The following is a 108,511-nucleotide window of genomic DNA, read 5'->3' on the forward strand; positions in this document are numbered from 1 at the left end:
GGGCGGCCATGGCGCCGGCGGCCAGGCAGAAGCGGTCCATCTCGGCCGAACCGAAGACCATGCCCTTGGCGCGCGGGTCGTTGACCATGGCGATGACGATATTGCTGACCTCCATCAGCATGGTTGGCCAATCGCCCTCGGCCTGCAGGCCTTCGAGGCGTTTCACCAGCTCCAGGAACGTGGGCGTCGTCATCGCGGCAGTCTAGTGGGCCCTACGCCCCTCATAAGCCAGGAATTGCCTGGCATCTCCGGTGCTCAAGCGCCCGGCCCTGGCTTCACAATGTTCGGATGACCGCCCCCACCCTGCTTCTGACGGCCGCCGGCACGGGCACGGCCTGGGCCTATGCGCTCACGCTGTCCCAGCAGTTCCCGCAAAGCCGCCTGATCACGGCCGACACCAACGCCACGGCCTGGTGCAGTTCGGCCCAGTTCGCGGCCCGCCATGTGGTGTGGCCGCTGTTCGAGGCCGGCGACGCCTATCTGGCCCAGCTGAATGCGCTGATCGCTGCCGAGGGCATCACCCACTACCTGCCCATCATCGATCCCGAGATCGATTTCGCCGCCCGCCACCGCGCCGACATCCGCGCCACGGTAGTCGCGCCCAGCCAGCGCTACACGGCCCTGGCCCTGGCCAAGGACCGCTATGCCGCGGCCCTGGCCGAGCTGGACGTGGACAGCCCGCGCACCCTGGACCGCGCCGCCGCCCAGGCCCGGCTGGCCGACGGTGCCGGCGTGTTCGCCAAGCGCCCCGGCAGCTTTGGCGGCCGTGGCACCTGGGCAGTCAAGAACCTGGTCGACGTGCCGGCTGACGCCTTTCTGCAGGAAGGCATGGCCGGCCCCGAGTTCACGGCCGACTGCTTTCCACTGGACGGCGGCGAGGTGTTTGTTTCGGTGCGCGAGCGCGTCGAGACCAAGAGCGGCGTCTGCACCAAGGCCCGCATCGCGCCGCATGCCGGCATGGAGGCCATCGCCCGCCGCCTCGTCGGTGGGCTGGGCATCGACTCCCCCTTCTGCTTCCAGGCGATGGCCGATGGCGAACGCCTGGCCGTGACCGACCTCAATCCCCGCCTGGGCGCCGGCACGCTGATGAGCGCGGCCAATGGCAGCGACTTCTTCGGTGCCCACCTGGCCCGCGTCTTCGGCCAGGCCGACTGGCGCGAACGCCTGCAGCGCCACCACGAGCGCTGCGCGGTGACGCGCCAGTACGTCGAGCTGCTGAGCGTCGAATGAAGCCGGTGCTCGCGGTCGACCTGGACGGCACGCTGGTGTCCTGCGCGCCGCGCCATTCGGCGCTGATGCGCCATGTCTGCCGTGGAGACAGCCTGGCCGAAGATTTCATCGATCGCTACTGGGCCGCCAAGCGCGAAGGTGCCTCGAACCTGGTCGCCCTGCGAGAGCTGGGCCACCCTGCACCCGCCGCCCGCGCCGCCGCCTGGGGGCGTGATATCGAACATTGGCCCTGGCTGGGCTTTGACCGCCTGCTGCCGGGCGTGGCCGAGGCCCTGGCCGCGCGACGCCACCGTGTCGTCGTGCTGACAGCCCGCCGCGAGCCGGTATTCGCCCGTCAGCAGTTGGACCGCCTGGGCCTGTCGCGCTGGGTGGACGACGTCATCGTCGTGCCGCCCACCGCTGCCGCCGAAGCCAAGGCCCGCCATCTGCAGGCCTTGCGCCCCATCGCCTTCATCGGCGACGCCGAGACCGATGCCGCGGCCGCTCAGGCTGCCGGCGTTGCATTTACCGCCCTTGAATGCGGCATGCGCTCGCCGGCCTTCTGGCAACGCCAGGGCCGCGCCTCCCTCCCCGACCTCAAAGCCGCCCTCGCGGCCCTGCCCTCATGACCCAAGCCGCCACCCTCGACGCCATCGCCCGCGACTCGATCTACGCCCTGGGCTGCAACGGCGCCATGATCCGCCACAGCTGGTCCATTGCCCGCCGCCATCTGCCGGCCGGCCGCCTGCTGGAGATGGGCCCGGCCGAGGGCGTGATGACCGAACTGATCGCTGCCGAACGGCCCGATCTGCATGTGCTGGAAGGCTCGGACGTCTACTGCCAAGGCCTGCGCGCCCGCTTTCCCCAGGCCCAGGTGCACCACGCGATGTTCGAGGACTTCCGCCCCGCCCAGCCCTATGACGCCATCGTGCTGGGCCATGTGCTGGAGCATGTGAGCGATCCGGTGGCCGTCATGCAGCTGGTGCATGGCTGGCTGGCGCCCGGCGGCAAGGTCTTCGCCGCCGTGCCCAATGCCCGCTCCCTGCACCGCCAGGCGGCCGTCATCATGGGCCTGCTGCCGCAGGAAGATGCCATGAGCGAGCTGGACCACCGCCACGGCCACCAGCGCGTCTTCAACCCCGAGTCCTTCCGTGCATGCTTCACGAAGGCCGGCTTGGGACTAGAGGTGTTCGGCGGCTACTGGATGAAGCCGGTCTCCAACGCCCAGATCGACCGCGACTGGACGCCGGCCATGCTGGACGCCTTCATGCACCTGGGCGAGCGCTACCCGGACATCGCGGCCGAGATCTACGTCATCGCCTCGGCGGGCTAGGCCAAACCACGCCTGGGCGAGAACAATCGCCGACGGCACCCGGTTTTCATTGCATCAAAAAGGCCTTGCAGGCGTCTAATTCATGGGCCTTTCCTGCAGGACCGCCCCCCATGCACATCGCCATCGCCCCTCTCGTGCGCATGCCCCAGCGCCCGCCGCTCGCGCCGCTGGAGTCGGCCACCGACCCGGCACTGCTGCGTGCGAAACCGCACGGATTGATGGTGGAGTACACCTCGCGCTGCAATCTGCGCTGCAAGTACTGCAGCAAGAGCAACCCGGGCGACGACCAGATCCCCGGCCGCGACATGGACATGGAGCCGGCCACCATCGAGCAGACCCTGGCCATGATCGCCCGCGAGCGCTTCTCCGAACTGCTGCTGGCCGGCACCGGCGAATCCACCTTCCACAAGGAATGGGTGCAGGACCTGCCGCGCCTGATTGCTGCCGGCAAGGCCGCCAACCCGGCCGCCTTCATCCACATCAACAGCAACTTCGCGCTGAAGTATGGCGATGCGGAGCTGGCCGTGCTGGCCCAGCTGGACGGCATCATGATCTCCATCGACACGGCCGACCGCGAGCTGACGCGCACCGTGCGCAGCAAGTCCGACCTGTCGCTGATCGTCTACAACATCCTGCGCCTGAAGACCTGGTGCACGACCCACAACGTGCGCATGCCGCGCCTGACGGTCAACGCCACCGTCTATGCCGAAGCCGCCCTGGGCGTCTACGACCTGGCCGTGATGCTGTCGGAGATGCCGATCTCGCATCTGTCGCTGTCCGACCTCTACGAGTTCGAAGCAGTCACGCTGAACAACATCAAGCCCATCGGTGCCGAAGACCGCGCGCTGTTCGCGCAGTCGGTGCAGGAGCTGCAGAAGGCCATCAACTTCGCGCAGACGAACAAGTCCTACACGCTGTCGGTGCAGCCGCATCTGATCGAGCGCATCAATGCGCTGGTGGCCAAGCTCAACGGCACGGCCGCCGATGGCTCGCCTGCCGCTGAGGCCGCCGAGGCCACGGGCCGCCGCACCAAGATGTGCACCCAGCCCTGGACGCGCTTCACCGTGGCGGCCAATGGTTCGCTCTATCCCTGCTGCGTGACCGACATGCCGCCGGTGGGCAACATCCACCACGAGGGCGAAGGCCTGGACGGCCCGGACATCATGGCCTTCCGCCAGAACCTGCTCGAAGGCCGCGTGCCGCCGGCCTGCCAGGCCTGCTCCAACGCTGCCGACTGCTCGACCAGCGAGCTGGAGCAGACGGTGCGCGCCATCCTGATTCCGGCGAGCTGACGCTCGCTACTTCAGCGAATCGACATAGGCCACGAGCTGCCCGATATCGGCGCAGCCTGCCACCTTCTCCAGGTCGATCTGCACGCCAAAGGCGGATTCGATCTCCAGCATCAAGAGGGTGTGGGACAGCGAATCCCAGCCTGGCACGTCGATGGCCGTCATCTGCGGCTCGATCTGGATGCTCGGGTCCATGAAGACATCGCGCATCAGCGCCTGCAGGCGTTCGGTGGTGGTGCTCATGGCTTGTTCTCGTTCAGGTATTTCTCGCGATTGCCCCAGCGCGACATCTTGCCGCTGGTGGTCTTGATCAGCCACTTGGGCGGCACGACCACGGCCTTGGCGATCAACAGACCCATGGCCTGCTGGATGCCGACCTTGATGTCGCGCGCTATTTGCGAGTAGTCCTCTTCGGGCCGCTCGGACTCGGCGATCACATGCACGCTCTCGCTGCCCATGGCCGCATTGGGCACGGCCAGGGCCACGACGCGGCCGGCCTTGACGCCCGCCACATCGCTGGCGACCTCTTCCACGTCATGGGCGTAGTAGTTCTTGCCGTTGACGATGATGAGGTCCTTCTTGCGACCGGTGATGTAGAGCAGGCCCTGGTGCATCGCACCCAGGTCGCCGCTGAGATAGTCCTCGCCCTTCAGCGCCGCGGCGGTCAATTCAGGCTCGCGGTAATAGCCCGAGAACATATAGGGCGTGCAGATGGCGATCTCGCCCACATGCCCATCCGGCAGAGCCTGGCCGTCGTCGCCCAGGATGCGCACGCGCGCGCCGTCCAGCGGCGGGCCGACGGGCATGACGCGCTCATCGAGAGGGTCGTCGCTCGGCGTCAGCAGCCCCTGCTGCAGGCCGGCGCGCGAGACGCGCAGCGGCTTCAGAACTTCGCCCGGCGAGGTTTGCGTGACGGCAAACACCGTCTCGGCCATCGCGTAGCAGATCTGCAATTGCCCGGCGTTCACACCATGGGCCGCGAAGCGCTTCTCGAAGGCCTCGAAGGCCTCGGGCTTGCAGGGCTCGGAGCAGTTGATGAACGCCTTGACCGAGGACAGGTCGATGGCCATGCCCGCCGGCTGCGGCGCCCGCGACAGGAAGTGAAAGGCGAAGTTGGGCAGCCAGCACAACGTGCCGCGATGCTCGGTGATGGCGGCCAGCAGCGACCACGGCGCAGCGACCCACTCGAACGGGTCGAGCAGCACCAGCGGCGTGCCGGTGACCAGGGGCGTCAGGAAGCTGGAAATCAGCCCCATGTCGTGATACAGCGGCAGCCAACTCACCACCACGTCGTTCGCGTCCAGGCGCAGCGACAGCGCGTAGCGGGCTATCTGGTCCAGGATGGCGCGGTGCGACAGGGCCACGCCCTTGTGGCCGCCAGTGGTGCCGGAGCTGTGCTGCAGCAGCGCGATGGCCTCGGTATCGGGCAGCGGCGGCGTGACCGCCGCGAAGTGCTGCTGCAGCAGCTCGGTCGACAGCACCTTGGCCCGCGACTCGTCGACCAGGGCAGCGACCTGGGCCGCGTTCCCGGGCGAGGTGACGAGCACGCCGCCCTCGATGCGTTGACATTGATGCACCAACGCATTCCAGTAGACCGCCGGATCCTGCTTGTCGCCCAGCGGTGCCACATAGGACGGGATATAGCCGCCCAGCATCGCGCCGATGAAGGAATGGATGAGGTCTTCGCCCAGGTTCAGCAGGATGAAGACATTGGCACCCGGCCGCACGCCCAGGGCCTGGTAGGCGCCACAGTAGTTGCGCGCCTGGGCCAGCAGCTCGGAGTAGGTGATGGCACGCTCTTCGCTGCCGCGCTTGCGGATGCGGGCGAAGACCTTGTCGGCATCCTGCTCTGCCCAGGCCTGCACGGCCTGCGGAATGGAATGGAAGGCTTGCATGCTCATTGAATCTCGAGGTCGGCAGGCAACGCAGCCAGCAACTGGGCGGCGGCCTCGGCGCGCTGGCCGTGCAAGGCCTGAACCAGGGCGATCGCGGCCAGGGCCCAGGGCTGCTGCGGCGCGCGCAGGCGGATGAGATTGCAGAGATTCAGCGCCGTTGCATCGTCCTGCCGCGCTATTGCAGCGACCGCTTCGCGCAGCCCCTCGGCCATGCTCGGCGCCTGCAGGGCCGAGGCATAACGGGCATAGCAGGCGGCGGCGTCCAGCGACAGATAGCCGCCATGCAGCGGATAGCGGTGCTCGGGCGTCAGCCAGCTGATGCCGAAATGGCGCAGCACAGAAGGGTGAACGGGCACTTCGGTACCGGCCAGCGAATGGTTGTAGCCCTGCCAGGCCGGCCAGCCAAAAGGCGGCTGGTTCAGCTTGGCCAGGACCTGGTTGCACAGCTCGATCATGACCACGTCCGTCGGATGATCGGGCGTGAAGAAGAGGCGCTGTGTCAGCGCATGCTGCTGCAGGAACCCGCCCATCCTGACGTCGGTGTTGGCGTCATAGCGCAACCACTTCTGCGCTTCCATGTCGCGCAGGCGGTTCAGGTCCAGCTTGGTCGAGAGGTCCAGGGCGGCATAGTCGGCCGCAGCCTGGGCAGGCGCCACGCCCTGGCGCAGCTGGCCGATCAGGTAGCGGTCGCCATAGGGGAAGCGCCAGCCCACCGGCTCGTTGGGCTTGTCGAAGCCATAGGGCCAGAGGAAGGAGCAGGTCAGCAGCGGGATGCAGACGCGTTGGGCGTCGATGGCCGGCTGGTCCAGGAAGGCGGGCGTGCCGAAGGCCTCCTGGTAGATCAGGGCCTCGCAGCGCGCCAGCTGGTCGTCGCTCGGCTGCTCCTGCAGCCAGGCCTTCAGGACGACGAATTCATGGCCCTTGAGGGCGGGATGCTGGCGCAGCAGCCGTCCCAGGGCTTCACCCTGGCAATTGGCGTAGATGCAGACGACGGGCTTCATGCACGCCGGATGACGGCCGCCACGCGCTCCACGTCTTCGGCCGTCAGATAGGGGGCCATCGGCAGGCTCAGCACCTCGTCCTGCATCTGCTCGGCGATGGGCAGGGGCGGCCAGCACTGGCCGGCATAGGCGGGCTGCAGATGGCAGGCCAGCGGGTAGTGCACCAGATGGCCGATGCTTTCGGCCGTCAGCGCCGCCTGCACGGCCGCGCGGCGCGGCGTGCGGATGACAAAGAGATGCCAGACCGGCTCGGCGCCGTCAGCCACTTCGGGCAGCACGACGTCGGCGCCCTTCAGCGCCTGCAGATAGGCGGCGGCCACGCGACGGCGGGCGGCGTTGTCCTCGTCCAGGGACGTCAGCTTGGCGCGCAGGACGGCGGCCTGCATCTCGTCCAGGCGCGAGTTCACGCCCTGCACCTCGTGGCGGTACTTCTGCGTCGAGCCGTAGTTGCGCAGCAGGCGCAGGCGCTCGGCCAGCGCATCGTCGTCGGTGGTGATGGCGCCGCCGTCGCCCAGGGCGCCGAGGTTCTTGCCGGGATAGAAGCTGAAACCCGCGGCATCGCCGAGCGAGCCGGCGCGCCGCCCCTGCCAGCGCGCGCCATGGGCCTGGGCGGCGTCCTCGATGACCTTGAGGCCGTTGCGGGCCGCGATGGCATCGATCTCGCCCATCTCGCAGGCCTGGCCGTAGAGATGGACGGGCATGACGGCCTTGGTCCGCGCCGTGATGGCGGCCTCGATGCGGCCCGGGTCCATGTTGTGCGTACCCGGGCGCGGCTCCACCGGCACCGGCGTCGCGCCGACGGCCGACACGGCCAGCCAGGTCGCGATGAAGGTGTTGGAGGGCACGATGACCTCGTCGCCTGCGCCGATGCCATAGCCGCGCAGGATCAGCACCAGCGCATCCAGGCCGTCGGCCACGGCGACGCAGTGTTTCGCCTCGCAATAGGCCGCGAACTCCTGCTCGAAGGCCTGGACCTCGGCGCCGAGGATGTACCAGCCCGAGTCCAGCACGCGGGTGATGCCGGCGCGGATGGCCTCGTCGTGGGCGCCGTTCAGGCGTTTCAGGTCGAGGAAAGGGATGCTCACCTGGCGCCCCAGCGATCGCGCATGAACTCCGCGTAGTCGCGGTGGTAGTCGCTCTCGTCGTACTTGGTCGACGCCAGCACCATGCAGACCGAGGCCGACGAGAAGTTGTCGAGCTCGCGCCAGATCATGGGACAGATGTAGAGGCCCTGGTAGCTGCGGTTCAGGTGGACGCGCTTCTTGTCCTTGCCGTCGTCCAGCACCACGTCGAAGCTGCCCGACATGGCGATGATGAACTGGTGCAGGTTCTTGTGGGCATGGCCGCCGCGCTCGCTGCCGCCGGGCACGTCGTAGAGGTAGTAGACGCGCTGGATGTCGAAGGGCACGTGCACCCCGCCTTCGATGAAGGTCAGGTTGCCGCGCGGGTCATGGATCTTGGGCAGGTCGAAGATCTGGCAGCGGTCGATGGACATGTCTGGAGGGTCAGTGTTCTGCTGGGGTTAGCGCAGCGGTGCGGCGACACCGCGGCCCATGGACCAGATCAGCGCAACGATCTGCTGCGCGTCGAACATCGCGTTCACATGGGCGACTCGCATCGAATAGTAGTCGCCCTCGGCGGCCATCACGTCGAACAAGGAGCGGCGGCCGAGCTGCTGCCATTGCTGCAGCGTCGAGGCCCGCACGCGGTCGCTGTTGCGCAGGATCTCGACGATGCGCCGGGCGCGGTCCAGCGTGGAGCTGCCGACCTCGTTCATCTCCAGCAGGCGGTAGCGCTTGGCCTCGATGGCCTCGTCGCGCTGCAGGACGGTGGCGCGGTAGCGGTGCACGGCGGCACTGGCCTGGGCCTGGGCGCCGGGCTGCAGGATGGGGATGGTGACGGACACGCCGGCGCCGACGTCGTTGGAGCGCGATTCGCCGGGGCCGCCGCGGAACATGGCGCTGGCGCTGCCGGTCAGGTTGACGCTGGGCTTCTGGCCGGCGATGACGGATTCGGCAAAGCTGCGCTGCGAACGCGCCTGGGCTTCGGCCTGGGCGACATCGGCGCCGAGCAGGATGTCGCTCTGCATCTGCTCCAGGTCGGGCAGGACGGACAGCTGGGCCGTCATGCCGATGCTGGGCGGCAGGGGTTCGCCCACCATGCGCTTCATGCGCACCTCGGTCTGGCGCAGGGCCGACATGGTCTGCTCCAGCGACAAGTCGGCCTGCTGCAGGCTCTTCTGGGCCTGCACCAGCTCGCTGGCGCGGCCGCGGTCGGCCTTGGTGATGATCTCCAGCGCATCGACCAGGCAGGCCATCTTGCGCACGTATTGGGTGTAGACCTGGCCCTGCAGCACATAGCGGCTGCGGTCCAGGGCCAGCGTGACGACGCTCAGCGACAGCTGCTCCTCGGCGCTGCGCTGGCCTTGGGATGCGACCTCTGCCAGTTCCTTGCGCCACTCGGTCAGCTTGGCGATGCGGCCGAAGTCCCACAGCGGCATGCCGGCGGACAGCGTCGCACCCGCCTGGCCGCCGCGGCCGACGGTCGTGCCGCCGACGGTCTGATGCACGGCGTTGGTGCTGATGGTCAGGTTGGCCGTCGGCATGGCCAGGGCGCGCGTCTCTTCCAGATCGAAACGGGCCGCCTCGGTCAGGAGGCGCACGGCGCCCAGGGCCTTGCTGCGCGACAGGGTCTTGTCGATCAGCGACTGCAGCGCGGCGCGCGGGTCGCCGTTCTGGGTTTCCAGGGCGCTCATGTCCCGGCCCAGACGGGACAGGCCGGCATCGTCCTCGTTGCAGCGGCCACTGCCTTGAGCGGGCGCCTCGACAACGGGTGCGGGCGCCGGCGCGGCCTTCTTGGGCGGGCGCGTCTGCGCCAGCGCGAGGGAGCCCGGGATGGCCAGAGCCGCGGCAAAGCAGAGGGCGATGAGGGGACGGAAGGGGTACAGCATGGCCCCTCCACTAGACCATTGCGACCCCCATCCCAAAGCCCGGAAAAGCGGGCCGGTGGAGGTGCTGTTACCGCTCGCGGAGGGCTTCCTGTGACTTCATCATCGGCCGCAGCAGATAGCTCAGCACCGAGCGCTCGCCGGTCTTGATCTCGACGGTGGAGGTCATGCCCGGGATGACCGGCAGCTTCTCACCCTTGTACTTGAGGTTGTTGCGCTCTGAGGTCACGATGACGCGGTAGTGGCCCTCGCCCTTGCCATCGCCCTCGGTGACGGCGTCCGGGCTGATGTAGGTGACCTTGCCTTCCAGGCCGCCATAGGTGTTGAAGTCATAGCCGGCCAGCTTGACCTCGGCCGTCTGGCCCAGCCGGATGAAGCCGATGTCCTTGGGCTTGATCTTGGCCGCCACCAGCACCTGGGGCCCGATGGGTGCGATCTCGAGGATGGGCGCGCCGCTGGCGACGACGCCGCCGATGGTGCCGGCCTTGATGCTCTTGACGACGCCATGCACGGGCGACTTCAGCACCGTGCGCGTCAACGCGTCCTGGCGCACCACCATCTGCTCGTCCATCTGGGCCATCTCGCTCTGCACGCGCACCAGCTCCTGGCTGGCCTCCTGGCGGTAGCGCGAGATGCGCTCGGTGCGCTGCTGCTGGATCTCGTTGACCTGGCGGTTCAGGCGCATCACTTCCACATCGCTCATCAGGCCGCTCCTGGACATGTCCTGGGCCAGCTTGAGCTCCTTGGAGATCAGCCCGAGGCTGCGGTTGATGGCGGCGACGGACTCGTCCAGCAGATGCTTGCGGGCCTCGAAGGATTCCTGCTCGGCCAGGGCATAGCGGGCCTTGGGGTCGACGCCGGCGGGCCAGCGGATGGCGGCGCGGCCATTGGCCTCGGCATCCATGCGCGCCGCGCCGGCCTTCAGGGCCAGCAGCTTGGCCTGGCCTTCGTTCTGCTGGGCCTCGACGCGGGTCGGGTCCAGGAAGGCCAGCTCCTCGCCGGCCTGCACTTCCTGGCCTTCGCGCACCTTGAGCTCGCGCAGGATGCCGGCGTCCAGGCTCGCGATGACCTGCTCGCGGCCGTCCGGCACGATGCGGCCGTCGCTGCGGGTGATCTCGTCCACCTTGGCCAGGGCCGACCAGGCGATGGCCACCGTGACGACGGCGCACAGCAGGTACAGCGCCCAGGTTGCGCGCGGCAGCGGCTCGTCGATGTGCGCGGCGTGCAGGGCGCTGACGAAGGCGCCCTCTTCCTTGGTCAGAGCACTCATACGGAGGCGCTGCGCTGCACGGGCTGGGCCGACGGATGCATGTGCACGCCCTCACCCGCCTGGGCGCCGGGCGCGGCCGGGCGCACGCCGGACAGGGCTGCCAGCACCTGGTCGCGCGGGCCGTCCATGACGATGCGGCCGCCGTCGACGACGACGATGCGCTGCACCAATTCCAGCACGGCCGGGCGGTGGGTCACGACGACCAGGGTGGCCGAGCCGGCCGCGTCGCGCAGCTGGCGCAGGAAGGCCATCTCGCTCTGGGCGTCCATGGAGCTGGTGGGTTCGTCCATCAGCAGGATCTGGGGCTTGGTGACCAGGGCGCGGGCCAGGGCCACGAGCTGGCGCTGGCCGCCGGACAGCAGCTGGCCCATTTCGCCCACCGGCAGGTCCCAGCCCATGGGATGGCCGGCGACGACACGGTCCAGGCCGGTCAGCTTGGCCACCTCGACGAGGCGGCTGGCGTCCAGGTGGGCGCGGCCCATCATGACGTTGTCGCGCAGCGTGCCGACGAAGAGGCGCGGCTCCTGGCTGACGAAGCCGACGCGGGCACGGTACTCGGCCGGGTCGACCTGGCGCAGGTCGATGCCGTCGACCTCGACCATGCCCTCGGTGGGCTGGTAGAGGCCGCCCAGCATGCGCAGGATGGTGGACTTGCCGCTGCCGATGCGGCCCAGGATGGCGACGCGCTCGCCGGCCTCCAGGCGCATGGTGACGTTGCGCAGCACCTTGGGCTGCGCCGCCTCGCTGGCCGGCTGGTGGCCGGGCTGGGGCTGGGGTGGGTAGCTGAAGCCGACGTCGTGCAGGCCGACCTTGCCCGTGACCTGGGACAGCGGCACATAGTTGCGGCTGCTGTCGCGCTCGACCGGCGAATTCATCATCTGGTTCAGCGCCTGCATGGCGGCGCGGGCGCCCTGGTAGCGCGTGGCCAGGCTGACCAGGCTGCCCAGCGGCGCGATGGCGCGGCTGGCGAACATGACCGAGCCGATCAGCGCGCCGGCGGTGATCTGGCCGTCATGGATCAGGTAGACGCCCCAGACCAGCAGGATGAGATTGACGGCCTGCTGCAGCGTGCTGGACAAATTCATGCTCCAGCTCGACAGCGCACGCGACGTCAGGGCCGTGTCGGCGACGACGGCGGTCGTGCGCTCGTAGCGGCGCAGGAAGCGGCCCTCGGCGCCCGAGGTCTTCAGGTCTTCCAGGCCCTCGAGGGACTCGACGAGGGTGCCGTGCAGGTCGGCGGTCTCCTGCATATTGGTGCTCATGGCCCGGCGCAGCGCGCCCTGGATGGCCCAGGACAGGCCGATGATGACCGGCACGGCGAGCACCAGCACCCAGCCCAGCGGCCCGCCGATGACGAAGGTCATGCCGATGAAGATGACCAGGAAGGGCAGGTCCGACAGGGCCGACAGCGTGGCGCCGGTGAAGAACTCGCGCACCATCTCCACCTGGGCCAGGTGGGCCGCATAGGCACCTGCCGAGGCCGGCTTGTGCTCCATGCGCACGCCCAGGGTCTGGCGGTAGAGCTTGGCGCCGATGACGAGGTCGGCCTTGCGGCCGGCCAGGTCGATGAGGTGGGAGCGCAGCTGGCGGGCGAACAGGTCGAAGACCAGGGCCACGGCGGCGCCGATGGCCAGGGTCCACAGCGTGACCATGGCCTGGTGGGGGATGACCTTGTCGTAGATGACGGACGTCACCAGGCCCGACACCAGCATCAGCACATTGGACAGCAGGGCCGCCAGCATGGAGGCGCGGTAATAGGGCGTGAAGCGCTTCAGCGTGCCCCACAGCCAGTGCGATTCCAGGCCCTTGTCGGCAAGCTTGAGCAGCGGCGACTCGGCACGCTGGCCCTGGGCGGCTTCCTGGCGCGACACGGCCAGCATGAAGCCGCTGTACTCGGGTTCCAGCTCGGCCGTCGTGGCCGGCACGGCGGCCGCCTCGGGGCCGGGGAAGACCACTTCATAGCGGCAGCTGCCGGCAGCCACGGCGGCCGGATCGTCCAGGCGGCGCACCAGCACGCAGGCGTCGCCGCCGTTGAGCAGCAGCACGGCCGGCAGCAGCAGCTCGTGGATGTCGTCGATCTTCTTGCGCAGCAGGCCGGCGTTGTAGCCCGCCTCGCGCATGACGCGGATGGCGCTGTCGGGGGCCAACGGGCCCTCGACGGGCGCGCCGGCGCGCAGGGATTCGGGCGAGCGCGGCCGGCCGTGGTGGCGGGTCAGCCAGGACAGGGCCTGCAGCAGCGGGTCGCCGGCGGGCTGGCTGGCCAGGCCCTCCAGCGGATCCGGCGGCGGTGGCGGCTCGCCATTGGCGGCCAGGCGCAGGCCCGGCGCCTGGGGCTGGCCGTCGAAGAAGGGGTCGTGCTGGCGGGCCATTTAGGCTTTCTGCCTCGCGTCGAGCGCCAACCGCTCGAATTCACGCTCTATATCGCGCACGATGGCCGGGATGTCAAACAGCGGCGAGCTGTGGCCATGTTCGGCCAGGTAACGCTTGTAAGACGCCGCACGGGCCGGCTGGTTGCCGATCTGCACCGCGCGCTGCTCGTAGTCCTCGATCGTCGTCGTGATCAGGTCGGGCAGGCCGACGGCCGTCAGCAGGCTGCCGGCCATGCGCGAGATATAGGTCTTGCCGGAGCGCGTCAGGATGGGCGTGCCCATCCACAGGCAGTCGCTGGCCGTCGTGCCGGCGTTGTAGGGGAACGTGTCCAGGAAGAGGTCGGCCAGCGTGAAGCGGGCCAGGTAGTCGGCCGGCTGGGCGCGGCCGGCAAAGACCAGGCGCTCGGGGGCGATGCCCTCCTCGGCCGCGACGCGCCGCAGATTGGCCTGGGCGAAGGGGTTGTCCGCCAGCAGCCACAGCACGCTGCCTTGCACCTGGCGCAGCACGCGCATCCAGCAGCGCCAGACCGGCTCGCTCATCTTGTGGTTGTTGTTGAAGGCGCAGAAGACGAAACCGTCCTCGGGCAGCCCCATCTCGGCGCGGCTGGGCGCCGGGTTGGCGCCGCGGGTGCGGTCGCTGACCTGGTAGCAATGCGGCAGGTAGATGGGCTTTTCGGTGTGATACGGCAGGGATTCCGGCGGCATCACGAAGCGGTCGGCCAGGATCCAGTCCACGCCGGGAATGGCCGAGGTGGCGGGCAGGCCCAGATAGCTGACCTGGATGGGGGCCCCCCGGTAAGGCAGGATGCCGGCGCGGGCGCCGCTGGTCAGGCCCTGCAGGTCGACGAGGACGTCGATGCCGGCCTCGGCAATCATCTCGGCGGCACGGCGGTCGGACACGCCATGCAGGGGATGGTAGTGATCCATGGCGCCCTTGATGCGGGCGCGCAGCGGCGTGCCATCCTCGCGGCTCCAGCTGAAGGCGTGGATCTCGAACTTGCTCTTGTCGTGCAGTTCGTAGAGCTCGGCCGTCAGCAGGCCGACGGCATGCATGTGCAGGTCGCCGCTCAGATAGCCGATCCTGATCTTGCCTTCGCGCCGGCGGCCCTTGTGCAGCGGCGGCTCGCTGACCTTGGGGATCTTTTCCAGCACGAAGCGCTGGGCCGTCAGCAGCTGCAGGGCCGGGTCGTCGCTTTCATCCAGCATGCCGAGCAGCGAGGTGCTCATCAGCAGGTGGTTGTGCGTGACCTCGCCGACGGTCTGGTAGACCGGCCAGGCGCACTGCTTCTGGCGGATGTGCACGTAATGCTGGGCGACGTCGCTCTGGCGCGGGTCCAGCACCAGCGAGCGGCGCATCAGCGCCTCGGACTCGTCATAGCGCTTTTCCTGCTCCAGCAGGCGGGCGGCGTTGTTGAAGGCGTGCAGGCGCAGGCTCAACGGGTCGGTACCCAGGGCCTCGGGGGCCTCGTCGTCGTAGACGGTGCGCCACTCGGCCAGCGCGTCTTCCACGCGGCCCTGGTGCTCGAGCTGGTGGCCGAGATTGAGCCGCGCCTGGGCGAAGCTCGGTGCCTGGGCCAGGGCCATGCGGTAGACGGCCTCGGCGTCGGCGTGGCGGCGCAGCTCGCCCAGGATGGCGCCCCAGTTGAAGCAGGCCACATGGCGCAGCGGCGACGGCGTGGCGCCGACCCATGTCTGGTAGAGCAGCGCCGCGGCGTCATTGGCGCCGGCGGCCTGCAGGCGCGACGCGGACTCCATGACCTGGGGCAAAGGCCACTGGCCGCCGCGGGCAAGCTCCAGCCATTGCTCGACGAGGGCAATTCCTTGGGGCTGGGCAGCAGTGGGCGGCGACATGTCCATGCGGAGGGCGGCGTGATCGGATGTTCCGCCGATTTTCAAGCCGCGCCGCCTTGGCTGGGCGGGGGAATAGGCCGCGGATTGCGCAGCATTTCCCACCTGGGCGGGGTCAAACTGGGGATTTGGTGTGCTGCTGCCAAGTTTGCGGGCCGAGCGCCGGGCCGCTCCCTAGCCGGCCCGCCTTGGGCGATGTGCTTGCGGCTCGATGCTGCAAGCATCGCCGTCCCCTAGGGGGACCGGCCAAGGTACTCCTTGGACGAGGGGCTTCAGGCTCAGCCGCCCAAATAGTCGCTCTTGCCCAGCGTCACGCCGGCATGGCGCAGCAGCGCGTAAGTCGTTGTCGCGTGGAAATAAAAGTTCGGCAGCGCGAAATGGTGCAGATAGGTCAGGCCGTCGAACTTCAGCGGGTCGCCGCTGCGGCGCGGGATGGTGATTTCGCGGCCTTCGCTGCCTTCGAAGGCCTCGGCCGGCACCGACAGCACGAAGTCACGGGTCTTGCGGATGCGCTCGGCCAGTTCGTCCAGCGTCGCTTCGTTGTCTTCGTACTTGGGCATCTCCTGGCCGGCCAGCCGGGCCACGCAGCCCTTGGCGGCATCGCTGGCGATCTGGATCTGGCGGGCGAAGGGCAGCATGTCGGGGGCCAGGCGCAGCGTCAGGTAGACGTCGGTCGAAAACTTCCTGGCCTCGGCATGGGCCTTGGCGGCTTCCAGCCAGTTCAGCATGTTGGAAAGCATCTTGGCGAAGGCGGGCGCGCTGGCGCCATGCATGGAAATCGTCTTCATGGGTTTGTCTCCATTGAGGGAAAGCGATCGTAGCCAGCATGCCCGGAGGCTGCAGCGGCCAAGGGCACAATGCCCCAAAACACGCTGCCCCGCGCCCGCAGCCCGTCCGCTGCGCCGGCCCCGACCATGAATGTGATCATCCTCGACGACTACCAGGATGCCGTGCGCAAGCTGCGTTGCGCGGCCAAGCTGGAGCCGCTGAATGCCAAGGTCTTCACCAACACCGTCAAGGGCATAGGCCAGCTGTCCGTGCGGCTGCGCGACGCCGAGGTGCTGGTGCTGGTCCGCGAGCGCACCACCTTCCCGCGCCAGCTGCTGGAAAAGCTGCCCAAGCTCAAGCTGATCTCCCAGACCGGGCGCGTCGGCAGCCACATCGACATCGAAGCCTGCACGCGCTTGGGGATAGCCGTGGCCGAGGGCGTCGGCAACCCGGTGGCGCCGGCCGAGCTGACCTGGGCCCTGATCATGGCCTCCATGCGCCGCCTGCCGCAGTACATCGGCAACCTGAAGCACGGCGCCTGGCAACAGGCCGGGCTGAAGGCGGCGTCCATGCCGGCCAATTTCGGCGTCGGCATGGTGCTGCGCGGCAAATGCCTGGGCATCTGGGGCTACGGCAAGATCGGCCAGCTCGTGGCCGGCTATGGGCGCGCCTTCGGCATGAAGGTCATGGTCTGGGGCAGCGAGGCCTCGCGCCTGCGGGCCGAGGCCGACGGCTACCAGGCTGCGCCCAGCCGCGAGGCCTTCTTCGCCGAGGCCGACGTGCTGTCCGTGCATCTGCGCCTGTGCGACGCCACCCGCGGCATCGTCACGTCCGAGGACCTGGCCCAGATGAAGCCGACGGCCCTGTTCGTCAACACCTCGCGGGCCGAGCTGGTCGTCGAGGGTGGCCTGGTGTCGGCCCTGAACCGCGGCCGGCCTGGCATGGCGGCCATCGACGTGTTCGAGAGCGAGCCCATCCTGCAGGGCCATCCGCTGCTGCGGCTGGAGAACGCCGTCTGCACGCCGCATATCGGCTATGTCGAGCAGGACAGCTACGAGCTCTATTTCGACGCCGCCTTCGACAATGTGCTGAACTTCATCAACGCCCAGCCGTCGAACATCGTCAACCCTGAAGCCCTCAAGGTTCACCGTTGAAGCCCCTCGTCCAAGGCACACCTTGGCCGGTCCCCCGAGGGGACGGCGATGCTTGCCGGATCGACCGGCAAGCACATCGCCACACGCGGGCCGGCTAGGGAGCGGCCCGGCGCTCGGCCCGCAAGCTCCCACGCCATCGACACTCAGATGAACCGCCCGCAGTCCCCCGGCCACCTCTTCCTGGCGTTCACGCGCCTGGCCCTGCAGGGATTCGGCGGTGTGCTGGCGGTGACGCAGCGCGAGCTGGTCGAGCGCCTGGGCTGGATGAGCAAGGAAGAGTTCGTCGAGACCCTGGCCATCGCCCAGGTGCTGCCCGGGCCCAATGTGGTCAACCTGTCCATGATGGTCGGCGACCGTTTCTTCGGCCTGCGCGGCGCCGTCGCGGCCTTGGGCGGCATGCTGCTGGTGCCGGCCATCCTGGTGCTGGCCCTGGCCATGCTCTACGGCGAGCTGGCCGCCCATCCCATGGCCCAGAGCGCGCTGCGCGGCATGGGCGCCGTGTCGGCCGGGCTCATCCTGGCCACCGGCATCAAGCTGCTGCCGGCCCTCAAGACCAGCCCGCTGGGCCGGCCGCTGGCCACGGGTCTGGCGCTCGCGGCTTTCGTGCTGATCGGGCTGCTGCGCTGGCCCCTGGTCACGGTGCTGGCACTGCTCGGCGGCGCCGGCATGCTCATCGCCTGGAAACGCATGCGATGAGCGTCGACCTCTTCAGCCTCTTCCTGCATTTCCTGACGCTGTCGCTGCTGTCCATCGGCGGCGCCATCTCGACGGTGCCCGAGATGCACCGCTTCCTCGTCGAGAAGACGGGCTGGCTGTCCGAGACCGACTTCACGTCGTCCATCGCCCTGGCCCAGGCCGCGCCGGGCCCCAATGTGCTCTTCGTCGCCGTGCTGGGCTGGAATGTCGCCGGCCTGCCCGGCGCGGCGGCGGCCATGGCCGGCATCATGCTGCCGTCCAGCGTGCTGACGCTGACGGCCACGCGCTGGGCGCGGGCCAATCGCGCCAGCATCAGCGTGCGCGCCTTCTCGGCCGGCATGATGCCGCTGACCCTGGGGCTGATCATCGCGACGGGCTGGCTGCTCGCCCTGCCCTTCCTGCGCGCCGAGGCCCACCGCTGGGGCGCCGTCGCGCTGGTGGCCGCCACCGTGGTGCTGACGCTGAAGACGAGGCTGGGCCTCGTCTGGATGGTGCTGGCGGGCGGCGTGGTGGGCGCCCTCGGCTTCGTCTAGACGCCGAAGCCGGCCTGCACGGTCGACGTGCGCTTGCTGACGGGCGCCGTGTTCAGCGTCACCTGCGCATAGACCTCGTCGGCGCGCGGCATGATGATGGGCGTGTTGATGTCGGCCCAGCCGACGATCTCGGTGCCGGCGTCCTCGTCGAGCTTGGCGGTGTCGATGGCGCGCTTCTCGGAGTAGTTGACCGTGCCGGCAGCCAGCACAGAGACGGCCTTGTAGGGGCGCAGCAGCAGGATGCCGCCGCCCAGCCACATGAAGGTGCTGATCGGATCGTCGGCACCGCCGTCGCCCGAGGGCAGGTGGTCGCCGGCGAGGTCCTCGCCGAAGAGCTCGATCTCCAGGCGGTAGGTGCGGCCGACGTCGTTGGCGTCGAAGGTCATGCTGCCGGCGACGGTCACGTCGCGCTTGCCGTTGCTGGTGGCGCCGAGGGTGATGGTGGGGGTGGAAAGCGTGGCCATGAGGGGCTCCTTGGGATCAGGTCGGCGGCTCGCCGGATGGCTTGCCTGCAGTTACTGACGCAGGGGCGCGCCGCCAGGGATCAGCGCGGTGAAATTTCACGCCGCCTTGCTGTCACCCTTCCTGAAGACCGCCGGCGGACGGCCGAGCAGGCGCAGAAACGACCGGCGCATGCGCTCGGTATTGCCGAAGCCGCAGTCCAGCGACACGCGCAGCACCGAGCTCGCTCCACCCTCCAGTGCCGCCCTGGCCGCCTCCACGCGCAGCTTCTCCACAGCTTGAGCCGGCGTGGCGCCCGTCTCGGCGCGGAAGCAGCGCGCGAAATGCCGCGGGCTCATGCAGGCCCGGGCCGCCAGTGCTTCCACGCAGTGGTCGCGCTTCAGGTCGCGGCGCACTTCGTCCAGCAGCGCGCTGAAGCGGCCTTCCGGGCGCTGCAGGTCCAGCAGGGGCGAAAACTGCGACTGCCCGCCCGGCCGGCGCCTCTCCACCACCAGCTGGCGCGCGGCCTCGCGGGCGATCTCCTCGCCATGGTCGTGGGCCAGCAGGGCCAGGCAGAGGTCGATGCCGGCCGTCATGCCGGCGCTGGTCCAGACCTCGGGCAGCTGTACGGCACGCCGGGCCGGCTCACGCACATAGATGCGATCCGGCTGCAGCCGCACTTCGGGATAGTCGGTGGCGAACTGCCGGCCGCGCGACCAATGCGTCGTCGCCGTGCGCTGGTCCAGCAGGCCCGCCGCGGCCAGCACCAGGCTGCCGCTGCAGATGCTGGCGATGCGCGCGCCCGAGCGGCCGGCCCGCTTCAGCCAGGCCATCAGCCGGGCATCGCCGCAGGCGGCGTCCACGCCGTCGCCGCCGATGACCATGACGAGATCCAGGTCACCCAGGCGGCGCGGCAGGCCCTGCACCGGCCAGGCCACGCCGGCCGAGCTGCGCACGGCGGGCGGCGCACTGGCCACCAGACGCCAGTCATAGCTGCCAGGCCGCGCCAGACGGGCCAGCTCGAACACGGCCATGGGGCCGGCCAGGTCGAACTGCTGGAAGCCCGGGAAGAGCACGAAGGCGATGCGGCAGCTCATGCCGTCGATGATGGCAGAAAAGGTGGGAACTGCGTCATGGCGGCCATTTCATCGCAGCCACAAACTGGCGCCCATCGACAACCAGGACGCGCCATGACCGACCCCGGACACGCCCTCATCACCATCACCCAGCGGCCGGACACGGTCTTCAGCCACGGCCAGGGCGCCTGGCTCACCGACGAAGGCGGCAAGCGCCACCTCGACCTGATCCAGGGCTGGGCCGTCAACAGCCTGGGCCACAGCCCGGCGCTGATCACGCAGGCCCTGCTGGCCCAGTCGCAGCGCCTGCTCAACCCCAGCCCGGCTTACTACAACCGCCCGCTGCTGGATCTGGCGCAGCGCCTGGTGGCGCTCAGCTGCTTCGACCGCGTCTTCCTGGCCAGCTCAGGCGCCGAGGCCAACGAGGCCGCCGTCAAGCTGGCGCGGCGCTGGGGCAGCCGCCAGCGCGGCGGCGCGCACGAGATCATCGGCTTCGAGCAGGCCTTCCACGGCCGCACCCTGGCGATGATGAGCGCCTCGGGCAAGCCGGGCTGGGGTGAGATCTATGCGCCGATGCCGACGGGTTTCACCAAGGCGCGCCTGAACGACATCGCGTCCGTCGAGCGCGCCATGACGCCGCGCACCGCGGCCGTGATGATGGAGCTGGTGCAGGGCGAGGCCGGCGTCGTCATCGCCGACCCGGGCTTTGTCCGCGAGCTGCGGGCGCTGACGGCGGAACGCGGCGTGCTGCTGATCGCCGACGAGGTGCAGACCGGCATCGGCCGCTGCGGCCAGGCCTTTGCCTACGAGCATTTCGGCATCGAGCCCGACGTGATGACGCTGGCCAAGGGCCTGGGCGGCGGCGTGCCGCTGGCAGCCCTGCTGTGCAAGGAGGAATTCAACTGCTTCGAGCCCGGCGACCAGGGCGGCACCTTCTGCGGCAACCCGCTGATGGCCGCCGTCGGCCTGGCCGTCGTCAACGAGGTCTGCCGGCCCGAGTTCCTGGCCGGCGTGCGAGACCGGGCAGAGCAGTTGTCGCAAGGCCTGCTGGCCATCGCTCGGGACTACGGACTGGTGGGCGAGCGCGGTGTCGGCCTGCTGCGCGCGCTGGTGCTGCCGTCAGATGACGCGGCAGCGGTCGTCACTGCGGCCCAAGCTCTGGAACCCATCGGCCTGCTGCTCAACGCGCCCCGCCCTCACCTCATTCGGCTGATGCCTGCGCTCAATATCAGCGCGGCTGAAATGAACGAGGGCCTGGCGCTGCTGCGCCGTGCCCTGTGCACCGTTCTCGGGTGAGCTTGTTTGCGGGCCGAGCGCCGGGCCGCTCCCTAGCCGGCCCGCCTTGGCCGATGTGAAGCGGCTCGATGCCGCTTGCATCGCCGTCCCCTCGGGGGACCGACTGGGCTTGCCGGCGTGCAGCCGCGCAAGACCAGGCGAGGGGCTTCAGGTCGTGCCGAAAATCTTGTCGCCGGCGTCGCCGAGGCCGGGAATGATGTAGCCCACGTCATTCAGGTGGCTGTCGATGGCGGCCGTCCAGCAGCGCACGTCGGGGTGGGCCGTCTGCAGCGCCTTCACGCCCTCGGGCGCGGCCACCAGCACCAGGGCGCGGATGTCCTTGCAGCCGCGCGCCTTCAGCAGGTCGACGGTGGCGATCATGCTGCCGGCCGTGGCCAGCATGGGGTCGATGATGAGGGCCGTGCGGGCATCGAGACTGCCGACGAACTTGTCGAAGTAGTTGACCGGCTTCAGCGTTTCATGGTCGCGGGCCAGGCCGACGACCGAGACCTTGGCATTGGGCAGGATGTCCAGCACGCCGTCCAGCATGCCCAGGCCGGCGCGCAGGATGGGCACGACGGTGACTTTCTTGCCGGCGATCTGGTCGACCTCGGCGGGGCCGCTCCAGCATTCGATGCTGACCTTTTCGGTCGGGAAGTCGGCCGTCGCCTCATAGGCCAGCAGGCGGGCAACCTCGCCGGTCAGCTCGCGGAACTTCTTGGTCGAGATCTCGGCCTCCCGCATCAGGCCGATCTTGTGCTTGACGAGGGGGTGCTTGACTTCGATGACGGCCATGACGGACTTCCTAATTTTTCTGAATAGTCAGAATTATCGACGCTGACGAAGTGCCTCGTAGAGGCAGACCCCGGAAGCGACGGAAACGTTCAGGCTCTCGACAGCCCCGGCCATGGGGATGCGCACCAGCTCGTCGCAGGTCTTGGCCGTCAGCTGGCGCATGCCCTCGCCTTCGGCGCCGAGCACGAAGGCGATGGGGCGTTTCAGATCCAGGTCGTAGATGGAGCGCTCGGCCTGGTCGGAGGTGCCGACCACCCAGATGTCGCGCTCCTTCAGCTCGTTCAGCGTGCGGGCCAGGTTGGTGACCATCAGATAGGGCACGGTCTCGGCGGCGCCGCTGGCCACCTTGGCCACCGTCGCGTTGAGGCCCACCGCGCGATCCTTGGGGGCAACGACGGCATGCGCCCCGGCGCCATCGGCCACGCGCAGGCAGGCACCGAGGTTGTGCGGGTCGGTCACGCCATCCAGCACCAGCACGAGGGGCGGGCCCTCGACGGCGTCCAGCACATCGTCCAGGGAGTGCGGCTGCGCGATGGCCGCCACGCGGGCGACGACGCCCTGGTGGCGCGGGCTGCCGGCCAGTTGCGTGAGCCGCTCGTCGCCGCTCTCCACCAGCTTGGCGCCGGCCTCCTTGGCCCTCTCGATGAAGGCACGCATGCGCTGGTCGCGCCGGGCGGGGTCGAAATGGACCTCGGCGACGGAGGCGGGATGGGTCTTGAGGCGGACGGTGACGGCGTGGAAGCCGAACAGGACGGACTTTGCGGAGCTCATTGCCCGCATTGTCGGCTCAACGACCCGCTTGCTTCCTCGCGTTCTCCATGATGTTGACCATGGAGTCGGTCCAGAAGCGCGACTTGTTCTTGGCCAGATGGTCCAGCAGCTGGTCGTGGGCCTCGCGACTCACACTCAGGTGCTCGGCGCCGACGCCATGGAAAAGCAGGGACACCAGGGCTCCCTGAGCTGCTGCCTTCTCCACCAGTTCGATCAGCTGCGCGCCGGTCCAGCCTTCGACGAAATAGGCCGGCATGGCATAGGGGTCGAGCTGGGCGGTGTCCGTCGTCAGCGCTGGCGCCGCCGCCCGGAAGGCGACGAAATGCGGGCGCAGCGCCGCGGCGAAATCCTGGCCGCCGGCCTGCATGTCGAAGCATGGCGGCGTGAAGGTCCGGCGGGCCTTGCCATCCAGGGACTGCAGCCAGGTGTTGGCGGCGATGACCTGCTCCTGCACCTGGACCGGCATCTGCTTCTCGAGGTCGCGCTGGGGCTGCACCCAGTCCCGCCCCGGCCCCTTGGCCGAGCAGCTGTGGAAGAGGCTGTGGTTGCCCAGCTCATGGCCTGCCGCGGCGGCGGCCTTCCACTCGTTCTGGCGCGCCGGCAGCGTCGGGCCATTGATGGGGATGTAGAAGCTGGCCTTGAGGCCGCGCTTGTTCAGCGCCGGGATGACATGGTCGAGCTGGCTGTCCAGCGCATCGTCATAGCCGAGGCTGACGGCCGCCTTGGTACCGCCGGGCCAGGCGAAAGGGGCGGCCGACGCCGCCATGCAGACGAACAGGCCCAACACCACGACAAGACTTCGCATCACATCTCCTAACGCAGGATCTGAATGGCCATCAGCAGGCCAATGAGCACCGGCTGGTGAACCATGTAGAAACTCAGCGACCAGCGCCCCAGCACGGCCAACGGTCGCGGCGCGCTGCCGGCCCAGAGCCCCGGCCACGCCCGCGTGACGACAAAGCCGACCAGCATGACGCCCAGCCAGGGCAGCACCGGCACATAGTCCTCGGTGAAGGGCTTGTGGGTGACCAGGCCGATCCAGTTGCTCCAGCGCGTGTCGAAGAGGGGCGACTGCACGAGACGCGGCGCCGCGATGGCCAGGGCGGCCAGCACCAGCAGCGCCGCGTTCGGCAGCCGGGCGAGGCCCATGCGCAGCAACAGCAGCATCACGGCAATGCCATGCAGCACGCCGAAGCTGATCCAGCTGTTGGGGAACATGAACCAGGAGCCGACCGACACCAGCAGCGCGCAGCCGGCCACCTGGGCCCAGCGCTTCCAGAAGCGCCCCGGCCCCTGTCCGGCCATGACGGCCAAGGCCTGGCCACCGCCGGCGCAGAACAGGAAAAGGCTGACGATGCAGACGCGCTGCCAGGTCCAGACCGGGTCGCGGTAGAAGTCCTGGCGTATCCAGCCGAGATGGTTGAGGTCGAAGCCGAAATGGAAGGCCGCCATCCAGACGATGGCCAGGCCGCGCAGCGCGTCGAGGCGGTCGGAGCGTGAAGACGTCGTCGGGGCGGCGGCCAGTGGCATTCAGGGCTGGGAAATCGGCGTGGACGGCGGATTCTGCCGCCTCGGCACATAGCCGCGCTGCACGAAGTCGGTGTTCATCAAGCCCTGCATGGCGAATTGCGGCGCGCGGGCGCCGCGCGGGGCGCGCCGCCTGTTCTCAGGAGGTGCGGCCTGCTGGAGCGCCGGAGATGCGGCCGAGGCGGCTGAAGCGGGCGAATCCGCCGCCTGCACGGCGCCGGACGCCGCCGATGCGGGCGCCGGCGCCGGCAGGGGCCGGCCATCCTTCTCGCAGGGCTGGTCGGTGTAGCGCACCTGCCCGTCCTGCTCGCATCGCCACACCTGCTGGGCCCCCGCCGAACCCAGCGCCAACGCCATTGCCAAACCCAGAGCCACGCGCTTCATGGCAATCCCCTCTCGCGGCCCTGCAAGACGCGGCCACGCAGCGGGAATGGGCAAACGCCGTGCCGCCCCGGCCGGCGCCGTCAGGAGCTCGGGTAGGACGCCGGCTGCTGCATTTTTTGCATCTGCTGCTGGTTGCGGCGCTGCAACTTCTCCTCGGCGATGCGGCGGCGGCTGATGCGGTCGCCTTCATCGGGATCGGCCGCGCTGTGCATGGCCTCGGCGCGCAGGCGGGCGTCGTAGCGCGCCCGCTCGCTGAGCTGGGTCTGGGCTGCCTGGGCTTCGCGGCTGATGACCCAGTCGGCCTCCCGGTAGCGCCCCTGGCCGGCACGGCACTGGCGCACGCGCCTCACTTCGTCCTGCAGGAAGTTGCGCTCGGCGTCGCCCAGCGTCGTCGAATTGGCCCGCGTCTCCATGCCGCGGATCTCGCCATCGCTCGGGCAGGCATTGCCCGCGGGCAGCGGTGGCGCCGAAGCCGCCGGCGCGCGGCCCATGGCGGCGTTGACGACCTCCGGCTTGATCGCATCCACCACATTGGGCTGCAGATTGCGGTCCGCCAGCGGCTGCCCGGCCTGCGGGCAGGGCTTGTCGCTGAAGTTCACCTTGCCCGCGACCTCGCATTTCCAGACCTGCTGCGCCGCCGCGCCGGAAGCCGCCGCGGCCAGCATCCATCCCAGTACCCACTGTCTCATCGTCTATCTCCCGACTCCAACCAAAATGCGGCTTCCCGCAACTGTGCCTACCGCCATGTTCCAGCGTTTGCTCATCCTGACAGCCGTCGCATTGTTCAGCAGCGGCGCCCTCCAGGCACAGCCCAAGGGTCAGGCCCAGCCCCGCGCCGTCAGCCACCGCGGCGCGCTGGACGCCGAGGAGATGAACAACATCGGTGTCTTCAAACGCGTCAGCCCGTCCGTGGTGCACATCACGACGCTGTCCGTGCAAAGAGATTTCTTCTCGCTGCGCACCAGCGAGCAGCCCAGCGGCACGGGCACCGGCTTCGTCTGGGACGAGGCCGGCCATGTCGTCACCAACTTCCATGTCATCCAGGGCGGCGACCGCGCCACCGTCACGCTGAACGACCAGAGCAGCTACCCAGCCAAACTCGTCGGCGCCTTCCCCGACCGCGACATCGCCGTGCTGCGCATCGAGGCGCCGCGGGAAAAACTGCCGGCGATTCAACTCGGCGCCAGCCGCGACCTGCAGGTTGGTCAGAAGGTCTATGCCATCGGCAACCCCTTCGGCCTGGACCAGACCCTGACCACCGGCATCGTGTCGGCCCTGAACCGCGAGATCGAGTCGGTCACGCGGCGCACCATCAAGGGCGCCATCCAGACCGACGCGGCCATCAACCCGGGCAATTCCGGCGGCCCGCTGCTGGATTCGGCCGGGCGGCTGATCGGCGTCAACACGGCCATCTACAGCCCGAGCGGCGCCAGCGCCGGCATCGGTTTCGCGATTCCCGTCGACGAGGTCAACCGCATCGTGCCGCGGCTGATCCGCGACGGCCGCTTCATCCGCCCGGCCCTGGGCGTCACCTCGGGCCCGGAGAACCTGGCCAAGGCCCTCGGCGCGCCCAAGGGCGTGCTGCTCGTCAACGTGGCGGACGGCAGCCCGGCGGCCGCTGCCGGCCTGAAGCCTTTCGGCCGCGACCGCGTCGGCCGCATCGTGCAGGGCGACGTCATCACCGCCGTCGATGGCCAGGCGGTGGCCGACCTGGACGACATGCTGTCGCTGCTGGAGACGCGGCAAATTGGGGAGAAGGTGACGCTGACGGTGTGGCGCGGCGGGCAGACGCGCAAGGTGGTCGCTACGCTGGGGAGTTCGGACTGAGTCCGTTGGCTGGATCGGACCCCGTAAAGTAGCGCCCCCACCCAGGCGGCTTCCGCGCCGGGCTCACTCGCCAGATCAGACAGGACACCCCATGGGCGCGCAATGGAAAGCCAAACACAAAGACATCGCCGCCAATGCCAAGGGCAAGCTCTTTGGCAAGCTGGCCAAGGACATCATGATCGCGGCGCGCGGCGGCGCTGATCCCAAGGACAACTCCAAGCTGCGCATGGCCGTCGAGGCGGCGCGCAAGGTGTCCATGCCCAAGGACACGCTGGATAGGGCCATCAAGAAAGGCGCCGGCCTGACCGGCGAGACCGTGCACTTCGAGCAGGTCATCTACGAGGGCTTCGCGCCCCACCGCGTGCCGGTCATGGTGGAGGTGCTGACCGACAACACCAACCGCGCCGCGTCGGACATGCGCGTGCTGTTCCGCAAGGGCCAGCAGGGCACGCCGGGCTCGGTGAGCTGGGACTTCGACCACGTCGGCCTGATCGAGGCCGAGCCTGCCGCCCCCGGCGCCGACGCCGACATGGCCGCCATCGAGGCCGGCGCACAGGACCTGCTGCCGGCGGACGAGGACGGCGTCACCGTTTTCCTGACCGACCCCACCGACCTCGACCTCGTCAGCCGCGCCCTGCCCGCCCAGGGCTTCACCGTGCTCAGCGCCAAGCTGGGCTACCGGCCCAAGAACCCCGTGGACGCCTCGAGTCTCAGCGCCGAGCAGTTGGAAGAGGTGGAGAGCTTCCTCGCAGCCATGGACGACAACGACGACGTGCAGCACGTCTACGCCGGACTGTCCGGTTGAGGTCTCGGGCCCCGCGCCTGCTGTGGCTGGACGCCGGCGCGGCCACCCTGGCCGGCCTGCTGGCCCTGCTGGCCAGCCCCTGGCTGAGCGAGCTCTACCGGCTGCCGCTGGGGCTGGTGGTCTTCATTGCCGTCGTCAACCTGCTCTACGGCGGCTACTCCTTCTCGCTTGCGCGGCGACCCGGCAGGTCCCTCCCCTGGGTGTACGCCCTGGTCGCCGCCAACCTGGCCTGGGCCGCCGCCTGCCTCGCCCTGGCCTGGCGCCATGCCGGCGAGGCCTCAGTCTTCGCGATGCTCCACCTGATCGGCGAGGCCTTCTTCGTGGGCGGGCTGGCGGTTTGCGAATGGCGCCAGCGGCACCAGCTGGCAGGCTCACAAAGCAGTGAAGCGCCCGAAGGCGCTTCACTGGAAACACGCTGAGGCCCTGGCGGGCCGTGGATCAGCGGGCGGTCTTGCGGCGGGCAGCGCCCAGGGCCAGCAGGGCGCCGGCGGTCAGCAGCAGGGCCGACGGCTCGGGCAGGGCACGGGCGGAGACGCGCACGTTGTCGACGCCGGCGCTGCCGACATAGCCGCCGTAGGAAGCCGTGCGGATCTGCACCTGGTTGATGCTGTCGCCGCCGGTGGCGATCACGCCGAAGAAGCCGCTGCTGATGTAGCCGATGGCGCCACGGTCGACGCCGTTGATGGCGATGGCGTAGCGGTCGGTCGAATCGGTGTTGAAGAAGTCGAAGCCGAAGGCCGAGGCGCCGGCGACCGTGAAGGTCGACGTCGGGGCCAGGTTGCCGCCGTAGCTGCCCCAGCCGTAGAAGTTCTGGCCCAGGAAGGAAGCCGGAGCGCCGCCGTCGCCGTTGAAGGTGGAGCTGACGATGCCGTTGTAGTTGTTGTTGGCGACGGCGCTCAGCGTGAAGTCGTTGAAGACGCGCGAGTAGTTGGCCGTCGTCACGCCGCTCAGGGGGGCGGTGGCGAAGGTCTCGGTGCTCAGCGCACCGGCGGCGGCGGCGAAGGCAGCCTGGTTGGAGTAGACGACGAAGCCGGCGTTGGCGGCGGTGCTGGCGGCGAGGGCGGCTGCGGCGGCGGCGATGAGGCTCAGGGTTTTCATTAGTGGAATTCTCAAAAACTGTAAAAGTGACGGTGAACCCTTAAGCGATAACCATGCCATATCCCTAACTTGTTGATTTACAAACGACGGAAAATTTGCTTGGAAATTTGTGTAAAGCCGAACGACACCCGCGACACGGGGCTTGTCTCGATCAAGCGTGAACAAGTTCTCGGTCCACGGACTGCGCCGCTAGCACCCGGGCGCCGGCAATACTTCACGAACCGCAGCGCCGTCGCAGGCGCGGGCCCCATCTGAACGGCGCCGGCGAGGCCGCGTGATCAGGCCGGCGCGCCGGCGCACTGGGCCAGCAGCCACTGCTCAAAGGCCTTCACGGCCGGCCGGGTGCGGGCGGCGGGGTCGATGATGAGGCGGTAGGCCCGGGCCGAGGCGATGCCGGCGTCAAAGGGCGTGACGAGCTGGCCGCTGGCCAGCAGCGCATCGACCAGCGGCCGCCGGCCCAGGGCCACGCCCTGCCCCGCCATGGCGGCAGCGATGGCCTCGGAATAGGTCGAGAAGCTCAGGCGCGCCGCCGGCCGCAGGTCGGCCAGGCCCCAGGCCGTCAGCCAGGGCTCCCACTCGGCCGGCATGCCGGTGCTGTCGCCGTCCATGGCCAGGTGCAGCAGGGTGTGGCGAGCCAGATCGGCCGGCTCGCGCAGCGGCAGGCCCAGCTCGCCTACCAGCCGCGGGCTGCACACGGGCAGCATGGACTCGGCGAACAGCTGCCGGCCCTGGGCCCCGGCGATGGGGCTGTAGCGGATGGCGAGATCGAAGCCTTCGCTGGCCAGGTTGCGGTTGCCCAGGCCGGCGTCCAGGCGCACATCGATGCCGGGGTGGGCGCGCGTGAAGCCGGTCAGGCGCGGAATCAGCCACAGCGAGGCAAAACCGGGCGTCGTCGTCAGCGCCAGCACCTGGCGCTGGCGAGGCTCGCGCACCGTGCGCACCGCCACGCGCAAGGTGTTCAGGGCCGTGGCGCAGGCGGCGAGCAGGCGCTGGCCGTCGTCGGTCAGGGCGAGCGAGCGGTGGCGGCGCTCGAACAGGGCCACGCCGAGCTCGTCTTCCAGCGCGCGCATCTGGCGGCTCATGGCCGACTGGGTGATGAAGCGCTCCTCGGCGGCCTGGGTGAAGCTCAGGTGCCGCGCGGCCGCCTCGAAGGCGGCCAGCAGCTGCAGCGGCGGGAGATGGTCGAGCGGCTTGTTTGACATGCGCTGGAGGAATGCGAAGCCTTCCAAATCATCGTTTGTCGGCAGAGCACCGAGTCGTCACTATCCACCCCAGACGGCGCTCGCGCAAGCATGCCAACCCGGCATGCAACCCGGCCGCCCGAGGAGCTCACCATGCTGATCGACGTCCCCCGCACCCGCCTGCTGCTGCAACGCGGCCAGATCTCCCGACTGCCCGAGGCCCGCGCCACCCATCTGTGCAGCGCCTCCGGCACGCTGTGGATCACCATCGACCACGACTCGCGCGACATCGTGCTGGAGCCGGGCCAGTGCTTCATGGTGCAGAGCGACGAGGCCGTCACCGTCAGCGCGCTGAGCGGCCCGGCGGTGCTGGACCTGAGGCCGGCCGAAAGCCGGGCCGCCGCGTGAACACCCTGCTGGCGCCGGTCGAGCAGCGTGCCGAGCGCTGGCTGCTGGCCGGCGGGCGCGAGGCCAGCCTGCGCCCCATCGTCGCGGCCGACGCCGCCGCCGAGCAGGCCTTCTTCAGCGCCCTGTCGCTGGATTCGCGCCACAAGCGCTTCCATGTCGGCCTGCGCGAACTCAGCCCGACGCTGCTGAAGCTGCTGACCGAGGTCGACCAGAGCCAGCATGTCGCCTGGGTCGTCGAGGCGCTGGAGCCCGGCCATCCGGTCATCGCCGACGCCCGCTATGTGCACGAGATCGAGCGCCCCGAACGCGCCGAGTTCGCGCTGGCCGTCGCCGACGACTGGCAGGGCCGCGGCCTGGGCCGGCGCCTGATCGCCCATCTGGCCGCTCATGCACGCCAGCATGGTGTGCAGCAGCTGTACGGCGACATCCTGGCCGACAACCGCCGCATGCTCGCGCTGATGCGCGACCGGGGCGCCCGCATGACTTCGCATCCCGATGGCGCGCAGCTGGTGCGCGCCGTGCTGGACCTGGGCTGAGCGGCTACTTCAGGCGGATCGCCACCAGGCGGCCGTCGCTCTCGCGGGCCCCGGTGGCGATGTAGAGGGTGCGGTCGGCGGAGATGGCCAGCATGCCAGGCGCGGGATGGCTCCAGACGGACTGGCGCGTCTTCAGGTCGATGGCGTGCACGCTGCGGTCGGTGCTGACGAAGAGATGCGTCCTGGTCAGCACCAGGTTGCGGTGGAAGCTGGTGTCGCCGGTGCCGGGGGCGGTCCAGGTCCATACGACCTTGCCGGTGGCCTCGTCGATGGCGTCCAGCGCCATGGGGTCGTTGCGCGCGGCGTAGACCATGCCGCCGCCCACGGCCGGCGTCGTCAGGTAAGCCTGGGCCGTGGACCACTCGAGCCTGGCCTCGGCAATGGAGAAGCTGGACAGCTTGCGCGCGTAGAAAGCCTCGATATTGCTGCTGGCGCGCGCATTGGTGGTGGTGCCGGCAAAGGCGATCACATTGCCGCGGCTGCCGAGCATGGGGCTGGCGTGATACGAAGGCCCGGCTTCCACGCCAGCGGGGTCGGCGATGTGCGCCGTTTGCCTGCCGGTGGCCTTGTCCAGGATGAACAAGATGCCGCCGTTGTGGTGATAGATCGATTGAGCGTCGACGGCCGGGGAATACATGTCCCAGACGCCGCCCGTGCCGACCGTCCACTTGAGGGCGCCATCGGCCGTGGCGAAGGCCGAGAGTTCGCCACCGAAGTAGCCGCCTCCCTGATAGACCTGATCCCCGACCACGGTCGGCGCCAGGTAGTGGGGCCACTGGCCCGCGAAGCCGGACTTGTGCTGGAACTGGCCTGTTTCAGCATCGAAGGCCCACAGGAAGGTCTGCTCATGGCCGGTCACCGCCGCAAACACCTTGCCGCCACCCACCGCGGGCGGATTGAAGGCCGGCACCATGCCCATGGCGCGCTGCCAGGCTTCGCTGCCGCTGGCCTCATTCAGCGCATAGAGCCGCGCCTCGCCGAAATAGACATCCATGGTCACATAGACCTTGCCAGCACGCGTCACGACGGGGTTGATGCCGCCGATCGGCTCGCTGCCAGCGGGGCGCCGCCATTCCCAGGCCTTGCTGAACCTGGCGGGGTTCAGGCGGATGGGCACCTCGCCGGCATGTCTCGCGCTGCCCTGGTGGGTCTCCCAGTCGGGAACGCTGCCAACGTCAAGCTCATAGCCCAGCGTCGCCGGCGCTCCTGCATGGAGCTGGGCACATGCACTGTCCTTGCAGGCCCGCAGTTCCAGGGTGCCGCTGCGCTTGCCCGGCGCCAGCGTGGGCAGCGAAGTGACGTTCAGCGAGACGACCTCGTCCGCGGGGGCCACCTGGATGGCGGGCAGGCTGAAACTGGCGCCGGTATCGCGCAGCTGCAGGTAGACGGCCCCGGCACCGGTGAAGGTCCAGCGCCCGTCGACCTTCAGGCTCAGCTCGTCGCCCGCGGCCAGCTCTTCCTTGATGGCCGAGGTCGTCAGCGCCAGCTGGGGCCGGGGCTCGGGCGGCGGCGAACCGCCACCACCGCCGCCACATGCACTGAGGCCTGCCGCCAACGCGCAGGCCCAGATCAGGCTTGTTGCCCGCATCTCTTTCATCCCTGATTCTTTGTGGAGTTCGAACCGCCCATCCGCGCAGGCCCGGTATTCGTGGCGCGCAGTGTACGGAGGCCCCCCGCCATCGCCTCGCCATCCGGGCATTAGTGCCCAAGACCGCCCCAGGCAAGGCTTGACGCCATCTGGGTGGGCCGGCAGCCTACCGCTGCATGGCCTGTTTGCCGACAAAGCCGCCGCCCTTGACCGGGCAGGCTCCTGCGCATGAACCGAATCCTCCTGATCACCCTCGTGCTGGCCCTGGGCGGCGTTGTCTTCAGCCTGGCTGCCGGCGAATGGCTGACCCGTCCGGCCCGCGCCGTCCTGGGCGCACCGCCGCCCGGCCTGCCCGGCGAAGCCCTGCGCATCCCTTATGGCGACGGCCAGCACGTCAGTGGCTGGTTCTTGCCCGGCCGCACCGGCGAAGGCGCCATGCTGCTGCTGCACGGCGTGCGCGGCAGCCGGCTGCAGGTGCTGGAGCGCGCCCGCTGGCTGCAGCGCGAAGGCATAGGCTGCCTGCTCATCGACCTGCCTTCGCATGGCGAAAGCAGCGGCGACCGCATCAGCTTCGGCCGCCGCGAGGCCCTGGGCGTGCAGGCGGCCATTGGCTGGCTGCGCGACAAGCTGCCGGGCGAGAAGCTGGGCGGCCTCGGCATCTCGCTGGGCGGTGCCTCCCTGCTGTTCGCCGACCGGGGCCCCGAACTGGATGCCCTGGTGCTGGAGTCGGTCTATCCGACCATCACCGACGCCGTGCAGGATCGCCTCGTCAACCGCCTCGGCCCGGCCGGCGCCTGGGCCGCGCCCCTGCTGCTGTGGCAGATCCCGCTGCGCCTGAATCTGAGCGTGGATGAGTTGCGGCCCATCGAGGCCATCCGCGGCATTCGCGCGCCCGTGCTGGTGGCTTCGGGCACCGAGGACAAGTCCACGCGCTGGGTCGAGACCGAGCAGCTCTTTGCCGCCGCGCCCGAACCCAGGCAGCTGTGGGCCGTGCCGGGCGCGGGCCACGAGGATCTGCGCGACTTCGACAGGCCGGCCTATGAGGCGCGCCTGCTGTCCTGGCTGCAATCACATCTGCGCAAGGCCCCGGTCGCATGGGGCCAAACCGATCTCGGCAAGATGGCGGCATGACCGCCCTGCCCCCGCTTTCCATTCTCGATCTGGCCCCTGTCGTCGAAGGCGCCACCACCCGCGAAGCGCTGCTGAACAGCCTGGACCTCGTCAGGCTGGCCGACGAGCTGGGCTACCAGCGCTACTGGGTGGCCGAGCACCACAACATGGAAGGTGTGGCCAGTTCGGCCACCGCCGTGCTGATCGGCCAGCTGGCCGCGGCCTCCCGCCGCATCCGCGTCGGCGCCGGCGGCATCATGCTGCCCAACCATGCGCCGCTGACGATTGCCGAACAGTTCGGCACCCTGGCCGAGCTCTTCCCCGGCCGCATCGACCTGGGCCTGGGCCGCGCGCCCGGCACCGACAGGCCCACCATGCGCGCCCTGCGCCGCAGCCTGGAAACCACCGGCGAAGACGGCTTCCCCAACGATGTGCTGGAGCTGCAGAGCTATCTCGCGGCCGCGCCCGACGACGCTGTCGTGCGCGCCGTGCCGGGCCAGGGCACCGAGGTGCCGATCTGGCTGCTGGGCTCCAGCCTGTATTCAGCCCAGCTCGCGGCCTATCTCGGCCTGCCCTTCGCCTTCGCCTCTCACTTCGCGCCCGAGATGCTGATGCAGGCTCTGCAGATCTACCGCGCCACCTACAAGCCCAGCGCGCGGCATCCCAGGCCGCATGCGATGGTGGGCTTGAATGTCATCGTTGCGCCGACCGACGAGGAGGCGCAGTTCCTCTTCACCTCGGCCCAGCAGCGCTTTCTCGGCATGGTGCGCGGGCGGCGCGGCAAGCTGCCGGCGCCGGTGGCGAGCATGGATGCGCTGTGGTCGGCGGCCGAGCGCATGCAGGTGGAGCGCATGCTGAGCGAAGCCGTCGTCGGCTCGCCCGAGACGGTGCGGGTTGGCCTGGCTGAGACGCGGGAGCGCACGCAGGCGGACGAGTTCATCGTCGCCTGCGCGGTGCATGACCATGGGCTGAGGCGCCGCTCCTACGAACTGCTGGCCTCGCTCTGAGCCCTGGCTTCAGGGCGCCTCGCGCAACCAGGCCGCCGCCAGGCCACCCACCTGCTGGCCCATGCGCGCACCGACCTCGGTGGCCGTGCGGTAGTGGATGCCACCCCAGACGCGCGCATCGGCCACTTCCTGCACGAAGGCTGCCAGATTGCCGTACTGCCGGGTCGCGCCCTTGGCGGTGGGGCTGCTGGTGCTGAGGACGGGCAGCGACGCGTTGCCGACCTCTGCGGCCAGCACGACGGCCAGCGAGGACGCCAGCACGCTGTGGGCACTCGGGTACTCAGGGTGCAAGGGCGTGTCGATCAAGGGCGCCCAGGCCGGATCACGCTCGGTGACGTCGTTGCCGTCGATGTCGGCATTGCGGATCGCCGTGACCGGGCGCCAGAAGTTGTAGTGGTATTTGGCGTCGAAGATCGCGATCACCGCATCGTCCATGGCCTGGGCCGCCGCCGCGAACAGGCGCGCATTGCGCTCCAGGCTGCGCCCGGGCTGCAGCGCCAGCGAGCGCACCAGCGCGTGATAGACCGGCGGCGCCGAAAAGTCCCAGAAGCGCGCCACCTCGGTCTGCTCGGCGCTGCGCCGCGTGCTGGCACGGCCGCCCAGCGCCTTGACCTCGTTGAAATCACGCGCCCAGGCCTCGCTCGCCAGCGCCGGCGGCGGCGCCGGGCGGAATTGCGCGCCGCTCTGCATCAGCCAGGGCCGGCGCTGCGGCCAGGCCGTGACCGCGGGTGAGGCCGTGGGGACATAGGCGCCCGCCGTCGTGTGCGGCCGGTAGCTGTCGGGGGTGCCAGCCCCATCGTTCAGGCGCGCCGCCAGCACGGCTTGCGCGGCGGCCTCGCCCTGGGCCAGGCCCTCGGCCCGGGCCGGGTTGTCGGCGATGGGGTTGAGGGCCGCCTGGTAGGCCGAGTCGATCAGCGCTTGCTGCGCCGGCAGCAGCTTGAGCAGGCTGGTGCGATGCGCGGCGGCCAGCGCCGCCTCGACCGAGGCGCCGCGCTGGCTGGCGGCCCGCACCGCCTGGTGGGCGGCGGTCTGCACGATGGCCATCAGGCGCACCGCGGGCGGCGTGCCCATCTTGGCTTCAAGCAGGATTTCTCCTGTCTTGGTGTTCCAGTCGGTGACCGCGTCGGCGCGGGCCGCCAAGGCGAACAGGGCGCCAGCGGCCAGGCCGGCAAGTTGGATCAAGGCTTTCATGGAACTCTCCTTTGCTCATGGAACGGGGTGTGGGTGAAGGGCGGGCGCGGCTGCACATCCACGCTCAGGCGAAAGATGTCCGGCCGGTGGTAGTGACCCGTGGGGTCGAAGAGGCGACGCGCGGCATGCACCTGGTCCAGGGCGATGTCGGCGAAAAGGATGGTTTCCTCCTGGCGCACCGGCCCGGCCAGGATGGCCCCCGAGGGCGCGACGATGACGCTGTTGCCGGGCTCGACCCAGTCGCCGCTGTCAGTCACGCCCGGCCACAGCCGCTCGCGCTGCGGCAGGTCGGCCGGCAGCTGGTCGGCATGCACGCAGGGGTTGACGCCGATCACATAGCAGCGCCCCTCGCGGGCGATGTGGCACAGCGTCGCCACCCAGCCGTCGCCGCGCGCCAGCGTCGGTGCGGCCCACAGGTCCACGCCCTGGGCGTAGAGGTAGAAGCGCGCCAGCGGCATGTAGTTCTCCCAGCAGGTGAGCCCGCTGAGCCGGCCGAAGGGCGTGTCGACCACCGGCAGCGTGGAGCCGTCACCCTGGCCCCAGACGGTGCGCTCCGAGCCGGTCGGCATCAGCTTGCGATGCTTGCCCAGCAGCCGGCCGTCGGGGCCGAAGTACAGCGTGGTGTTGAAGATCGTGCCGCCGTGCGGCTCACGCTCCTGCACGCCGATGACGACGAAGACGCCGGCCTCGCGCGCTGCCATGCCCAGCGTCTCGGTCGCCGGGCCGGGCACGACGACGGCCTGGTCCACCAGCAGCGCATACCACTCGGCGTCGCCGTCCCAGATCGGGCGGGTGTCTATCCACACCGGCGCACCCGGGATGAAGGCCTCGGGCAACACGATGACGCGGGCGCCCTGGGCGGCCGCCTGAGCAATCAGCGCCACCGCCTTGTCGACGCAGGCCTCGCGGTTCAGCAGCACATAGCTGGCCTGCACGGCCGCGACGCGGGTGGTGGCAGCGGGGTCAAGACGGGTCATCGCGGGGCTCCTGGAGGCAGTGAAGCCAGTGTTCTCGGGCTGCCGCGAGCGCGCATCCGTGGCCAGCACGGAAGTTGGTATCCGTAGGCGGCGCGCAGATACTCCGCAGCCGTGGACACGACGATGAACCGGGGCTCAGGGATCACCCGGCGCGAGCGCGAGGTGTGGTCCCTGGTCGCCCAGCACCTGAGCAACCAGGAGATTGCCGATCGCCTGTTCCTGTCGGTGCGCACGGTCGAGTCGCATGTCTCGGCGCTGATCCAGAAGCTGCAGGTCGCCGACCGCCGCGCACTGGCGCGCCAGGCGGCCGCCACGCCCGGCCAGGTGCCGCGCTGGCCGGCGCCGGCGAGCAGCTTCATCGGGCGCGAAGCCGAGTGCGCCGCTCTCCTCGAGGCCGCGACGGCCCAGCGCATGGTCACGGCCACCGGACCCGGCGGCGTCGGCAAGACCCGGCTGGCGCTGCGGGTTGCCGAACAGCTGGGTGCGACACGGCGCGACGGTGCCCGCTTCATCGGGCTGGCCCAGGTCAACGACCCCGAGATGGTGGTGGCCGCCCTTGCCGAGGCCACCGGCGTGGTCGCGCCACTCGGGGGCTCGCTGGCCGACGCCGTGATCGCGTCGCTGGCCGACAGCGACGCGCTGCTGCTGTTCGACAACTGCGAGCATGTGCTCGACGCCGTCCGCGAGCAGGTGCGCCGCCTGCTCGGCCAATGCCCGCGCCTGGGCATCGTGGCGACCAGCCGTGTGCCGCTGCGCACGCCCTTCGAATGGCTGTTCGCGGTGCCTGGCCTGTCGGTCCACGAGGCCGGCGGCGACGCGGCCGAGCTTTTTGTCGAACGTGCGCGTGCCGCCGGCGTGCCCGCCGAGCTGGATCGCGCCCAGGTCGTGGCGGTCTGCGCTTCGCTCGACGGCATGGCCCTGGCCATCGAACTCGCCGCCGCGCGCTGCCCGGCCCTCGGCCTCGATGGGCTGCTGGCCGGCCTGGACCGCGGCCTGCGCATGCTCGGCAGCCACGAGGCCGGCGAGCACCGGCACCGCTCGCTGCGCGACACCATCACCTGGAGCTACCGGCTGCTGACGCAGGCCGACCGCGAGCTGCTCGATGCCATCTCGGTCTTCGCGTCATGGTTCGACGTCGCCGCGGCGCTGGCCATCGTCGGCGGCCCGCTGCAGCGCTTCGATGTGGCCGAGGCGCTGGCGCGCCTGGCCGAGCACAGCCTGCTGCTCGTCGAGCACGGCATGCCGACGCGCTACCGGGCCCTGGAGCCCATCCGCCAGTTCGGCGCCGAGCAACTCGACCAGACCGGCCGGCACGAGGCCGTGGCCTCGCGACACCGCAGCTGGTGCCTCGCCACGCTGGCGGCACTGGCCCAGCAGGGGCGGGATGACGCCTGGTGCGAGCGCCTGGATAGCCTGGCCGCCGATGCCCGGGCGGCCCTGGCCTGGGTCGAGGCCCGGGCGGGTGCGCCCGACGCCGCCGCGCTGGCCGAACGCCTGGCCGAGCAACTGCTGCTGCGCGGCCGCCCCCATGAATCCCAGCGCAGCTACGAACAGGCTGCCGCCCATGCTGAAAAGGCCGAGCAGGCACGGCTGCTGCGGCTGGCGGCAGGCGCTGCCGCCACCCGGCTGGTGGGGCAGGAAACCCTGCGCCTGCTCGACGAAGCCGCCGCGGCGGCCCTGGCCAACGGCGATGCCGCCTCCGCCGCCGAAGACCTGGCCTGGACGGCCATCTATCTGCGCTATGCGCCCGGCATCATTGCCGTCCGCCATGAGGCCAGTGAGAGCGAATCACGGCTGGCGCGTGCGGCAGCCCTCGCCGGCGGCGCTGCGGCGCCCGAAGCCACCATCGCCATCGCCATGGCCTATGGCCTGCGCGCCGATGACGAGCGCACCACCGGGCTGGTGGAGCGGGCGGGCAAGCTGGCGCGCACGGCCGGGCGGCCGCTCATCGAAAGCCTGGTGCAGGACCAGCGCTGCACCTACCACGCCAATCGCGGCGAACTGGGCCTGGCCATCGCCGCCTGTGAACGCCGCGCGGCGGTGCTGGGCCTCCTGCCGCTGGACGCGGCGACCGCCTTCCAGTTCAACGACCACCTGCTGATGGCGTCCGAGGCGCAGCTGTCGGCCGGCCAGCTCCGCGCGGCGACGGAATATGCCGAACAGCTGGCCGAGCAAGCCTGCTACCGCGACTATCCGCATCCGGCGCTGGCAAGGCGCATCCCCGTCGACTTGATGGCTGGCGACCTGGAGGCCGCCGTGCTGCGCGGTGATCGCTTCCGCGAGGCCTGGGAGCGCGCCGGTCGGCCGGTGTCGGGCACGTTGAGCGTGGCGACCTACGCGATGGCGACGGTGCACGGCCTGCTGGGCGACACGGCCGAACGCCAGCGCTGGCTGGCCATCAGCCGCTGCGTCATGCTGAACCCGGAGCGTCTGGAGGGTTGCTCAACCGGCGTGGCCCCCGCCCTGGACGCGCTGCTGGCACTGGACCAGGGACGCCCCGAGGCCGCCGTGCAGCGCCTGAGCACCGACATCGACGACCCGGACGCCGGCACCTGGCAGTTCTTCAAGTGGCGGCCCTGGTACGCGGCCCTGTGGGCCGAGGCGGCCGTGCTGGCCCGTCACCCCGAGGCGGCATTGCGCTTGCAGCGCGCCATCGCAGCGACACGAGAGAACCCCATTGCGGCCCAGATCCTGAAGCGCGCCGACGACCTCCTGCAGGGGCGGCAATCAACCCTCCATCTGCATGCGCAAGTCTTTGCGAAGCTGGGCTGCGACTACCAGCGGCGGCGCACGGAGAAGCTGGCGGGTTCAATACCAGAAGAAATATAAACAATCCAAAATATATTGAACTAGATATAATCCTCGGTTGCATGCCGCCATCTGACTGGCGGTTCACGCGCCCATCCGGGGCGCTCCTTGCGACCTTGCACACTCTTTTTGGCTTGGCCCTGCGATAGCGGACCCAGCAAGAAAGTGCCCTGTCGGGCGATTCACGCCTGCAGTTCTGACTGAACAAGATTTCGAACCACGCCATCCCCATGGGCAATTACGTCGTTTCGCCCGCGACACACCCGACCGACTGTGGCCGCTTTCGCGCCTCGTTCTCGGTTCGCCCCGCCGGGGGCAACGACAGTTGTCGGCGCGTATTCCGCTTCGACACCACCTTTGCCACCCGTGAAGCTGCGCGGCTGTTCGCCGTCACTCAGGGCTGGCTTCAAGCGTGCATGCCGCCTAAAGCGTGCTGACGCCCCACTCGCTGCGAACTGCCGATGGCGGATTCGCAGAACGGCGCCCTGCGCCAACACTCAGAAAGGCTCCATGAGCAGCAAGATTTATGTGGGCAACCTGCCCTATTCGGTGACCGATGCCAGCTTGAGAAGCAACTTCGCCGAGTTCGGCGGCGTTTCCTCCGCCAAGGTCATGATGGACCGGGATACCGGCATGTCCAAGGGCTTTGGCTTCGTGGAAATGGCTTCTCCCGAAGTCGCCCAGGCCGCCATTGCCGCACTGCACGGCATGTCCGTCGATGGACGCTCCATCGTCGTCAGCCTGGCCCGCCCCCGCGAAGCCAGCAAGGATTCGGGCGGCTACAGCGCCAAGGGCTACACCGCCACCAAGCGTTCGGATGTCGGCTACGGCACGGGTGGCTTCGGTGGTGGTCGCTACTGAGCCCAGCGGCTCTGTGCGAAAGACCGGCTCTCCTGAGCCGGTTTTTTTTCGTCCTGTCCGGACCTGGCGTGCGTCGGCGTGCCAAGGGCTACATGCCATGGCCACGCATTGAGGCGGCGGGCCTATGAGTTGCTGGCGAGGCTATGAGGCGGAGCGCCGTCGCACGAAGCCAGCCGCCAGCAGTCCTGCCGCCACCAGCAGCAGCGTCGCCGGCGCCGGCACCCTGTTGGGCCCGCCTGGCGTCACCTGGTAGTTGTCCAGGCTGATGTAAGCGTAGCCGTAGCTGGTGACGCTGCCGCCCGGAAAGCTGCTGCTGAAACCATAGCCCAGCATCAGGTTTTCCAGGACCAACGCCGGCGTGAAGGTGGCGAACAGGCCAAAGAAGTCGCCGCCGCCCAAGCTCGGCCCGGTGCCGGTGAACTGGGGCCGCACATTGATCACCTCGCCGGTGTTCCCGTTGTAGCTGTAGGAATACGGGTTGCCGCCCGTGAAGCTGAAGGCGTGGGTGCCGACGGTGGCCGAACCGCTGACCGGGCCGAGCGGGTCGGCAAAGCTGTAGCTGAGGTCGCTCCAGGTCTCGTTGAAGCTCAGCGACAGGTCGACCGTGGTGCCGACCGTCAGCCCCGCGGCGGTGCCCAGATCGATGAACTCGTAGCCGGTGATCGTGCCGTGCAGCGTCAGCGTCACCGGCGCGCCGTGCGCCGTGACGGCCGCAAAGGCCATGGCCGCGGTGGCCCCCAGGCGGCGAAGGGCGTTCCAGAGATCCATCGCCATGCTCCTTCGTGACGGCATTGCTTGCCGCGCAGCCGACTCTATAGAAGGTCTCGCCCGAGCGATTCCGCCATCTGTACGCCATGTCGCCCCTCGATTCGGGGGGCGGTTGTCATGGCCTGCAGCTGAGGCGCCAGCGCCGAAGTCCCGCCCTGGGCTTGAAGCGTCGGACGCGAGAGGACGTCAGACGGCTACATTGCCTCGCTCAGCCCCAGGCCAGCAAGCACGCATGCAAACGCAGACCTATTACGCCGCCACGGCACCCCGCCTGAGCTTCCCGCCGCTGGCCGAAACCTGCGACGTGGAAGTCGCCGTCCTGGGCGGCGGCTTCGCCGGCCTGGCTACCGCGCGCGGGCTGCAGGAGCGGGGCATCCACAGCGTCGCGGTGCTGGAGGCCCAGACCATCGGCCACGGTGCCTCGGGACGCAATGGCGGCTTCGTCTTCGGCGGCTACAGCCGCGATGCCGCCGATCTGGTGAGCGACCTGGGCCCGGCGCAGGCGCGCGAGCTCTATGCCCACAGCCGCGAGGCGGTCGCGCTGATCCGCTCGCGCATCGACGCGCACGCCATGGCCTGCGACAAGGTGGAAGGTGGCGCCCTGCTCCTCAACTGGTTCAGGCACAGCGCGCACGCCGAGCGCCAGTTGCGCGACCAGGCCCGCTGGCTGCGCGAGCACTTCGGCGTCAACTGGGACGAGATAGCGCCTGGGCAAGTGCGGCAGTGGCTGGACACGGAGCGCTATGGCGGCGCCCTGCTGGAGCGCGACGCCTTCCATTTCCATCCGCTCAAGTACGCGCTGGGCCTGGCCCGCGTCATCGAGGCTGCTGGCGGCCAGGTGCACGAGCACAGCGCGGTCATGAGCATCGACCGCCTGCCCGCCGGAGGCTTCGTGCTATGCACCGCGCAGGACGCTTCGATCCGCGCGGCCCAGGTGGTTGTGGCCGGTGGGGGTTATCTCAAGACCGTATTACCGGCGCTGACTGGCGCCAGGCTGCCGATCGCCACCTACGTCATCTCGACCGAGCCGCTGCCCGAGCGCCTGCAGCCCATCCGCACACCCGCTGCCCTCTACGACAACCGCTTCGCCTTCGACTACTACCGCAAGCTGCAGGACAACCGCCTGCTGTGGGGCGGCCGCATCTCCATCCAGGAGCGCGATCCGGCCCGCATCGCACAGATGCTGCAGGCCGACCTGCTCAAGGTCTACCCGCAGCTGGCCGCCGTGCGCATCGAGCACGCCTGGGGTGGCCTGATGAGCTATGCCCGCCACAAGATGCCGCAGATCGGCCAGCTGGCGCCGGGCCTGTGGTTCGCCCAGGCCTTTGGCGGCCATGGCGTGGCGCCGACGACGGTAGCCGGTGAATGGCTGGCCGAGGCCATCAGCGGCCGCGCCGACCTGCCCGCCGCGTTGAAGCGTTACGGACTGACGCCGGTGTTCGGCCAGGCCGGCTTGCTGGCGGCCCAGGCCACCTACAGCTGGGCGGAGCTGCGCGACGCGCTCAGGGAGAAGTTGTCCGGCTGATCACTTGATGCGCTGCTTCTCGAGCTTGCGCGCCAGCGTGCGCCGGTGCATGCCCAGGCGCCGCGCGGTCTCGCTGATGTTGAAGTCGGTCTCGGCCAGCACCTCGTGGATGCGCTCCCACTCCAGGGTCTTGATGGAAGCGGTCTGGCGCTCGGTCACTTCCACATCCGCATCGCCCTGCCTGCGCGCGAAGGCGGCCTCGATGTCGTCGGTATTGGCCGGCTTGGCCAGGTAGTGGCAGGCGCCGAGCTTGATGGCCTCGACGGCCGTGGCGATGCTGGCATAGCCGGTCAGCACGACGATCAGCACCTCCGGATCCCAGCCATGCAGGGCCTGCACGCAGGCCAGGCCCGAGGCACCGCCGGCGAGCTTGAGGTCGACGACGGCATGGCCGAGTTCGTCGTCGTCAGGCAGGCCGTCGAGCAGGTTCTTCATGTCGTCCAGCCCGGTCGCCCGCAGGCAGCGCCAGCCGCGGCGCTCGAAGGAGCGGGCCAGGGTGTGGGCGAAGCTGTCGTCGTCCTCGACGATGAGCAGCAGGCGGTCGGAATCAGCGGCGGACATCTGAAAGGGATTGTCGCGGCAGCAGCGAGGCCAGCGGCAGGGTCAGCATGACCTCGGCGCCACCGCCTTCGCGGTTGCGCGCCTCCAGCCGCCCACCCAGGGTGCGCGCCACATTGACCGACAGGAAGAGGCCCATGCCTCGGCCGGGCTGGCCCTTGCTGCTCTGGTAAGGCTCGCCGAAATGCTTGAGCCGCTCGCCATCGAAGCCGGGGCCGTTGTCGCGCACGCTCAAGGCCAGCGTCTCCTCGTCGGGGCAGGCGGCGACGAGGGTCAGCGGCATGCCGGGCGCGGCCTCCAGCGCGTTGTCGAGCAGGTTGGCGACGACCTGCTGCAGCGCGCTGTCCAGGATGATCTCGACCTCGGGCAGGTCCTTGTTGCGCAAGGCCAGGTCGGCGCCCGGATGGGCCGCCCGCCAGTCCCTGGCCAGGCCCTCGGTGAAGGCCTGCAGCGTGGTCAGGCGCGGCGCTTCGCCACGCATCTCGCCGGCCGACATCAGGATGCCGGTCACGATGGCCTTGCAGCGCAGGATCTGGCGCTGCATCTCCTCGATCTCCTCGCGCAGCTCGGGCTCGGCGGCAAACGGCGCCATGTGCGCCCAGTCGCCGAGGATGACGCTGAGGGTGGCCAGCGGCGTGCCCAGCTCATGCGCGGCGCCGCTGGCGAGCAGGCCCATGCGCACGATGTGCACCTCCTCGGCGGCGCGCTGCTGCAGTTCGGCCAGCTCGGCGTCGCGCTGGCGCAGATTGCGGTTGATGCGCACGATGAACACGCTCAGCAGCGCCACGTTGAGCAGGAAGCACAGCAACAGGCCGCCGAGGTAGTTGGGCGACAGCTCCGTCGGCGAGGTCGGGTCCAGCGCGAGAGGGCGATGCCACTGCGTCAGCACGACGAAGCCCGACACCGCGCTCAGCATGACGGCCATCAGATAGGCCGGCCGCAGCAACACGGACGCGACCGCGACCTGCAGCAGATAGAGGTAGATGAAGGGGTTGTCGCTGCCGCCAGCCAGGTAGAGCTGGCCGGTCAGCACGCCGACGTCGACCAGCAGCGCCACGCAGAGTTCGATCTGCGACACCGGCTGGGTGAGCTTGCTGCGCCAGATGCTGAAGAGGTTGAAGGCGACGAGGATGCCCAGCAGGCTCATCATCTCGGCCCAGGGCAGCAGGATGTCCAGCCCGACGTGCACGACCAGCACCGTGGCGAGCTGGCCGCCGACGGCCAGCCAGCGCAGCTCGATGAGCTGGCGCAGGTTGGCGCGGCCGGCGCGGCGCTCGGGCGCGACGGCAACGGGTTCGGCAGTGAGCGGCAGCGGCGTGGTGTTCAAGGCGTGGCGCGCCGGCGCTCTTCATGCAGCAGATAACCCACCGCGGCGGCCGCCATGACCGCGAGCGCCAGCCAGGTGGCGGCGTAGACGGCGTGATTGTTGGCGAAACGGACGACCGTCAGGCCGGGGCGCGGCCAGCGCTGCGGCTGGGTGGGGTCGGCGGACTCGTCGACGAAGTAAGGCACGACCTTGTCCGCCACGCCGAGTTGGGTCGCGATGCCGGCCACGTCGCGCGAGTACCAGCGGCCCTCGGCCGGCTCGTTCTTGCGCAGCGGACCGCCGCCGGTCTCGGTCAGGCGCAGCAGGCCAGTCAGCTCAACGGGGTCGGCGGGAGCGGCATGCCGCTCGGGCGCACGCTGCTCGGGCGGTACGAAGCCGCGGTTGACGAGGACGACACTGCCATCGGCCAGACGCAGCGGCGCGATGACCCAGTGGCCGCCGCCGAGTTCGGTGTTGGCCTGGACCAGCGCCTCGCGCGGCTCGAATTGGCCACGCAGGCGCACGCGGCGGTACTCGTCGGCCTTGGCGGCCACCGGCGGCGGCGCCACCGGCTCCGCCGTGAGCTGCCGCTCGACGCGGGCGATCAGGTCCTGCTTCCATCCCAGGCGCTGGACCTGCCAGACCGCCAGCGCAGCGAACCCGAGACCGGCAAGCGCCGTGGCGACAATCAGCGCAACGCGCGCGGCACGGGTCATGTCGATGGCCTACGGTCCCTGGGTGTCGTTGTTCTTCTTCTTTTTCTTGCCTTGGTCGTAGTGCCACTTGATGGCCAAGAACATGCCCGTGCAGAACACGACAGCCTTGAACGTCACGAGGACAACGGGGATCCAATCCATCTTTCCGGGTACTTTCAGCCGCGCCTGCGTAAGGGCTACATGTTCCGCATGGCCGCAGGGTCCGGCGTCGGCATCATGTTGGTGTTCATGTGATACATGACCCAGACCGAGCCGGCCAGCATGATGACCACCAGGGCGGCCGTGAACAACAGGGCCAGCATGGACCAGCCCTGCTCGACCTTGGCGTTCATGTGCAGGAAATAGATCATGTGCACCACCATCTGCACGGCCGCGAAGCCGAGGATGACGAAGCCGGTCATCTTGGGGCTGGGCAGCACCTTGGCCATGACGAGCCAGAAGGGGATGGCGGTCAGGATGACGGACAGGATGAAGCCCGTCGCGTAGCCCTTGTAGCTGACGTGGAAGTCTTCCTCGCCGTCGAGATGGTCGTCGTGACCGTGAGCATCATGTGCATGGCCGGCCATCACAGCACCCCCATGAGGTAGACGAAGGTGAAGACGCCGATCCAGACGACGTCCAGGAAGTGCCAGAACATCGACAGGCACATCAGGCGGCGGCGGTTGGCCGGCGTGAGGCCGAGCTTGTTGACCTGGAACATCAGCGTGACCAGCCAGATGCAGCCGAAGGTGACGTGCAGGCCGTGCGTACCGACCAGCGTGAAGAAGCTGGACAGGAAGGCGCTGCGCTGCGGGCCGGCGCCCTCGTGGATGAGGTGGTGGAACTCGTAGAGCTCGATGCCCAGAAAGCCCAGGCCGAGCAGGCCGGTGACGGCCAGCCAGGCCAGCAGCAGGCCCTTCTTGCGGGCCTGCATCGCGATCATCGCGAAGCCATAGGTGATGGACGAGAACAGCAGCAGGGCCGTGTTGACGGCCACCAGCGGCAGGTCGAACAGGTCGGCGCCCGAGGGGCCGGCCGCGTAGGAGCGGCCCAGCACGGCGTAGACGGCGAACAGCACCGCGAAGATGAGGCAGTCGCTCATCAGGTAGAGCCAGAAGCCCAGCATGGTGCTGTTGGGCGGATGGTGCTCGCCGCTGTGGTCGTAGTAGAGCGGCGTGCCGTTCACATGGGTGGCAATGGTGGCGGACATGTCAGAGCTCTTGCGGTCAGGCGGCCAGCGCACGGGTGCGCTCGTCCTCGATGCGGGTCACCGCATCGGCCTTGATGTGGTAGTCGCGGTCGTAGTTGAAGGTGTGCACGATGGCAGCGATGACGGTGGCGGCGAAGGCAATGCCGGCGATCCACCACATATGCCAGATCAGCGCGAAGCCCATCAGCGTGGCCAGCATGGCGATGACGAAGCCGGCGCCGGTGTTCCTGGGCATGTGGATGTCGACGAAGCCCTTGACCGGGCGCTCGGCGCCGCGCTGCTTCATGTCATACCAGGCGTCCATCTCATGGGCGATGGGCGTGAAGGCGAAGTTGTAGTCCGGCGGCGGCGAGGACGTGGACCACTCCAGCGTGCGGCCGCCCCAGATGTCGCCCGTCGTGTCGCGCAGCTCCTTGCGGCGCATCACGCTGACGGCGATCTGGATCAGGAAGGCGCCGATGCCCAGGGCCACGACGCCCGCGCCGATGGCGGCGATGACGAACCAGATCTGCAGCGACGGATCGTCGAAGTGGCTGACGCGGCGCGTGATGCCCATGAGCCCAAGCACATACAGCGGCGTGAAGGCCAGCCAGAAGCCGATGAACCAGCACCAGAACGAGACCTTGCCCCAGAAGGCGTCCAGGCGGAAGCCGAAGGCCTTGGGGAACCAGTAGTTGATGCCGGCGAAGACGCCGAACACCACGCCGCCGATGATGACGTTGTGGAAGTGGGCGATCAGGAACAGGCTGTTGTGCAGCACGAAGTCGGCCGCCGGCACGGCCAGCAGCACGCCGGTCATGCCGCCCACCGTGAAGGTGATCATGAAGCCCACCGTCCACAGCATGGGCACCTCGAACTGGATGCGGCCACGGTACATCGTGAACAGCCAGTTGAAGATCTTGGCGCCCGTCGGGATCGAGATGATCATCGTCGTGATGCCGAAGAACGAGTTCACGCTGGCGCCTGAGCCCATCGTGAAGAAGTGGTGCAGCCAGACGAGGTAGGACAGGATGGTGATGACGACCGTGGCATAGACCATGGACGCGTAGCCGAACAGCTTCTTGCGGCTGAAGGTGGACACGACCTCGGAGAACACGCCGAAGATCGGCAGGATCAGGATATAGACCTCGGGGTGGCCCCAGATCCAGATCAGGTTCACGTAGAGCATGGCGTTGCCGCCAAGGTCGTTGGTGAAGAAGTTGGTGCCGAGGTAGCGGTCGGCGGTCAGCAGCGCGAGGGCCGCGGCCAGCACGGGGAAGCTGGCGACGATGAGCACGTTGGTGCACAGCGACGTCCACGTGAAGACGGGCATCTTCATCATGGCCATGCCCGGCGCACGCATCTTGATGATGGTGGCGATCAGGTTGATGCCCGACAGCGTCGTCCCCACCCCCGCGATCTGCAGTGACCACAGGTAGTAGTCCACCCCGGGGTCAGGGCTTGCGAGGATGCCCGACAGCGGCGGGAAGGCCAGCCAGCCGGTCTTGGCGAACTCGCCGACGAACAGCGAGATCATGATCAGGATGGCGCCGCCCACCGTCATCCAGAAGCTGAAGTTGTTCAGGAAGGGGAAGGCAACGTCGCGCGCGCCGATCTGCAGCGGCACGACATAGTTCATCAGGCCCGTCACGAAAGGCATCGCGACGAAGAAGATCATGATGACGCCATGGGCCGTGAAGACCTGGTCGTAGTGATGCGGCGGCAGGAAACCGGCGTTCTCGCCGAAGGCCATGGCCTGGTGGGCCCGCATCATCAGCGCGTCGGCAAAGCCGCGCAGCAGCATGACCACGCCGAGCAGCATGTACATGATGCCGATCTTCTTGTGGTCGATGCTGGTGATCCAGTCGCGCCACAGGTGGCCCCAAAGCTTGAACTTCGTGATCAGGAAGAAGACGAAGAGGCCGCCCAGCGCGCAGGCGATGAAGGTGGCCACGAGGATGGGCTCGTGGATGGGCAGGGCATGCAGGCCCAGCCGGCCAAAGACCGGGTGGAGCTCTTCGGGGTAGACAGGAGCGGTCATCGGCTTCTCTTACTTCTTCTGCGCGACGGCGGTGGCCGCGTCGGTCTCGATGGGCAGGCCCAGCGGATTGGTCGGCGTGCACAGGGCAGCGACGACGGTGCGGTCGCGCTTGCCGCCCTCGGCATCGCGCCATGGGCTGCTCATGGTGCTGGCCAGGCCGCCCTTGCCGGCACCGCCGGCGGCGTCGATGGCCATCATCTGGCTGACGCACATCTTCTTGCCGTCGACGCAGCGGTCGACGATGGCGCCCCACAGCCCCGGCTCGACGCTGGCGTAGCGGCGCACGGCCTCCTTGGTGCTCGGCCGCTCCAGCTTGAGGTAGTCCTCACGCGTCAGCTTGGCGCCGCCCGCCTTGTTGCCTTCGACCCAGCGCGCGAAATCCGCGTCGTTCAGGCCGTGGAACTTGAAGCGCATGTCCGAGAAGCCGGCACCGCTGTAATGGGCCGAGATGCCGTCATAGACGCCGGCCTTGTTGATGACGGCGTGCAGCTGGGTCTCCATGCCCGGCATGGTGTAGATCATGCCGGCCAGAGCGGGCACGTAGAAGGTGTTCATCACGCTGGTGGACGTGAGGCGGAAGTGGATGGGGCGGTCCACCGGCGCGGCCAGCTCGTTGACGGTGGCGATGCCCTGCTCGGGGTAGATGAACAGCCACTTCCAGTCCATGGAAACGGCGTAGACCTCCAGCGGCTTCACGCCGGCGACCAGGGGCTTGTCCTCGGCGATGCGGTCCAGCGGGCGGAAGGGGTCGAGCTTGTGGGTGCTGATCCAGGTGATGGCGCCCAGGGCGATGATGATCAGCAGCGGCGCGCCCCAGATGACGAGTTCCAGGCGGGTGGAATGGTCCCAGTCCGGCGCATAGGTCGCCTCGGGGTTCGATTGCCGGTAACGGAAGGCAAAGAACAGCGTCAGCGCGATCACCGGGACGATGATCAGCAGCATCAGCAGCGTCGAGGTGACGATGAGCTGCGCCTGCTGGTTCGCGATGTCGCCGTGGGGCTTCATCACGATCCAGTCGCAGCCGGACAAAGCGAAGCTGGCTGACAAAACCAGGACGCATGTGAGGAGAGACTTGTTGGGGTACATCCTGAGAGGCGCGCGAGGGTTAACGATCTTGCGGGCAGCGACGGAATGTAAGTTGATTGAGGTAAATCAACGATTGGACATTTTGTCCAAGGCACAGACGGAGACAAGCCCGAAATGGCAGTTGCAGGTAGTACCTTCCCTAGCCCCCAATCCGGTCCGCTGACCACCCGGACGGACGAGGATCTGGCCCCCGGCGATATCGCGGTGGGCGTCATCATCGGCCGCGCGTCCGAATATTTCGACTTTTTTGTCTTCGGCATCGCCTCGGTGCTGGTCTTCCCCCAGGTCTTCTTCCCCTTCGCCGACAGGCTCACCGGCACCCTCTACGCCTTCCTGGTCTTTGCACTGGCCTTTGTCGTCCGACCGGTCGGCACCTTGATCGGCATGGAGATCCAGCGCCGCTTCGGCCGCTCGACCAAGCTGACCGCCGCCCTCTTCCTGCTCGGCTGCTCCACCGTCGCCATGGGGCTGTTGCCCGGCTTTGCCGAAGCCGGCAGCACCGCCATCCTGCTGCTGGCCCTGTGCCGCGTCGGCCAGGGCCTGGCCCTGGGCGGCTCCTGGGACGGCCTGCCCTCGCTGCTGGCGCTGAACGCCCCGCCCGACCGCCGCGGCTGGTACGCCATGCTGGGCCAGCTGGGCGCCCCTCTGGGCTTCTTCGTGGCCTCTGGCGTCTTCCTGTACGTCTACACCAGCCTCGACAGCAAGGACTTCCTGTCCTGGGGCTGGCGCTTCCCCTTCTTCACGGCCTTCGCCATCAACGTCGTCGCGCTTTTCGCCCGGCTGCGCCTGGTGGTCACGCACGAGTACGAGAAGCGCATGGAAGAGCATGAGCTCGACCCCGCCCATCTGCACGAACTGCTGCCGGCCCAGGGCCATCACATCGTCATCGGCGCGTTTGCCGCCCTGGCCAGCTACGCCCTCTTCCATCTGGTGACGGTCTTCCCGCTGTCCTGGGTGGCCCTGTCCGACCCGCAAGGCATCGACGACTTCATCAAGATGGAGCTGCTGGGCGCGGCCTTCGCCGCCGTCGCCATGCCCATGTCGGGCCTGATCGCCGACAAGATCGGCCGGCGCAGCTACCTCGGCAGCATGGCCATCGCCATCGGCGTGTTCGCCGTGTTCGCGCCGCTGATGCTGGGCGGCGGCAAGCCCGGCCAGGCGGCCTTCATCCTGATCGGCTTCGTGCTGCTGGGCCTGTCCTACGGCCAGTCGGCCGGCTCGGTGACGTCCAACTTCCTGCCCCACTTCCGCTACACCGGCGCGGCGCTGACGGCCGACATGGCTTGGCTGTTCGGCGCCGCCTTCGCACCCGTGGTGGCGCTGTATCTGTCGTCGCACTTCGGGCTGATCACGCTGACGGCGTACCTGATGTCGGGCGCGCTGTGCACGCTGGTGGCGCTGAGGGTGAACAAGCAGCTGCAGGCGGCCGCGGTGGTCGAAGACTGAAGCAGATCGCACCAAGTAGAAAGCGGGCTCCGGCCCGCTTTTCTTTGCCCCAACAGTTTCCAACTTTGGAAAGTTTCAATACACTTAGCCGCACTGGAAACTGATTGAGTCCACCATGTCCCTGACGCTGCACTACCACCCGCTGTCCTCCTACTGCTGGAAGGTCCTGATCGCGCTCTACGAGAACGACACGCCCTTCGAGGCGCGCGGCGTCAACCTCGGCGACCCGGACGCGCGTGCGGCCTATGCGGCGCTGTGGCCCACGGCCAAGATTCCGCTGCTGGTCGACGGCGAGCGCGTGCTGCCCGAGACCTCGGTGCAGATCGAATACCTGGACTGCCGCCACCCCGGCCCGGTGCGCCTGCTGCCCGAGGACTTCGACGCCCAGTTGCAGGTACGCCTGTGGGACCGGCTGTTCGACTGCTATGTGATGACGCCCGCGCAGCGCTATGTGGCCCAGTTGCTCAGGCCCGAGGCCGACCGCGATCCCATCGCGATGAGCGCCGTCGTCAATGAACTGGGCCAGGCCTATGACCTCATCGAGAGCCGCATGGGCGACGACCCCTGGGCCGCCGGCGAGGCCTTCTCCATGGCCGACTGCGCAGCCGCGCCGTCGCTGTTCCACGCGGCCATCATCCGCCCCTTCTCGCCCGGGCATGTGAGGCTGTCCGCCTACTTCGAACGCCTGCTGGCCCGGCCTTCGGTCTGGCGCTGCATCGTCGAGGCCCGCCCCGTCTTGAAGTACTACCCGCTGCGCCATGCCCTCCCCGCACGCTTCCTCGCCGACTGACGGGCGCCTGGACCGCCTCTTCGTCGCGCTCGCCGACGGCAACCGCCGGGCGATGGTGGATCAGCTCGCGCGCGGGCCGGCGTCGGTGACCGACCTCGCCAAGCCTTTGGGCATCGCCCTGCCCTCGGCGGTCAAGCATCTGGCGGTGCTGGAGGCCGGCGGCCTGGTGGCATCGGACAAGGCAGGCCGCGTGCGCACCTATCGCATCGCGCCAGATGCCTTCAGCGGGCTGGAGGACTGGGTGGCGCAGCGCAAGGCGCAATGGCATCGCCAGTTCGACGCCCTCGACGCCCTTCTTCAAGAACAGGACGACAAGCCATGACCGCTGCCGCCCACACCAGCTTTGTGCTGGACCGCCGCTTCAAGGCCTCGGCCGCCCGCGTCTTCGCCGCCTGGGCCGACCCGGCCACCAAGCAGCGCTGGAACGACTGCCATGCCGAGACCGGGGCGACGGAGTTCAGCATGGACTTCCGGCCGGGTGGGTTCGAGATCTATCGCAGCCGTCTGGACGACGGCACGCCGCTGGCGGTCGACAAGGTGTTTCTGGACATCGTGAAGGACGCGCGCATCGTGTTCGCCTACTCGATGACGATGGGCGGCCGCGCGCTGTCGGCGTCGCTGGTCACGGTGGAGTTCGCGGACGGCGCTTCAGGCTCGACGCTGAAGCTGACAGAACAGCTCGCCTACCTCGACGGTCATATGGACATCGCGCAGCGTCGGCGAGGCACCGAAGAGGGCCTCGACCGCCTGCTGCTCGAAGTCGACGCGGCTTAGCCGAGAGCCTTCCGCGCGTTCTGGAACATGCGCAGCCAAGGGCTGTGGGCGCTCTTGTCGCCCGAGGTCCAGCTCATCAGCACATTGCGGAAGACGCGCTCCGGATGCGGCATCAGCGCGGTGAAGCGGCCGTCAGGCGTCGTCACCGAGGTCAGACCACCAGGGCTGCCGTTGGGGTTGAACGGATAGGCCTCGGTCGCCTGGCCGTGGTTGTCGACAAAGCGCATGGCCTTGATGACCTTGCTGGCATCACCCTGGCGAGCGAAGTTGGCAAAGCCTTCGCCGTGGGCAACGGCGATGGGCACGCGGCTGCCGGCCATGTCCTTGAAGAAGACGCTGGGCGAATCCAGCACCTCGACGAGAGCCAGGCGGGCCTCGTACTGCTCGCTCTGGTTGCGCGTGAAGCGCGGCCAGGCGTCGGCGCCCGGGATGATGGGGGCCAGCGCCGCCAGCATCTGGCAGCCATTGCAGACGCCCAGGGCCAGCGTGTCCTTGCGCGAGAAGAAGGCACGGAACTGCTCGGTCAGCACCGGGTTGAACATGATGCTGCGCGCCCAGCCTTCGCCGGCGCCCAGGGTGTCGCCATAGCTGAAGCCGCCGCAGGCGACGAAGGCCGCAAAGCCGTCCAGCTTGACCGCGCCGGACTGCAGGTCGCTCATGTGCACGTCGAAGCTGTCGAAGCCGCCCAGCGACATCGCATAGGCCATCTCGACATGGGAGTTGACGCCCTGCTCGCGCAGGATGGCGACCTTCGGTCTAGCACCTGTCGAGACGAACGGCGCCTCGGGCGTGAACGTCAGGTGCACATGCAGACCGGGGTCGTCGGCCTTGCCGGCGGCGGCGTGCTCGGCATCGGCGCCAGCCGGGTTGTCGCGCAGCTTGGCGATGCGCCAGGACACCTCGTCCCAGGTCTGCTGCAGGGCCGTCAGATCCGCGCCGAAGACCTTCTTCGCATCACGCCAGACTTCCATCTGACGCGACGCATTGGGCTTGGCAACCACATGCGAATGCTTGGACAGGCCGTGCGCACGCAACACCTGCATGACGGCATCGCGGTCGCTGGCGCGGACCTGGATGACGGCGCCCAGTTCCTCGGCGAACAGCGCACGCAGCGTCAGCTCCTCGCGGCGGGCGCCGACCTGCGTGGCCCAGTTCTTGGAGTCGCCGGTGTCGGCTCGGCTGTCGCTGATGCCGTCGCCTTCGGTGACCAGCATGTCGACATTCAGGCTCAGGCCGGTCTGGCCCGCGAATGCCATTTCACAGGCAGCCGCCCACAGGCCGCCGTCGGAGCGGTCGTGATAGGCCAGCAGCTTGGCCGATGCGCGCAGTTCGTTGATGGCGTTGACGAGCGAGACCAGCAGTTGCGGGTCGTCCAGGTCCGGCACGTCCGAGCCGAACTGGTTCAGCGTCTGCGCCAGGATGGAGCCGCCCATGCGGTGCTGGCCCTGGCCGAGGTCGACGAGGATGGCGCAGGAATCTTCGCGCTGCCATTCCGGCGTCAGCGTGCCGCGCACGTCGGCGATGCTGGCGAAGGCGGTGACGATGAGCGACACCGGCGCGGTGACCTGCTTGTCATCCCACTTGGTGCGCATCGACAGCGAATCCTTGCCGACCGGGATGGAGATACCCAGAGCCGGGCACAGCTCCATGCCAACAGCCTTCACGGTATCGAACAGGGCGGCGTCTTCACCCGCTTCGCCGCAGGCGGCCATCCAGTTGGCGCTGAGCTTCACGCGCGGCAGCTCGAAGGGAGCGGCCAGCAGATTGGTGATGGCCTCGGCCACGGCCATGCGGCCGGAAGCCGGCGCGTTGACGGACGCCAGCGGCGTGCGCTCGCCCATGCTCATGGCCTCGCCGGCAAAGCCCTTGAAGTCGGCCAGCGTGACGGCGCAGTCCGCCACCGGCACCTGCCAGGGGCCGACCATCTGGTCGCGGTGGTTGAGGCCGCCCACGGTGCGATCGCCGATGGTGACGAGGAAGCGCTTGTTGGCCACGGTCGGGTGGCGCAGCACATCGAAGGCGGCCTGCTCGAGCTTGACGCCATTCAGGTCCAGCGTGCCGCCATCACGGGCCACACGCTTCACGTCACGCTGCATCTTGGGCGGCTTGCCCAGCAGCACGTCCATGGGCATGTCGATGGGGTGGCCGCCGCCCGACTGCTCGTCGACCAGCTTCAGGTCGCGCTCCTCGGTCACCACGCCGACGACCGCGAACGGGCAGCGCTCGCGATCGCACAAGGCCTTGAAGAGATCGAGGCTCTGCGGCGCAATGGCCAGCACATAGCGCTCCTGGCTCTCGTTGCACCAGATTTCCTTGGGCGCCAGACCCGACTCTTCCAGCGGCACCTTGCGCAGGTCGAAGCGCGCACCGCGGCCGGCGTCGTTGACCAGCTCGGGGAAGGCATTGGAGATGCCGCCCGCGCCGACGTCATGGATGGCCAGCACCGGGTTCTCAGCACCCAGGCCCCAGCAGTGGTTGATGACCTCCTGGGCCCGGCGCTCGATCTCGGGGTTGCCGCGCTGCACGGAGTCGAAGTCCAGGTCGGCCGTGTTGGTGCCCGCCGCCATCGAGCTGGCCGCGCTGCCGCCCATGCCGATGCGCATGCCGGGGCCGCCCAGTTGCACCAGCAGGCTGCCGGCCGGGAACTCGATCTTCCTGGTCAGGTCCGAGCGGATTTGCCCCAAGCCGCCGGCGATCATGATGGGCTTGTGATAGCCGCGGCGCACGCCGTCCACGGACTGCTCGAAGACGCGGAAATAGCCGGCCAGGTTGGGTCGGCCGAACTCGTTGTTGAAGGCCGCGCCACCCAGCGGGCCATCGATCATGATCTGCAGCGCCGATGCGATGTGAGCCGGCTTGCCGACGGGGTTCTGCTCCCAAGGCTCGCTCAGGCCCGGCAGATGCAGGTTGGAGACCGAGAAGCCCGTCAGGCCGGCCTTGGGCTTGGAGCCGCGCCCGGTGGCGCCTTCATCGCGGATTTCGCCGCCGGCGCCCGTGGATGCGCCCGGGTGGGGCGAGATGGCCGTCGGGTGGTTGTGCGTCTCCACCTTCATCAGCACCTCGGCCTGCTCGGCGCGGGCCACATAGGCCGCGCCCGGCTGCGGTGCGGGCATCCAGCGCTCGATGGCGTGGCCTTCCATGATGGCCGCGTTGTCCGAATAGGCGACCACCGTGTGCTGCGGGTTCAGCTTCTCGGTGTTGCGGATCATGCCGAACAGGCTCAGCGGCTGGGCCTCGCCATCGACGATGAAGCTCGCGTTGAAGATCTTGTGGCGGCAGTGCTCGCTGTTGGCCTGGGCGAACATCATCAGCTCGACGTCGCTGGGGTTGCGGCCTAGCTTCTTGAAGTTGGTGTCGAGGTAGTCGATCTCGTCGGTGGACAGGGCCAGGCCGAACTCGACATTGGCCTTTTCCAGAGCGGTGCGGCCGGCGCCCAGCACGTCCACATGGGCCAGAGGCTCGGCGGTGCGCTCGTCGAACAGATGCGCCGTGTCCTCGCGCGTGAAGCAGGCCGACTCGGTCATGCGGTCGTGCAGCAGCTCGGCGCAGGCCTTGAGCTCGGCTTCGCTGAGATGCTTGGTGCCACCCAGCAGGCCGCTCTTCAACGCGACGCGGTACTCGACGACGCGCTCCACGCGGCGCAGGCTCAGGCCGCAGTTGCGGGCGATGTCGGTGGCCTTGGAGGCCCAGGGGCTGACGGTGCCGAAGCGCGGCGTGACGACGACAAGGTCACCGCTCACGCTGCCGTCGGCAGGCTCGCCGTAGGTCAGCAGGGCCTCGAAACGCTCCCGCGCATCGGCGGCCATCGGCGCATCGGTCCACACCCAGTGCACCGCGCGGGCACTGACGCCGCTGATGCGTTCATTGACCTGTTGCAGCTTGGCGAGCAGCGCCTGAGCGCGGAAGGCGGACAGAGCGTTGCCGCCCTCGAAACATTGCAGATGCAGGGTGCGGGTCATGGCGTCGGGAGGCGGCCGGCGTAAGGGGAAACGCGCATTCTAGGAGGGCAATGCCCTCCTCCCGACTTTGACCATTCAGCAAAATTTTAGGCGCCGGCCTTCATGCGCTCGACCACCTCTCGCACTTCGCTCAAAAGCGCCGGCACGTCGATGGTGGTCGGCTGGCGCTCCTTCAGCACCTGGCGGCCACCGATCCAGACATTGCTGACATGCTCGCGGCCAGCCACATAGACCAGCTGGGCGGCGGCGTTGTAGACCGGCTGGCACTCGAGGTTGTCCAGCGACACGGCCACGCAGTCGGCCAGCTTGCCGACTTCCAGCGAACCCAGATCGTCGGCACGACCCATGGCCTTGGCGGCGCGGATGGTGGCCATCTCCAGCGCGGTGCGGGCCGAGGCCACCGTCGGGTCGCCGGTGATGCCCTTGGCCAGCAGGGCCGCCGAGCGGATCTCGCCGAACATGTTCAGCCCATTGTTCGACGCCGCGCCATCGGTGCCGAGGATGGTGTTGACGCCGGCGGCTTCCAGCGCCTTCAAGGGCATCACGCCCGAGGCCAGCTTGAGGTTGGAGTTGGGGTTGTGCACCAGGTGCACGCCCTTCCTGGCCATCAGCTCGATCTCGGCTTCATCGAGGTGGACCATGTGCACGGCGATCATGCGCTCGTTGAACAGGCCCAACTTGTCCAGGCGGGCGATGGGACGCACGCCATGGGCCTTGATGCCGTCCGTCACCTCGCCTGCCGTCTCGTGGATGTGGCAGTGCATCTGGATGTCGAGCTTCTCGGCCAGGTCGCGCAGCTTGATGAAGGTCTCGTCGGAGACCGTGTAGGGCGCATGCGGCGCGCTGGTCCAGTCGAGCAAGCTCTCGCCCTTGTACTGCTCGTAGGCGGCCACGCCCTTGGCGATGTAGTCGTCCGGGCCCGAGGCATAGCCGGTGGGGAAGTCGATGACGTTCATCGACACGGCAGCACGCACGCCCGAGTCCACCGCGGCACGGGCCATGGCGGTCGGGAAGAAGTACATGTCGTTGATATAGGTCGTGCCGCTGCGCAGGCCCTCGGCGGCCGCCAGCTTGGAGCCCAGATAGGTCCAGTCCTCGCTGACCCACTTCTTCTCCAGCGGCCAGATGTGGTTCTGCAGCCAGTCCATCAGCGGCACGTCGTCGGCGACGCCGCGCAGCAGCGTCATGGCCGAGTGGGCATGGCCATTGATGAGGCCGGGGATGAGGATCTGCTCGGGCAGCTCGACGCGTTCGGCTTGCGGGTACTTCGCCAGCAGATCGGCACGCGGGCCGATGGCGGCGATGCGCTCACCTTCGATCAGCAGGCCGTGGTTCTCGAGCGTGCCTTCACCGGCCTTCATGGTCAGGATCCAGCGGGGCAGCAGCAGGGTCTGGGACATCTTGTTCTCCTTGTGGGATTCAGTTCTTCAGCGATTGTTCGACTTCGGCGCGGCGCGGCATCGCGTCCTGCACGCCCGGGCGCGACACGGCGATGGCCGCGGCGGCCTGGGCAAAGGCGAGCGCGTCCGCAATGGGCTGGCCTTCAGCCAGCGCGGTGACGAGAGCGCCGACGAGGGTATCGCCAGCGCCGACGGTATCGACGGCCTTGACCTTGCGGGCCGGCACGCGACGCGTGCCTTGGTCATCGACCCAGCACAGGCCGTCGGCGCCGAGCGACACGAGCACGGCAGCCGGGCCCTTGGCGCGCAGCGACTGCGCCAGCGCTTCCGGTTCGGCCACGCCACCGCCCAGCGTCGTCACCAGGGCTTGAGCTTCGAGCTCATTGACGACCAGCAGGTCGACCAGGGGCAGCAGGGCCTCGCAGCCGGGCCGGAACGGCGCGGCATTGAGGATGGTCTTCACGCCGACCGCATGGGCGCGCTCGAAGGCACGGGCCACGCTTTGCAGCGGCAGCTCCTGCTGGGCCACCAGCCAGCGCAGGCCGTCGAGCTCCAGCGCCTCGACCTGCCCCAGCGGCAGCGTGCCGTTGGAGCCGGCGACGGTGACGATCTGGTTCTCGGCATCCTCGGCACCGACGACGATCAGCGCTACACCCGGCACCTCGTCGGCCGGCTGGGCGATGCCCTGCGTGTCGACGCCCTCGCCTTTCAATTGCTCGACCATGGCCGCACCGTTCTCCAGCAGACCCACCCGCGCCGCCAGCGCGACCTTGGCGCCCAGCCGTGCTGCAGCCACTGCCTGGTTGGCGCCCTTGCCACCCAGGCAGGAGCCGAACCTCTGGCCACGCAGCGTCTCGCCCGGCAGGGGCAGGCGCGGCGCATGCACGATGAGGTCGCGATTCACGCTGCCTAGCACCAGGATCTCAGGTCGGGTCATCGAGTCTCCAAAATGAAGAAACCCCTCGGGGGAAACCGAGGGGTTCGCGATAGGGCGAGAGCCGATCAGCGCTGGGCGATGGGCTTGACGTCGCGCGGGGTGGCGCCGACGAAGAGCTGGCGCGGGCGGCCGATCTTGTACTCGGGGTCGCCGATCATCTCATTGAGCTGGGCGATCCAGCCGACCGTGCGGGCCAGCGCGAAGATGGCGGTGAACAGCGGCACGGGGATGCCGATGGCGCGCTGCACGATGCCCGAGTAGAAGTCGACGTTCGGGTAGAGCTTGCGGGCGACGAAGTACTCGTCTTCCAGCGCGATCTTCTCGAGCTTCATGGCCAGTTCGAACAGCGGGTCGTTCTGCAGGCCCAGTTCGCCCAGCACCTCGTGGCAGGTCTCGCGCATCAGCTTGGCACGCGGGTCGTAGTTCTTGTAGACGCGGTGACCGAAGCCCATCAGCTTGACGCCGGAGTTCTTGTCCTTGACCTTGCTGACGAACTCGCCGATGCGGGCCACGCCGCCCTGCTTCTGGATGTCGCCCAGCATGTTCAGGCAGGCCTCGTTGGCGCCGCCGTGAGCGGGGCCCCACAGGCAGGCCACGCCGGCCGCGATGGCCGCGAAGGGGTTGGTGCCCGACGAACCGCACAGGCGCACGGTCGAGGTCGACGCGTTCTGCTCGTGGTCGGCGTGCAGCGTGAAGATGCGGTCCATCGCGCGGACCAGCACCGGGTTGGGGTTGTAGTCCTCGCAGGGCGTGGCAAACATCATGCGCATGAAGTTGCCGGCGTAGGAGAGATCGTTCTTCGGGTAGATGTAGGGCTGGCCGATGGTGTACTTGTAGGCCATGGCCACCAGCGTCGGCATCTTGGCGATCAGGCGGATCGCCGCGATCTCGCGGTGCTCGGGGTTATTGATGTCGGTGCTGTCGTGATAGAAGGCCGACATCGCGCCCACCAGGCCCGTCATGACGGCCATCGGGTGGGCGTCACGGCGGAAACCGCGCAGGAAGAACTGCATCTGCTCGTTCACCATGGTGTGACGAGTGACCTTGTCCTCGAAGGTGGCCTTCTGGCTCTCGTTGGGCAGCTCTCCGTACAGCAGCAGATAGCAGGTCTCGAGGTAGTCGCAGTTCACCGCGAGCTGCTCGATGGGGTAGCCGCGGTACAGCAGCTCGCCCTTGTCGCCATCGATGTAGGTGATGGTGGAGTTGCAGGACGCCGTCGACAGGAAGCCCGGGTCGTAGGTGAACTTGCCGGTCTGGCCGTAGAGCTTGCGGATGTCGATGACATCCGGGCCGATGGTGCCCTTGTACAGGGGCAGGTCCATCGAGGGGCTGCCGTCGGAGAACGACAGGGTGGCTTTGACGTCGGACGGGGTCATGCTGGAGTCCTTAGGGTTTTGAAATCAGGTGCGCAGGTCGGCGAGGACTTGGTGCACGGCAGTGGTGTCGATTTCACCACTGGGCTCCTTGCGGCGCAGTAACAGGTCGAGAAGGTCGTTGTCGGACAGGTCCATCAAGGCCGTCAGGCCGTCAGCCTGGCTGACCGTGATGCCCTGCGGATGGCTGTTGAAGAAGCGCTCGATGAAAAGATCATTCTCGAGCAGACCCCGACGGCAGCGCCAGCGCAGCTTGGACAGTGCGCGTTCGTCGATCATCGAGGCCGCTTCGCTCATTGACGCTGACTCAGACCGCGCGGCGGACCATCAGTTCCTTGATCTTGCCGATGGCCTTCGTGGGGTTCAGGCCCTTGGGGCAGACATCCACGCAGTTCATGATGGTGTGGCAGCGGAACAGGCGGTAGGGATCCTCGAGGTTGTCCAGGCGCTCGGCGGTCGCTTCGTCGCGGCTGTCGGCGATGAAGCGGTAGGCCTGCAGCAGGCCGGCCGGGCCGACGAACTTGTCGGGGTTCCACCAGAAGCTCGGGCAGCTCGTCGAGCAGCTCGCGCACAGGATGCACTCGTACAGGCCGTCCAGCTCCTCGCGCTCGACCGGCGACTGCAGGCGCTCCTTCTCGGGCGGCGGGTTGTCGTTGACGAGGTAGGGCTTGATCGAGTGGTACTGCTTGAAGAACTGCGTCATGTCGACGATCAAGTCGCGCACGACGGGCAGGCCCGGCAGCGGCTTGAGCACGATGGTGCCCGGCAGGGTCCGCATATTGGTCAGGCAGGCCAGGCCGTTCTTGCCGTTGATGTTCATCGCGTCCGAGCCGCAGACGCCTTCGCGGCAGGAGCGGCGGAAGGACAGCGTCGGGTCCACGGCCTTCAGCTTGACCAGGGCGTCCAGCAGCATGCGCTCATGGCCGTCCAGCTCGACCTCGAGGGTCTGCATGTAGGGCTTGGCGTCCTTGTCGGGGTCGTAGCGGTAGATCTGGAAGGTGCGCTTCATGATGTGTTGATCCTTGCTCGGCGCGGCGTCAGAAGGTACGAACCTTCGGGGGCACCGACTCAACCGTCAGCGGCGTGAGATTGACAGGCTTGTAGTCCAGGCGATTGCCTTCGGAGTACCACAGCGAGTGCTTCATCCAGTTCGCGTCGTCGCGGTTCGGGTAGTCGTTGTGCGCATGGGCGCCACGGCTCTCGGGGCGGGCAGCGGCCGAGATCATCGTGGCCAGAGCGGCTTCGATGAGGTTCTCGACTTCCAGGGCCTCAACACGCTCGGTGTTGAAGACCTTGGACTTGTCCTTCAGGCCGATGCCGCCGACGCGCTGGGCGACTTCCTTGATCTTGGCGACGCCTTCGTCCATCGACGCCTGCGTGCGGAACACGCCGGCATGCTTCTGCATGGTCGAGCGGATGTCGTTGGCGACGTTCTGGGCGTACTCGCCGTTGGTGGCCGACTCCAGGCGCGCCAGGCGGGCCAGGGTCTTGTCGGCAGCGTCCTTGGGCAGGTCCTTGTGCGACTTCGTCTTCAGGTTGAAGTCGACGATGTGGTTGCCAGCCGCGCGGCCGAACACCAGCAGGTCCAGCAGCGAGTTGGTGCCCAGGCGGTTGGCGCCGTGCACCGACACGCAGGAGCATTCACCCACGGCGTAGAGGCCGTTGATGATGTCGTTGGGCTTGCCGTTCTTGGGGATGACGACCTGGCCGTGGACGTTCGTCGGAATGCCACCCATCTGGTAGTGGATGGTCGGCACCACGGGAATCGGTTCCTTGGTGATGTCGACGTTGGCGAAGTTGTGGCCGATCTCCAGCACCGAGGGCAGGCGCTTGGCAATCGTCTCGGCGCCCAGGTGGGTCATGTCCAGCAGCACATAGTCCTTGTTGGGACCGCAGCCGCGACCTTCCTTGATCTCCTGGTCCATCGAGCGGGACACGAAGTCGCGCGGGGCCAGGTCCTTCAGCGTGGGGGCATAGCGCTCCATGAAGCGCTCGCCATTGCTGTTGCGCAGGATCGCGCCTTCGCCGCGGCAGCCTTCGGTCAGCAGCACGCCCGCGCCGGCCACGCCGGTGGGGTGGAACTGCCAGAACTCCATGTCTTCCAGCGGGATGCCGGCGCGTGCCGCCATGCCCAGGCCGTCACCGGTGTTGATGAAGGCGTTGGTGCTGGCGCCGAAGATGCGGCCGGCGCCGCCGGTGGCCAGCAGCACGGTCTTGGCGTGCAGGATGTGGATCTCGCCGGTCTCCATCTCCAGCGCGGTCACGCCGACGGCATCGCCCTCGGCGTCACGGATGATGTCCAGCGCCATCCACTCGGTGAAGAACTGCGTGCGGGCGCGGACGTTCTGCTGGTAGAGCGTGTGCAGCAGCGCGTGGCCGGTACGGTCGGCCGCGGCGCAGGCGCGCTGCACGGGCTTCTCGCCGTAGTTGGCGGTGTGGCCGCCGAAGGGGCGCTGGTAGATGGTGCCGTCGGCGTTGCGGTCGAAGGGCATGCCGAAATGCTCAAGCTCGTAGACGACCTTGGGCGCTTCACGGCACATGAACTCGATGGCGTCCTGGTCGCCCAGCCAATCCGAACCCTTGACGGTGTCGAAGAAGTGGTAGTGCCAGTTGTCCTCGCTCATGTTGCCCAGGGACGCGCCGATGCCGCCTTGCGCGGCGACGGTGTGCGAGCGGGTCGGGAAGACCTTGGACAGCACGGCCACGTTGAGGCCGGCCAGGGCCAGCTGCAGGGAGGCGCGCATGCCGGAGCCACCGGCACCGACGATCACCACATCGAACTTACGGGTCGCAAGCGCCGCCATCACAGTCTCCACAGAACCTGGATTGCCCAACCGGCGCAACCCAACAACCAAACGATGGTGAACACCTGCAGCGCGAGGCGCACACCCACGGGCTGGATGTAGTCCATCCAGATGTCGCGCATGCCGACCCAGGCGTGATACGCGAGCGACAGGATGGTGACGAAGGTCAGCAGCTTCATCCACTGCTGGGAAAAGATCGCCGCCCAGCGGTCATAGCCGAGGGCGCCGGGCATCAGCACCTGGACCAGCAGCGCCACCGTGAACAGGGCCATCAGCACGGCCGTGATGCGCTGGGCGAGCCAGTCGCGCAGGCCGTAATGCGCACCGACGACGATGCGCTTGGAGCCGAAAGTAGTCATTCTTGTTGTTCCTCAGTACAGACCGAACAGCTTGGCTCCCAGCAGCAGCGTGAGCAGCGTGCTGAGGACCAGCGTGATCAGCGCCGAGCTGTGGCCCTGGGCCTTGCTGACGCTGTGGGTTGCATCCATCCACAGATGGCGCACGCCAGCGATGAAGTGGAAGAGGTAGCCCCAGATCAGGGCCAGCGCCACCAGCTTGACGAACCAGCCGGGGATGCCGGCGGCACCCGCCACGAACACGTTGGTGAAAGTCTCGAAGGAGATTTCCGTGCTCAGGCTGTTGTCCAGCATCCAGACCGCGAAAGGCAGCAGCAGGAACATCAGCAGGCCGCTGATGCGATGCAGGATGGAGACGATGCCGGCGGGTGGGAGGCGGTAACTGACGATCTGCGTGACGTGAATATTTCTGAAGACCGGTCGGGTCTTGGCGCTGTCCGTCATGGTCGAGCCTGCGTAATCAATGTGAAACCGAAAGATTCTAGGGCCTAGATCCTGGTCAAGCTTCGCGGTTGCTGCACTGCGGCATTGTCAGTTTCAGTTCAACTCATTGCGGTAGTGGTCTGCTTGCGTGTGGTAGAGGCCGCGGCGCAATTCCACCGGCCGGTCGCCGTAGGTGTAGGCCACGCGCTCCACGCTGAGCAGGGGCGCGCCGTCGCCGACGCCGAGCAGTTCGGCGGCTTCGGCGCCGGCCGCGACGGCCCTCAGCTTCTCCTCGGCGCGCACCATGTGAACCTGGTAGCGCTCCTCGAACAGCGCATACAGCGTGCCGGCGTAGGCGTTGATGACCTCGCTGCTCAGCCCCTTGAAATGCCGCTCGGGCAGCCACAGGTCGTCCAGCACGACGGCCTGGCCGCGACGCAGCAGCAGACGCCTGACCTCGATGACGGGCTCGGCCGTGCGCAGGTGCAGGGCCCGCGCCGTCTCGGCCGTGGCGCGCGCACGCCGGCAATGCAGCAGCTCGCGCGTGAAACCGGTGGCGCCGTCATCGGCCACCAGGCGCAGGAAGCGGTAGGCGTCGCGTGGCGCCGTGTGCGTCGCGACAAAGGTGCCGGCGCCCTGTCGGCGCTCGACGACATGCGCCGCCGCCAGTTCGTCCATGGCCTTCCTGACCGTGCCCGCGCTGGCATGGAAGCGCTCGGCCAGGGCCGCCTCGCTGGGCAGGGCGTCGCCCGGACGCCATTCGCCCTCCGCCAGGGCGGCCACGATCAATTGGCGGATCTGTTCATACAGCGGCGCAGCGGACTTGGGCATGGACCGCATTGCAGCACAGGGTATGCCCGTACACTCGACGGGTTGCGGGCGACACGCCCCAGTCCAGCTTTATCAACTGTCCTCGGAGACCTCCATGAGCAAGAAACCCGTTCGCGTCGCCGTCACCGGCGCTGCTGGCCAGATCGGCTATGCCCTGCTGTTCCGCATCGCCTCCGGCGAAATGCTGGGCAAGGACCAGCCCGTCATCCTGCAACTGTTGGAAATCCCCGACGAGAAGGCTCAGAACGCGCTGAAGGGCGTGATCATGGAACTCGAAGACTGCGCCTTCCCGCTGCTGGCCGGCATCGAGGCCCACAGCGACCCGATGACCGCCTTCAAGGACACCGACTACGCCCTGCTCGTCGGCGCCCGCCCCCGCGGCCCCGGCATGGAGCGTGCCGACCTGCTGGCCGCCAACGCCCAGATCTTCACGGTGCAGGGCAAGGCCCTGAACGCCGTCGCCTCGCGCAATGTGCGCGTGCTGGTGGTCGGCAACCCCGCCAACACCAATGCCTACATCGCCATGAAGTCGGCCCCGGACCTGCCGGCCAAGAACTTCACCGCCATGCTGCGCCTGGACCACAACCGCGCCGCCTCGCAGATCGCCTCCAAGACCGGCAAGCCGGTCGGCTCGATCGAGAAGCTGGCCGTCTGGGGCAACCACTCGCCCACGATGTACGCCGACTACCGCAACGCCACCATCGATGGCCAGTCCGTCAAGGGCCTGATCAACGACGAGCAGTGGAACCGTGAGACCTTCCTGCCGACCGTCGGCAAGCGCGGCGCGGCCATCATTGCCGCTCGCGGCCTGTCGTCGGCTGCCTCGGCCGCCAACGCCGCCATCGACCACATGCGCGACTGGGCCCTGGGCACCAACGGCAAGTGGGTCACCATGGGCATCCCGTCGGGTGGCGAATACGGCATCCCCAAGGAAGTCATGTTCGGCTACCCCGTCACCTGCGAAGGCGGCGAGTACAAGATCGTGCAGGGCATCGAGATCGACGCCTTCTCGCAGGAGTGCATCAACAAGACGCTGAAGGAACTGACGGACGAGCAGGACGGCGTCAAGCACCTCCTCTGAGCCCGGATCGCCGGCCGGTTCGCCCGCCAGCGCCAACGAGACACCCTTGCGAGGGTGTCTTTTTTTTTGCCCGCGGCGGCCGCGCGTCAGGACTTCGGCTGCACCTGGCGGCTCAGGACCACGATCTCGGCAGGCTGCTGCTGGTCCGCGTGGCTTTGGAAACTCAGCGACCTGAGGATCGTCGTGCGTCAGGAGGGCGGCGGGCCTCACCCGGGCGGCCGTTGCCGCGAAGGACGGCCGGGGAATGCGGCGAGCGCCGGACCGCAGGCGCGCCCCAGGCCGCTCGTGCTCATGGCAGTCGCTCCCGGGCGGCCTGGCAGGCCGCGCACAGGCGCACGGACGGCAGGGCCGTGAGCCGCGCCGCCGCGATGGCCTCGCCGCAGTCGGCGCAGTCACCATAGCTGCCGGCATCCAGCCGGCCCAGCGCGTCATCGACGTCCTGCAACTCCTTCAAGTCGCGCGCGGCCTGGAAGTCCTCGGTCCGCTGGCGCTGCGTCTGCTCGGCATCGTCCTTGAGGTCCCTGACCTCCGGGCCCTGCATCGGCGCAGCCTGGCGGGCCTGCTGCGCCGCATCGACTTCCGCCCGCAACTCAGCCTGGCGGTACAGCAGCAACTGGCGCAGCGTGGGCAGCTGCGCTTGGGTCTGGGTTTCCATCGTGTGCAGTCCTTGGCAAGTCGTGGCAGCGCGTTGGTGGCGATGAACCATGCTAGGCAGTGCCCGGGTCGTCGGCTTGCGCTGGATCAAGCCGGATGAATCAGCCGCGGCATTGATCACCGCACCTGCCGGCTTGACCGGCATCAAGGGCCCAGCGGCGCCGGCCGCCTAGATTGGCGCCTCATGACGCCTGACCTCGCCGGCCGCTTCTTCGTCGCCCTCCTCATCGGCATCCTGGTCGGCATCGAAAGGGAGAAGAGACGGCCAGCCGCGCCCTCGCACACCATCGGCGGCATCCGCACCCATGCCCTGCTGGCCCTGTCCGGCGCCACCGCCGCCTGGCTCGGGCAGCAGCTGCAGCTGCCGTGGCTCTTTGCCACCGTGCTTGCATGCGCGAGCGCGATGGCCATTGCCAGCCATGTGCTGTGGCGCCTCGACGGCAGGGATGCGCCGCCCAGCATGACCAGCGAGATCGCGGCCTTGCTGGTCGTGCTGCTGGGCGGCATGGCGGCCACGGGCAGCCAGGCACTGGCGGTGGCACTGGCCGTGACGCTGTCGGCGCTGCTGGCCTTCAAGCAGCCCCTGCACGCCCTGGTCGAGCGGGTCGGACTGGACGACATGCTCGCCGGCATCAAGCTGCTGATCGCCTCGGTCATCGTGCTGCCGCTCGTACCGAACGAGACGGTGGACCCCTGGCAGGCCCTGAACCCCTACCAGCTGTGGCTGCTGGTGGTGCTGATCTCCGCACTCTCCCTGGCCGGCTACATCGGCATGCGCTGGCTGGGGCCGGCGCGAGGCGCCGCGATCACCGGCCTGGCCGGCGGCCTGGTGTCGTCAACGGCCACCACGCTGAACTTCGCGCGCGACAGCCGCAAGGCCGCCAGCCCCGCCAATACGGATGCCATCACGGCCGGCATCCTGTGCGCCTGGCTCGTCATGTTCCTGCGGGTGGCGACGATCGTCGCCCTCCTCAACCGCGAGTTGCTCGCCGCCCTGTGGCCGCCGCTGCTGGCCATGGGCCTGACCACGGCCGCGCTGGCGCTGCGCCACTACGTCGCCGGCACCGCCGATGCATCCGGCACCGCGCAGGCCTGCACCGTCCTGAAAAACCCATTCAGCCTGGGTGCCGCGATCAGGTTCGGCGCCTTGTTCGCCCTTGTCCTGGTCGGGGTGAAGCTGGCTCAGCAGCAGTTCCCGAGCGGCGGCCTGCTGGCAGTCTCGGCGCTTGCGGGCGCTGCCGACGTCGACGCCATCGTGCTTTCGCTCAGCGGCCAGAAGAACGGCGCCGCGACCACGACCGGGACCGCCTGGGCACTGCTGGCTGCCCTGCTGGCGAACACGGCGGTGAAGGTCGCGCTGGTGATGCTGGTCGCACGCGGCCGGGTGCGCAGCGACATGGCCGTGGCGAGCGCGGCCATCTGCCTGGTCGGTGGCGTCTCGGCCTGGGCCCGGCTCTGACCTGGAACGCCTCAGCGCGTCGCCGGCAGGCGGAAGGTCGACACCGTTTCCACCAGCTGCTGGGCCTGCGACCTCAGCCCCGCCGCCGCCGCGGCCATCTCTTCCACCATGGCGGCGTTCTGCTGCGTGGCCTGGTCCATTTGCGTGACGGCCGTGCCGACCTGGGACACGCCCGCGCTCTGCTCGGCGCTGGACGAGCTGATCTCGCCCATGATGTCGGTCACGCGCTGGATGCTGCTGACGACCTTCTCCATGGTCTCCCCGGCCTGGTCGACCAGCGTGTTGCCGCGATCCACGCGCTCCATGCTCTGCGTGATGAGCTGCTTGATCTCGCGCGCCGCCTCGGCGCTGCGACCGGCCAGCGAACGCACCTCGCCGGCCACGACGGCAAAGCCGCGGCCCTGCTCGCCGGCCCGGGCCGCTTCCACTGCCGCATTCAGCGCCAGGATATTGGTCTGGAAGGCGATCGCATCGATGGTGCCGATGATGTCGCCGATGCGCCGCGAGCTGTCGTTGATGCCGCGCATGGTGTCAACCACCTGCTTGACGACCTGGCCGCCCTCGGCCGCCACATTGGATGCGTTCTGCGCCAGCTGGTTGGCCTGCATGGCGTTGTCGACGTTGTTGCGCACCGTCGCGCCCAGCTCGTCCATGGACGCAGCCGTCTGCTGCAGCGCGCTGGCCTGGCTCTCGGTGCGGGCGCTCAGGTCCTGGTTGCCGCTGGCGATCTCGGAACTGGCATTGGCCACCGACTCCGAGCCGTCGCGCACCTGCTGCACGATGCTGGCCATGCTGTCGCGCATGGCCTTCACGCCCTGCATGACGCTCTCATGGCCGCTGCCTCGCAGGTCGATGTCGACGCTGAGGTCGCCTTCGGCGAGCTGGCGCGTGATCTCGTTGACGCGGGCCGGTTCGCCGCCGAGCTGGCGCGTGATGCTGCGCGTGATGGCCAGGCCCAGCACCAGCAGCACGGCCACCAGCGCGAGCACACCCGCGCCGACCTTCCAGGCCCGCTGCACGATGGCGTCGTTGACGGTGTCGACATAGACCCCCGAGCCGATGATCCAGCCCCAGGGCGTGAAGCCCTTGACGTAGGACTCCTTGGGCACCGGCTGCTCACTGCCGGGCTTGGGCCACATATAGGGAATGAAACCCGCGCCGCTGGCCTTGACGATGTCGACCATGGCCACGAACAGCGGCTTGCCGGTCGGGTCCTTGTTGTTGTTCAGCGCCGTGCCGTCGAGCGCCGGCTTGATGGGATGCATGACCATCAGCGGCGTCATGTCATTGACCCAGAAATACTCGCTGCCGCCGTAGCGCAGGCCTTTCACGGCGGCGAGGGCCGCCTTCTTGGCCTCCTCCTCCGAGAGCTTGCCGGCGGCAACCTGGGCATGGAAATGCGAGACGACGCCGTGCGCCACCTCCACCGCCTGCTTCACCGCCTGCTGGCGCTCATTCATGATGAGGGCGCGTTCCGAGAACAGCAGGAAGCCGGCCACCAGCAGCACGCCGAGGACGGCACCGAAGGTCTGCAGGGCCAGGCGGCGGGAAACCCTGAGCGACTCGAGCTTGAGCATGGCTTTGTCTCCTGGAATCGTTGTGCGCAGATGCTGTCACGCCTGGGTCAGATATGACAGTGCATCAACACCCTTTGCCTCCTCCAAACGTCGCGATTCCGCGACCGGCGTCACATCTGGCACGGTGGCGGGCCTGGGTACAGTGCTGCGATGAGCGTCCTCCTCCACCCCCGCCAGGCCCTGTTCGGCCATGAAGCCACGCCGCCCGCGCTGCCCGTCGTCGACCACTACTGCGGCGTCGAGGCCCGCATGCGCAAGAGCCTGGCCCTGCAGGCCGAGCTCGGGCCCGTCTTCGACATCACGCTGGACGCCGAGGACGGCGCGCCGGTCGGCGGCGAGGCCGAGCATGCGCTGCTGATCGCGGAGCTGGCCACCAGCGCCGCCAACCGCTTCGGCCGCGTCGGCGCGCGTGTGCATCCATTCGGTCACGCGGCATTCGAAAGCGACGTCGATACGCTGATCGCCAGGGCCGGCGAGCGCCTGGCCTATCTGATGATCCCCAAGCCCGAGAGCGCCGACGACGTCGACCGCGCCGCGGCGGCCATCGACGCCGCCTGCGAGCGCCACGGCAAGCCCAAGCTGCCGCTGCAGGTCCTCATCGAGACCCATGGCGCCCTGCGCGAGGTCTTCCGCATCGCGTCCCATCCACGCATCGAGTCGCTGTCCTTCGGCCTGATGGACTTCGTCTCGGCCCATGGCGGCGCGATTCCGAAGACGGCGATGGAGCTGCCGGGCCAGTTCGAGCATCCCCTCGTCGTGCGCGCCAAGCTCGAGATCGCCGCCGCCGCCCACGCCTTCGGCAAGACGCCCTCGCACTGCGTCGTCACCGAGTTCCGCGATGCCGAACGGCTCGCGCAGGCCGCGCGCCGCGCCTCGCGCGAGTTCGGCTACACGCGCATGTGGAGCATCCATCCCGACCAGATCCGACCCATCGTCGAGGCCTTCGCACCGGCCGCCGACGAGGTCGCGGAGGCCGCCGAGCTGCTGCTCGCCGCGCAGGCCCAGCAGTGGGCGCCCATCTCCTTCCACGACCGCCTGCACGACCGCGCCAGCTACCGCTATTTCTGGACCGTGCTGGAGCGCGCCGAGCGCACCGGACGAGCCCTGCCGGAAGCCGCGCGGTCGGCGTTCTTCCCCGTAGCCATCGGGGTAATCGCCGAGTGAGGCAGGGGCAGGCGTGCAGTCCTTCACGCCGACAATGCCTACATCTTTTCACCCCTGCGCGATGCCGTTGCGGCCATGATGCGCCACCCTTTTTCCACCCCTTTCCTCGACCTCCAAGCCCGATGCCGATGCCTTCGCTCCGCCGCAGCGCCGCTGCCCTGATCCTCTGCGCCACCCTGCCCGCTTTCGCTCAGACCGCACCTGCCGCCAAGCCCGCCACTGCCAAGCCGGCCCCCAAGGCCGCCGCCAAGCCCGCACCGGCCAAGAAGACCCCGCCGCCCCCGCCCGAGCCCGTGCTGGCCGATGCCGACGAGACCCAGCTGGCCGCCGCCGAGCGCGCCTACCTCGGCGACTACGCCTGCGAGTTCAAGGAAACCGTGCTGATCGAGAAGCACCCCAAGACGGCGGGCTACATCAATGTGGTCTGGAAGAAGCAGGTCTTCACGATGAAGCCCGTGCTGTCCTCCACCGGCGCCCTGCGCCTGGAAGACGTGACCGGCCGCACGCTGATGATCCAGATCGCCAACAAATCCATGCTGCTGGATACCAAGATCGGCCAACGCCTCATCGACGACTGCGTGCATCCCGAGCAGATCAAGCTGATGGAAGCCGCCAAGGCCGCCAAGATCAACGACCCCGAGGCCGAAGCCGCCGAAGCCGCGCGCAGCGGTCTGGGCATCACGCCCAGTGCAGCGGAGGCGGCCGCCAACACCGCCACCCCGCCTAAGCCGGCGCGGGCCAGCAAGGCCAAGTGAGTCATCTCAGTTGAAACCCGCGGCTCCGGTATGTAGAATGAATACATACTTTCTGATGCATACCTGAGCCGCCGCCTCCACGGCGCTCAGCCGCTGGAGGCCCCATGGAAGCCACCGTTGCCGAACGCGGGCAGATCACCCTGCCCAAAGCCGTCCGAGACGCCCTCGGCCTGACCAAGGGCACCACGCTCAAGGTCGAGCTGGACGGCGGCCGCATCATCCTGCGCAAGAACGTCGACGACGCCCTGGCCAAGCTGCGCGGGCGCTTCAAGCTGGCCGAGGGCTTCACCAGCACCGACGACGCCATGCGCGCCCTGCGCGGCAGGGCCCCCGGCGATCCCTTCCCCGCTCCGAGCGAAGAGGAATGATTGCTGTCGACTCCTCGGTCCTGGTCGACGTGTTGACGGGCGACCTGCGCTACGGCGATGCCTCTTCCGAGGCCCTGGCCCTGGCCCTCAGCCAGGGTGAGGTCGTGCTCTGCGACGCCGTCGCTGCCGAGGTGCAGACCCTGCTCGACACCCGCGAGACCGTCATGGACTCGCTGAAGGAGTTCGGGCTGCGCTATGACCCCATCCAGGAAGCCGCCGCCGTGCGCGCCGGCCATATGCAGCGCCGCTACCGCGACCGCGGTGGCGCCCGCCAGCGCGTCGTCGCAGACTTCCTCATTGGCGCGCACGCGCTGCTGCAATGCCAGGCCCTCATCACCCGCGATGACGGCTTCTTTCGAGACTATTTCAAAGGCCTGAGGCTGATCGTGCCTCAAGCCCAATCCTGACCTGCCCTACGGAGATCACCATGCTGTCAGCCTACCGCCAACACACAGCCGAGCGCGCCGCCCTCGGCATCCCTCCCCTCGCGCTGGACGCCAAGCAGGTCGCTGAACTGATCGAGCTGATCAAGGCCCCGCCGGCCGGCGAGGACGCCTTCCTGCTGGACCTGCTGACCCATCGCGTGCCCCCGGGCGTGGACGATGCCGCCAAGGTCAAGGCCAGCTTCCTGGCCGCCGTGGCGCACGGCGACCTCCAGGTGGGCCTCATTTCGAAGGCCAAGGCCACCGAGCTGCTGGGCACCATGGTGGGCGGCTACAACGTGCATCCGCTGATCGAACTGCTGGACGACGCCGAAGTGGCCGGCGTCGCCGCCGAGGGCCTGAAGAAGACCCTGCTGATGTTCGACTACTTCAACGACGTCGCCACCAAGGCCAAGGCTGGCAATGCCAAGGCCCAGGAAGTCATGAAGAGCTGGGCTGATGCCGAGTGGTTCACGACCCGCCCTGAAGTCGAGAAGAAGATCACCGTCACCGTCTTCAAGGTGCCCGGCGAGACCAACACCGACGACCTGTCGCCCGCCCCCGACGCCTGGAGCCGCCCGGACATCCCGCTGCACTACCTGGCCATGCTGAAGAACACCCGCCCCGACGCGGCCTTCAAGCCCGAGGAAGACGGCAAGCGCGGCCCGATGCAGTTCATCGAAGACCTGAAGAAGAAGGGCCATCTGGTCGCCTATGTCGGCGACGTGGTCGGCACCGGCTCCTCGCGCAAGTCCGCCACCAACTCCGTCATCTGGGCCACCGGCCAGGACATTCCCTTCGTGCCGAACAAGCGCTTCGGCGGCGTGACGCTGGGCGGCAAGATCGCACCGATCTTCTTCAACACGCAGGAAGACTCGGGCTCGCTGCCCATTGAAGTCGACGTCAGCAAGCTCGAAATGGGCGACGTCATCGACGTGCTGCCCTATGACGGCAAGCTGGTGAAGAATGGCCAGACCGTTGCCGAGTTCAAGCTCAAGAGCGATGTGCTCTTCGACGAAGTGCGCGCCGGCGGCCGCATCAACCTCATCATCGGCCGCTCGCTGACCGCCAAGGCGCGCGAGTTCCTGGGCCTGCCCGCCTCCACGCTGTTCCGCCTGCCCTCGGCCCCCGCCGAAACCAAGGCCGGCTTCACGCTGGCGCAGAAGATGGTCGGCCGCGCCGTCGGCCTGCCCGAGGGTCAGGGCGTGCGCCCGGGCACCTATTGCGAGCCCAAGATGACGACGGTCGGCTCGCAGGACACCACCGGCCCCATGACCCGCGACGAGCTCAAGGACCTGGCCTGCCTGGGCTTCTCGGCCGACCTGGTCATGCAGTCCTTCTGCCACACGGCGGCCTATCCCAAGCCCGTGGACGTCAAGACCCACCGCGAGCTGCCCGCCTTCATCAGCAACCGCGGCGGCGTGTCCCTGCGCCCGGGAGACGGCGTCATCCACAGCTGGCTGAACCGCCTGCTGCTGCCCGACACGGTCGGCACCGGCGGCGACTCGCACACCCGCTTCCCCATCGGCATCTCCTTTCCCGCAGGCTCCGGCCTGGTGGCCTTCGGCGCCGCCACCGGCGTGATGCCGCTGGACATGCCCGAATCGGTGCTCGTCCGCTTTAAGGGCGAGATGCAGCCCGGCGTGACGCTGCGCGACCTCGTGCATGCCATCCCGCTGTACGCCATCAAGGCCGGTCTGCTGACCGTGGCCAAGGCCGGCAAGAAGAACGCCTTCTCGGGCCGCATCCTCGAAATCGAAGGCCTGCCCGACCTGAAGGTCGAGCAAGCCTTTGAGTTGTCTGACGCCTCCGCCGAGCGCTCGGCCGCCGGCTGCACGATCAAGCTCAACCCCGAGCCGATCAAGGAATACCTCACCAGCAACATCGTGCTGATGAAGAACATGATCGCCGACGGCTACGCCGACGCGAAGACGCTGCAGCGCCGCATCGAGAAGGTCGAAGCCTGGCTGGCCAATCCCGAGCTGCTGGAAGCCGACAAGGACGCCGAGTACGCCCATGTCATCGAGATCGACCTGGCCGACATCAAGGAACCCATCCTCTGCTGCCCCAACGACCCGGACGATGCCAAGTTCCTGTCCGACGTGGCCGGCACCAAGATCGATGAAGCCTTCATCGGCTCGTGCATGACCAACATCGGCCACTTCCGCGCCGCTGCCAAGCTGCTGGGCGGCCAGCGCGACATCCCGGTCAAGCTGTGGGTCGCCCCGCCGACCAAGATGGACCAGAGCGAGCTGATCAAGGAAGGCCATTACGCCGCCTTCGGCACGGCCGGCGCACGCACCGAAATGCCGGGCTGCAGCCTGTGCATGGGCAACCAGGCGCAAGTGCGTGAAGGCGCGACCGTCGTGTCCACGTCGACCCGCAACTTCCCCAACCGCCTGGGCAAGAACACCAACGTGTTCCTGGCTTCGGCCGAACTGGCCGCCATCGCGTCCAAGCTGGGCCACATCCCGACGGTGCAGGAGTACCACGAGGCGATGGGCATCATCAACAAGGACACCGCCAGCGTCTACAAGTACCTGAACTTCGACCAGATCGAAGAGTACGCCGACACCGCCAAGACCGTGACAGCCTGAGCCTGAAGGCTTCAAAAGCCAGCCCGCCGCGCGCAAGCCCGGCGGGCTTTTTCTTTCAGCTCGTCCAGAAGGCCTGCGGATCAAAGCGCTCCGATGGCGCAGGAATCGGCTTCGCAAGCGTCCACGCTGAGGCGCGGCGATCTCGGATTGACCTTCAACGCAACCGCACGACCAGCTCCCCATGCCCAAGATCTTGAGCATGGTCGGCCGCCGTCCAACCCTGCGGATCGCGGTCCGCCTTGCGGGCTCCCGCGGCGAGCAGCAAGTCCACCATCTCACGCGACCCGCTGCGGGCGGCCAGCATCAGCACCGTGCGGCCCTGGATGTCGCGCAGATGGACCGAGGCCCCGCCTTGCAAGGCCGAGCGTGCGGTCGCCAGCTCGCCGTGATTGACGGCGGCCAGCAGGAAGGCATTGGCGGGCGAAAGGGGTTTGGCCGATTCGGCATTCGACGCCGCCAGGCTTTGGGCGATCTGCGCGGGCGCCGGCGCCCGCGCCCTGCCGGCCAACCCGCTTGAAACCTCGGCCCGCGCCAGGGCCTCGGCCTGAGGCGCTGCCATATCGGCCACCGCCTTGGGCGGCGGTGGTGCGGCGGCGGCCATGGGCGCCGCGGGCATGGGTGCGGCGGCCACGGGCGGCGCGGCGGCGGGCGGGGGTTCGGCCACGGCAGGGCGAGCCGCTTCGGCCATGACCGCGCTCACCTCCGCTTCCCGCCGCGGCTGACGCGCATCCGCCAGCACCTCGGGCGCCGATCGTTCGGCGCGCTGCCTGGCCGGGCTGGCCTTGGCAGCCGTCCGCGGCGCCTCGGCCACCACCAGGGGCGGCGCGGCGACCGGCGGATTCGCCTGGGCCACCACGATGGGCTCCGAGGCCGACGGAGCGGCGGCCAGGCGGGGGTCGGCCTCATGCCTGGCGTCGGGGGGCCTCGGCTTGATGACGAGGAAGGTCGCGACCAGCAGCCCCAGCAGCAGCAAGCCCATGGCATAGGGCGGCCAACGCCAGGCCAGCGCGTTCTCGGCGACCGGCACGGCCGCGGGCGCTTCGGGCCGCGGCAGGGCCGCCATCAGCCGCAGGCGGCGCTGCTCGCGGCCGGCCTCGTCGTCGAGCAGGGCCCGCGCGTACGCGGCCTCGGCGGCGTCGTTGGGGGGGATGGGATCGAACTCAGCCATCACGCCACTCGCTCAGGCGATGCCGCAATGCGTCCCGGGCATAGCGCAGCCGGGTCTTGGCGGTTTCTTGGTGGGCCTGGGTCACGTCGGCAATCTCGGCGAGGCTGAGCTCGACGACGGTGAAGAGCAGGAAGGCCTCCCGCTGCTCGACCGACAGGCGCAGCAGCCCGCCCTCGACGGCCTCCACGAGGCGCTTGGACACCAGTTGCTGCTCTGGCCCGGCGGCAGCCGATGCCAATTGATCCAGGTCGGCTTCGTCGTCGTTCTGTGGCGGGCGGGCGCGCAGATGGTCCAGCACGCGGTTGCGCAGCACGGTGTAGAGCCAGGTCGAGAACCTGGCCTTGGCCGGCGCGAAGCTGGCCGCCTTGCTGGCGACGGCCAGCCAGCCTTCCTGGTGCAGGTCCTCCACCGTGGCGCGGTCCGTGGGGTGCAGCATCTGGCGGACGAAGGCGAAGGTCTTGCGGTCGTGGCGGCGGTACAGGCGGTCGAACGCCCCCATGTCGCCGCGCAGATAGCTGGCGATGAGTTCTTCATCGGCGGGTTCGCTGACGACCATGCGGCGCGGATGCTACCCCGGCGTCACCAGCGCGGCGGGGGATCGGGCACATAGCCGCCGCTGCTGTTGGGGAAGGCCCGCGGCAGCTGCGCCATGGGCCTGGGCATGATGCCGGCCGCCATCAGATTGGCCTGGCTGTCATAGTGGATCTCCAGCAACTGCTCGGGCTGCGAAGTGCGGCGCTGGAAGCCGGTGTGCGCAATGGGCGACCACTCCGAGGCGCCATGCCCCGTGCCCAGCTTGGCGCGCGCCGAGCGCTCGGCTTCGGCCCGCCCGGCGCTTTCTCGCGCCGGTGCCGCCTGGGCAGCGGCATCCGCCGCCGCGCCATTCAGCCGCGACACCGGGCTGGGGGCCTCGTAGACCACCGGCGGCGGCGGCGGTGGCGGCACATGGATCTCGCGGAACACCGCCGCGCCGATCACGCCGACATTGGCCGGCCGGCCGGTGCGCGCGGCATAGGAGTCCCCCAGGGACGTGAACTCGAAGGCGGCGATGCGCTGATCGCTCTTGCGCCAGCCGGTGATGTCGTAGCTCTCGCCCGGGCTCAGCACATAGCCCGACTGGTTGAAGGCCGCCGTGTCACCGGTGATGGCGTTCACGCCGTCCACCGACAGCACCACCAGCACGCGCTCGCCGGTGCGGTTGCTGAGCCGGATGGCATAGCGCGAGCCCGGCGTGCCGGGGCTGTAATGGCGGCCGCGGCTGGGGTACTGCGCCAGGATGGCGCCGCTGTCGCGGTCGACCAGCTGCATGTCGAGCAGAGGCGGGGACGCAGCGGCGGCGCAGCCGGCATGCAGGCCGGCCAGGCCGGTGAGCGCGGCCAGCTGCAGCAAGGCGGTACGGCGGCGCAGGGGGAGCGGCGAACTCATGGCGGATCCTTCGCAGAAGTGGGGAGACCTCTGCTTGTACGCAGCCCCGCGGCGAACAGGGTGAAATCAGGCGCGCGCCGCCCGCCAGCCGCGGTAGCGCCGGGTCAGGCGCCTGGTGCGCAGCTGGTCGGCGATCAGCGTCCACAGCGGTGAAGCCTGAGGCTGCAGCGGCTTGCCGGCGGCCATGCGCTGCAGCTGGCGGCGCACCAGGGCCATGGTCGCCAGGCCCACCAGCACCTTGTCCTTCCAACCCACCTGGGGCCGTGGCGCGACGCTGCCCTGCCCTGCCTGCCAGTCGCGTGGCAGTTCCGGGGCCATCGCCAGCGCCGTGCCCAGGCCGACCAGGGCCACGCCGCCGGCCAGCACGGCCTCGGCCACGGCCGGGCGGGTGATGCCGCCGGTCGTCATCAGCGGCATGGTGGCCACGCCGGCCAGCTCGCGGGCGAACTCCAGGAAATAGGCCTCGCGCGCCAGCGTGCGGCCGTCGGCCGTGCGGCCCTGAAATGCCGCAGGCATCGCCGTCCCCTCGGGGGACCGACCGGGCTGGCGGCGTTCAGCACGCCAGACCGGGCGAGGGGCAAACAATTTCAGGCCTTGATGTCCAGCAGGGCGCCGGTGGTGTTGATCTGCGTCTGCAGCACCTTCAGGTTGGCCACATAGGCATAGGCGGCGGACTGCTGTTCGACGATCTCGTTGGCCGGATTGATCTCGCGCTCAGGCACCTTGTCGACGTTGGTCGGCTCGGCGCTGGGGCGGCTCTGGTTGGTCGCAGCCAGGTTGGCGATGTTCGCCGACGACGCGCGCAGGCGCTCGTTCGCGGACGAGATACCTGTCAGAGCGGTGGACATGGCGACGTTCATCGGGATTCAGTTCAGTAGCGCTTGGGCCGTACATCGGCAACGCCTGAGTGAACTTTAGAACAAAAGGCGAAAAACCCCGCATTTCCGGGGATCACCACCTCCGCAAGCGTGCTTTTGTTCCGGGCCGAGCGCTGGGCCGCTCCCGAGCCGGCCCCCTTGGCGATGTGCTTGCGGCTCAATGCCGCAAGCATCGCCGTCCCCTCTGGGGACCGATCAGGTTCGCGCGCGTTCAGCGCCGCGAGACTGGGCGAGGGGCCAGTTTCAGCCCGCGAGTTCCTCGAAGCCGCCGGCGGAAACAAACACGCGGACGCTGTCGCCGCCCGCCGCCTTGGCCTCGGTGCAGGCCAGGGCTGCGCCGCCGAGCACGGCGTCCACCGTCATCAGCGTCGGCTGGATCTGCACGACGCCCAGCGACGCCTTCACGCGGGTGCGGTGCAGGCCCCAGCGCAGCCGGTAGCTGGCGACGGCGGAGCGCACCTTCTCGGCAATGATCTGGGCGTAGTGCTGGTCGCAGTCGGGCAGCAGGATGGCGAAATGGTCTTCCTCCAGGCGGGCAACCAGGTCGGAGGCCCGCACCTTGCCGATCAGCATCTGGCCCAGGCCGTAGAGGAAATGGTCGCCCACCTCGGCGCCCATGTCCTTGATGACCTCGCCGAAGCGGTCCACGTCCAGCCACAGCACCGAGACCGGCTCGTTGCGGCGGCTGCCGACATGCTCGCCCAGGCGGCGTTCGAATTCGCGGCGGTTGGCCAGCTCGGTGATGGTGTCGTGCTTGGCCGTCCAGGTGGGCTGCAGGCGCTGCGCGCGCGCGGCGCTGACGTCCTCGACGATCCACAGCGACTCGCCCATCGGCGCGTCCCAGTGCACCGGCGTGGCCTGCAGGCGGCCCCAGAAGCGGTGGCCATCGCGCTTGACGTATTCGATCTCCTCGTCCAGCGGCCGGCCGGCGGCAAAAGCGGCGTCGGCGCGCTCCTGCAGGGCCGTGTGGGCGAGGTCGGTGGTGTGCACGACCCGCGTGGCCTGGCCGGTCAGGTCGGTGTCGTCACCGAAGCCGAACATGTGGTTGAACTCCTCGCTGACGACCTCGAAACGCTGGCCGGAGACGAAGGCGACGGCTGTCGGCGCGCGTACCAGCAGGGCACGCAGGCGGGCAGAGGTGGTGTCCTCGGTCGAGGCGGGAGTAGCGCTGCTCATGGGGGTCTCCGGGTCGATCTTCTAGGCCCGACTATCGCAGGACTGCCGGGTTTCGACCATGACGTGCATCACGGCGTTAGAGTCCGCGTCCTTGCCGTACCACGGCGCCTTGACACCACGAGACGATGCGCTTGCTTCCGGTCTCCTTGCTTGCCCTGCTCAGCGGCCTCACCCAGGCCCAGCAGCTCAGTGAAATCCCTCAGGGTCTGCGCGACGCCACACCACGCTGGCATGCCCTGACCGGCGCCCGCCTCGTGCTGGGACCGGGCCAGGTCGTCGAGAACGGCACCCTGGTCATGAAGGATGGCGTCATCGTCGCCGTCGGCGCCGATGTGAAGCCGCCGGCCGGCGCCAAGGTCTGGGCGCTGCAGGGCCGAACCGTCTATGCCGGCTTCATCGACGCGGCCAGCAGCCTCGGCCAGGGACGCGTCGAGCCCCCCAAGGCCAGGGGCCAGACGCCCGGCCAGCGCTGGGTGCGCAGCGAATTCCGCCAGGCCGCGGCGCTGGAGATCAAGGCCGAGGACGTGCGCGCCGCACGCGAACAGGGCTTCACGACCGCCCTGTCCCTGCCGCCCACGGGCGCGGTCTTTCGCGGCCAGAGTGCGCTGATCAGCCTTCGCGACGGCGGCGATGCGCGCAGCCTGGTGCTGGCCAGCGACGTGGCCCAGCATCTGGCCCACGAGTACACGACCTTCGACTTCGAGAGCGGCGGCCGCTCCGGCAACCTGAGCTACCCGACCTCGCTGATGGGCAGCATCGCGCTGCAGCGCCAGACCTTGCTGAACGCCCAATGGGCCGCCGGCCCCGCGCCCAAGGGTGAGCGGCGCGAGTTCAACACCAGCCTCAGCGCCCTGGCGCCGGCGCTGTCAGGCAAGCAGCCCGTCGTGCACGAGGCCCTGGACGAGGAAGACCTGCTGCGCATCGCCAAGCTGCGCGACGAGTTCGGCCTGAAGCTGATCGCCCAGGGCACCGGCCACGAATACCGCAAGGCCGCCCAGCTCAAGGCCCTGGGTCTGCCCGTCATCCTGCCCCTGGCCTATCCGGCCGCCCCCGAGGTCGAACAGCCCGAGAGCGCGCTGGACGTGCCGCTGCAGCTGCTGCAGCACTGGGAGAGAGCGCCCGGCAATGCCGCGGCCCTGCAGGCGGCCGGTGTCGAGTTCGCGATCTCGACGCAAGGCCTGAAGGACGTGAAGAAGGACTTCTGGCCGCGGCTGCGCCAGGCCTTGCAGCGCGGGCTCAAGCCCGAGGCCGCACTGGCCGCACTGACGACGACGCCGGCCAGGCTGCTGAACCAGCCGCGGCTGGGGCGGCTCGCGCCGGGCCAGCTGGCCGACGTCATCGTCGCGAGCGGCGACCTCTTCGCCAGCGAGCAGGCCGAGGTCGAGATCGCCTTCGTCGACGGCCAGCCCTTGCCGACCGAAGCCTGGGAGCGCTTCGATGCCCGTGGCCGCTGGACCGTGAAGACCGCCGGCGGTGCCGAGGTGAACTGGCAAATCGCCGGCACGCGGGCCAAGCCCACGCTGCAGGTCGACGGCAAGGCCTGCGAGCTGCAGCAGCGTGGCCGCGAACTGCTGCTGCGCTGGCCTTGCGAAGGCGGCAGCAGCAGCCTGCGCCTCGAAGGACGGGGCACAACGCTGGTGGGTGCGCTGACGCTGGCCGACGGCCGCACCCAGGCCTGGACGGCCACGCGCGTCGCGCCCTTCGAGCCGCCGGCACCCAAGCTGCCCCTGGTCGCCTCGCCCTCACCCGCCACCTTCCCGGCCGGCGTCTTCGGCCGCGCCACGCCGCCCGAGCGGCCGGCCGCCGTGCTGGTGCGCAACGCGACGGTCTGGACCAGTGCCGCGGCCGGCAATCTGGAAGCCACCGACCTGCTGGTGCGCGACGGCCGCATCGCCGCCATCGGCAAGGGCCTGGCCGCGCCGGCCGGCGCCGTCGTCATCGATGCGGCGGGCAGGCATCTGACGCCCGGCCTCATCGACGCCCACTCCCACACCGCCGTCCACCGCGGCACCAATGAGTTCGCGCATTCGGTGACGGCCGAGGTGCGCGTCGGCGATGTGGTGGATGCCACCGACATCAGCCTCTACCGCCAGCTCGCCGGCGGCGTGACCAGCAGCAACCTGCTGCACGGCTCGGCCAATGCCATCGGCGGCCAGAACCAGGTCATCAAGCTGCGCTGGGGCCTGGACGCCGAGGCGCTGAAGTTCGAGGGCGCCGTGCCCGGCATCAAGTTCGCGCTGGGCGAGAACGTCAAGCGCGCCAACTTCCCCGCCGCCGCCGACGCCGACCCGCGCTACCCGGCCACGCGCATGGGCGTGGAGCAGGTGATGCGCGACGCCTTCCTGGCCGCCCAGGCCTACCGCGAGCGTCGCAAGGCCGACCCGCACACGCGCCGCGACCTGCAGATGGACACCCTGGTCGAGCTGCTGGAGAGGAAGCGCGTCATCCACATCCACAGCTACCGCGCCGACGAGATCCTGATGTTCATCGCGCTGGCCCGGCAGTTCGGCCTGGACGTCGCCACCTTCCAGCATGTGCTGGAGGCCTACAAGGTCGCGCCCGAGATCGCGTCCATCGGCGCCGGCGCCTCGGGCTTCTCGGACTGGTGGGGCTACAAGGTCGAGGTGCAGGACGCCATTCCCTACAGCGGCGCGATGACGCGCAAGGCCGGGGTGCTGACCAGCTTCAATTCCGACAGCGACGAACTGGCCCGCCGCCTCAACACCGAGGCCGCCAAGTTTCTGCGCTATGGCGGCAAGGACTGGGGCTTGAGCCCGCCCGGCCGCCCCAAGGGCGAAATCCGGAGTGCGGAGCACGAGGAAAGCCGATCCCTCGAGGCCGAGGCGCTGAAGTTCGTGACCATCAATTCGGCGAAGCAGCTGCGCATCGATGCCCGCGTCGGCTCGCTGGAGGTGGGCAAGGACGCCGACTTCGTCATCTGGAGCGCCAATCCCTTGTCCAGCGCCGCCCGGGCCGAACAGACCTGGATCGACGGCCGCCGCTATTTCGACCGCGGCGAGGATGCGCAGCTGCGCGAACGCGACCGGGCCGAGCGCGCCCGCCTCGTCGCCCTGGCCCTGCCCGAGCGCGCCAAGGCCGCGGCGCCCCCCGAGGGCCGACCGGCGACACCGGTCACCGCGGCCCTGGATCAGCTCGAACTGCAGCGCTGGCTGCACCAAGCCAACCGCGACCGCCACAGCTATTTCGGCGGCGACGCCTGGCATGAATGCACCGTGGACGCGTACTGACATGAAGCTCGCACTCATCACCACCTTGCTGGCCGCCGCCTTCACCGCCCAAGCCACGCCCAACACACCGCCCCCGCCGCAGCGCGAGCCGCTGCTGCTGCGCAACGCGGTCATCCACCCGGTCAGCAGCCCCGTCATCGCCAACGGCAGCCTGCTCATCGAAGCCGGCAAGATCCGCGCGATCGGCGGCGCCGAGCTGGCCGCGCCCGCCGGCGCCAGGACCATCGACCTCGGCGGCCGCCATGTCTACCCCGGCATGGTCGCGGCCAACAGCAGCCTGGGCCTGGCTGAGATCCGGTCTGTCAGCGCGTCCGTGGACAGCAGCGAGACCGGCGCGCTGAATCCGAACGCACGGGCCCTGGTGGCCTTCAACGCCGACAGCGAGCTGCTGCCCGTCACGCGCGGTGGTGGCGTGCTGACGGCCCTGTCGGTGCCCGACGCCGGCCGCAGCGGCCTCATTGCCGGCACCTCGGCCCTGCTGCAGCTGGAAGGCTGGAACTGGCAGGACATGGCCCTCATCCCCGAGGTCGGCCTGCACATCGCCGTGCCGCGGCTGCGGCTGAACAGCGCCCTGTTCCCCACCCAGCCCGACGCGCGCCTGGCCGAGATGCGCCGCTCGACCGAGGCCCGGCTCAAGCTGCTGGATGATGCCTTCGAGTCCGCCAAGGCCTACGCCCTGGCCCGCGCGGCCGACGCCAGCATGCCGGTGGACACGCGCTGGGATGCCATGCGCCCCGTGCTGCCGGCCACGCCGGGCGCGCTGCCGGCACGGCCAGTCTTCATGCATGCGGACGACCTCGCGCAGATCCGCTTCGCGCTGGACTTCGCCGCACGCCATGGGCTGAAGCTCGTCATCGTCGGCGGCGCCGATGCCTGGCGCGTGGCCGACACGCTGCGCGCCCGCGACGTGGCCGTCATCATCGGCGGCCTGCTGCGCCTGCCCATGCGCCGCGACGATCCGCCCGATGCCCTGTTCAGCCTGCCGGCCCAGCTGGCTGCGGCCGGCGTGCGCTATTGCATCGCCGACGGCGGCCGCGATTCGACCAATACGCGCAACCTGCCCTTCGAGGCCGCCCATGCCCGCGCCTTCGGCCTCAGCGACGACGAGGCCCTGAAGGCCGTGACGCTGTATCCGGCCCAGATCCTCGGCATCGCCGACAGGCTGGGGTCCCTGGAGGTCGGCAAGCTGGCCACCCTCTTCGTGGCCGACGGCGATCCGCTGGAGCCGACGACGCGCATCGAGCGCGTCTTCGTCCAGGGGCGTGAGGTGGAGCTGAGCGACCGGCAGACCCAGCTGCGGGACAAATACCTGAAGCGCTAACTCAAAAGCCCAGCAGGGGCGGGACCATCAGGCAGACGATGGCCGCCAGATAAGCCAACGGCAAGGTGCAGGCGGCAATCCCGACCGAGGCCCGCCCCTGGCTCCACCGGTACAAGGCGAAGCCGGTGAAGCACAGGATGAACAGCCCGCCCACGGTCCAGACCACATAGATGCCGCCCGGCGTGCCGTCCCCATGGACGGCCAGCACGCCCGCGCCAAACACCAGCACGGCGTTCACCGCCGTCACGGCAAAGATGCCGAGCAAGGGAAGCAGGCTCAACCCGCCTGCTTCCGGCTTCATGGGGCGATCTGCTCGGCGTAGTCGTACAGCGCCGACAGGATCGCCTCGCCGCGCTCATCGGCCTGCTCTTCGAACTTTTGGCCGAGCTGGTCGATGCGCTCCATGAAGGCCGCCAGCGTCTGGGCACCGCCCTCGCCTTCATGCAGCCGTGCGGCCAGATGGTTCTGCCAGCGCTCGGCCTCGTCCGTGGACAGGCTGGCGGGGAAGTTGCGCGCTCGCCAGCGGAAGACCAGTTCGTCCAGGCGCCCGTCCTGGAAGCCCAGCTTGCCCTGGGCCGCGCGCTCGGCGAGCTGGGCGGGCGCTGTCGTGCGCACGCGGTTCAGCGCGCGGCGGTCCTCGTTGCCGATGAAGCCGCCATAGAGGTCTTCGTCCACGTCGGCCGGCGCGAAGGGCTCGCGCTGGAAGACGTCCAGCCACAGGCCGTCCAGCAGCCGCCCCTTCTCCGCCAGCAGCTTCGCGTTCGCGAGCTGGGCCTCGACGTCATGGCCCCAACGCTCCGCCATCGCCGGGCTGAGTGTCTTCAGGTTGCCGATGACGATGGGGCTCTTGTTGACGTGGATGGTCTTGATCGGCAGGCGCGTGACGCCCTCGGGCAAGGCCTCCTGCTTGCTGAACATGCGCTCGCGGATGGCCGCGGCGTTCAGCGTCAGCAGCTCCTCGGGCGAGGCCGAGCAGTCCCAGACGATGAGCTCGTTCTTGTTGGTCGGGTGAGGCGCCAGCGGCCAGACCATGGCGATGCAGCCACGTTCCGGCCCATACATGCCGCTGATGTGCAGAAAGGGTTTGCCGATGCCGATCTCGTCCCACACCGCCTGCTTGCTGCGCAGCTTGACGCAGAAGTCCCACAGCTTGGGCTGCGCGTTGCGCAGCTTGCGCGCCAGCGCCACGGTGGCGCGCACGTCGGACAGCGCATCGTGGGCCGCTTCGTGGGCCACGCCGTTGGCGATGGTCAGATGCTCGAGCTTGAAGCTGGGGCGGCCGTCTTCGTGCTTGGGCCACTCCAGGCCGTCGGGGCGAAGCGCATAGGCGCAGCGCACGACGTCCAGCAGGTCCCAGCGGCCGCAGCCGTTCTGCCATTCGCGGCCATAGGGGTCGATGAGGTTGCGCCAGAACAGATGGCGCGTGACCTCGTCGTCGAAGCGGATGCTGTTGTAGCCCACGCCGATGGTGCCGGGCAGGGCCAGCACGGTCTCGATGGCGGCGGCGAACTCGTGCTCGGGCACGCCCTGCTGCAGGCAGTGCTGGGGCAGGATGCCCGTCAGCAGGCAGGATTCGGGGTCGGGCAGGTAGTCGGGTGCCGGCTGACAGTACAGCATCAGCGGCTCGCCGATCTCGTTGAGCTCGGCGTCGGTGCGCAGGCCGGCGAACTGGGCGGGGCGGTCGCGGCGCGGGACGCGGCCGAAGGTCTCGTAGTCGTGCCAGAAGAAGGTCAGGTCGCTCATGCCGGCACGATAGCCGATGCCCCGATGGGGCCAGGGCTCAGAGAATGCCGAACTGCATCTTCAGCACGTACTGCATATTGCAGGGCTTGCCGGCGCAGACGGCGGGCTTGAAGGCCGTGCCGGCCAGCACGCGGGAGGCGAAACGGGCGAAATCGGCATCGACCTTGCCGAAGGAGTCGACATGCCTGACCTTGCCGGTGCTGTCCACGTCGGCCACGAGAGTCAGGGTGCCCAAGGGCGCGCCCTTCTCGGCACCGCGATGGAAAGCGGAGAAGATGGGCATCAGACCGTCGGCGGGAAACGGCGGCTCGTCGGCCTCGGGCATGCCCTCGTAGTTGGAGCGGACCATGGCCTTCTCCGCGGCATCCAGTTCGGCGTAGCGGCGGTTCAGTGGCAGGCCCTCGGCGCGCGCGGCGGTGCGGCCGAGACGGGTGCCCGTTTCCTCGACGCGGAATTCGTACTGCTTGCGTGGCAGCTCCTGGGCGACGGCGCCTTGAGTGCAGGCCGCCAGCAAGCAGCAAGCCAGGGTTGGGCCAAGGCGGAAGGACATTGCGGACACTCCTGGGGTGCTCTGGAAAAGGGCCCGCACGATAACGGATGCAGTCCGCTGCCTGGCGGCCTACATTGCGCACGATTCACCTCGCCGAGTCTTCTTGGACATGAAAGCCCCCTGCCTGGCCGCGTCGCTGTGCATCGCCCTGGCGGCGCAGGCCGACGACGCCATCTCGCCCGACCGGCCCGACTTCACCAATGGCCCCGACGTCATGGCCGCGGGGCGGCTGCAGTTCGAGACCAGCGGCGCCTGGCAGCGCGAGGCCTCGATGAGGCTGCGCTTGACGCCGACACTGCTGCGGCTGGGTGTCGGCCATGATCTGGAGCTGAGGCTGGAGACCGACGGCGCGCTGCGGCAGCGTGGCCCCGAAGCCCGTGGTCGCGGCGATCTCGCCCTCGGCTTCAAGTGGCAGATGCAGGAGGGCGACGCCGCCCAGCCCGGCCTGGGCTGGCTGTTCAACCTGCAGACGCCCACCGGCAGCGGTGTGTTCAAGGGGCGGGGCCTGCGGCCGGCCCTGAGCTTTCTGGCGCAATGGGAACTGCCTGCGGGCTATTCCCTCGGTGCGATGGCAGGCCTGGTGACGGACCGCAACGACGCCGACCAGCGCTACACGGCCGCCGTGTTGTCGGCCAGCCTGGGCCTCCCGCTGGGCGAGAGGCTGCGTGGTTTTGCCGAGATCGCCGGCCAGCAACTGGCTTCCAGGCGCAATGGCGGCAAGGTGGCCACGGCCGGAACCGGCATGGCCTGGCAGCTGACGCCTGACGCCGAGGTCGACGCCGCGGTTTTCCGCGGCCTGAACCGGGACACGCCCGACTGGGCCTGGACGCTGGGCCTGTCGCTGCGCTTCTGATGCGCGGCGCTAGATGCCGTCGAACTGCATCTTCAGCACGTATTGCATATTGCAGGGCTTGCCGGCGCACAGGCCAGGCTTGAAGGAAGTGGATGCCAGCACCCGGGCCGCGAAGCGCGCGAACTCGGCATCGACCTTGCCGAAACTGTCCACATGCCTGACCTTGCCGGTGCTGTCCACGTCGGCCACCAGCGTCAGCCTGCCCAGGGCTGCCTGCCTGCCGGTCTGGACGGCCATGAAGACGGGCAGCAGGCCGTTGGCCGGATAGGGCGGCTCGTCGCCGGCCGGCATGCCTTCGTATTGGGATCTGACCTTGGCCTTCTCGCCGGTGTCCAGCTCCGCATAGCTGCGGTTCAGCGGCAGGCCGTCGGCGCGGCCGGCGGTGCCCAGCACATGCGTGCCCACCTCGGCGACGCGCAGTTCGAACTGCTTGGGCGCCTGGGCCTGGGCCAGGCCGGCTGACAGAACAAGACAGAGGCCGGCCGCGAGTTGTCCATTCATGGCGATCCCCGGTGGATTGGGAACTGAAAGATAACCCGACGGCCCGCCGCCGTTCAGCGCTTCTTGACGACGACGCTGCCGATGGAATAGCCAGCGCCGAAGGAGCAGATCACGCCGGCATCGCCGGCCGCCAGGTCGGCGCGGTGATGGTGGAAGGCGATGATGGAACCGGCCGAGGCCGTGTTGGCGTACTCGTTCAGGATCAGCGGCGCGACGTCGTCGCCGGCATCGGCACCGACCAGCTTCTTGATGACGAGCTGGTTCATGCCCTGGTTGGCCTGATGCAGCCAGTAGCGGCGCATCTGCGTCGGCTCCAGGCCCAGCTTGTGCAGATGCGCCTCGATGTGGGCCGCGGCCATGGGCACGACTTCCTTGAAGACCTTGCGGCCCTCCTGGTAGAAGGTCAGGTCGCGGGCACTCGGGTCGCGGTCCTCGGCGCGGTTCATGAAGCCGAAGTTGTTGCGGATGTTGCTGCTGAACTGCGTGGCGAGCTGGGTGCCCAGGATCTCCCACTGGTCAGGGCCGCTGGCCGTTTCGGCGCGCTCGACGATCAGCGCCGTGCAGACGTCGCCGAAGATGAAATGGCAGTCGCGGTCGCGCCACTCGAGATGGGCCGAGGTGATCTCGGGGTTGACGACCAGCACGCACTTGGACGCGCCCGAGCGCACCGCGTTGAAGGCCTGCTCCAGCGCGAAGGTGGCCGAGGAACAGGCCACGTTCATGTCGAAGCCATAGCCGCCGGCACCCAGGGCCTGCTGGATCTCGACCGCCATGGCCGGGTAGGCGCGCTGCATGTTGGCGCTGGAGCAGAGCACGGCGTCCACGTCGGCGCCGGTCTTGCCGGCCTGGGCCAGGGCCTGGCGGGCGGCATCGGCGGCGATCTCGGCCATCAGCGAGATCTCGTCGTCGCCGCGCGGCGTGAAGCGCGGGTACATGCGGGCCGGGTCCAGCACGCCGTCCTTCTCGATGACATAGCGCTGCTTGATGCCCGAGGCCTTCTCGATGAACTCGACGCTGGAATGTGTCAGGGCGGCACGCTCGCCGGCCGCGATGGCCGCGGCGTGCTCGGCGTTCTGCAGGTCGGCATAGGCATTGAAGGCCTCGACCAGCTCGGCATTGGTGATGACGTGGGGCGGGCGGTAGATGCCGGTGCCGGAAATGACGACGGGCGGGAATGAAGCTTGCATGAGGAGGACGCCCTGTTGATGTACGAAGCCTGAAATTTTATCGAGCCATGCTGGTGCGCCGACTAAGCACTAGCCTGGGGACCCATGCACGAAGACAGTTTGCTCCCTCCCGACGACGCGCTGCGCCTGGCCCTGCACAACGAGGTGCATGCCCGCCCGCCGGCACGCATCCGCCTGCCGGCCGTCATCCTGCACATCGCCGTGCTGAACGACGGCGTCAGCCGCGCCGACGAGCATGCCCATCTGCGCCAGCTGCCTGGCCAGCAGGACTTGGCCGAAGAGGCGCTGAACGCCAACTTCCTGCGCCTGCGCTGCGGCGAGTTCTCGCTGAAGTGGGAGCGCCATGCCGAGTTCACGCGCTACTCGGTGGTGCAGCCGCTGCCGGCCGATGCCGAGCCCAGCGCCCAGACCCTGGACGCCCTGCCCCTGCGCGCCGCGCCCGACTGGCTGGGCCGCATCCCGGGCCGCACCTTCGCGGCCATCAAGCTGGTCATGCTTGAGCGGCCGCTGACCTTCGCCCCCAGTGCCCTCAATGAAGCCCGGGCCTGGTTCGGCGCACATGCCGTTGTCGCCTCGACCATGGGCGGGCATTCGCTGGTGGTGACCGACTTCTGCCTGCGCGCCACCGGTTTCGAGCACATCGTCGTGCTGGCTGAGCCGGGCACGCCCGAGACCCGCGCCGGGCGCATCTGCCAGCGCCTGCTGGAGCTGGAGACCTACCGGCTGATGGCGCTGCGCGGCCTGCCCGCCGCCAAATCGCTGAGCTCCACGCTGGCCGAGGTGGAGGCCACGCTGGCCAACATCACGGCGCGGCTGGAGCAGCGCGGCGCCTCGGAGGCCGAGCTGCTGGACGACCTGATCTCGACCGCCGCCCGCATCGAGCATGCGACGGCCTCGCACCAATACCGCTTTGCCGCCACCCAGGCCTACCAGGCCATCGTCGAGCAGCGCTTCGCCGAGCTGCACGAGGGCAAGGTGGCGGGCACGCAGTCGCTGGGCGAATTCATGCTGAGGCGGCTGTCGCCGGCCATCGCCACCGTCACCGCGACGGCCCAGCGCCTGGCCGGCCTGTCGCAGCGCATCTCACGCGCCAGCGCCCTGCTGCGCACGCGGGTGGACATCGCCACCGAGGCTCAGAACCAGCAGCTGCTGGCCCAGCTTGGCGAGGGCCAGCGCACCCAGCTGCGCATGCAGGCCACGGTGGAAGGCCTGTCCCTGGCGGCCATCACCTATTACGTCGTCAGCCTGCTGCTCTATGCCTTCAAGGCGCTGAAGGCCGAGGGCTGGCTGCCGGTGCAGCCCGAGCTGGCGGCGGGCGCGGCGATTCCCGTCGTGCTGCTGGCCGTCTGGCAGACGACGCGGCGCATCCACCGCAAGATCTTCAACCACTGAGCTGCACATCCAGGCCCGGCAGCCGCAGCGCGTCGAGCTGGGCCGGGTCGGCCTGGGGCGTGACGATCAGGGTGGACAGGGATGACAGCGGCGCGACGCGATAGGGCGAGACCTTGCCGAGCTTGTCGCTGCTGGCCATCAGCACCGTCTCGGCGGCGCTGGCCATCAGCAGGGCCTTGACCTGGGCTTCTTCCGCGTCGCCGGTGGACAGGCCAAAAGCCGCCTCCACGCCCGTCACGCCGAGGAAAAAGCAATCCGCGCGCAGCGCCTGGATGGCCTGGGCGACGCCCGCGCCGACGGCCACGCCGGAATGCTTGAAAAGGCGGCCGCCGAGCATCAGCACCTCCACGGTCGGGTGCTCGATCAGGGCTGCGGCGATGACGGGGCTGTGCGTGGCTACCGTCACACGCAATGTGGCCGGCAGTTGCCGGACCATGGCCAGGGTGCTGGTGCCGCCGTCGACAAAGACGAGCTGGCCGTCGGCAATCAGCGAGGCCGCATGCCGGCCCAGCGCCTGCTTCTCGTCGACCGCGATCGTGCTGCGCCTTGCCAGATTGGCCAGAGCCGGCGACAGCGGCAGCGCGCCGCCATGCACGCGCTGCAGCGCGCCGTGCGCGGACAGGTCGCGCAGGTCGCGGCGGATGGTGTCCTCCGAGACCTGCAGGCGCTCGGCCAGCTCGCGGGCCAGCACACGGCCGGCCCGCTGCAGTTCTTCCAGGATGGCGAGGTGGCGTTGCTCGGTCAGCATCTGCGGGATTGCATGGTTTTGCGCGATTGTGCATGATTTATTCTCAAATCAGGAAACAACATGCACGACCAGATCGATTCACGCATTGCCGACCTGCCCCTGCCCGAACGCGTGCGCGTCCGGCAGGAGCGCCTGCTGTCCGACAACTGGTACACGCTGAAGACCACCCGATTCGACTTCCTGCGCAACAGCGGCGAATGGCAGACCCAGGACCGCGAAACCTATGACCGCGGCAACGGCGCCTGCATCCTGCTCTACCAGCGCGCGCGCCGCCGTGTGATGCTGACGCGGCAGTTCCGCTATCCCGTCTTCGTGAATGGCTGGCAAGAGCTGATGGTGGAAGCGGTGGCCGGGCTGCTCGACGCCAACGATCCCGTCAGCTGCATCCGCGCCGAGGCCGAGCAGGAAGCCGGCGTGAAGCTGCGCGAGGTGCGGCCACTGTTCGAGTCCTACATGAGCCCGGGCTCGGTGACCGAGAAGCTGCACTTCTTTGCGGCGGAGTACGAGGACGGCGATCTGGTGGGCGCAGGCGGCGGTCTCATCGACGAAGGCGAGGACATCGCCCGTTTCGAGATCGGCTTCGACGAGGCCATGCGCCAGGTGGAGGCTGGCGAGATCGTCGATGCCAAGACGATCATGCTGCTGCGCTGGGCCGAGCGCCACGTCTTCGGGCCGCCGCCGCGTCAGGGCCCGCTGCTGGTCTTTATCGCTGGCCCCTGCCGCAGCGGCACCGGCGACCGCGAGGACTTGATCGCGGCCAACGTGAAGGCCATGCAGGACGCCGCGGTTCAGGTCGCATCACGAGGCCATGTGCCGCTGCTGGGCGAATGGATCACGCTGCCCTTGATTGAAGCGGCGGGAGGTCAGCGAGGCGACACGACCTGGGATCGCTACTTCCATCCGCACGCCCAAGCCCTGCTGGAACGCTGCGATGTGGTGCTGCGAATCGGCGGCGATTCGACAGGTGCCGATGCCATGGTCAAAGCGGCATTTGCGCGTCAACTGCCGGTGATTTACGGCTTGGATTCACTCGTCGCTCAGCCTGCGTAGAATCAATCACCGGGCCCAAATTTTGTCTTCGGCCCGGCGCGTCGCGCCTTAACTTCGCCAGCGAAGTTAGCCTGCGACGCGACGGCCTCCCGGCCGTCGAGGGCGCCAGTCCTCATGCCGAAGCAAGTCAAGCGCTCGCAGCCCAGGTCGCGCACTGCCAAACGCGCGCCGCAACTGTGAACTTGAATCATGGAAATCTTCGACTACGACAACATCCTGCTGCTGCCGCGCAAGTGCCGCGTGGACAGCCGCTCCGACTGCGACACCTCCGTGCAGTTCGGCCCGCACCGCTTCAAGCTGCCGGTCGTGCCCGCCAACATGAAGACCGTCGTGGACGAGCCCATCACCGAGCTGCTGGCCCGCGAGGGCTACTTCTACGTGATGCACCGCTTCGACCTCGACAGCCTGGCCTATGCCAAGGACATGCGCGACAAGGGCCTGCTCGTCAGCTTGAGCGTCGGCGTGAAGCCGGCCGACTTTGAGCTGGTCGACCAGCTGGCCGCCGAGGGCGTCGGCGCCGACTACCTGACCATCGACATCGCCCACGGCCATGCCGAGAGCGTGCAGCGCATGATTGCCCACATCAAGCACAAGCTGCCCGACACCTTCGTCATCGCCGGCAATGTCGGCACGCCCGAAGGCGTCATCGACCTGGAGAACTGGGGCGCGGACGCGACCAAGGTCGGCGTCGGCCCGGGCAAGGTCTGCATCACGCGGCTGAAGACGGGCTTCGGCACCGGTGGCTGGCAGCTGTCGGCGCTGAAGTGGTGCTCGCGCGTGGCCACCAAGCCCATCGTGGCCGACGGCGGCATCCGCCATCACGGCGACATCGCCAAGAGCGTGCGCTTCGGCGCTTCGATGGTGATGGTCGGCTCGCTGTTCGCCGGCCACGAGGAGTCGCCGGGCACGACGGTCGAGGTCGACGGCAAGCTCTACAAGGAGTACTACGGTTCGGCGTCGGACTTCAACAAGGGCGAGTACCGCCACGTCGAAGGCAAGCGCATCCTGGAGCCGGTCAAGGGCAAGTTCGCCGACACGCTGCGCGAGATGCAGGAGGACCTGCAGAGCTCGATCTCGTATGCGGGTGGGACGCAGCTCGCCGATCTGAAGAAGGTCAATTACGTGATCCTCGGCGGCGAGAACGCCGGCGAACATCTGTTCATGTAAGCCGCATGGACTTCGCCACTTACCGCAGTCACGATGCAACTTCGCTGGCCGCGGAAGTGGCTGCCGGTCGAGTCAGGGCCGAAACCCTTCTCGACCTGGCTCTCGCCCGTCTGGCCGAAGTCCAGCCCACGCTCAACCCGGTCTGCCGGCTGATGCAAGCCGAGGCCCGCGCCCAACTTGCGCGCGGCTTGGTCAACGGGCCGCTGGCCGGCGTGCCCACCCTCATCAAGGACGTCGCCGAGGACTATGCCGGCCAGCCCACCAGCTGGGGCAGCCGGGCCCTCGCCTCCTTGCCACCGCCGCGTGAGCACGCCCATGTGGTGAAGCGCCTGCTGGATGCCGGCGTCGTCATCTTCGGCAAGACCAACGCGCCCGAGCTGGGGCTCAAGGGCGTCACCGACCCGCTGGCCTTCGGTCGCAGCAGCAACCCCTGGGACGCGACGCGCACACCGGGCGGCAGCAGCGGCGGCTCGGCAGCGGCCGTGGCGGCGGGTGTCGTCCCGATGGCCGCAGGCAATGACGGCGGCGGCTCCATCCGCATCCCCGCCGCCTGCTGCGGCCTCGTCGGCCTCAAGCCTTCGCGCGGCCGCGTGTCGGTCGGGCCGGGCCAGGGCGAGATCTGGTTCGGGGCCTGCAGTGAAGGCGTCATCTCACGCAGCGTGCGCGACACCGCGCTGGCGCCGGACATCCTCAGCGGACCCGAACCGGGTGACGCCATCGCCCTGCGCGCTCCAGCCACGACGTTCGTCGACCAGCTGCGCTCGCCGCTGCGCCGCCTGCGCATCGCCTGGTGCGCCGACTCGCCGATTGGCGAACCCGTGCACGATGAGGCCCGGCTTGCCGTGGAGCGCACGGTGGCGCTGCTCAAAGGCCTCGGCCATGTCGTCGAGCCGGCCCGCCCCGACCTCGATGGCCGAGCCCTGGCCAACAGCTTTCTGCACATCTACTTCGGCCAGGTGCCCGCGGCCCTGAGCCTCGCCGCCGCCCAGGGCGGGCGCGAGGCCGACTTCGAGCCGCTGACCCGCCTCATCGCGACCCTCGGCCGCGCCACCAGCGCCGAGCAGCTGACGCTGGAACTGCTGCGCTGGAACGGCTATGCGAGAAGCCTGGCCGCTCTGCACTCGCGCTACGACGTCTATCTGACGCCGACCCTGGCCTCGCCGCCCGTGCTGCATGGCACCGGCGATCCGCCACCCGCCCAGATCGCCGTGATGAACGCCTTGCGGGCCTCGGGCCTGCTCGGCCTGCTCAAGCGCGCCGGCCTGCTGGATGGCGTCGTGCAGCAGATGGCCACCGACAGCCTGCGCCATGTGCCCTTCACCCAGCTCGCCAACCTGACCGGCACGCCGGCCATCTCCCTGCCTCTGCACTGGACGAGCGACGGCCTGCCGCTGGGCGTGCACTTCAATGCCGCGCCGGGCGAGGACGGCCTGCTGCTGCAGTTGGCCGCGGAGCTGGAAACAGCCCAGCCCTGGTTCGACCGCGTCCCGCCCTAGCCAAAGCGCACCGAAGCCTCGAAGCCCGGCTCGGCATTGCGCAGTTCCAGCCGGCTGCCATGCGCTTCGGCCACCAGGCGGCACAGGCACAGCCCCAGGCCGACGCCGCCGCCATGGCGCGTGCGCGCCTCGTCGGGACGGAAGAAGGGCTGGCCGAGCTGAGGCAGCGCATCGGGCGGTACGCCGGGGCCGAAGTCGCGCACGCTCAGGCGCAGGCCTTCGCCGGCACGCTCCAGCCTGAGCTGCACCGCACCCAGCGCGGCATCGTTGTGCCTCAATGCGTTGTGCACGAGGTTGCGCAGGCACAGCTGCACGCGCAGCCGGTCCAGCTTCAGCGCCGGCAGATCGGCGTCGATGTGCACTTCGACACCGGGCTTGGCCTGCTCCCTCACCAGGGCGGCCAGGTCGCAGTCCGACAGCTGCAGCGCACTGTGCCCGCTGCCCAGGCGCTCGCTCTCCAGCAAGGCCGTGATGAGGTCGCGCATCTGCGCCAGTTCATCCAGCAGCGCATCGCGTGATTCGCCCTCGCCCACCAGCTCGGCATGCAGGCGCGCCCGTGTCAGCGGGCTGCGCAGCTCATGGCTGATGGCCAGCAGCAGGGCCCGCTTGCCGTCCAGCATGGCCTGGATGTCGGCGGCCATCTGGTTGAAGCGCAGGGCCAGGTCGCCGATCTCGTCGCCGTGGATGACGGGCACGCGGTGCGAGAACTCGCCGCGCCGGAAGGCCTCGGCGCCCAGGGCCAGCGCGTGCAGGGGCTGCACCATGTGGCGGATCATGCCGAAGGCCAGGCCGGTGACGATGAGCAGGGCCGGCACGGCCCACAGCAGGCCGTAGGCGCTGCCCATGCAGGCCCACAGGATGACGCTGCTGGTGCAGGCCAGCACCATGAAGACGGCGATCAGCCGCGCACCCAGCGAATACTTGAAATGGGCATGGTGGCGATGCCAGCGCTGGTGCCAGCGGTGGCGCACCCGCCAGCGGTACTCCCAGTCGCGGCTCATGCGCTGGGCGCGCTTCTTCTTCTTGCGTTCCCAGCGCTCGCGCCAGCGGTGGTCGTAAGGATGGTGCTTCACGAAGCTCGCTCCGGCAGCGCAAAGCAGTAGCCCGCGTTGCGCAGCGTCTTCAGCGCGGCCAGCGGCTCCAGCTTGCGGCGCAGGCGGCTGACCAGGATGTCGACGGCGCGCGTGAACAGCTCGGCCTCCTGGCCGCGCAGGCGGTTCAGGATGTCGTCGCGCGAGAACACCTTGCCCGGCTCACGGGCCAGCATCAGCAGCAGCTCGTACTCGGTGCCGGTCAGCTCGACCAGGCCGCTGGCGCACTTCACTTCACGGCGCGAGGTGTCGATCTCCAGGCCCTCGAAGCACAGCTTGCTGGCCGGCTGCGGCACGGCGGGCGCGGCGGCGGGCGGCGCCAGCCGGGTGCGGCGCAGGATGGTCTGCAGGCGCGCGGCCAGCTCACGCGGCTCGAAGGGCTTGGGCAGGTAGTCGTCGGCGCCCAGCTCCAGGCCGACGACGCGGTCGGTCAGGTCGCCGCGCGCCGTCAGCATCAGGATGGGCATGTCGCGCCAGGCGTCGCTGCCGGCGCGCAGGCGCTTGCAGAACTCGAAACCATCCATCTCGGGCAGCATGCCGTCCAGGATGAGGGCATCGAAGCGCTCCGCCGCCAGCCTCTGCAGCGCGGCGCTGGGGCGGGTGACGGCCTCGAGTTGCAGGTCGAAGCGGGCCAGGTACTGGGTCAGCGGCCCGGCCAGGGCCTCGTCATCGTCAATCAGCAGCAGTCGGTGCATGTCGCGAAGAATTGTGCACGGCTCGCACCAGGGTGATGGCCTTCTCGGGGCAGGCGCTGACGCAGTGGCCGCAGGCTTCGCAGGCCTCGGCATGGGGCGTGAAGGCCTGCTCCCAGCCGTGGGCCATGCCCCTGAGCTTGCCGAACAGGCTCAAGCCCTGGCGCTGCTCGGGCGCCAGCTTGCCCAGGGTGAAGACATTGAAGGGGCAGACGGCCACGCAGTCGCCCTTGCCCTCGCAACGGTTGCGATCGATAAAGGGAACGAAGCGGCCGCGCGGCTGATTGCCGCAGTGGACGTCCATCACGCATTCGCCGCGTCGCCATGGCGGCGCGACTGGCTGAAGCGCCGCATCATGAAGCGCAGCACCTGACGCTGCTCGGTGTCCAGCGAGTCGAAGAACTCGGCGAAGGACCCGATCAGGCCGGGGCCGGCGGTGCGCACCGCGTCGAGCCTGGCATCCAGCAGCTGCTGGGCCGCCTCGCGCGGGAACTGCTCGCCGGCGATCAGGCCGACGACGTCCGGTCCGCGCGCCAGGCCCTTCATGGCGTCGCGCTGGTTCTGGATCTGCTCGATCCAGCTGGCGAAGCGGCGCTGCTGCTCGTTGTCCAGGTCCAGCTTGGCGCCGACTCGGGCCATGAGGAGATGGGCGAAGCCGTCAGCATGGCGGCCGAGATGATGGCCATGGTGGCCGTGGCCAAAGTGGTGATGGAACTCGTGATGGGCGTGCATGCGACGAAAGAAGTTCATGGTGCGCTCCGTGGGTGCTCGAGACCCGGTGGTTGGGATGGCGCTCATGTTTCCGGTTAGGCCCTCGGAGAGCATCTCGACGCGGTATCGCCGGGTTTCGTTTTGTTTCGCCCTCGGCCCCATCTAGCACGCCGGCCCCGGCGATCGCCCTCCCCTAACCCGCAGGAACGTCCCGCCGCCACAACGTCAAGCGTGGCGGGCGGGATATCCCCAGGCGGCGACCGGCCGACAGGACGAAAAATAAAACGAACGGTCGTGCTTTTATCGGGGATGCCGGCCGTCTTCACACCCACCCCCGACGGAGACAACCATGACTGTTTCGATGCAGGGCTGGCGCGCGCGCGCAGCCCGGGGAGCGGCCCTGCTGGGCTGCATGTTGACCCTCGGTCTGGGCTCTGCCCAGGCCGCCAACCTGAGCTGCCGCGCCGCCACGCCGCTGGAAGCCATCACCTACACCACGCCCCTGGCCATGCCCGGCGTGATCTCGCCCAAGGACGGCACCTGCTTCATCCGCGGCCTCAAGGTCACGCGGCCGGACGGCGTGCGGCTGGCGGCCAATGTCTTCCTGCCGGCCGGCGCCAGCAGCGGCTCGGCCACGAAATACCCCACGGTGATCTTCGTCACCAGCTGGGCCGTGGCCGAATTCTTCGAATACCTGGGCCAGCAGCAGCGCCTGGCCCGCGACGGCTACATCGCCGTGGCCTACACGGCCCGCGGCTTCTGGGATTCGGAAGGCACCATTGGCGTGGCCGGCCCGGTGGACGTGGCCGACGTCAGCGGCGTGCTGAACTGGACCCTGGCCCAGACACCGGCCGACCCGGCGCGCGTCGGCGCCGCCGGCATCTCCTATGGCGCAGGGCTGTCCCTGCTGGCCCTGGGCAACGACCCGCGGCTGAAGACCGCCGTGGCGCTGTCTGGCTGGGCGACGCTGCTCGACCAGATGTACCGCAACCAGGTGCCCAACCCGACCTGGCTCAACATCCTGCAGATCTCCGGCCAGCTGACCGGCAACCTCGACCCCATCGTGGCCGAGTACAACGCCGCCATCCAGAACCCGGATACGCCGGCGTCCAAGATTGCGGAGATCACGGCCTGGGGCTGGCCACGCTCGCCCGCCAGCGTGGTGGCCGCCATCAATCAGCGCGGCGCACCGGTCTTCATCGGCAAGAACTGGCAGGACGACATGTTCTCGCCCAACTCGTCGCTGGCGATGTTCAGCCAGCTGACGGGGCCCAAGAAGCTGATGCTGCAGCCCGGCATCCACGCCTCGGCGGAGATCCCCGGCGCGCTGTTCGACGTCGACAACGTCATCTGGGACCAGGCCCACCGCTGGTTCGACCGCTGGCTCAAGGGCAAGGCCAACGGCATCGAGAACGAACCCAAGGTGTCGCTGCAGCCCAAGTTCCAGGGCTACCGCGAGACGCTGTCGACCTGGCCGGCGCCCGAGCTGCGCAACCTGGACTACCAGATCACGCCGCGCGGCGCCGTGCGCTGGGAGCTGAGCTGCCTGTGCTGGCGCGGCATCACCGGCGAGCTGCAGACCGGCAGCCGCAGCACCAGCGGCCGCGACAGCATCGGCAACGCGCTGGACACGACGGCGACGACCGGGCCCATTCCCGTACTGTCGCCGCTGGCCGAGAGCGTCGGCCTGCCCGTCATCAACCAGATGGCGACCGTGCTGCCGGCCTTTGGCGTGCGCTACGAGGGCCCCTGGCTCAGCCAGACGCTGAAGCTGCGCGGCGCGCCGACACTGAAGCTCAAGGCCGTGCCGTCGCAGAAACGCGGCATGCTGGTGGCCTATCTCTATGACGTCGACATCGCCGGCTTCGGCACGCTGATCACCCATGGCGCCCGCGCCGTGCATGCCGCCACGCCGGGCCAGTCGCAGGACTTCAGCTTCGACATGGTCGCCACCGGCTACGACGTGCCGGCCGGCCACCGCCTGGTGCTGGTGTTCGACACGCAGGACCACCTCTACGGCCCGCCGGTGCGCACCGGCGAGCGCTTCGACATGGCGCTGGACTTCGGTTCGGGCAGCCCGCTGCAGTTGAAGCTGCTGACGCGCTAAGGCGCCAAGGGGCCAAGGGGCCGCCCAGGATGCTCCCAGGGCGGCCCCTACAATCGCGGACCCCCGAAAAGCCCTCTTTTCGCCCCAGCTTCACAGCGGGCGACGCCGCGATGACCGAACTTGCCAAGTCCTTCGAACCCGCCGCCCTGGAAGCCCACTGGGGTCCCAGGTGGGAAGCCGCCGGCCTCTATGAGCCGACCCTGGACCAGGCCAAGCCCTCCTTCAGCATCCAGCTGCCGCCGCCCAATGTGACGGGCACGCTGCACATGGGCCACGCCTTCAACCAGACGGTGATGGACTCGCTGACGCGCTACCACCGCATGCTGGGCCACAACACGCTGTGGGTGCCGGGCACCGACCACGCCGGCATCGCCACGCAGATCGTCGTCGAGCGTCAGCTGCAGGCCGCCGGCCAGAGCCGCCACGACCTGGGCCGCAAGAACTTCGTCGCCCGCGTCTGGGACTGGAAGCAGGAGTCGGGCAACACCATCACCAGCCAGATGCGCCGCCTGGGCGACTCCGTCAGCTGGGGCCATGAGTACTTCACGATGGACGAGAAGCTCTCGACCGTCGTCGTCGAGACCTTTGTGCGCCTGTTCGAGGAAGGCCTGATCTACCGCGGCAAGCGCCTGGTCAGCTGGGATCCCATCCTGCAGTCCGCCGTGTCGGACCTGGAGGTGTCGTCCGAAGAGGAAGACGGCTCGCTGTGGCATATCCGCTATCCGCTGGCGGATGGCAGCGGCTCGCTGGTCGTGGCCACGACCCGCCCCGAGACCATGCTGGGCGACGTGGCCGTCATGGTCCACCCCGAAGACGAGCGCTATGCGGCCCTGATCGGCAAGCTCGTGAAGCTGCCGCTGACGGACCGCGAGATCCCGGTCATCGCCGACGACTACGTGGACCGCGAGTTCGGCACCGGCGTCGTCAAGGTCACGCCGGCCCACGACACCAACGACTACGCCGTCGGCCAGCGCCACAACCTGCCCATGATTGCGGTGCTGGACCTGCAGGCCAGGATCAACGACAACGCGCCCGAAACCTACCGCGGCCTGGACCGCTTCGTCGCCCGCAAGCGCGTGGTGGCTGACCTGGAGGCGCAAGGCCTGCTCGTCGAGGTCAAGAAGCACAAGCTGCAGGTGCCGCGCTGCGAGCGCACCGGCCAGGTCATCGAACCGATGTTGACCGACCAGTGGTTCGTCGCCACCACCAAGCCCGGCGCCGACGGCAAGAGCATTGCCGACAAGGCCATCGCGGCGGTGGACACCGGCGCGGTCAAGTTCCATCCCGAGCAGTGGGTCAACACCTACAACCACTGGATGGGCAACCTCCAGGACTGGTGCATCTCGCGCCAGCTGTGGTGGGGCCACCAGATCCCGGCCTGGTATGGCACGGGCGGCGAACTCTTCGTCGCACGCAGCGAGGAGGAAGCGCAGGCCCGCGCCAAGGCTGCCGGCTACCTCGGCGAGCTGACCCGCGACCCCGACGTGCTGGACACCTGGTACTCCTCGGCGCTGGTGCCCTTCTCGACGCTGGGCTGGCCCGAGAAGACGCTGGAGCAGGAGCTCTTCCTGCCCTCCTCCGTGCTCGTGACCGGCTACGACATCATCTTCTTCTGGGTCGCCCGGATGATCATGATGACGACCCATTTCACCGGACAGGTGCCTTTCAAGGATGTCTACATCCACGGCCTGGTGCGCGACTCGCAGGGCCAGAAGATGAGCAAGTCCGAGGGCAATGTGCTGGACCCGGTCGACCTCATCCAGGGCTGCGACCTCGACACGCTCACCGCCAAGTCGACCGTCGGCCTGCGCAAGCCCGAGACGGCGCCCAAGGTGGCCGCCCGCGTGAAGAAGGAATTCCCCGAGGGCATGCCGGCCTATGGCGCCGACGCGCTGCGCTTCACGATGGCCAGCTACGCGAGCCTGGGCCGCAACATCAACTTCGACACCAAGCGCTGCGAGGGCTACCGCAACTTCTGCAACAAGCTCTGGAACGCGACCCGCTTCGTGCTGATGAACACCGAGGGCCAAGACTGCGGCCTGGCGCATGAGCAGGGCAAGTGCCCGCCGGGGTACAACAAGTTCAGCCAAGCCGACCGCTGGATCAGCAGCGAGCTGCAGCGCGTGGAAGCGGCGGTTGCACAGGGCTTTGCCGAGTACCGCCTCGACAACGTCGCCAACGCCATCTACAGCTTCGTCTGGGACGAGTACTGCGACTGGTATCTGGAGATCGCCAAGGTGCAGATCCAGACCGGCGACGAAGGCCAGCAGCGCGCCACGCGCCGCACGCTGATCCGCGTGCTGGAGACCACGCTGCGCCTGCTGCACCCCATCGCCCCCTTCATCACCGAAGAGCTGTGGCAGACCGTGGCTCCGGTGGCCGGCCGCAAGGCGACCGACTACATCGGCCAGGCGCCCTACCCCGTCGCCCAGCCCGAGCGCATCGATGCCGCGGCCGACGCCTGGGTGGCCCAGCTCAAGGCAGTGGTCGGCACGACGCGCAGCCTGCGCAGCGAGATGAACCTCAGCCCCAGCGACCGCGTGCCACTGCTGGTGGGCGGCGACCTCTCCTTCCTGACCGAAGCGGCGGCCGTGCTGAAGGTGCTGGCCAAGCTGGCTTCCGTGGAGCTCATCGCTGACGAAGCCGAGTTCGCCAAGCAGAGCGCGACCTCGCCCGTGCTGCTGCACGGCGCCGCCAAGCTGGCGCTGAAGGTCGAGATCGACGTCGAGGCCGAACGCGCCCGCCTGACCAAGGAAAAGACCCGCCTGGAGGGCGAGATCGTCAAGATCGAGGCCAAGCTGGGCAACGAGAGCTTCGTGGCCCGCGCGCCGGCGGCCGTCGTCGAGCAGGAGCGTGCACGTCTGGCCGACTTCAAGGCCACCGTGACGCGGCTGGGCGAGCAGCTCGCCCGCCTGCAAGGCTGAGCTTCAGTAGTAGTCGACGGCCGCCTTCTTGGCGGCCTTCTTTTTTCCACTGGACGGCGCGCCCAGCAGCTCGTCCAGCCCCCGCGCCACCGCCCAGGCGGCGCGCACGCGGGACTCTCGCGTCGTCCCCGCCAGCCGCGGCGTGACTTGCAGCGTCGAGATGCCGTGCAGCGGCCGGCCCGCCTCCAGCCAGCCCGGCTCCAGGCTGTCGAACCAGGCCGCCCGCAGTTTGCCGTTGCGCAGGGCCCTTCCCAGGGCCGCCTCGTCGACGATGCCCGATTGGCTCAGGCCGACCAGCACCTGGCCGGCGCGCACGCTTTCCAGCTGGCGGTCGCCGATGAGGCCGCGAAAGCGCGGGAAATAGGGCTGCAGCAGCACCAGGCCATCGCTGTGTTCGACGAGATCGCTCAAGGACACCGCATCCATGCCCCAGCGCCCCCAGGTGGCGTCGCTCGGGTGCAGCCCGGGGTCGTAGCCGATGACGCGCGAGCCGAAGGCATGCAGCAGCTGGGTCAGCACCTGGGCCGTGGGCGTCAGGCCCAGCACGCCGATGGTCGAGCAGCCCAGCTCGCGGCCGACCTTGAGGCCGTCGCTGCCCTCGATGGGCACGCGGCGCAGCAGGCTCAGCAAGGCGCCGATGGCGAACTCCGCCTCGGCACTGGCGGTCGAGGATTGCGAACGCACCACTTCAACGTCGGCCTGGCGGCAGGCCTCGACATCGATGTTCTCGGCGCCGCCACTGGCGCGGCCGATGGCCCGCAGCGTCGGCGCGGCGCGCAGCAGCTCGGCGTCGATGCGGACTTCGGGCGGCGCCACCAGGGCGCGGGAGTCCTGCAGGGCCTCGATCAGGCCTTCGGGATCGCCCACGAGTTCAGGCGCGAAACGGGCATCATGGCGCTCGGCCAGCCACTGCACGACTTCGGCTTCCAACGGTTCCAGGATCAGGACTGTCATTCTTTGTATGTGCCCGACTCCAGGGGCAAAAGCGTCACAACCCCCGTGACACAATCTTTGCGACCCTGTCAAACCAGTGTATGCCCATGGCCTCCTCGCCCAAATCGCCGATCACCAAAGCCATCTTCCCGGTCGCCGGCCTCGGCACCCGCTTCCTGCCCGCCACCAAGGCCCAGCCCAAGGAGATGCTGCCCGTCGTCGACAAGCCGCTGATCCAATACGCGGTGGAGGAAGCCTACGCCGCCGGCGTGCGCGAGATGATCTTCGTGACCGGCCGCCACAAGCGCCCCATCGAAGACCATTTCGACATGACCTTCGAGCTCGAAGTGGCCCTGGAAAACGCCGGCAAGCAGGACCTGCTGGACGTCGTCCGCTCGGTCAAGCCCGATGACATGGAGTGCATCTATGTGCGCCAGGCCCAGGCCCTCGGCCTCGGCCACGCCGTGCTCTGCGGCCAGCGCCTGGTCGGCAACGAGCCCTTCGCCGTGCTGCTGGCCGACGACCTGATGGTGGGCGAGACGCCCATCCTGAAGCAGATGGTCGAGCAGTTCGCCGACTGGCGCGCCTCCATCCTGGCCGTGCAGGAAGTGCCGGCCGAGCACACCCGCCGCTACGGCATCGTCGCCGGCACCCCGGTCAATGACCAGCTGATGGACGTGAACCGCATCGTCGAGAAGCCGGCCCCCGAGGTCGCGCCGTCACGCCTGGGCGTGGCCGGCCGCTACATCCTGACGCCGGGCGTCTTCCACGAGATCGCCAACCAGCCGCGCGGCGTGGGTGGCGAGATCCAGCTGACCGACGGCATCGCCGGCCTGCTGCGCCGCGAGAAGGTGTTTGCCTACCGCTATGACGGCAAGCGCTACGACTGCGGCAGCAAGGAAGGATTCCTGCAGGCCAATGTCGAACTGGCCCTGGCCCACCCGCAGCTGGGCCCGGGCTTCAAGGAATTCCTGCAGAGCCTGGATCTCTGAGGCCCTGAGGCCCCGGGGGACAGGCCGCAGTGCCGTCCCCGAGTACCCAAGGTTTGTTCAGCGCCGCCTGAGCACGTGAATGAACTCGTCGGCCCGGGTTTCCTGGGCCACGAGTTCATTGCCCGTCTGGCGCGCAAAGGCCTGGAAGTCGCGCGTCGAGCTCGGATCGGTGGCGACGACGCGCAGCAGGTCGCCGCTCTGCATCTCCGCCAGCGCCTTCTTGGCCTTCAGGATGGGCAGGGGGCAGTTCAGGCCTCGGGTGTCGATCTCGCGTTGGACGTCCATCTCGTCATTCTCGCTTCAGGTCCAGCCATTGGGGTTCGATGCCTTTGGCGCGCAGCCAGGTCGCCAGCGCCTGGCCCGTCCCTTGCGGCCAGCAGCGCACGTCCTCGGGCGCGATCAGCTTGTATTCGGCCAGTTCGGGCGACAGCCTGATCTCGCCGCGCGCCGCCGCATGGTAGGCAATGATGATCTGGTTCATGCGCTGGAAGTCCCAGACGCCAAGCAGGCTCAGCGAGTCGACCTCGAGCGAGGTCTCCTCGGCGATCTCGCGGCGGATGCCGTCCTCGGGTGTCTCGCCGGCCTCCATGAAGCCCGTGATCAGCCCGAAGAAGCGTCCCGGCCAGGCGGCGTTGCGGGCCAACAAGACCTGCCCTTCGCGGTCAACGCATTCGATGACGGCCGCCAGCACCGGCGTCGGGTTGTTCCAGTGCGTGAAGCCGCAGGCCGGGCAGCGCAGGCGCTGCTTGTCGCCGCCATCCTCGGCCTGGGTGATCCAGCCCAACTGCGTGGCGCAGACCGGACAGAACTTGTACTCCGTCATGCGGGAAACACGCCCGTCGACAGATAGCGGTCGCCGCGGTCGCAGACGATGAAGGCGATGGTCGCGTTCTCGACGCGGCGCGCGATCTGCAGGGCCACCCAGCAGGCACCCGCGGCCGAGATGCCGGCGAACAGGCCTTCCTCGCGGGCCAGGCGGCGGGCCATGTCCTCGGCATCGCTCTGGCTGACCAGCACCAGTTCGTCCACGCCGCTGGGGTCGTAGATCTTGGGCAGATAGGCCTCCGGCCATTTGCGGATGCCGGGGATGCGCGAGCCCTCGGCCGGCTGGGCGCCGACGATGCGCACCGCGGGATTCTTTTCCTTCAGATAGCGCGACACGCCGGTGATGGTGCCGGTCGTGCCCATGGCGCTGACGAAATGGGTGATCTGCCCGTTCGTGTCCTGCCAAAGCTCGGGGCCCGTGGTCTCGTAGTGCACGCGCGGGTTGTCGCCATTGGCGAACTGATCGAGCACGCGGCCCTTGCCTTCGCGGGCCATCTGCTCGGCCAGGTCGCGGGCGTACTCCATGCCGCCGGTCTTGGGCGTCAGGATGAGCTCGGCGCCGAAGGCCTTCATGGTCTGGGCCCTCTCGATGGACAGGTCCTCCGGCATGATCAGCACCATGCGGTAGCCACGGATGGCGGCGGCCATCGCCAGGGCGATGCCGGTATTGCCCGACGTGGCCTCGATCAGCGTGTCGCCGGGCTTGATCTCGCCGCGCTCCTCGGCGCGCTTGATCATGCTGATGGCCGGCCTGTCCTTCACCGAGCCGGCCGGGTTGTTGCCCTCCAGCTTGGCCAGCACCACATTGCCGCGCGCCTCGGCGCCGAGCAGCCGCTGCAGGCGCACCAGGGGCGTGGCGCCGATCACGTCTTCGAGGGTCGGATAGTTCATGGCGCTGATTGTGGCCCCGCTTCAAAGTCCGAGCCTTGGCGAGTGCATAATCCAGCCCCTCGCCGTGATGGCGGGAAGCTGTTTCCGACGGGCCTCGGTGGCGAAATCGGTAGACGCAGGGGACTCAAAATCCCCCGCCGCAAGGTGTGCCGGTTCGAGTCCGGCCCGAGGCACCATCAGAAGCAGCAGCCGGTCCCTGGCATACTCAAAACGGTAAGCATCGGCCGTCCCGGTGCGAGCGCCCTCCCCGGGCGCACAGCCGCGCCACCCATGCCCCCGCTGCCCACGGTCACCAAAGCATTCCTGCTGGCTTGCGTCGGCTTTTTCTGCTTCTTCGAGCTCTTCCCCATCCTCAAGCTCTGGTTTGAGCTGTGGCCGCTCGCCTCGGGCATGTTCATGCCCTGGCAGCTGCTGACCTATGCCTTCCTGCATGGCGACTTCATGCATCTGCTGTTCAACATGCTGGGCCTGTGGATGTTCGGCGGCGAGCTGGAGCGGGTCTGGGGCCCCAAGCGCTACACGCAGATCCTGATCGCCAGTTCGCTCAGCGCGGCCCTGGTGCAACTGGCCTTCACCTGGGCCATGGGCACCAACTCACCCACCGTGGGAGCCTCGGGCGCCATCTTCGGCCTGCTGCTGTCCTTCGGCATGCTGTTCCCCAACCGCATCATCGTGCCGCTGATCCCGCCCATCCCGATGAAGGCGAAGTACTTCGTCGCCATCTTCGGCGGCCTTGAACTCATCCTCGGCTTCAGCCGCAGCAGCGGCATCGCCCACTTCGCCCACCTGGGCGGCATGCTGGGCGCCTGGCTGCTGATCAAGCACTGGCGCTCGCCGCGCCGGCGCGGTTAAAGGCCTTCTCGAGGCGTCGGATAGCGCAGCGCCAGGCGCAGCTCGCGCTTGAGGCGGTGGTTGTCCAGCCGGCGTGATTCGCTCCAGAAGCTCAGCTGCATCGCGCTCATCTGTTCACCGGCCTCGGCCCGGGTGATGCGCGTGGGCCGCGGCAGGCCGGCGAGATCGGCCGCGAGATCGAAATAGTCCCCCATCAGCAGCTGGCTGTCGTCGCAGACATTGACGGCCCGCTGAGGCAGGCCGCGCAGCAGCGCGAGCAGGCAGGCATGAGCCAGGTCGTCGGCCTGGATGTGGTTGGTGAAGACGTCGTCCTCGCGCCTGAGCACCGGCGTGCCGCGCGCCAGGCGCTCGCGCGGATGGCCACCCTCGCGGTCACGGGCGTAGATGCCGGGAATGCGCAGCAGGCTCACCCGGGTGCCGTGGCGACGGCCGAAGGCGCGCAGCTGGGCTTCGGCGTCGACGCGGCGGGCCGCGCGATCCGTCGCCGGGTTCGGCGCCCGCGTCTCATCGATGAAGGCGCCGCCACAGTCGCCGTAGACACCGGTCGTGCTCGCGTAGACGAGGGCCGCAGGTGGCCTGCGTGCGAGGGCGGCAAGCAAGTGGCGGGTGCGCTCGTCGGTGTCGCCGTTGCGAGCCGGCGGCGCGAGGTGCAGCACGAGGTCGGCCAGGCCGGCCAGGCGGGCCAAGGTCGCCGCGTCATCGAGATTGCCGACCAAAGGAATCGCTCCGGCCTGACGCAACTCCGGCGCACGCGCTGGGCTGGAGGTCAACGCGAACACGCGCCAGCGGCCCGCCAGGACTTTGAGCACGCGCAGGCCGACATCGCCGCAGCCAATGATGAGGAGTCGTGGGGTCATACCAGCGCCGCCCGGCCGCCCGAAGGCGCTGAGCGCCCCCTCGGGGGGCAGCTCGCTCTGCGAGCGTAGGGGCATATGTCAGTCGGGCAAAATGGCGGGCAGTCTACGGCCCAGCAGATTTCCGCGGGGCCGCTGCTTTTTTGGAAGCCATGTCCCACCAGATCACCATCCAGCCCGCCGGCCGCGTCTACCAGACCGAGGCCGACGACACTCTGCTTGCCGCGGCCATCCGCAATGGCGTCGGCCTGCCCTATGGCTGCAAGGACGGCGCCTGCGGCTCCTGCAAGAGCAAGCTGCTGGAAGGCGCCGTCATCCACGGCAACCACCAGCCCAAGGCCCTGTCGGCCGAGGAGGAGGCCGCCGGCTTCGTGCTGACCTGCTGCGCCCGTCCGCAGACCGACTGCACCATCGAGGCCCGCACCGTGCCCGGCGCCGGCGAGTTCCCGGTGCTCAAGCTGCCCAGCCGCGTCACGGCCATGCTGCGCCCCGCGCCCGACGTGGCCGTCCTGACCATGCAGCTGGCCGCCAACCAGAACTTCCAGTTCCGCGCCGGCCAGTACGTCGAGTTCATCCTGCGCGACGGCTCGCGCCGCAGCTATTCCATGGCCAACGCGCCGCACTCGCTGCCCGGCCAGATCGAGCTGCACATCCGCCACATGCCCGGCGGCAAGTTCACCGATCACGTCTTCGGCGCGCTGAAGGAGAAGGACATCCTGCGCATGGAAGGCCCCTTCGGCAGCTTCTTCCTGCGCGAGGACAGCGACAAACCCATCGTGCTGCTGGCCAGCGGCACGGGCTTTGCGCCCATCAAGGCCATCATCGAACGCGCCCGCCACATCGGGTCAACGCGGCCCATGGTGCTGTACTGGGGCGCGCGCAAGCAGGCTGACCTGTATCTGAACGACTGGGCGGCGCAGATCGCTGCCGAATGGCCGACGCTGACCTACCGGCCCGTGCTGTCGGAGGCCGACGCAGGCTGGACGGGTCGCACCGGCTTTGTCCATCGCGCCGTCATGGAAGATCACCCCGACCTGTCGGGCCACCAGGTCTATGCCTGCGGCGTGCCCATCATGGTCGAGTCCGCGCACAAGGACTTCGTCGCGCAGTGCCAGCTGCCGGATGAAGAGTTCTACGCCGACGCTTTCACCTCAGAGGCAGACAAACACTGATGTTCGAACCGCCCTGGACGCCCGCCGCTGAACTGGTCGACGCGCTCAGGCGCGATGGCGAGGCCGTGCTCGCACCCGACTCGCTCGGCGCACTCGGTGTCGCCGCTGCTGATCTCGACAGCCTCAAGCCCTGCTGGGACGACCTGCCGCCCGATGGTTATCTGAAGGACGGCGGCCGCTACCGCTTCCGCCGCCATGGCTGCTTCGTCGCCGACGCCGGCCAGCTGACGCTTCAGCCCCACCGCGCC

The 108,511-nt window shown here is 68.8% G+C and carries 108 protein-coding genes, 1 tRNA gene and 1 pseudogene (2 of these 110 cut by a window edge); 44 read left to right on the forward strand and 66 right to left on the reverse strand.

Annotated features, from left to right (window positions below; translation table 11 throughout):
* A protein-coding gene (locus AC07OY_RS22180; RefSeq protein WP_495044746.1) for a hypothetical protein crosses the window boundary here: on the reverse strand, positions 1–193 show its 5' end (the start). The gene continues 1,154 nt to the left of window position 1, outside the view; the window shows 193 of its 1,347 coding nt (coding positions 1–193); its start codon is at positions 191–193; its stop codon lies off the left edge, out of view.
* 95 nt (positions 194–288) lie between these two features.
* Between AC07OY_RS22180 and AC07OY_RS22185 the strand changes: the two genes are divergently transcribed.
* The 4 genes from AC07OY_RS22185 (at position 289) to AC07OY_RS22200 (ending at position 3,834) form a co-directional block, all read left to right on the forward strand.
* Positions 289–1,230: an ATP-grasp domain-containing protein gene (locus AC07OY_RS22185; protein WP_495044747.1), complete on the forward strand. Its 942-nt coding sequence runs from the start codon at positions 289–291 to the stop codon at positions 1,228–1,230.
* Positions 1,227–1,838 carry an HAD family hydrolase gene (locus AC07OY_RS22190; RefSeq protein ID WP_495044748.1) on the forward strand — a complete coding sequence of 204 codons (612 nt, stop codon included), beginning with the start codon at positions 1,227–1,229 and terminating at the stop codon, positions 1,836–1,838. The genes AC07OY_RS22185 and AC07OY_RS22190 overlap by 4 nt, the downstream gene beginning before the upstream one ends.
* On the forward strand, positions 1,835–2,542 hold the full coding sequence (locus AC07OY_RS22195) for a class I SAM-dependent methyltransferase (RefSeq protein WP_495044749.1): 708 nt from the start codon (positions 1,835–1,837) through the stop codon (positions 2,540–2,542). Before AC07OY_RS22190 ends, AC07OY_RS22195 begins: the two co-directional genes overlap by 4 nt.
* A gap of 110 nt (positions 2,543–2,652) precedes the next feature.
* A complete protein-coding gene (locus AC07OY_RS22200) occupies positions 2,653–3,834 on the forward strand; it encodes a radical SAM protein (protein ID WP_495044750.1) in 1,182 nt (393 codons plus the stop codon).
* Between the two features lie 6 nt (positions 3,835–3,840).
* Here AC07OY_RS22200 and AC07OY_RS22205 read toward each other — a convergent pair whose 3' ends face one another.
* The 10 genes from AC07OY_RS22205 to AC07OY_RS22250 form a co-directional block, all read right to left on the reverse strand.
* Entirely contained in the window at positions 3,841–4,074 is a 234-nt protein-coding gene (locus AC07OY_RS22205; protein ID WP_495044751.1) for an acyl carrier protein, read from the reverse strand.
* A complete protein-coding gene (locus tag AC07OY_RS22210; protein ID WP_495044752.1) occupies positions 4,071–5,732 on the reverse strand; it encodes an AMP-binding protein in 1,662 nt (553 codons plus the stop codon). Before AC07OY_RS22210 ends, AC07OY_RS22205 begins: the two co-directional genes overlap by 4 nt.
* Positions 5,729–6,727, reverse strand: a complete 999-nt coding sequence (locus AC07OY_RS22215; protein ID WP_495044753.1) for a WcbI family polysaccharide biosynthesis putative acetyltransferase — start codon at positions 6,725–6,727, stop codon at positions 5,729–5,731. Before AC07OY_RS22215 ends, AC07OY_RS22210 begins: the two co-directional genes overlap by 4 nt.
* Entirely contained in the window at positions 6,724–7,812 is a 1,089-nt protein-coding gene (locus AC07OY_RS22220) for a DegT/DnrJ/EryC1/StrS family aminotransferase (protein WP_495044754.1), read from the reverse strand. The genes AC07OY_RS22215 and AC07OY_RS22220 overlap by 4 nt, the downstream gene beginning before the upstream one ends.
* The gene (locus AC07OY_RS22225; RefSeq protein WP_495044755.1) at positions 7,809–8,222 is read right to left on the reverse strand and encodes a sugar 3,4-ketoisomerase; all 414 of its coding nucleotides are present in this window, start codon (positions 8,220–8,222) and stop codon (positions 7,809–7,811) included. Before AC07OY_RS22225 ends, AC07OY_RS22220 begins: the two co-directional genes overlap by 4 nt.
* A 27-nt stretch (positions 8,223–8,249) precedes the next feature.
* Positions 8,250–9,677, reverse strand: coding sequence for a TolC family protein (locus tag AC07OY_RS22230; protein ID WP_495044756.1), 1,428 nt, complete (start codon positions 9,675–9,677; stop codon positions 8,250–8,252).
* 67 nt (positions 9,678–9,744) lie between these two features.
* Entirely contained in the window at positions 9,745–10,944 is a 1,200-nt protein-coding gene (locus tag AC07OY_RS22235) for an HlyD family type I secretion periplasmic adaptor subunit (RefSeq protein ID WP_495044757.1), read from the reverse strand.
* Positions 10,941–13,313, reverse strand: coding sequence for a type I secretion system permease/ATPase (locus AC07OY_RS22240; RefSeq protein WP_495044758.1), 2,373 nt, complete (start codon positions 13,311–13,313; stop codon positions 10,941–10,943). The genes AC07OY_RS22235 and AC07OY_RS22240 overlap by 4 nt, the downstream gene beginning before the upstream one ends.
* The gene (locus AC07OY_RS22245; RefSeq protein ID WP_495044759.1) at positions 13,314–15,170 is read right to left on the reverse strand and encodes an O-linked N-acetylglucosamine transferase, SPINDLY family protein; all 1,857 of its coding nucleotides are present in this window, start codon (positions 15,168–15,170) and stop codon (positions 13,314–13,316) included.
* Between the two features lie 269 nt (positions 15,171–15,439).
* Positions 15,440–15,949 carry a DUF1993 domain-containing protein gene (locus AC07OY_RS22250; protein ID WP_495044760.1) on the reverse strand — a complete coding sequence of 170 codons (510 nt, stop codon included), beginning with the start codon at positions 15,947–15,949 and terminating at the stop codon, positions 15,440–15,442.
* A 126-nt stretch (positions 15,950–16,075) separates the two neighbouring features.
* Between AC07OY_RS22250 and AC07OY_RS22255 the strand changes: the two genes are divergently transcribed.
* From AC07OY_RS22255 to AC07OY_RS22265, 3 genes are all read left to right on the forward strand, one after another.
* Positions 16,076–17,083 (forward strand): D-2-hydroxyacid dehydrogenase family protein, encoded by a 1,008-nt coding sequence (locus tag AC07OY_RS22255; RefSeq protein ID WP_495044761.1) that lies wholly within the window; start codon positions 16,076–16,078, stop codon positions 17,081–17,083.
* A gap of 147 nt (positions 17,084–17,230) precedes the next feature.
* On the forward strand, positions 17,231–17,779 hold the full coding sequence (locus AC07OY_RS22260) for a chromate transporter (RefSeq protein WP_495044762.1): 549 nt from the start codon (positions 17,231–17,233) through the stop codon (positions 17,777–17,779).
* Entirely contained in the window at positions 17,776–18,312 is a 537-nt protein-coding gene (locus AC07OY_RS22265) for a chromate transporter (RefSeq protein ID WP_495044763.1), read from the forward strand. The genes AC07OY_RS22260 and AC07OY_RS22265 overlap by 4 nt, the downstream gene beginning before the upstream one ends.
* On the opposite strand, the gene AC07OY_RS22270 is transcribed toward AC07OY_RS22265, so the two are convergent.
* Both AC07OY_RS22270 and AC07OY_RS22275 read right to left on the reverse strand, forming a co-directional pair.
* Complete coding sequence (locus AC07OY_RS22270; RefSeq protein WP_495044764.1) at positions 18,309–18,776, reverse strand: hypothetical protein; 468 nt, start codon at positions 18,774–18,776, stop codon at positions 18,309–18,311. The two genes, AC07OY_RS22265 and AC07OY_RS22270, sit on opposite strands and share 4 nt — an antisense overlap.
* A gap of 96 nt (positions 18,777–18,872) precedes the next feature.
* The gene (locus AC07OY_RS22275) at positions 18,873–19,850 is read right to left on the reverse strand and encodes a GlxA family transcriptional regulator (RefSeq protein ID WP_495044765.1); all 978 of its coding nucleotides are present in this window, start codon (positions 19,848–19,850) and stop codon (positions 18,873–18,875) included.
* Between the two features lie 93 nt (positions 19,851–19,943).
* Here AC07OY_RS22275 and AC07OY_RS22280 point away from each other — a divergent pair, with 93 nt between their 5' ends.
* On the forward strand, positions 19,944–21,125 hold the full coding sequence (locus tag AC07OY_RS22280; protein ID WP_495044766.1) for an acetylornithine transaminase: 1,182 nt from the start codon (positions 19,944–19,946) through the stop codon (positions 21,123–21,125).
* A 147-nt stretch (positions 21,126–21,272) separates the two neighbouring features.
* Here AC07OY_RS22280 and upp read toward each other — a convergent pair whose 3' ends face one another.
* From upp to AC07OY_RS22310, 6 genes are all read right to left on the reverse strand, one after another.
* Complete coding sequence (gene upp / locus AC07OY_RS22285) at positions 21,273–21,899, reverse strand: uracil phosphoribosyltransferase (protein WP_495044767.1); 627 nt, start codon at positions 21,897–21,899, stop codon at positions 21,273–21,275.
* Between the two features lie 33 nt (positions 21,900–21,932).
* Positions 21,933–22,670: a 23S rRNA (guanosine(2251)-2'-O)-methyltransferase RlmB gene (rlmB, locus tag AC07OY_RS22290; RefSeq protein ID WP_495044768.1), complete on the reverse strand. Its 738-nt coding sequence runs from the start codon at positions 22,668–22,670 to the stop codon at positions 21,933–21,935.
* Positions 22,671–22,686: 16 nt separating this feature from the next.
* Entirely contained in the window at positions 22,687–23,475 is a 789-nt protein-coding gene (locus AC07OY_RS22295) for a polysaccharide deacetylase family protein (RefSeq protein WP_495044769.1), read from the reverse strand.
* Positions 23,476–23,483: 8 nt separating this feature from the next.
* Positions 23,484–24,200 (reverse strand): acetyltransferase domain-containing protein, encoded by a 717-nt coding sequence (locus AC07OY_RS22300; protein ID WP_495044770.1) that lies wholly within the window; start codon positions 24,198–24,200, stop codon positions 23,484–23,486.
* Positions 24,201–24,581 carry a DUF4124 domain-containing protein gene (locus AC07OY_RS22305; RefSeq protein WP_495044771.1) on the reverse strand — a complete coding sequence of 127 codons (381 nt, stop codon included), beginning with the start codon at positions 24,579–24,581 and terminating at the stop codon, positions 24,201–24,203.
* Between the two features lie 80 nt (positions 24,582–24,661).
* Positions 24,662–25,270 carry a hypothetical protein gene (locus AC07OY_RS22310; protein ID WP_495044772.1) on the reverse strand — a complete coding sequence of 203 codons (609 nt, stop codon included), beginning with the start codon at positions 25,268–25,270 and terminating at the stop codon, positions 24,662–24,664.
* 55 nt (positions 25,271–25,325) lie between these two features.
* On the opposite strand from AC07OY_RS22310, the gene AC07OY_RS22315 reads away from it, so the two are divergent.
* The 3 genes from AC07OY_RS22315 (at position 25,326) to AC07OY_RS22325 (ending at position 27,632) form a co-directional block, all read left to right on the forward strand.
* Complete coding sequence (locus tag AC07OY_RS22315; RefSeq protein WP_495044773.1) at positions 25,326–26,408, forward strand: S1C family serine protease; 1,083 nt, start codon at positions 25,326–25,328, stop codon at positions 26,406–26,408.
* 91 nt (positions 26,409–26,499) lie between these two features.
* Entirely contained in the window at positions 26,500–27,213 is a 714-nt protein-coding gene (locus AC07OY_RS22320) for a YebC/PmpR family DNA-binding transcriptional regulator (RefSeq protein WP_495044774.1), read from the forward strand.
* The gene (locus tag AC07OY_RS22325) at positions 27,210–27,632 is read left to right on the forward strand and encodes a hypothetical protein (protein WP_495044775.1); all 423 of its coding nucleotides are present in this window, start codon (positions 27,210–27,212) and stop codon (positions 27,630–27,632) included. The genes AC07OY_RS22320 and AC07OY_RS22325 overlap by 4 nt, the downstream gene beginning before the upstream one ends.
* 19 nt (positions 27,633–27,651) lie before the next feature.
* Here AC07OY_RS22325 and AC07OY_RS22330 read toward each other — a convergent pair whose 3' ends face one another.
* The gene (locus AC07OY_RS22330) at positions 27,652–28,311 is read right to left on the reverse strand and encodes a hypothetical protein (protein ID WP_495044776.1); all 660 of its coding nucleotides are present in this window, start codon (positions 28,309–28,311) and stop codon (positions 27,652–27,654) included.
* A gap of 278 nt (positions 28,312–28,589) precedes the next feature.
* Complete coding sequence (gene gcvA, locus AC07OY_RS22335) at positions 28,590–29,513, reverse strand: transcriptional regulator GcvA (RefSeq protein ID WP_495044777.1); 924 nt, start codon at positions 29,511–29,513, stop codon at positions 28,590–28,592.
* A 132-nt stretch (positions 29,514–29,645) separates the two neighbouring features.
* Between gcvA and AC07OY_RS22340 the strand changes: the two genes are divergently transcribed.
* Together AC07OY_RS22340 and AC07OY_RS22345 are read left to right on the forward strand one after the other, a co-directional pair.
* The gene (locus AC07OY_RS22340) at positions 29,646–29,900 is read left to right on the forward strand and encodes a DUF2917 domain-containing protein (protein WP_495044778.1); all 255 of its coding nucleotides are present in this window, start codon (positions 29,646–29,648) and stop codon (positions 29,898–29,900) included.
* Positions 29,897–30,436: a GNAT family N-acetyltransferase gene (locus AC07OY_RS22345; RefSeq protein WP_495044779.1), complete on the forward strand. Its 540-nt coding sequence runs from the start codon at positions 29,897–29,899 to the stop codon at positions 30,434–30,436. Before AC07OY_RS22340 ends, AC07OY_RS22345 begins: the two co-directional genes overlap by 4 nt.
* A 4-nt stretch (positions 30,437–30,440) precedes the next feature.
* Here AC07OY_RS22345 and AC07OY_RS22350 read toward each other — a convergent pair whose 3' ends face one another.
* Positions 30,441–32,024 (reverse strand): outer membrane protein assembly factor BamB family protein, encoded by a 1,584-nt coding sequence (locus AC07OY_RS22350; RefSeq protein ID WP_495044780.1) that lies wholly within the window; start codon positions 32,022–32,024, stop codon positions 30,441–30,443.
* 228 nt (positions 32,025–32,252) lie between these two features.
* Here AC07OY_RS22350 and AC07OY_RS22355 point away from each other — a divergent pair, with 228 nt between their 5' ends.
* Entirely contained in the window at positions 32,253–33,155 is a 903-nt protein-coding gene (locus AC07OY_RS22355) for an alpha/beta hydrolase (RefSeq protein ID WP_495044781.1), read from the forward strand.
* Positions 33,152–34,141: an LLM class flavin-dependent oxidoreductase gene (locus AC07OY_RS22360; RefSeq protein ID WP_495044782.1), complete on the forward strand. Its 990-nt coding sequence runs from the start codon at positions 33,152–33,154 to the stop codon at positions 34,139–34,141. The genes AC07OY_RS22355 and AC07OY_RS22360 overlap by 4 nt, the downstream gene beginning before the upstream one ends.
* Before the next feature lie 9 nt (positions 34,142–34,150).
* Here the strand turns inward: AC07OY_RS22360 and AC07OY_RS22365 are convergent, their stop codons facing one another.
* The gene (locus tag AC07OY_RS22365; RefSeq protein WP_495044783.1) at positions 34,151–35,332 is read right to left on the reverse strand and encodes a vanadium-dependent haloperoxidase; all 1,182 of its coding nucleotides are present in this window, start codon (positions 35,330–35,332) and stop codon (positions 34,151–34,153) included.
* On the reverse strand, positions 35,329–36,309 hold the full coding sequence (locus AC07OY_RS22370) for a carbon-nitrogen hydrolase family protein (protein WP_495044784.1): 981 nt from the start codon (positions 36,307–36,309) through the stop codon (positions 35,329–35,331). The genes AC07OY_RS22365 and AC07OY_RS22370 overlap by 4 nt, the downstream gene beginning before the upstream one ends.
* 111 nt (positions 36,310–36,420) lie before the next feature.
* On the opposite strand from AC07OY_RS22370, the gene AC07OY_RS22375 reads away from it, so the two are divergent.
* From AC07OY_RS22375 to rbp, 3 genes are all read left to right on the forward strand, one after another.
* Positions 36,421–39,138 (forward strand): ATP-binding protein, encoded by a 2,718-nt coding sequence (locus AC07OY_RS22375; protein WP_495044785.1) that lies wholly within the window; start codon positions 36,421–36,423, stop codon positions 39,136–39,138.
* 209 nt (positions 39,139–39,347) lie between these two features.
* Positions 39,348–39,554 (forward strand): hypothetical protein, encoded by a 207-nt coding sequence (locus tag AC07OY_RS22380; protein WP_495044786.1) that lies wholly within the window; start codon positions 39,348–39,350, stop codon positions 39,552–39,554.
* Positions 39,555–39,627: 73 nt separating this feature from the next.
* Positions 39,628–39,978, forward strand: a complete 351-nt coding sequence (gene rbp, locus AC07OY_RS22385; protein WP_495044787.1) for an RNA-binding regulator — start codon at positions 39,628–39,630, stop codon at positions 39,976–39,978.
* A 141-nt stretch (positions 39,979–40,119) separates the two neighbouring features.
* On the opposite strand, the gene AC07OY_RS22390 is transcribed toward rbp, so the two are convergent.
* On the reverse strand, positions 40,120–40,746 hold the full coding sequence (locus AC07OY_RS22390) for a PEP-CTERM sorting domain-containing protein (RefSeq protein ID WP_495044788.1): 627 nt from the start codon (positions 40,744–40,746) through the stop codon (positions 40,120–40,122).
* 232 nt (positions 40,747–40,978) lie between these two features.
* Here AC07OY_RS22390 and AC07OY_RS22395 point away from each other — a divergent pair, with 232 nt between their 5' ends.
* Positions 40,979–42,271 carry an NAD(P)/FAD-dependent oxidoreductase gene (locus AC07OY_RS22395; RefSeq protein WP_495044789.1) on the forward strand — a complete coding sequence of 431 codons (1,293 nt, stop codon included), beginning with the start codon at positions 40,979–40,981 and terminating at the stop codon, positions 42,269–42,271.
* Here AC07OY_RS22395 and AC07OY_RS22400 read toward each other — a convergent pair whose 3' ends face one another.
* The 8 genes from AC07OY_RS22400 to cyoA are packed head-to-tail and all read right to left on the reverse strand — an operon-like array spanning position 42,272 to position 49,146.
* Complete coding sequence (locus AC07OY_RS22400) at positions 42,272–42,832, reverse strand: response regulator transcription factor (protein WP_495044790.1); 561 nt, start codon at positions 42,830–42,832, stop codon at positions 42,272–42,274.
* Positions 42,819–44,156: an ATP-binding protein gene (locus AC07OY_RS22405; protein ID WP_495044791.1), complete on the reverse strand. Its 1,338-nt coding sequence runs from the start codon at positions 44,154–44,156 to the stop codon at positions 42,819–42,821. Before AC07OY_RS22405 ends, AC07OY_RS22400 begins: the two co-directional genes overlap by 14 nt.
* Positions 44,153–44,851 carry an SURF1 family protein gene (locus AC07OY_RS22410; protein ID WP_495044792.1) on the reverse strand — a complete coding sequence of 233 codons (699 nt, stop codon included), beginning with the start codon at positions 44,849–44,851 and terminating at the stop codon, positions 44,153–44,155. Before AC07OY_RS22410 ends, AC07OY_RS22405 begins: the two co-directional genes overlap by 4 nt.
* Before the next feature lie 9 nt (positions 44,852–44,860).
* Entirely contained in the window at positions 44,861–44,992 is a 132-nt protein-coding gene (locus AC07OY_RS22415; protein ID WP_495044793.1) for a hypothetical protein, read from the reverse strand.
* Positions 44,993–45,027: 35 nt separating this feature from the next.
* The gene (cyoD, locus tag AC07OY_RS22420; RefSeq protein ID WP_495044794.1) at positions 45,028–45,417 is read right to left on the reverse strand and encodes a cytochrome o ubiquinol oxidase subunit IV; all 390 of its coding nucleotides are present in this window, start codon (positions 45,415–45,417) and stop codon (positions 45,028–45,030) included.
* Positions 45,417–46,040: a cytochrome o ubiquinol oxidase subunit III gene (cyoC, locus tag AC07OY_RS22425; protein WP_495044795.1), complete on the reverse strand. Its 624-nt coding sequence runs from the start codon at positions 46,038–46,040 to the stop codon at positions 45,417–45,419. The genes cyoD and cyoC overlap by 1 nt, the downstream gene beginning before the upstream one ends.
* Positions 46,041–46,056: 16 nt before the next feature.
* Positions 46,057–48,060 carry a cytochrome o ubiquinol oxidase subunit I gene (cyoB, locus tag AC07OY_RS22430; protein WP_495044796.1) on the reverse strand — a complete coding sequence of 668 codons (2,004 nt, stop codon included), beginning with the start codon at positions 48,058–48,060 and terminating at the stop codon, positions 46,057–46,059.
* Positions 48,061–48,069: 9 nt separating this feature from the next.
* Positions 48,070–49,146 carry a ubiquinol oxidase subunit II gene (cyoA, locus tag AC07OY_RS22435; RefSeq protein ID WP_495044797.1) on the reverse strand — a complete coding sequence of 359 codons (1,077 nt, stop codon included), beginning with the start codon at positions 49,144–49,146 and terminating at the stop codon, positions 48,070–48,072.
* A gap of 114 nt (positions 49,147–49,260) precedes the next feature.
* On the opposite strand from cyoA, the gene AC07OY_RS22440 reads away from it, so the two are divergent.
* The 4 genes from AC07OY_RS22440 (at position 49,261) to AC07OY_RS22455 (ending at position 52,156) form a co-directional block, all read left to right on the forward strand.
* Positions 49,261–50,592 carry an MFS transporter gene (locus AC07OY_RS22440; RefSeq protein ID WP_495044798.1) on the forward strand — a complete coding sequence of 444 codons (1,332 nt, stop codon included), beginning with the start codon at positions 49,261–49,263 and terminating at the stop codon, positions 50,590–50,592.
* A 115-nt stretch (positions 50,593–50,707) separates the two neighbouring features.
* Positions 50,708–51,382: a glutathione S-transferase family protein gene (locus tag AC07OY_RS22445; protein ID WP_495044799.1), complete on the forward strand. Its 675-nt coding sequence runs from the start codon at positions 50,708–50,710 to the stop codon at positions 51,380–51,382.
* The gene (locus AC07OY_RS22450; RefSeq protein ID WP_495044800.1) at positions 51,351–51,704 is read left to right on the forward strand and encodes an ArsR/SmtB family transcription factor; all 354 of its coding nucleotides are present in this window, start codon (positions 51,351–51,353) and stop codon (positions 51,702–51,704) included. The genes AC07OY_RS22445 and AC07OY_RS22450 overlap by 32 nt, the downstream gene beginning before the upstream one ends.
* Positions 51,701–52,156, forward strand: coding sequence for an SRPBCC family protein (locus AC07OY_RS22455; protein WP_495044801.1), 456 nt, complete (start codon positions 51,701–51,703; stop codon positions 52,154–52,156). Before AC07OY_RS22450 ends, AC07OY_RS22455 begins: the two co-directional genes overlap by 4 nt.
* Here the strand turns inward: AC07OY_RS22455 and purL are convergent.
* From purL to AC07OY_RS22505, 10 genes are all read right to left on the reverse strand, one after another.
* Positions 52,153–56,115, reverse strand: a complete 3,963-nt coding sequence (gene purL / locus AC07OY_RS22460; RefSeq protein WP_495044802.1) for a phosphoribosylformylglycinamidine synthase — start codon at positions 56,113–56,115, stop codon at positions 52,153–52,155. The genes AC07OY_RS22455 and purL overlap by 4 nt on opposite strands.
* Before the next feature lie 86 nt (positions 56,116–56,201).
* Complete coding sequence (locus AC07OY_RS22465; RefSeq protein WP_495044803.1) at positions 56,202–57,515, reverse strand: TRZ/ATZ family hydrolase; 1,314 nt, start codon at positions 57,513–57,515, stop codon at positions 56,202–56,204.
* 19 nt (positions 57,516–57,534) lie between these two features.
* A complete protein-coding gene (locus AC07OY_RS22470; protein ID WP_495044804.1) occupies positions 57,535–58,452 on the reverse strand; it encodes a ribokinase in 918 nt (305 codons plus the stop codon).
* A 65-nt stretch (positions 58,453–58,517) separates the two neighbouring features.
* The gene (gene gltA / locus AC07OY_RS22475) at positions 58,518–59,828 is read right to left on the reverse strand and encodes a citrate synthase (RefSeq protein WP_495044805.1); all 1,311 of its coding nucleotides are present in this window, start codon (positions 59,826–59,828) and stop codon (positions 58,518–58,520) included.
* Positions 59,829–59,852: 24 nt separating this feature from the next.
* On the reverse strand, positions 59,853–60,104 hold the full coding sequence (locus AC07OY_RS22480) for an FAD assembly factor SdhE (protein WP_495044806.1): 252 nt from the start codon (positions 60,102–60,104) through the stop codon (positions 59,853–59,855).
* A gap of 28 nt (positions 60,105–60,132) precedes the next feature.
* Positions 60,133–60,834 carry a succinate dehydrogenase iron-sulfur subunit gene (locus tag AC07OY_RS22485; protein ID WP_268154049.1) on the reverse strand — a complete coding sequence of 234 codons (702 nt, stop codon included), beginning with the start codon at positions 60,832–60,834 and terminating at the stop codon, positions 60,133–60,135.
* A 28-nt stretch (positions 60,835–60,862) separates the two neighbouring features.
* The gene (gene sdhA / locus AC07OY_RS22490) at positions 60,863–62,629 is read right to left on the reverse strand and encodes a succinate dehydrogenase flavoprotein subunit (RefSeq protein ID WP_495044807.1); all 1,767 of its coding nucleotides are present in this window, start codon (positions 62,627–62,629) and stop codon (positions 60,863–60,865) included.
* Entirely contained in the window at positions 62,629–62,988 is a 360-nt protein-coding gene (sdhD, locus tag AC07OY_RS22495; RefSeq protein ID WP_495044808.1) for a succinate dehydrogenase, hydrophobic membrane anchor protein, read from the reverse strand. The genes sdhA and sdhD overlap by 1 nt, the downstream gene beginning before the upstream one ends.
* A gap of 12 nt (positions 62,989–63,000) precedes the next feature.
* Entirely contained in the window at positions 63,001–63,429 is a 429-nt protein-coding gene (gene sdhC, locus AC07OY_RS22500) for a succinate dehydrogenase, cytochrome b556 subunit (protein WP_495044809.1), read from the reverse strand.
* Positions 63,430–63,522: 93 nt separating this feature from the next.
* Positions 63,523–64,248 carry a GntR family transcriptional regulator gene (locus AC07OY_RS22505; protein WP_495044810.1) on the reverse strand — a complete coding sequence of 242 codons (726 nt, stop codon included), beginning with the start codon at positions 64,246–64,248 and terminating at the stop codon, positions 63,523–63,525.
* An 85-nt stretch (positions 64,249–64,333) separates the two neighbouring features.
* Between AC07OY_RS22505 and AC07OY_RS22510 the strand changes: the two genes are divergently transcribed.
* Entirely contained in the window at positions 64,334–65,320 is a 987-nt protein-coding gene (locus AC07OY_RS22510) for a malate dehydrogenase (RefSeq protein ID WP_119047305.1), read from the forward strand.
* A 289-nt stretch (positions 65,321–65,609) separates the two neighbouring features.
* On the opposite strand, the gene AC07OY_RS22515 is transcribed toward AC07OY_RS22510, so the two are convergent.
* Positions 65,610–65,975: a TraR/DksA family transcriptional regulator gene (locus AC07OY_RS22515; protein ID WP_495044811.1), complete on the reverse strand. Its 366-nt coding sequence runs from the start codon at positions 65,973–65,975 to the stop codon at positions 65,610–65,612.
* 183 nt (positions 65,976–66,158) lie between these two features.
* Between AC07OY_RS22515 and AC07OY_RS22520 the strand changes: the two genes are divergently transcribed.
* Positions 66,159–67,433, forward strand: a complete 1,275-nt coding sequence (locus AC07OY_RS22520) for an MgtC/SapB family protein (RefSeq protein ID WP_495044812.1) — start codon at positions 66,159–66,161, stop codon at positions 67,431–67,433.
* Positions 67,434–67,444: 11 nt separating this feature from the next.
* Here the strand turns inward: AC07OY_RS22520 and AC07OY_RS22525 are convergent, their stop codons facing one another.
* Positions 67,445–69,010, reverse strand: a complete 1,566-nt coding sequence (locus AC07OY_RS22525; RefSeq protein ID WP_495044813.1) for a methyl-accepting chemotaxis protein — start codon at positions 69,008–69,010, stop codon at positions 67,445–67,447.
* A gap of 150 nt (positions 69,011–69,160) precedes the next feature.
* Here AC07OY_RS22525 and AC07OY_RS22530 point away from each other — a divergent pair, with 150 nt between their 5' ends.
* The 5 genes from AC07OY_RS22530 to acnB all read left to right on the forward strand — a co-directional run bounded on the left by AC07OY_RS22530 (position 69,161) and on the right by acnB (position 74,316).
* Positions 69,161–70,174, forward strand: coding sequence for an HpcH/HpaI aldolase/citrate lyase family protein (locus AC07OY_RS22530; RefSeq protein ID WP_495044814.1), 1,014 nt, complete (start codon positions 69,161–69,163; stop codon positions 70,172–70,174).
* A 128-nt stretch (positions 70,175–70,302) separates the two neighbouring features.
* The gene (locus AC07OY_RS22535; protein WP_495044815.1) at positions 70,303–70,929 is read left to right on the forward strand and encodes a hypothetical protein; all 627 of its coding nucleotides are present in this window, start codon (positions 70,303–70,305) and stop codon (positions 70,927–70,929) included.
* 104 nt (positions 70,930–71,033) lie between these two features.
* Positions 71,034–71,297 (forward strand): AbrB/MazE/SpoVT family DNA-binding domain-containing protein, encoded by a 264-nt coding sequence (locus AC07OY_RS22540; protein ID WP_495044816.1) that lies wholly within the window; start codon positions 71,034–71,036, stop codon positions 71,295–71,297.
* Positions 71,294–71,704 carry a type II toxin-antitoxin system VapC family toxin gene (locus AC07OY_RS22545; protein WP_495044817.1) on the forward strand — a complete coding sequence of 137 codons (411 nt, stop codon included), beginning with the start codon at positions 71,294–71,296 and terminating at the stop codon, positions 71,702–71,704. The genes AC07OY_RS22540 and AC07OY_RS22545 overlap by 4 nt, the downstream gene beginning before the upstream one ends.
* Positions 71,705–71,724: 20 nt before the next feature.
* Positions 71,725–74,316, forward strand: a complete 2,592-nt coding sequence (acnB, locus tag AC07OY_RS22550) for a bifunctional aconitate hydratase 2/2-methylisocitrate dehydratase (protein ID WP_495044818.1) — start codon at positions 71,725–71,727, stop codon at positions 74,314–74,316.
* Between the two features lie 154 nt (positions 74,317–74,470).
* Here the strand turns inward: acnB and AC07OY_RS22555 are convergent, their stop codons facing one another.
* The 6 genes from AC07OY_RS22555 to AC07OY_RS22580 all read right to left on the reverse strand — a co-directional run bounded on the left by AC07OY_RS22555 (position 74,471) and on the right by AC07OY_RS22580 (position 78,963).
* A complete protein-coding gene (locus tag AC07OY_RS22555; RefSeq protein WP_495044819.1) occupies positions 74,471–75,484 on the reverse strand; it encodes an ankyrin repeat domain-containing protein in 1,014 nt (337 codons plus the stop codon).
* Complete coding sequence (locus AC07OY_RS22560) at positions 75,477–76,040, reverse strand: sigma-70 family RNA polymerase sigma factor (RefSeq protein WP_495044820.1); 564 nt, start codon at positions 76,038–76,040, stop codon at positions 75,477–75,479. The genes AC07OY_RS22555 and AC07OY_RS22560 overlap by 8 nt, the downstream gene beginning before the upstream one ends.
* A 23-nt stretch (positions 76,041–76,063) precedes the next feature.
* Positions 76,064–76,909, reverse strand: coding sequence for a hypothetical protein (locus tag AC07OY_RS22565; protein ID WP_495044821.1), 846 nt, complete (start codon positions 76,907–76,909; stop codon positions 76,064–76,066).
* 66 nt (positions 76,910–76,975) lie between these two features.
* Positions 76,976–77,425, reverse strand: a complete 450-nt coding sequence (locus AC07OY_RS22570; protein ID WP_495044822.1) for a hypothetical protein — start codon at positions 77,423–77,425, stop codon at positions 76,976–76,978.
* A gap of 71 nt (positions 77,426–77,496) precedes the next feature.
* Positions 77,497–77,757 (reverse strand): hypothetical protein, encoded by a 261-nt coding sequence (locus tag AC07OY_RS22575; protein WP_495044823.1) that lies wholly within the window; start codon positions 77,755–77,757, stop codon positions 77,497–77,499.
* A 273-nt stretch (positions 77,758–78,030) separates the two neighbouring features.
* Positions 78,031–78,963 carry a GGDEF domain-containing protein gene (locus AC07OY_RS22580; RefSeq protein WP_495044824.1) on the reverse strand — a complete coding sequence of 311 codons (933 nt, stop codon included), beginning with the start codon at positions 78,961–78,963 and terminating at the stop codon, positions 78,031–78,033.
* Between the two features lie 125 nt (positions 78,964–79,088).
* On the opposite strand from AC07OY_RS22580, the gene AC07OY_RS22585 reads away from it, so the two are divergent.
* Both AC07OY_RS22585 and AC07OY_RS22590 read left to right on the forward strand, forming a co-directional pair.
* Positions 79,089–82,211: an amidohydrolase family protein gene (locus AC07OY_RS22585; protein WP_495044825.1), complete on the forward strand. Its 3,123-nt coding sequence runs from the start codon at positions 79,089–79,091 to the stop codon at positions 82,209–82,211.
* Between the two features lies 1 nt (position 82,212).
* Positions 82,213–83,532: an amidohydrolase family protein gene (locus AC07OY_RS22590; protein WP_495044826.1), complete on the forward strand. Its 1,320-nt coding sequence runs from the start codon at positions 82,213–82,215 to the stop codon at positions 83,530–83,532.
* Position 83,533: 1 nt separating this feature from the next.
* Here the strand turns inward: AC07OY_RS22590 and AC07OY_RS22595 are convergent, their stop codons facing one another.
* From AC07OY_RS22595 to AC07OY_RS22605, 3 genes are read right to left on the reverse strand one after another with little or no spacing between them, the layout of a single operon-like run.
* The gene (locus AC07OY_RS22595; RefSeq protein WP_495044827.1) at positions 83,534–83,833 is read right to left on the reverse strand and encodes a hypothetical protein; all 300 of its coding nucleotides are present in this window, start codon (positions 83,831–83,833) and stop codon (positions 83,534–83,536) included.
* The gene (gene sbcB / locus AC07OY_RS22600; protein ID WP_495044828.1) at positions 83,830–85,275 is read right to left on the reverse strand and encodes an exodeoxyribonuclease I; all 1,446 of its coding nucleotides are present in this window, start codon (positions 85,273–85,275) and stop codon (positions 83,830–83,832) included. The genes AC07OY_RS22595 and sbcB overlap by 4 nt, the downstream gene beginning before the upstream one ends.
* Before the next feature lie 37 nt (positions 85,276–85,312).
* A complete protein-coding gene (locus AC07OY_RS22605; RefSeq protein ID WP_495044829.1) occupies positions 85,313–85,825 on the reverse strand; it encodes a hypothetical protein in 513 nt (170 codons plus the stop codon).
* Positions 85,826–85,934: 109 nt separating this feature from the next.
* Between AC07OY_RS22605 and AC07OY_RS22610 the strand changes: the two genes are divergently transcribed.
* Positions 85,935–86,678, forward strand: coding sequence for a transporter (locus AC07OY_RS22610; protein ID WP_495044830.1), 744 nt, complete (start codon positions 85,935–85,937; stop codon positions 86,676–86,678).
* Between the two features lie 9 nt (positions 86,679–86,687).
* Here AC07OY_RS22610 and AC07OY_RS22615 read toward each other — a convergent pair whose 3' ends face one another.
* Positions 86,688–87,179 (reverse strand): hypothetical protein, encoded by a 492-nt coding sequence (locus AC07OY_RS22615; protein ID WP_495044831.1) that lies wholly within the window; start codon positions 87,177–87,179, stop codon positions 86,688–86,690.
* A 53-nt stretch (positions 87,180–87,232) separates the two neighbouring features.
* Positions 87,233–88,366, reverse strand: a complete 1,134-nt coding sequence (locus AC07OY_RS22620) for a beta-ketoacyl-ACP synthase III (RefSeq protein WP_495044832.1) — start codon at positions 88,364–88,366, stop codon at positions 87,233–87,235.
* 84 nt (positions 88,367–88,450) lie between these two features.
* Between AC07OY_RS22620 and AC07OY_RS22625 the strand changes: the two genes are divergently transcribed.
* Positions 88,451–89,758, forward strand: a complete 1,308-nt coding sequence (locus tag AC07OY_RS22625) for a DUF3422 family protein (RefSeq protein ID WP_495044833.1) — start codon at positions 88,451–88,453, stop codon at positions 89,756–89,758.
* Here the strand turns inward: AC07OY_RS22625 and AC07OY_RS22630 are convergent.
* A complete protein-coding gene (locus AC07OY_RS22630; protein ID WP_495044834.1) occupies positions 89,748–90,506 on the reverse strand; it encodes a DeoR/GlpR family DNA-binding transcription regulator in 759 nt (252 codons plus the stop codon). The genes AC07OY_RS22625 and AC07OY_RS22630 overlap by 11 nt on opposite strands.
* A 60-nt stretch (positions 90,507–90,566) precedes the next feature.
* On the opposite strand from AC07OY_RS22630, the pseudogene AC07OY_RS22635 reads away from it, so the two are divergent.
* From AC07OY_RS22635 to AC07OY_RS22645, 3 genes and pseudogenes are all read left to right on the forward strand, one after another.
* Positions 90,567–91,169, forward strand: a pseudogene (locus AC07OY_RS22635) (GDP-mannose pyrophosphatase); the annotation flags it as partial.
* Between the two features lie 576 nt (positions 91,170–91,745).
* Positions 91,746–92,723 (forward strand): GMP reductase, encoded by a 978-nt coding sequence (locus tag AC07OY_RS22640; protein ID WP_495044835.1) that lies wholly within the window; start codon positions 91,746–91,748, stop codon positions 92,721–92,723.
* 5 nt (positions 92,724–92,728) lie between these two features.
* Positions 92,729–94,219: an amidase gene (locus AC07OY_RS22645; RefSeq protein ID WP_495044836.1), complete on the forward strand. Its 1,491-nt coding sequence runs from the start codon at positions 92,729–92,731 to the stop codon at positions 94,217–94,219.
* Here the strand turns inward: AC07OY_RS22645 and AC07OY_RS22650 are convergent.
* Genes AC07OY_RS22650 through AC07OY_RS22665 form a run of 4 tightly spaced genes read right to left on the reverse strand, consistent with a single transcriptional unit; the run spans position 94,216 to position 96,752 of the window.
* Positions 94,216–95,292 (reverse strand): HAMP domain-containing sensor histidine kinase, encoded by a 1,077-nt coding sequence (locus tag AC07OY_RS22650; RefSeq protein ID WP_495044837.1) that lies wholly within the window; start codon positions 95,290–95,292, stop codon positions 94,216–94,218. The genes AC07OY_RS22645 and AC07OY_RS22650 overlap by 4 nt on opposite strands.
* The gene (locus AC07OY_RS22655; protein ID WP_495044838.1) at positions 95,289–96,005 is read right to left on the reverse strand and encodes a response regulator transcription factor; all 717 of its coding nucleotides are present in this window, start codon (positions 96,003–96,005) and stop codon (positions 95,289–95,291) included. Before AC07OY_RS22655 ends, AC07OY_RS22650 begins: the two co-directional genes overlap by 4 nt.
* On the reverse strand, positions 95,983–96,306 hold the full coding sequence (locus AC07OY_RS22660; protein ID WP_495044839.1) for an ATP-binding protein: 324 nt from the start codon (positions 96,304–96,306) through the stop codon (positions 95,983–95,985). Before AC07OY_RS22660 ends, AC07OY_RS22655 begins: the two co-directional genes overlap by 23 nt.
* Positions 96,306–96,752, reverse strand: coding sequence for a hypothetical protein (locus AC07OY_RS22665; protein ID WP_495044840.1), 447 nt, complete (start codon positions 96,750–96,752; stop codon positions 96,306–96,308). Before AC07OY_RS22665 ends, AC07OY_RS22660 begins: the two co-directional genes overlap by 1 nt.
* A gap of 373 nt (positions 96,753–97,125) precedes the next feature.
* Here AC07OY_RS22665 and AC07OY_RS22670 point away from each other — a divergent pair, with 373 nt between their 5' ends.
* Positions 97,126–98,820 carry a CocE/NonD family hydrolase gene (locus AC07OY_RS22670; protein ID WP_495045055.1) on the forward strand — a complete coding sequence of 565 codons (1,695 nt, stop codon included), beginning with the start codon at positions 97,126–97,128 and terminating at the stop codon, positions 98,818–98,820.
* A 110-nt stretch (positions 98,821–98,930) separates the two neighbouring features.
* Positions 98,931–101,744 (forward strand): valine--tRNA ligase, encoded by a 2,814-nt coding sequence (locus AC07OY_RS22675; protein ID WP_495044841.1) that lies wholly within the window; start codon positions 98,931–98,933, stop codon positions 101,742–101,744.
* Positions 101,745–101,747: 3 nt separating this feature from the next.
* On the opposite strand, the gene AC07OY_RS22680 is transcribed toward AC07OY_RS22675, so the two are convergent.
* Positions 101,748–102,698 (reverse strand): NAD(P)-dependent oxidoreductase, encoded by a 951-nt coding sequence (locus AC07OY_RS22680; protein WP_495044842.1) that lies wholly within the window; start codon positions 102,696–102,698, stop codon positions 101,748–101,750.
* Positions 102,699–102,784: 86 nt separating this feature from the next.
* Here AC07OY_RS22680 and galU point away from each other — a divergent pair, with 86 nt between their 5' ends.
* On the forward strand, positions 102,785–103,669 hold the full coding sequence (gene galU / locus AC07OY_RS22685; RefSeq protein WP_495044843.1) for a UTP--glucose-1-phosphate uridylyltransferase GalU: 885 nt from the start codon (positions 102,785–102,787) through the stop codon (positions 103,667–103,669).
* A gap of 57 nt (positions 103,670–103,726) precedes the next feature.
* Here the strand turns inward: galU and AC07OY_RS22690 are convergent, their stop codons facing one another.
* From AC07OY_RS22690 to cysM, 3 genes are read right to left on the reverse strand one after another with little or no spacing between them, the layout of a single operon-like run.
* On the reverse strand, positions 103,727–103,954 hold the full coding sequence (locus AC07OY_RS22690; RefSeq protein ID WP_119047273.1) for a sulfurtransferase TusA family protein: 228 nt from the start codon (positions 103,952–103,954) through the stop codon (positions 103,727–103,729).
* Between the two features lie 4 nt (positions 103,955–103,958).
* Positions 103,959–104,492, reverse strand: a complete 534-nt coding sequence (locus AC07OY_RS22695; protein WP_495044844.1) for an NUDIX domain-containing protein — start codon at positions 104,490–104,492, stop codon at positions 103,959–103,961.
* Positions 104,489–105,385 carry a cysteine synthase CysM gene (gene cysM, locus AC07OY_RS22700; RefSeq protein ID WP_495044845.1) on the reverse strand — a complete coding sequence of 299 codons (897 nt, stop codon included), beginning with the start codon at positions 105,383–105,385 and terminating at the stop codon, positions 104,489–104,491. Before cysM ends, AC07OY_RS22695 begins: the two co-directional genes overlap by 4 nt.
* A gap of 91 nt (positions 105,386–105,476) precedes the next feature.
* On the opposite strand from cysM, the gene AC07OY_RS22705 reads away from it, so the two are divergent.
* Together AC07OY_RS22705 and AC07OY_RS22710 are read left to right on the forward strand one after the other, a co-directional pair.
* A tRNA-Leu gene (locus tag AC07OY_RS22705) sits at positions 105,477–105,561 on the forward strand.
* 94 nt (positions 105,562–105,655) lie between these two features.
* The gene (locus AC07OY_RS22710; protein ID WP_495044846.1) at positions 105,656–106,237 is read left to right on the forward strand and encodes a rhomboid family intramembrane serine protease; all 582 of its coding nucleotides are present in this window, start codon (positions 105,656–105,658) and stop codon (positions 106,235–106,237) included.
* On the opposite strand, the gene AC07OY_RS22715 is transcribed toward AC07OY_RS22710, so the two are convergent.
* A complete protein-coding gene (locus tag AC07OY_RS22715; protein WP_495044847.1) occupies positions 106,234–107,094 on the reverse strand; it encodes an NAD-dependent epimerase/dehydratase family protein in 861 nt (286 codons plus the stop codon). The two genes, AC07OY_RS22710 and AC07OY_RS22715, sit on opposite strands and share 4 nt — an antisense overlap.
* A gap of 149 nt (positions 107,095–107,243) precedes the next feature.
* Between AC07OY_RS22715 and AC07OY_RS22720 the strand changes: the two genes are divergently transcribed.
* Complete coding sequence (locus AC07OY_RS22720) at positions 107,244–108,263, forward strand: CDP-6-deoxy-delta-3,4-glucoseen reductase (RefSeq protein ID WP_495044848.1); 1,020 nt, start codon at positions 107,244–107,246, stop codon at positions 108,261–108,263.
* Positions 108,263–108,511, forward strand: the beginning of a protein-coding gene (locus tag AC07OY_RS22725) for a 2OG-Fe dioxygenase family protein (protein WP_495044849.1). The gene runs 480 nt beyond the window's last position; 249 of the gene's 729 nt are visible here — the first part of the coding sequence; its start codon is at positions 108,263–108,265; its stop codon lies off the right edge, out of view. Before AC07OY_RS22720 ends, AC07OY_RS22725 begins: the two co-directional genes overlap by 1 nt.

It is taken from the genome of Roseateles sp. GW821-FHT09H10 (assembly GCF_059415865.1).

What these genes read in the sequence shown, in the direction of transcription:
- AC07OY_RS22185 (WP_495044747.1), top strand. Translation starts at nt 289, where the DNA reads ATGACCGCCCCCACCCTGCTTCTGACGGCCGCCGGCACGGGCACGGCC.
- AC07OY_RS22190 (WP_495044748.1), top strand. Translation starts at nt 1,227, where the DNA reads ATGAAGCCGGTGCTCGCGGTCGACCTGGACGGCACGCTGGTGTCCTGC.
- AC07OY_RS22195 (WP_495044749.1), top strand. Translation starts at nt 1,835, where the DNA reads ATGACCCAAGCCGCCACCCTCGACGCCATCGCCCGCGACTCGATCTAC.
- AC07OY_RS22200 (WP_495044750.1), top strand. Translation starts at nt 2,653, where the DNA reads ATGCACATCGCCATCGCCCCTCTCGTGCGCATGCCCCAGCGCCCGCCG.
- AC07OY_RS22205 (WP_495044751.1), bottom strand. Translation starts at nt 4,074, where the DNA reads ATGAGCACCACCACCGAACGCCTGCAGGCGCTGATGCGCGATGTCTTC.
- AC07OY_RS22210 (WP_495044752.1), bottom strand. Translation starts at nt 5,732, where the DNA reads ATGAGCATGCAAGCCTTCCATTCCATTCCGCAGGCCGTGCAGGCCTGG.
- AC07OY_RS22215 (WP_495044753.1), bottom strand. Translation starts at nt 6,727, where the DNA reads ATGAAGCCCGTCGTCTGCATCTACGCCAATTGCCAGGGTGAAGCCCTG.
- AC07OY_RS22225 (WP_495044755.1), bottom strand. Translation starts at nt 8,222, where the DNA reads ATGTCCATCGACCGCTGCCAGATCTTCGACCTGCCCAAGATCCATGAC.
- AC07OY_RS22230 (WP_495044756.1), bottom strand. Translation starts at nt 9,677, where the DNA reads ATGCTGTACCCCTTCCGTCCCCTCATCGCCCTCTGCTTTGCCGCGGCT.
- AC07OY_RS22235 (WP_495044757.1), bottom strand. Translation starts at nt 10,944, where the DNA reads ATGAGTGCTCTGACCAAGGAAGAGGGCGCCTTCGTCAGCGCCCTGCAC.
- AC07OY_RS22240 (WP_495044758.1), bottom strand. Translation starts at nt 13,313, where the DNA reads ATGGCCCGCCAGCACGACCCCTTCTTCGACGGCCAGCCCCAGGCGCCG.
- AC07OY_RS22245 (WP_495044759.1), bottom strand. Translation starts at nt 15,170, where the DNA reads ATGGACATGTCGCCGCCCACTGCTGCCCAGCCCCAAGGAATTGCCCTC.
- AC07OY_RS22250 (WP_495044760.1), bottom strand. Translation starts at nt 15,949, where the DNA reads ATGAAGACGATTTCCATGCATGGCGCCAGCGCGCCCGCCTTCGCCAAG.
- AC07OY_RS22255 (WP_495044761.1), top strand. Translation starts at nt 16,076, where the DNA reads ATGAATGTGATCATCCTCGACGACTACCAGGATGCCGTGCGCAAGCTG.
- AC07OY_RS22260 (WP_495044762.1), top strand. Translation starts at nt 17,231, where the DNA reads ATGAACCGCCCGCAGTCCCCCGGCCACCTCTTCCTGGCGTTCACGCGC.
- AC07OY_RS22265 (WP_495044763.1), top strand. Translation starts at nt 17,776, where the DNA reads ATGAGCGTCGACCTCTTCAGCCTCTTCCTGCATTTCCTGACGCTGTCG.
- AC07OY_RS22270 (WP_495044764.1), bottom strand. Translation starts at nt 18,776, where the DNA reads ATGGCCACGCTTTCCACCCCCACCATCACCCTCGGCGCCACCAGCAAC.
- AC07OY_RS22275 (WP_495044765.1), bottom strand. Translation starts at nt 19,850, where the DNA reads ATGAGCTGCCGCATCGCCTTCGTGCTCTTCCCGGGCTTCCAGCAGTTC.
- AC07OY_RS22280 (WP_495044766.1), top strand. Translation starts at nt 19,944, where the DNA reads ATGACCGACCCCGGACACGCCCTCATCACCATCACCCAGCGGCCGGAC.
- upp (WP_495044767.1), bottom strand. Translation starts at nt 21,899, where the DNA reads ATGGCCGTCATCGAAGTCAAGCACCCCCTCGTCAAGCACAAGATCGGC.
- rlmB (WP_495044768.1), bottom strand. Translation starts at nt 22,670, where the DNA reads ATGAGCTCCGCAAAGTCCGTCCTGTTCGGCTTCCACGCCGTCACCGTC.
- AC07OY_RS22295 (WP_495044769.1), bottom strand. Translation starts at nt 23,475, where the DNA reads ATGCGAAGTCTTGTCGTGGTGTTGGGCCTGTTCGTCTGCATGGCGGCG.
- AC07OY_RS22300 (WP_495044770.1), bottom strand. Translation starts at nt 24,200, where the DNA reads ATGCCACTGGCCGCCGCCCCGACGACGTCTTCACGCTCCGACCGCCTC.
- AC07OY_RS22305 (WP_495044771.1), bottom strand. Translation starts at nt 24,581, where the DNA reads ATGAAGCGCGTGGCTCTGGGTTTGGCAATGGCGTTGGCGCTGGGTTCG.
- AC07OY_RS22310 (WP_495044772.1), bottom strand. Translation starts at nt 25,270, where the DNA reads ATGAGACAGTGGGTACTGGGATGGATGCTGGCCGCGGCGGCTTCCGGC.
- AC07OY_RS22315 (WP_495044773.1), top strand. Translation starts at nt 25,326, where the DNA reads ATGTTCCAGCGTTTGCTCATCCTGACAGCCGTCGCATTGTTCAGCAGC.
- AC07OY_RS22320 (WP_495044774.1), top strand. Translation starts at nt 26,500, where the DNA reads ATGGGCGCGCAATGGAAAGCCAAACACAAAGACATCGCCGCCAATGCC.
- AC07OY_RS22330 (WP_495044776.1), bottom strand. Translation starts at nt 28,311, where the DNA reads ATGAAAACCCTGAGCCTCATCGCCGCCGCCGCAGCCGCCCTCGCCGCC.
- gcvA (WP_495044777.1), bottom strand. Translation starts at nt 29,513, where the DNA reads ATGTCAAACAAGCCGCTCGACCATCTCCCGCCGCTGCAGCTGCTGGCC.
- AC07OY_RS22340 (WP_495044778.1), top strand. Translation starts at nt 29,646, where the DNA reads ATGCTGATCGACGTCCCCCGCACCCGCCTGCTGCTGCAACGCGGCCAG.
- AC07OY_RS22350 (WP_495044780.1), bottom strand. Translation starts at nt 32,024, where the DNA reads ATGCGGGCAACAAGCCTGATCTGGGCCTGCGCGTTGGCGGCAGGCCTC.
- AC07OY_RS22355 (WP_495044781.1), top strand. Translation starts at nt 32,253, where the DNA reads ATGAACCGAATCCTCCTGATCACCCTCGTGCTGGCCCTGGGCGGCGTT.
- AC07OY_RS22360 (WP_495044782.1), top strand. Translation starts at nt 33,152, where the DNA reads ATGACCGCCCTGCCCCCGCTTTCCATTCTCGATCTGGCCCCTGTCGTC.
- AC07OY_RS22365 (WP_495044783.1), bottom strand. Translation starts at nt 35,332, where the DNA reads ATGAAAGCCTTGATCCAACTTGCCGGCCTGGCCGCTGGCGCCCTGTTC.
- AC07OY_RS22370 (WP_495044784.1), bottom strand. Translation starts at nt 36,309, where the DNA reads ATGACCCGTCTTGACCCCGCTGCCACCACCCGCGTCGCGGCCGTGCAG.
- AC07OY_RS22380 (WP_495044786.1), top strand. Translation starts at nt 39,348, where the DNA reads ATGGGCAATTACGTCGTTTCGCCCGCGACACACCCGACCGACTGTGGC.
- rbp (WP_495044787.1), top strand. Translation starts at nt 39,628, where the DNA reads ATGAGCAGCAAGATTTATGTGGGCAACCTGCCCTATTCGGTGACCGAT.
- AC07OY_RS22390 (WP_495044788.1), bottom strand. Translation starts at nt 40,746, where the DNA reads ATGGATCTCTGGAACGCCCTTCGCCGCCTGGGGGCCACCGCGGCCATG.
- AC07OY_RS22395 (WP_495044789.1), top strand. Translation starts at nt 40,979, where the DNA reads ATGCAAACGCAGACCTATTACGCCGCCACGGCACCCCGCCTGAGCTTC.
- AC07OY_RS22400 (WP_495044790.1), bottom strand. Translation starts at nt 42,832, where the DNA reads ATGTCCGCCGCTGATTCCGACCGCCTGCTGCTCATCGTCGAGGACGAC.
- AC07OY_RS22410 (WP_495044792.1), bottom strand. Translation starts at nt 44,851, where the DNA reads ATGACCCGTGCCGCGCGCGTTGCGCTGATTGTCGCCACGGCGCTTGCC.
- AC07OY_RS22415 (WP_495044793.1), bottom strand. Translation starts at nt 44,992, where the DNA reads ATGGATTGGATCCCCGTTGTCCTCGTGACGTTCAAGGCTGTCGTGTTC.
- cyoD (WP_495044794.1), bottom strand. Translation starts at nt 45,417, where the DNA reads ATGGCCGGCCATGCACATGATGCTCACGGTCACGACGACCATCTCGAC.
- cyoC (WP_495044795.1), bottom strand. Translation starts at nt 46,040, where the DNA reads ATGTCCGCCACCATTGCCACCCATGTGAACGGCACGCCGCTCTACTAC.
- cyoB (WP_495044796.1), bottom strand. Translation starts at nt 48,060, where the DNA reads ATGACCGCTCCTGTCTACCCCGAAGAGCTCCACCCGGTCTTTGGCCGG.
- cyoA (WP_495044797.1), bottom strand. Translation starts at nt 49,146, where the DNA reads ATGTACCCCAACAAGTCTCTCCTCACATGCGTCCTGGTTTTGTCAGCC.
- AC07OY_RS22440 (WP_495044798.1), top strand. Translation starts at nt 49,261, where the DNA reads ATGGCAGTTGCAGGTAGTACCTTCCCTAGCCCCCAATCCGGTCCGCTG.
- AC07OY_RS22445 (WP_495044799.1), top strand. Translation starts at nt 50,708, where the DNA reads ATGTCCCTGACGCTGCACTACCACCCGCTGTCCTCCTACTGCTGGAAG.
- AC07OY_RS22450 (WP_495044800.1), top strand. Translation starts at nt 51,351, where the DNA reads ATGCCCTCCCCGCACGCTTCCTCGCCGACTGACGGGCGCCTGGACCGC.
- AC07OY_RS22455 (WP_495044801.1), top strand. Translation starts at nt 51,701, where the DNA reads ATGACCGCTGCCGCCCACACCAGCTTTGTGCTGGACCGCCGCTTCAAG.
- purL (WP_495044802.1), bottom strand. Translation starts at nt 56,115, where the DNA reads ATGACCCGCACCCTGCATCTGCAATGTTTCGAGGGCGGCAACGCTCTG.
- AC07OY_RS22465 (WP_495044803.1), bottom strand. Translation starts at nt 57,515, where the DNA reads ATGTCCCAGACCCTGCTGCTGCCCCGCTGGATCCTGACCATGAAGGCC.
- AC07OY_RS22470 (WP_495044804.1), bottom strand. Translation starts at nt 58,452, where the DNA reads ATGACCCGACCTGAGATCCTGGTGCTAGGCAGCGTGAATCGCGACCTC.
- gltA (WP_495044805.1), bottom strand. Translation starts at nt 59,828, where the DNA reads ATGACCCCGTCCGACGTCAAAGCCACCCTGTCGTTCTCCGACGGCAGC.
- AC07OY_RS22480 (WP_495044806.1), bottom strand. Translation starts at nt 60,104, where the DNA reads ATGATCGACGAACGCGCACTGTCCAAGCTGCGCTGGCGCTGCCGTCGG.
- AC07OY_RS22485 (WP_268154049.1), bottom strand. Translation starts at nt 60,834, where the DNA reads ATGAAGCGCACCTTCCAGATCTACCGCTACGACCCCGACAAGGACGCC.
- sdhA (WP_495044807.1), bottom strand. Translation starts at nt 62,629, where the DNA reads ATGGCGGCGCTTGCGACCCGTAAGTTCGATGTGGTGATCGTCGGTGCC.
- sdhD (WP_495044808.1), bottom strand. Translation starts at nt 62,988, where the DNA reads ATGACTACTTTCGGCTCCAAGCGCATCGTCGTCGGTGCGCATTACGGC.
- sdhC (WP_495044809.1), bottom strand. Translation starts at nt 63,429, where the DNA reads ATGACGGACAGCGCCAAGACCCGACCGGTCTTCAGAAATATTCACGTC.
- AC07OY_RS22505 (WP_495044810.1), bottom strand. Translation starts at nt 64,248, where the DNA reads ATGCGGTCCATGCCCAAGTCCGCTGCGCCGCTGTATGAACAGATCCGC.
- AC07OY_RS22510 (WP_119047305.1), top strand. Translation starts at nt 64,334, where the DNA reads ATGAGCAAGAAACCCGTTCGCGTCGCCGTCACCGGCGCTGCTGGCCAG.
- AC07OY_RS22515 (WP_495044811.1), bottom strand. Translation starts at nt 65,975, where the DNA reads ATGGAAACCCAGACCCAAGCGCAGCTGCCCACGCTGCGCCAGTTGCTG.
- AC07OY_RS22520 (WP_495044812.1), top strand. Translation starts at nt 66,159, where the DNA reads ATGACGCCTGACCTCGCCGGCCGCTTCTTCGTCGCCCTCCTCATCGGC.
- AC07OY_RS22525 (WP_495044813.1), bottom strand. Translation starts at nt 69,010, where the DNA reads ATGCTCAAGCTCGAGTCGCTCAGGGTTTCCCGCCGCCTGGCCCTGCAG.
- AC07OY_RS22530 (WP_495044814.1), top strand. Translation starts at nt 69,161, where the DNA reads ATGAGCGTCCTCCTCCACCCCCGCCAGGCCCTGTTCGGCCATGAAGCC.
- AC07OY_RS22535 (WP_495044815.1), top strand. Translation starts at nt 70,303, where the DNA reads ATGCCTTCGCTCCGCCGCAGCGCCGCTGCCCTGATCCTCTGCGCCACC.
- AC07OY_RS22540 (WP_495044816.1), top strand. Translation starts at nt 71,034, where the DNA reads ATGGAAGCCACCGTTGCCGAACGCGGGCAGATCACCCTGCCCAAAGCC.
- AC07OY_RS22545 (WP_495044817.1), top strand. Translation starts at nt 71,294, where the DNA reads ATGATTGCTGTCGACTCCTCGGTCCTGGTCGACGTGTTGACGGGCGAC.
- acnB (WP_495044818.1), top strand. Translation starts at nt 71,725, where the DNA reads ATGCTGTCAGCCTACCGCCAACACACAGCCGAGCGCGCCGCCCTCGGC.
- AC07OY_RS22555 (WP_495044819.1), bottom strand. Translation starts at nt 75,484, where the DNA reads ATGGCTGAGTTCGATCCCATCCCCCCCAACGACGCCGCCGAGGCCGCG.
- AC07OY_RS22560 (WP_495044820.1), bottom strand. Translation starts at nt 76,040, where the DNA reads ATGGTCGTCAGCGAACCCGCCGATGAAGAACTCATCGCCAGCTATCTG.
- AC07OY_RS22565 (WP_495044821.1), bottom strand. Translation starts at nt 76,909, where the DNA reads ATGAGTTCGCCGCTCCCCCTGCGCCGCCGTACCGCCTTGCTGCAGCTG.
- AC07OY_RS22570 (WP_495044822.1), bottom strand. Translation starts at nt 77,425, where the DNA reads ATGCCTGCGGCATTTCAGGGCCGCACGGCCGACGGCCGCACGCTGGCG.
- AC07OY_RS22575 (WP_495044823.1), bottom strand. Translation starts at nt 77,757, where the DNA reads ATGTCCACCGCTCTGACAGGTATCTCGTCCGCGAACGAGCGCCTGCGC.
- AC07OY_RS22580 (WP_495044824.1), bottom strand. Translation starts at nt 78,963, where the DNA reads ATGAGCAGCGCTACTCCCGCCTCGACCGAGGACACCACCTCTGCCCGC.
- AC07OY_RS22585 (WP_495044825.1), top strand. Translation starts at nt 79,089, where the DNA reads ATGCGCTTGCTTCCGGTCTCCTTGCTTGCCCTGCTCAGCGGCCTCACC.
- AC07OY_RS22590 (WP_495044826.1), top strand. Translation starts at nt 82,213, where the DNA reads ATGAAGCTCGCACTCATCACCACCTTGCTGGCCGCCGCCTTCACCGCC.
- AC07OY_RS22595 (WP_495044827.1), bottom strand. Translation starts at nt 83,833, where the DNA reads ATGAAGCCGGAAGCAGGCGGGTTGAGCCTGCTTCCCTTGCTCGGCATC.
- sbcB (WP_495044828.1), bottom strand. Translation starts at nt 85,275, where the DNA reads ATGAGCGACCTGACCTTCTTCTGGCACGACTACGAGACCTTCGGCCGC.
- AC07OY_RS22605 (WP_495044829.1), bottom strand. Translation starts at nt 85,825, where the DNA reads ATGTCCTTCCGCCTTGGCCCAACCCTGGCTTGCTGCTTGCTGGCGGCC.
- AC07OY_RS22610 (WP_495044830.1), top strand. Translation starts at nt 85,935, where the DNA reads ATGAAAGCCCCCTGCCTGGCCGCGTCGCTGTGCATCGCCCTGGCGGCG.
- AC07OY_RS22615 (WP_495044831.1), bottom strand. Translation starts at nt 87,179, where the DNA reads ATGAATGGACAACTCGCGGCCGGCCTCTGTCTTGTTCTGTCAGCCGGC.
- AC07OY_RS22620 (WP_495044832.1), bottom strand. Translation starts at nt 88,366, where the DNA reads ATGCAAGCTTCATTCCCGCCCGTCGTCATTTCCGGCACCGGCATCTAC.
- AC07OY_RS22625 (WP_495044833.1), top strand. Translation starts at nt 88,451, where the DNA reads ATGCACGAAGACAGTTTGCTCCCTCCCGACGACGCGCTGCGCCTGGCC.
- AC07OY_RS22630 (WP_495044834.1), bottom strand. Translation starts at nt 90,506, where the DNA reads ATGCTGACCGAGCAACGCCACCTCGCCATCCTGGAAGAACTGCAGCGG.
- AC07OY_RS22640 (WP_495044835.1), top strand. Translation starts at nt 91,746, where the DNA reads ATGGAAATCTTCGACTACGACAACATCCTGCTGCTGCCGCGCAAGTGC.
- AC07OY_RS22645 (WP_495044836.1), top strand. Translation starts at nt 92,729, where the DNA reads ATGGACTTCGCCACTTACCGCAGTCACGATGCAACTTCGCTGGCCGCG.
- AC07OY_RS22655 (WP_495044838.1), bottom strand. Translation starts at nt 96,005, where the DNA reads ATGCACCGACTGCTGCTGATTGACGATGACGAGGCCCTGGCCGGGCCG.
- AC07OY_RS22660 (WP_495044839.1), bottom strand. Translation starts at nt 96,306, where the DNA reads ATGGACGTCCACTGCGGCAATCAGCCGCGCGGCCGCTTCGTTCCCTTT.
- AC07OY_RS22665 (WP_495044840.1), bottom strand. Translation starts at nt 96,752, where the DNA reads ATGAACTTCTTTCGTCGCATGCACGCCCATCACGAGTTCCATCACCAC.
- AC07OY_RS22670 (WP_495045055.1), top strand. Translation starts at nt 97,126, where the DNA reads ATGTTGACCCTCGGTCTGGGCTCTGCCCAGGCCGCCAACCTGAGCTGC.
- AC07OY_RS22675 (WP_495044841.1), top strand. Translation starts at nt 98,931, where the DNA reads ATGACCGAACTTGCCAAGTCCTTCGAACCCGCCGCCCTGGAAGCCCAC.
- AC07OY_RS22680 (WP_495044842.1), bottom strand. Translation starts at nt 102,698, where the DNA reads ATGACAGTCCTGATCCTGGAACCGTTGGAAGCCGAAGTCGTGCAGTGG.
- galU (WP_495044843.1), top strand. Translation starts at nt 102,785, where the DNA reads ATGGCCTCCTCGCCCAAATCGCCGATCACCAAAGCCATCTTCCCGGTC.
- AC07OY_RS22690 (WP_119047273.1), bottom strand. Translation starts at nt 103,954, where the DNA reads ATGGACGTCCAACGCGAGATCGACACCCGAGGCCTGAACTGCCCCCTG.
- AC07OY_RS22695 (WP_495044844.1), bottom strand. Translation starts at nt 104,492, where the DNA reads ATGACGGAGTACAAGTTCTGTCCGGTCTGCGCCACGCAGTTGGGCTGG.
- cysM (WP_495044845.1), bottom strand. Translation starts at nt 105,385, where the DNA reads ATGAACTATCCGACCCTCGAAGACGTGATCGGCGCCACGCCCCTGGTG.
- AC07OY_RS22710 (WP_495044846.1), top strand. Translation starts at nt 105,656, where the DNA reads ATGCCCCCGCTGCCCACGGTCACCAAAGCATTCCTGCTGGCTTGCGTC.
- AC07OY_RS22715 (WP_495044847.1), bottom strand. Translation starts at nt 107,094, where the DNA reads ATGACCCCACGACTCCTCATCATTGGCTGCGGCGATGTCGGCCTGCGC.
- AC07OY_RS22720 (WP_495044848.1), top strand. Translation starts at nt 107,244, where the DNA reads ATGTCCCACCAGATCACCATCCAGCCCGCCGGCCGCGTCTACCAGACC.